This window comes from Chromohalobacter sp. (genome assembly GCF_039830575.1).
In the GTDB taxonomy this organism is placed as follows: Bacteria; Pseudomonadota; Gammaproteobacteria; order Pseudomonadales; family Halomonadaceae; genus Chromohalobacter; species Chromohalobacter israelensis.
In genome coordinates this window covers 113,881-198,363 of record NZ_JBDOOX010000015.1, presented here as the reverse complement: position 1 = coordinate 198,363, position 84,483 = coordinate 113,881, and the positions used below count along the sequence as shown (strand labels likewise).

At 65.4% G+C, this 84,483-nt stretch carries 73 protein-coding genes (1 of these 73 only partly in view); 24 read left to right on the top strand and 49 right to left on the bottom strand.

Annotated elements, in window-relative coordinates:
* Positions 1-123 precede the first annotated feature (123 nt).
* The 3 genes from glyA to ABGX75_RS15515 all read right to left on the bottom strand — a co-directional run bounded on the left by glyA (position 124) and on the right by ABGX75_RS15515 (position 5,080).
* Complete coding sequence (glyA, locus tag ABGX75_RS15525) at positions 124-1,386, bottom strand: serine hydroxymethyltransferase (RefSeq protein ID WP_035413798.1); 1,263 nt, start codon at positions 1,384-1,386, stop codon at positions 124-126.
* Between the two features lie 449 nt (positions 1,387-1,835).
* Positions 1,836-4,364 (bottom strand): FtsX-like permease family protein, encoded by a 2,529-nt coding sequence (locus tag ABGX75_RS15520; RefSeq protein ID WP_347411149.1) that lies wholly within the window; start codon positions 4,362-4,364, stop codon positions 1,836-1,838.
* Positions 4,361-5,080, bottom strand: coding sequence for an ABC transporter ATP-binding protein (locus tag ABGX75_RS15515; protein ID WP_011507912.1), 720 nt, complete (start codon positions 5,078-5,080; stop codon positions 4,361-4,363). Before ABGX75_RS15515 ends, ABGX75_RS15520 begins: the two co-directional genes overlap by 4 nt.
* 70 nt (positions 5,081-5,150) lie before the next feature.
* Between ABGX75_RS15515 and ABGX75_RS15510 the strand changes: the two genes are divergently transcribed.
* Together ABGX75_RS15510 and ABGX75_RS15505 are read left to right on the top strand one after the other, a co-directional pair.
* Entirely contained in the window at positions 5,151-5,735 is a 585-nt protein-coding gene (locus tag ABGX75_RS15510) for an arylesterase (protein WP_224113697.1), read from the top strand.
* A 190-nt stretch (positions 5,736-5,925) separates the two neighbouring features.
* Positions 5,926-6,900 carry a zinc transporter ZntB gene (locus ABGX75_RS15505; protein ID WP_011507914.1) on the top strand — a complete coding sequence of 325 codons (975 nt, stop codon included), beginning with the start codon at positions 5,926-5,928 and terminating at the stop codon, positions 6,898-6,900.
* Between the two features lie 17 nt (positions 6,901-6,917).
* Here the strand turns inward: ABGX75_RS15505 and ABGX75_RS15500 are convergent, their stop codons facing one another.
* Positions 6,918-7,190 (bottom strand): SelT/SelW/SelH family protein, encoded by a 273-nt coding sequence (locus ABGX75_RS15500; protein ID WP_011507915.1) that lies wholly within the window; start codon positions 7,188-7,190, stop codon positions 6,918-6,920.
* Between the two features lie 148 nt (positions 7,191-7,338).
* Between ABGX75_RS15500 and ABGX75_RS15495 the strand changes: the two genes are divergently transcribed.
* The 4 genes from ABGX75_RS15495 (at position 7,339) to ettA (ending at position 11,365) form a co-directional block, all read left to right on the top strand.
* Positions 7,339-8,655, top strand: coding sequence for an MFS transporter (locus ABGX75_RS15495; protein ID WP_224113691.1), 1,317 nt, complete (start codon positions 7,339-7,341; stop codon positions 8,653-8,655).
* 136 nt (positions 8,656-8,791) lie between these two features.
* On the top strand, positions 8,792-9,226 hold the full coding sequence (locus ABGX75_RS15490; protein ID WP_011507917.1) for a PAS sensor domain-containing protein: 435 nt from the start codon (positions 8,792-8,794) through the stop codon (positions 9,224-9,226).
* 110 nt (positions 9,227-9,336) lie between these two features.
* Positions 9,337-9,531 (top strand): hypothetical protein, encoded by a 195-nt coding sequence (locus ABGX75_RS15485; protein ID WP_043558568.1) that lies wholly within the window; start codon positions 9,337-9,339, stop codon positions 9,529-9,531.
* 172 nt (positions 9,532-9,703) lie between these two features.
* Positions 9,704-11,365, top strand: a complete 1,662-nt coding sequence (gene ettA / locus ABGX75_RS15480; RefSeq protein WP_043558571.1) for an energy-dependent translational throttle protein EttA — start codon at positions 9,704-9,706, stop codon at positions 11,363-11,365.
* A gap of 153 nt (positions 11,366-11,518) precedes the next feature.
* On the opposite strand, the gene ABGX75_RS15475 is transcribed toward ettA, so the two are convergent.
* The 13 genes from ABGX75_RS15475 to ftsB all read right to left on the bottom strand — a co-directional run bounded on the left by ABGX75_RS15475 (position 11,519) and on the right by ftsB (position 22,971).
* Entirely contained in the window at positions 11,519-11,677 is a 159-nt protein-coding gene (locus ABGX75_RS15475; RefSeq protein WP_011507920.1) for a DUF1328 family protein, read from the bottom strand.
* A 111-nt stretch (positions 11,678-11,788) separates the two neighbouring features.
* Positions 11,789-12,709 (bottom strand): LpxL/LpxP family Kdo(2)-lipid IV(A) lauroyl/palmitoleoyl acyltransferase, encoded by a 921-nt coding sequence (gene lpxL, locus ABGX75_RS15470; RefSeq protein WP_347411148.1) that lies wholly within the window; start codon positions 12,707-12,709, stop codon positions 11,789-11,791.
* Between the two features lie 42 nt (positions 12,710-12,751).
* Entirely contained in the window at positions 12,752-13,846 is a 1,095-nt protein-coding gene (alr, locus tag ABGX75_RS15465) for an alanine racemase (protein ID WP_347411147.1), read from the bottom strand.
* 155 nt (positions 13,847-14,001) lie between these two features.
* Positions 14,002-15,471, bottom strand: a complete 1,470-nt coding sequence (locus ABGX75_RS15460; RefSeq protein ID WP_347411146.1) for a TolC family outer membrane protein — start codon at positions 15,469-15,471, stop codon at positions 14,002-14,004.
* Positions 15,472-15,707: 236 nt separating this feature from the next.
* Complete coding sequence (gene rpoS, locus ABGX75_RS15455; RefSeq protein WP_011507924.1) at positions 15,708-16,685, bottom strand: RNA polymerase sigma factor RpoS; 978 nt, start codon at positions 16,683-16,685, stop codon at positions 15,708-15,710.
* 124 nt (positions 16,686-16,809) lie between these two features.
* Complete coding sequence (locus tag ABGX75_RS15450; protein WP_224113692.1) at positions 16,810-17,913, bottom strand: peptidoglycan DD-metalloendopeptidase family protein; 1,104 nt, start codon at positions 17,911-17,913, stop codon at positions 16,810-16,812.
* Positions 17,906-18,847 (bottom strand): DUF368 domain-containing protein, encoded by a 942-nt coding sequence (locus tag ABGX75_RS15445; RefSeq protein ID WP_035413780.1) that lies wholly within the window; start codon positions 18,845-18,847, stop codon positions 17,906-17,908. Before ABGX75_RS15445 ends, ABGX75_RS15450 begins: the two co-directional genes overlap by 8 nt.
* Positions 18,844-19,533 carry a protein-L-isoaspartate(D-aspartate) O-methyltransferase gene (locus ABGX75_RS15440; protein ID WP_110062202.1) on the bottom strand — a complete coding sequence of 230 codons (690 nt, stop codon included), beginning with the start codon at positions 19,531-19,533 and terminating at the stop codon, positions 18,844-18,846. The genes ABGX75_RS15445 and ABGX75_RS15440 overlap by 4 nt, the downstream gene beginning before the upstream one ends.
* Positions 19,514-20,266, bottom strand: a complete 753-nt coding sequence (gene surE / locus ABGX75_RS15435) for a 5'/3'-nucleotidase SurE (RefSeq protein ID WP_224113693.1) — start codon at positions 20,264-20,266, stop codon at positions 19,514-19,516. Before surE ends, ABGX75_RS15440 begins: the two co-directional genes overlap by 20 nt.
* A gap of 65 nt (positions 20,267-20,331) precedes the next feature.
* The gene (locus tag ABGX75_RS15430; protein WP_224113694.1) at positions 20,332-21,378 is read right to left on the bottom strand and encodes a tRNA pseudouridine(13) synthase TruD; all 1,047 of its coding nucleotides are present in this window, start codon (positions 21,376-21,378) and stop codon (positions 20,332-20,334) included.
* Positions 21,375-21,863 carry a 2-C-methyl-D-erythritol 2,4-cyclodiphosphate synthase gene (gene ispF / locus ABGX75_RS15425; protein WP_179152868.1) on the bottom strand — a complete coding sequence of 163 codons (489 nt, stop codon included), beginning with the start codon at positions 21,861-21,863 and terminating at the stop codon, positions 21,375-21,377. Before ispF ends, ABGX75_RS15430 begins: the two co-directional genes overlap by 4 nt.
* Positions 21,860-22,609 carry a 2-C-methyl-D-erythritol 4-phosphate cytidylyltransferase gene (gene ispD, locus ABGX75_RS15420; protein ID WP_011507931.1) on the bottom strand — a complete coding sequence of 250 codons (750 nt, stop codon included), beginning with the start codon at positions 22,607-22,609 and terminating at the stop codon, positions 21,860-21,862. Before ispD ends, ispF begins: the two co-directional genes overlap by 4 nt.
* Positions 22,606-22,971: a cell division protein FtsB gene (gene ftsB, locus ABGX75_RS15415; RefSeq protein ID WP_224113695.1), complete on the bottom strand. Its 366-nt coding sequence runs from the start codon at positions 22,969-22,971 to the stop codon at positions 22,606-22,608. The genes ispD and ftsB overlap by 4 nt, the downstream gene beginning before the upstream one ends.
* A gap of 150 nt (positions 22,972-23,121) precedes the next feature.
* Here ftsB and ABGX75_RS15410 point away from each other — a divergent pair, with 150 nt between their 5' ends.
* Positions 23,122-23,433, top strand: a complete 312-nt coding sequence (locus ABGX75_RS15410; RefSeq protein ID WP_011507933.1) for an NIF3 1 — start codon at positions 23,122-23,124, stop codon at positions 23,431-23,433.
* Between the two features lie 81 nt (positions 23,434-23,514).
* On the opposite strand, the gene ABGX75_RS15405 is transcribed toward ABGX75_RS15410, so the two are convergent.
* The gene (locus tag ABGX75_RS15405) at positions 23,515-24,072 is read right to left on the bottom strand and encodes an NUDIX hydrolase (RefSeq protein ID WP_011507934.1); all 558 of its coding nucleotides are present in this window, start codon (positions 24,070-24,072) and stop codon (positions 23,515-23,517) included.
* A gap of 138 nt (positions 24,073-24,210) precedes the next feature.
* Between ABGX75_RS15405 and ABGX75_RS15400 the strand changes: the two genes are divergently transcribed.
* Complete coding sequence (locus ABGX75_RS15400; protein WP_347411145.1) at positions 24,211-24,834, top strand: CoA pyrophosphatase; 624 nt, start codon at positions 24,211-24,213, stop codon at positions 24,832-24,834.
* A gap of 22 nt (positions 24,835-24,856) precedes the next feature.
* Positions 24,857-25,519, top strand: coding sequence for a 2OG-Fe(II) oxygenase (locus ABGX75_RS15395; protein ID WP_347411144.1), 663 nt, complete (start codon positions 24,857-24,859; stop codon positions 25,517-25,519).
* Positions 25,520-25,532: 13 nt separating this feature from the next.
* Here the strand turns inward: ABGX75_RS15395 and ABGX75_RS15390 are convergent, their stop codons facing one another.
* Positions 25,533-27,314: an acyl-CoA dehydrogenase gene (locus tag ABGX75_RS15390; protein WP_347411143.1), complete on the bottom strand. Its 1,782-nt coding sequence runs from the start codon at positions 27,312-27,314 to the stop codon at positions 25,533-25,535.
* A 431-nt stretch (positions 27,315-27,745) separates the two neighbouring features.
* Here ABGX75_RS15390 and ABGX75_RS15385 point away from each other — a divergent pair, with 431 nt between their 5' ends.
* Positions 27,746-29,800, top strand: a complete 2,055-nt coding sequence (locus tag ABGX75_RS15385; protein ID WP_011507938.1) for a choline transporter — start codon at positions 27,746-27,748, stop codon at positions 29,798-29,800.
* 207 nt (positions 29,801-30,007) lie between these two features.
* Here the strand turns inward: ABGX75_RS15385 and ABGX75_RS15380 are convergent, their stop codons facing one another.
* The 3 genes from ABGX75_RS15380 to ptsP are packed head-to-tail and all read right to left on the bottom strand — an operon-like array spanning position 30,008 to position 35,612.
* Positions 30,008-31,771, bottom strand: a complete 1,764-nt coding sequence (locus ABGX75_RS15380) for a PTS fructose-like transporter subunit IIB (protein ID WP_347411142.1) — start codon at positions 31,769-31,771, stop codon at positions 30,008-30,010.
* Positions 31,768-32,736 (bottom strand): 1-phosphofructokinase, encoded by a 969-nt coding sequence (pfkB, locus tag ABGX75_RS15375; protein WP_011507940.1) that lies wholly within the window; start codon positions 32,734-32,736, stop codon positions 31,768-31,770. Before pfkB ends, ABGX75_RS15380 begins: the two co-directional genes overlap by 4 nt.
* Positions 32,736-35,612 (bottom strand): phosphoenolpyruvate--protein phosphotransferase, encoded by a 2,877-nt coding sequence (gene ptsP / locus ABGX75_RS15370; RefSeq protein ID WP_347411141.1) that lies wholly within the window; start codon positions 35,610-35,612, stop codon positions 32,736-32,738. Before ptsP ends, pfkB begins: the two co-directional genes overlap by 1 nt.
* Positions 35,613-35,870: 258 nt before the next feature.
* Here ptsP and cra point away from each other — a divergent pair, with 258 nt between their 5' ends.
* The 3 genes from cra (at position 35,871) to ABGX75_RS15355 (ending at position 39,566) form a co-directional block, all read left to right on the top strand.
* On the top strand, positions 35,871-36,884 hold the full coding sequence (gene cra / locus ABGX75_RS15365; RefSeq protein ID WP_035413756.1) for a catabolite repressor/activator: 1,014 nt from the start codon (positions 35,871-35,873) through the stop codon (positions 36,882-36,884).
* Between the two features lie 74 nt (positions 36,885-36,958).
* Positions 36,959-37,606: a phosphoribosyltransferase family protein gene (locus tag ABGX75_RS15360; RefSeq protein ID WP_347411140.1), complete on the top strand. Its 648-nt coding sequence runs from the start codon at positions 36,959-36,961 to the stop codon at positions 37,604-37,606.
* Positions 37,607-37,640: 34 nt separating this feature from the next.
* Complete coding sequence (locus ABGX75_RS15355) at positions 37,641-39,566, top strand: alkaline phosphatase D family protein (RefSeq protein WP_347411139.1); 1,926 nt, start codon at positions 37,641-37,643, stop codon at positions 39,564-39,566.
* A gap of 44 nt (positions 39,567-39,610) precedes the next feature.
* Here ABGX75_RS15355 and ABGX75_RS15350 read toward each other — a convergent pair whose 3' ends face one another.
* From ABGX75_RS15350 to yrfG, 9 genes are all read right to left on the bottom strand, one after another.
* On the bottom strand, positions 39,611-40,120 hold the full coding sequence (locus ABGX75_RS15350) for an Rsd/AlgQ family anti-sigma factor (protein WP_011507945.1): 510 nt from the start codon (positions 40,118-40,120) through the stop codon (positions 39,611-39,613).
* Between the two features lie 82 nt (positions 40,121-40,202).
* Entirely contained in the window at positions 40,203-40,721 is a 519-nt protein-coding gene (locus ABGX75_RS15345) for a disulfide bond formation protein B (protein WP_128689938.1), read from the bottom strand.
* Positions 40,722-40,891: 170 nt separating this feature from the next.
* Positions 40,892-42,454, bottom strand: a complete 1,563-nt coding sequence (gene gshA / locus ABGX75_RS15340; protein WP_179153067.1) for a glutamate--cysteine ligase — start codon at positions 42,452-42,454, stop codon at positions 40,892-40,894.
* Between the two features lie 246 nt (positions 42,455-42,700).
* Positions 42,701-45,040 carry a Tex family protein gene (locus tag ABGX75_RS15335; RefSeq protein WP_347411150.1) on the bottom strand — a complete coding sequence of 780 codons (2,340 nt, stop codon included), beginning with the start codon at positions 45,038-45,040 and terminating at the stop codon, positions 42,701-42,703.
* 127 nt (positions 45,041-45,167) lie between these two features.
* Complete coding sequence (msrB, locus tag ABGX75_RS15330) at positions 45,168-45,674, bottom strand: peptide-methionine (R)-S-oxide reductase MsrB (RefSeq protein WP_347411138.1); 507 nt, start codon at positions 45,672-45,674, stop codon at positions 45,168-45,170.
* Between the two features lie 83 nt (positions 45,675-45,757).
* Positions 45,758-47,341 (bottom strand): phosphoenolpyruvate carboxykinase, encoded by a 1,584-nt coding sequence (locus tag ABGX75_RS15325; RefSeq protein ID WP_035413744.1) that lies wholly within the window; start codon positions 47,339-47,341, stop codon positions 45,758-45,760.
* Positions 47,342-47,493: 152 nt separating this feature from the next.
* Entirely contained in the window at positions 47,494-48,369 is an 876-nt protein-coding gene (gene hslO / locus ABGX75_RS15320; RefSeq protein ID WP_011507951.1) for an Hsp33 family molecular chaperone HslO, read from the bottom strand.
* Between the two features lie 64 nt (positions 48,370-48,433).
* Positions 48,434-48,826, bottom strand: a complete 393-nt coding sequence (locus ABGX75_RS15315; protein ID WP_011507952.1) for a S4 domain-containing protein — start codon at positions 48,824-48,826, stop codon at positions 48,434-48,436.
* Positions 48,827-48,931: 105 nt separating this feature from the next.
* On the bottom strand, positions 48,932-49,606 hold the full coding sequence (gene yrfG, locus ABGX75_RS15310) for a GMP/IMP nucleotidase (protein ID WP_035413742.1): 675 nt from the start codon (positions 49,604-49,606) through the stop codon (positions 48,932-48,934).
* 80 nt (positions 49,607-49,686) lie between these two features.
* On the opposite strand from yrfG, the gene nudE reads away from it, so the two are divergent.
* Positions 49,687-50,322, top strand: coding sequence for an ADP compounds hydrolase NudE (gene nudE, locus ABGX75_RS15305; RefSeq protein ID WP_110062215.1), 636 nt, complete (start codon positions 49,687-49,689; stop codon positions 50,320-50,322).
* Between the two features lie 141 nt (positions 50,323-50,463).
* Here the strand turns inward: nudE and ABGX75_RS15300 are convergent, their stop codons facing one another.
* The 12 genes from ABGX75_RS15300 to ABGX75_RS15245 all read right to left on the bottom strand — a co-directional run bounded on the left by ABGX75_RS15300 (position 50,464) and on the right by ABGX75_RS15245 (position 67,420).
* A complete protein-coding gene (locus tag ABGX75_RS15300; protein WP_011507955.1) occupies positions 50,464-50,847 on the bottom strand; it encodes a hypothetical protein in 384 nt (127 codons plus the stop codon).
* A 165-nt stretch (positions 50,848-51,012) separates the two neighbouring features.
* Positions 51,013-52,065, bottom strand: a complete 1,053-nt coding sequence (locus ABGX75_RS15295; protein ID WP_011507956.1) for an oxidoreductase — start codon at positions 52,063-52,065, stop codon at positions 51,013-51,015.
* Between the two features lie 377 nt (positions 52,066-52,442).
* Positions 52,443-54,155, bottom strand: a complete 1,713-nt coding sequence (ilvD, locus tag ABGX75_RS15290) for a dihydroxy-acid dehydratase (protein ID WP_011507957.1) — start codon at positions 54,153-54,155, stop codon at positions 52,443-52,445.
* A gap of 274 nt (positions 54,156-54,429) precedes the next feature.
* Positions 54,430-56,877: an endopeptidase La gene (gene lon, locus ABGX75_RS15285; protein ID WP_011507958.1), complete on the bottom strand. Its 2,448-nt coding sequence runs from the start codon at positions 56,875-56,877 to the stop codon at positions 54,430-54,432.
* A gap of 90 nt (positions 56,878-56,967) precedes the next feature.
* On the bottom strand, positions 56,968-58,197 hold the full coding sequence (locus ABGX75_RS15280; RefSeq protein WP_347411137.1) for a DUF945 family protein: 1,230 nt from the start codon (positions 58,195-58,197) through the stop codon (positions 56,968-56,970).
* 54 nt (positions 58,198-58,251) lie between these two features.
* The gene (locus tag ABGX75_RS15275) at positions 58,252-60,465 is read right to left on the bottom strand and encodes an ATP-binding protein (RefSeq protein ID WP_347411136.1); all 2,214 of its coding nucleotides are present in this window, start codon (positions 60,463-60,465) and stop codon (positions 58,252-58,254) included.
* A 2-nt stretch (positions 60,466-60,467) separates the two neighbouring features.
* Entirely contained in the window at positions 60,468-60,956 is a 489-nt protein-coding gene (locus ABGX75_RS15270) for an oxidoreductase (protein ID WP_317986249.1), read from the bottom strand.
* A gap of 162 nt (positions 60,957-61,118) precedes the next feature.
* On the bottom strand, positions 61,119-61,919 hold the full coding sequence (locus ABGX75_RS15265; protein WP_224113707.1) for an MOSC N-terminal beta barrel domain-containing protein: 801 nt from the start codon (positions 61,917-61,919) through the stop codon (positions 61,119-61,121).
* Positions 61,920-62,115: 196 nt separating this feature from the next.
* Positions 62,116-64,701, bottom strand: coding sequence for a TRAP transporter permease (locus ABGX75_RS15260; protein ID WP_347411135.1), 2,586 nt, complete (start codon positions 64,699-64,701; stop codon positions 62,116-62,118).
* 158 nt (positions 64,702-64,859) lie between these two features.
* On the bottom strand, positions 64,860-65,837 hold the full coding sequence (locus tag ABGX75_RS15255; RefSeq protein ID WP_011507964.1) for a TAXI family TRAP transporter solute-binding subunit: 978 nt from the start codon (positions 65,835-65,837) through the stop codon (positions 64,860-64,862).
* A gap of 249 nt (positions 65,838-66,086) precedes the next feature.
* Entirely contained in the window at positions 66,087-66,899 is an 813-nt protein-coding gene (locus ABGX75_RS15250) for a sulfite exporter TauE/SafE family protein (protein ID WP_011507965.1), read from the bottom strand.
* Positions 66,900-66,940: 41 nt separating this feature from the next.
* On the bottom strand, positions 66,941-67,420 hold the full coding sequence (locus ABGX75_RS15245; protein ID WP_011507966.1) for a DUF192 domain-containing protein: 480 nt from the start codon (positions 67,418-67,420) through the stop codon (positions 66,941-66,943).
* Positions 67,421-67,487: 67 nt separating this feature from the next.
* On the opposite strand from ABGX75_RS15245, the gene ABGX75_RS15240 reads away from it, so the two are divergent.
* Positions 67,488-68,351: an EamA family transporter gene (locus tag ABGX75_RS15240; RefSeq protein ID WP_035413719.1), complete on the top strand. Its 864-nt coding sequence runs from the start codon at positions 67,488-67,490 to the stop codon at positions 68,349-68,351.
* A gap of 6 nt (positions 68,352-68,357) precedes the next feature.
* Here the strand turns inward: ABGX75_RS15240 and modC are convergent, their stop codons facing one another.
* The 4 genes from modC to ABGX75_RS15220 all read right to left on the bottom strand — a co-directional run bounded on the left by modC (position 68,358) and on the right by ABGX75_RS15220 (position 73,104).
* Positions 68,358-69,452 carry a molybdenum ABC transporter ATP-binding protein gene (gene modC, locus ABGX75_RS15235; protein WP_347411134.1) on the bottom strand — a complete coding sequence of 365 codons (1,095 nt, stop codon included), beginning with the start codon at positions 69,450-69,452 and terminating at the stop codon, positions 68,358-68,360.
* Positions 69,445-70,140, bottom strand: a complete 696-nt coding sequence (gene modB / locus ABGX75_RS15230; protein WP_011507969.1) for a molybdate ABC transporter permease subunit — start codon at positions 70,138-70,140, stop codon at positions 69,445-69,447. The genes modC and modB overlap by 8 nt, the downstream gene beginning before the upstream one ends.
* Positions 70,140-70,940, bottom strand: coding sequence for a molybdate ABC transporter substrate-binding protein (gene modA / locus ABGX75_RS15225; protein WP_347411133.1), 801 nt, complete (start codon positions 70,938-70,940; stop codon positions 70,140-70,142). The genes modB and modA overlap by 1 nt, the downstream gene beginning before the upstream one ends.
* A 202-nt stretch (positions 70,941-71,142) precedes the next feature.
* Entirely contained in the window at positions 71,143-73,104 is a 1,962-nt protein-coding gene (locus ABGX75_RS15220) for a ligand-gated channel protein (protein ID WP_347411132.1), read from the bottom strand.
* Positions 73,105-73,356: 252 nt separating this feature from the next.
* Between ABGX75_RS15220 and ABGX75_RS15215 the strand changes: the two genes are divergently transcribed.
* The 5 genes from ABGX75_RS15215 to ABGX75_RS15195 all read left to right on the top strand — a co-directional run bounded on the left by ABGX75_RS15215 (position 73,357) and on the right by ABGX75_RS15195 (position 77,982).
* A complete protein-coding gene (locus ABGX75_RS15215) occupies positions 73,357-74,289 on the top strand; it encodes a LysR family transcriptional regulator (RefSeq protein WP_043558580.1) in 933 nt (310 codons plus the stop codon).
* Between the two features lie 108 nt (positions 74,290-74,397).
* Positions 74,398-74,616: a DUF1656 domain-containing protein gene (locus ABGX75_RS15210; protein WP_011507973.1), complete on the top strand. Its 219-nt coding sequence runs from the start codon at positions 74,398-74,400 to the stop codon at positions 74,614-74,616.
* On the top strand, positions 74,617-75,486 hold the full coding sequence (locus tag ABGX75_RS15205) for an HlyD family secretion protein (protein ID WP_011507974.1): 870 nt from the start codon (positions 74,617-74,619) through the stop codon (positions 75,484-75,486).
* Positions 75,487-75,493: 7 nt separating this feature from the next.
* Positions 75,494-77,533, top strand: a complete 2,040-nt coding sequence (locus ABGX75_RS15200) for an FUSC family protein (RefSeq protein WP_347411131.1) — start codon at positions 75,494-75,496, stop codon at positions 77,531-77,533.
* Between the two features lie 29 nt (positions 77,534-77,562).
* Positions 77,563-77,982: a GNAT family acetyltransferase gene (locus tag ABGX75_RS15195; protein ID WP_011507976.1), complete on the top strand. Its 420-nt coding sequence runs from the start codon at positions 77,563-77,565 to the stop codon at positions 77,980-77,982.
* Here the strand turns inward: ABGX75_RS15195 and ABGX75_RS15190 are convergent, their stop codons facing one another.
* Both ABGX75_RS15190 and ABGX75_RS15185 read right to left on the bottom strand, forming a co-directional pair.
* Positions 77,983-78,741, bottom strand: coding sequence for an SDR family NAD(P)-dependent oxidoreductase (locus ABGX75_RS15190; RefSeq protein ID WP_347411130.1), 759 nt, complete (start codon positions 78,739-78,741; stop codon positions 77,983-77,985).
* A 50-nt stretch (positions 78,742-78,791) separates the two neighbouring features.
* Complete coding sequence (locus ABGX75_RS15185) at positions 78,792-79,502, bottom strand: glutathione S-transferase N-terminal domain-containing protein (protein ID WP_347411129.1); 711 nt, start codon at positions 79,500-79,502, stop codon at positions 78,792-78,794.
* Positions 79,503-79,886: 384 nt separating this feature from the next.
* Here ABGX75_RS15185 and ABGX75_RS15180 point away from each other — a divergent pair, with 384 nt between their 5' ends.
* From ABGX75_RS15180 to glcF, 4 genes are all read left to right on the top strand, one after another.
* Positions 79,887-81,581, top strand: coding sequence for an L-lactate permease (locus ABGX75_RS15180; RefSeq protein ID WP_110061015.1), 1,695 nt, complete (start codon positions 79,887-79,889; stop codon positions 81,579-81,581).
* Between the two features lie 241 nt (positions 81,582-81,822).
* Positions 81,823-83,322 (top strand): glycolate oxidase subunit GlcD, encoded by a 1,500-nt coding sequence (gene glcD / locus ABGX75_RS15175; protein WP_347411128.1) that lies wholly within the window; start codon positions 81,823-81,825, stop codon positions 83,320-83,322.
* Positions 83,323-83,346: 24 nt separating this feature from the next.
* Entirely contained in the window at positions 83,347-84,471 is a 1,125-nt protein-coding gene (glcE, locus tag ABGX75_RS15170; RefSeq protein ID WP_287124213.1) for a glycolate oxidase subunit GlcE, read from the top strand.
* 2 nt (positions 84,472-84,473) lie between these two features.
* Positions 84,474-84,483 carry the 5' end (the start) of a glycolate oxidase subunit GlcF gene (glcF, locus tag ABGX75_RS15165; RefSeq protein WP_347411127.1) on the top strand. The gene runs 1,250 nt beyond the window's last position, so only the first 10 of its 1,260 coding nucleotides appear in the window; the start codon lies at positions 84,474-84,476; its stop codon lies beyond the right edge, outside the window.

Genomic DNA, 84,483 nt, shown 5'->3' with positions numbered 1-84,483 from the left:
CCAAGCCTTTCCAATGGCGGAAAACTGCTGACGAGATAGTGGCGTCGGTGGGTCGAGCAGCATCAGCCCTTGAGCGACGCACCGACAAGCCAGATTAATTGTACGAACTTTGAAAACACCACACTAGCGATACACCGGCAAGCGCGCGCAGACGGCCTCGACCTTGGCCTTGACGTCGGCTTCGGCCTGGCTGGCATCGCCCTGCTGCATGGCGTCGAGGATGTCGCAGATCCAGCCGGCGAGGTCAGCGCATTCACTCTCGCCGAAACCGCGTGTGGTCACGGCAGGCGTGCCGATACGCAGCCCGGAGGTCACGAACGGGCTCTGCGGGTCGTTGGGCACGGCGTTCTTGTTGACGGTGATGTGGGCGCGACCCAGGGCGGCGTCCGCATCCTTGCCGGTCAGGCCCTGCTTGACCAGCGACAGCAGGAAGAGGTGATCCTCGGTGCCGCCGGAGACGACGTCATAGCCGCGCTCGATGAACACACCGGCCATGGCCTTGGCATTGGCGACCACCTGCTGCTGGTAGGCCTTGAAGTCGGGCTCCATCGCTTCCTTGAAGCAGATCGCCTTGGCGGCGATGACGTGCATCAGCGGACCGCCCTGGCTACCGGGGAACACGGCGGACTGGAACTTCTTCTCGATCTCGGCGTTGTTCTCGGCGGAGAGAATCAGGCCACCGCGCGGACCGCGCAGGGTCTTGTGCGTGGTGGTGGTGACCACGTGGGCATGCGGCAGCGGGCTCGGGTAGACACCTGCCGCCACCAGACCGGCGATATGCGCCATGTCGACCAGCAGGAACGCGCCCACGTCATCGGCGATCTCTCGGAAGCGCGCCCAGTCGATGACCTGGGAATAGGCCGAGAAGCCCGCGATGATCATCTTCGGCTGGTGTTCGCGCGCCAGACGGGCGACCTCGTCGTAATCGATCAGGCCGTTTTCGTCGAGACCGTACTGCACGGCGTTGTAATGCTTCCCGGAGAAGTTGGGCTTGGCGCCGTGGGTCAGGTGACCGCCTGCGTCGAGGCTCATGCCCAGCACGGTATCACCGGGCTTGACCAGCGCCTGGAACACCGCGCCGTTGGCCTGGGAGCCGGAATGCGGCTGCACGTTGGCGTAGGTCGCGCCGAACAGTTCCTTGGCATATTGAATCGCCAGGTCCTCGACGACGTCGACATGCTCGCAACCACCGTAGTAACGCTTGCCGGGATACCCTTCTGCGTACTTGTTGGTGAGCTGGGTCCCCTGGGCCTGCATGACACGCGGGCTGGCATAGTTCTCGGAAGCGATCAGCTCGATGTGCGCTTCCTGACGGCCCACTTCCTGCTGCATGGCGTCCCACAGGGCATCATCGAAACCGGCAATCTGCATGTCACGGGTGAACATCGGCAAGAGTCCTCGAATCACGGAAGGTCAGCGCGGCGGGCGCCGCACGGGGTCAACGAGGCGCCATGATAGCGCAGCGCACGACGCCTTTCATATGAAAGGCAGTCATCCGTCGCTGCATGATTTCTCATGGTCGCTTTAGGATCGCTCAAGAACGCGCACGATGGCCAAAACCCCACGCGGCGATGAGGGAATTCATCTTCTGCGTTTCGTCTTCGCGGACTACAGTGGCCGTGCTCGCCGACAATGCGTCGGCGGATGAAGGAATGCACGGGGCATGGACGCCCGCTTATCGACAATGCCCTGCACGTTTGGTCCTGCCCCGCCACGCGATCGACATGACCGCCGCGGGGCTTCTTTCGTGGTCGCATCGTCGCGAAGCTCCAAAGGCTCTGATCGACGCCAGGGGCGCTTTCGCGGCATGGCCTCGCCGACGCTGTGTGTCCGACCTAGGTCTCCCCCAGCAGCCGAAGGCTTTCCATGGGCGCCTGACGACGTACCCGCCGCGTCAGCAAGTGGCCGATGACACCGATCGACACGCCTCCGCCCACGGGCAGCACGACCCACAGCGGCCAGTGCAGGCGCGGCGGCAGGTCGAACCACAGCAGGTACACGCCCAGCGCCGCGGCCTCGGCCAACAGCGCCCCCAGCACTCCGCTGGCGATGCCCAGCAATGCGAACTCGGCCCCCTGGATGCGCGAGATCAGCCGATCGCCGGCACCGAACACCCGCAACAAGGCACTTTCGTGTGCACGCATCGGGCGGCTGGCGGTCAAGGCGGCATACAACACGCTGATCCCGGCCAGCAGAACGAACACCAGCACCAGTTCGACGGCTCGGGTCACCTGGCCCAGCAACTCCCGCACCTGCTCGAGGATGGCCTCCACGTTGAGCAACGACACTCCGGGGAAGCGAGATACCAGTTCGCCGACGGTGGCTTGCCGCTCATCCGGCAGATGGAAGGCCGTGATGAAACTGTGGCTGAACGTCTCCAGCCTGCCCGGCGGGAAGATGACGAAGAAGTTGGGACGAAAGCTTTCCCAATCGAGGGCACGCAGACTGGTGACACGCCCCTCGATGCGCTCGCCGCCGATATCGAAACTCAGCACCGTTCCCAGCGAGACGTCGAGCCGCTCGGCCAGCCCCTCCTCCATGGAAATCGGTACCGGCCCCGCATCGCTGGCAGCGGACGCGGGATCGAACCACTCCCCCGCCACCAGGCGATTGCCTTCCGGCAACGTCTCGCGCCAGGTCAGGTTGAGCTCGCGGCTGAGCACATTGGCTCCCTGTTCGTCCACCGGCACGGCGGCATCGGCGGACTCGCCGTCGATGGCCACGAGCCGGCCGCGCACGATGGGGTACAGGTCGCTGCGCGTGTCGCTGGCCTCGTCCACGATCGCGCGAAAGCCGTCGCGCTCGCCGGGCTGGATGTTGATGGCGAAATAGTTGGGGGTGTCCTCGGGAAGCTGAGCCTCCCAGGCGGTGAGCAGATCGCCGCGCACCAGAGCGATGATCGCCATGGCAGCGAAGGTGACCGAGAAGGCAAGCAACTGCCCCAGGCTCGCGTGACGGCGGCGGGCCAGTTGCCGCGCCCCCAGGCGCCAGGCATGGCGGACCCCGTGACGACCGCCGCCTGTAGCGCCCCCCACCAGCCACAGCAACGCCGAAAGCAGGGCATGGCCCAGTCCCCAGAGAAGCGCCAGGGCCAGCTCGCCTCCGACCAGCAACCCCAGCGACAGCATGAAGTCACCCGAGTACAGCCACAGCAGGCCCCCGAACACCAGGCTGGCGACACCGATCACCACCCACCCCGACGCCGGCACGGGGTCGAGCTCTCGACGCAGCACCTTCAGCGCGCTCACGCGCTTGAGCCGCAACAGCATCGGCCCGGCGAATCCCACGAGAATCGCCAGTGCCGTGAACACGCCCATCAGCAAGGGCAGCGGGCCCGGTGGCGGCAGTTCGAGGGGCAGAAAGCGCGTGAGGATGGCCAGCAGCCCGGCCTGTCCCCCCAACCCCAGCAATGCCCCCACCGCCGAGGCCGCCACGGCCAGCCACATGAGCTGCAGGGCGAACAAGGCCGACAGCTGCCGTTGCGAGGCGCCGAAACAACGTAAAAGCGCCGCGGTATCCAGATGCCGATCGACATAGCGTCGAGTGGCCATGGCGACCGCCACGCCGGCCAGCAGAACCGCCGCCAGGCCAGCCAGGCTCAGGTAGCGTTGCGCACGGTCCAGCGCGCCGCCGAGCCGGGGACGATCCTCACGCACATCGCGCACCTCGACCCCGTTGTCGCGCAGCGTATCCAGCCGCTCCTGCACGCTCGCCACGGCACTCGGCGCGCCCTTGGCCAGCAACTCGTATTCGAGTCGCGAGCCCGGCTGCACGAGGTCGGTCCCCGCCAGGTCGTCGCGATGCATCATCACGCGCGGACTGAAAGCCGAGAACCCCGCGCTCTGATCCGGCTCGCGATCGATCAGGCCGCTCACCGCGAGAGTGGCCTGCCCGATGCGTACCGTATCGCCGATGCCGATATCCAGCAGTCGGGCCAGACGGGGCGCCACCCAAACGCCACCGGGCGCAGGCCCGTGGGCCAGCGCCTCGATCCCCTCGCCACGGTCGACACGCACCTGCCCGTAAAGGGGATAGGCGTCATCGACCACCTTGAGGCTCGCCAGTTGAAATGCCTCCGTGTGGCTGACCATGGAGACCAGATCGACCTGCTGCGACAGCGTCAGGCCCGCCTCGCGCAGCGACTCGCGTAGCGCCGTCGAGAAGGGCTCGTCCTGCTCGAGCACCAGGTCGCCGCCCATCAATTGCCCGGCCTGACGGGTCAGGCCGCGATCGAGCCGGTCCAGAAAGAAGCCGATCATGGTCGAGGCTGCCACCGCCAGCGCCAGCGCCACGAACAAGGCCCGCACGTCGGCGGCGCGCAGGTCGCGACGCAAGCCCTTGAGCGACAGGGATACCGCCTTCATGACGCGACCTCGTCCGGGTGCATCGCATGCAGGCGCCCCTCGACGAGGCGCAGGCAATGCCGACAACGGCGCGCCAGGGCATGGTCATGGGTGACCAGAACCAGGGTCGTGCCCATTTCGCGATTGAGCTCGAACAACAGCTCGATGATGTGCGCGCCCGTCTCCCGGTCGAGGTTGCCGGTGGGCTCGTCGGCGAAGACCAGTTCGGGATGGCTGACGAAGGCACGCGCCACCGCGACGCGCTGTTGCTCGCCGCCGGAGAGCTGCTTGGGGAGATGCGACAAGCGCTCGCCGAGCCCCACCCGGGACAGCCAGGTGCGTGCCCGCTGCTCGTCGTCGGGGCCCGGCGACAACTCCTGCGGCAGCAGCACGTTTTCCAGTGCCGTCAGCGTGGGCAGCAACTGGAAGTTCTGAAACACGAAACCGACCCGGCCGGCGCGCAAGCGCGCCCGTCCGTCTTCGTCCAGCGCTGTCAGCGACTCGCCGAACAACCGGATATCCCCCTCGCTCGGGGTATCCAGCCCGGCCAGCAAGCCCAGCAGGGTCGATTTCCCCGATCCGGAGCTGCCCAGGATGGCCACGCTCTCGCCGCCATGGACGTCCAGCGCCAGGTCGTCGAGAATTGTCAGTACACGCTCACCACTACGTACGCGCTGCGAGACATGTCTTGCGTGTAAAATGGGAGTTTTCGCTTCACTCAAGGAGTCGTCGGACATGCGTGAGAGTTCCTTTTCCTGGGCACGCTGGTGTAGACGTGGTCTGGCCGGCATCGTGCTGGGGCTCGCCATGGGGCCCGTCGCGAATGTCCATGCCGATACGTTGCTGATCGTCGGCGACAGCCTCAGCGCGGCTCACGGCATCGAACGCGAGGCCGGCTGGGTCGCGCTGTTACGCGAGCGCGTGGGCGATGCGCATGAAGTGGTCAATGCCAGCATCAGCGGCGACACCACCTCGGGCGGCGCGGCACGCCTGCCCGATCTGCTCGAGCGCCATTCTCCCGACATCGTCCTCCTCGAGCTGGGCGGCAACGACGGCCTGCGCGGACTATCGCCGCAGCAGATGAAGCTCAATTTGCGCACGATGATCGAAAAAAGCCAAGCCGCCGACGCCCGGGTGCTTCTGCTCGGCATCGAGATTCCCCCCAACTATGGCGCCGCCTATACCGATGCCTTCCGCGGCGTCTTTCGTCAACTCAGCGAAGAATACGCGGTGCCACTGGTACCCTTCATCCTCGACGGCGTCGCCTTGCAGGACGACATGATGCAAGAGGACGGCATTCACCCCAACGCCGCTGCCCAGCCCATCATCCTCGACAATGTCTGGGAGAAGCTGGGTCCCATGCTGTCGCGGGACACCGACCGGAACGAATGACCCGGGCGGGGATTCCCCGCTCCATGCGCGTGTCTTGCCTCGCATGCTGATCGGGCGTCCAGCCAGGCTAATGCTTTCCTGACACGAAGGCGATGCCTGCGCGCCCGCGGTTGATTTTTCGCATATCAGCGATGACTATTCCAGCAACGCCTGACTGGCAAGCAGCGCCGACAGCACAAAGGAGATGTCGATGGGTGACATGGAGACGGCACTGGTCGCCGCGTACCGTCTGGATGGCAAGGGTGGCGGCGAACTGCTGAGCGTGCGCGAGCTGCATGCCGCATGGCAGCACGACGAGGCGCCACTATGGATGCATCTCGACTTTCGTCACGACGATGTCATGACCTATCTCAACGACCTCGCCGGTCTCGACGAGGCAGTGGTCGAGGCACTGCTCGAGGAGGACACGCGTCCGCGCGTGGCCAAGTTCGGGCGCGGGATCGTCACCACCTTGCGCGGCGTCAACCACAACCCGGGCGCCGCCATGGACGACATGATCTCGCTGCGCCTGTGGATGACGCCCAAGCGCATGATCACGCTGCGGCGCCGGCCGCTGAGAGCAGCCAGCGAGGTCCGCGAGCGCCTGGACAAGGGGGAAGGCGCACTCTCGGTCCCCGACCTGCTCGCCTGGCTGGTGGAAGCGCTGGTCGACCAGGTCGGCGACTACTCGCACCAGCTGGACAACAGCCTCGGCGAGCTGGAGGAGCGCCAGTTGACGCAAAGCGATGTCGACGCCGACGACCTCACCCGCTTGCGCCGCCCGCTGATCACGCTGCGTCGTTTCATGGGGCCGCAGCGCGACTGCCTCACCCAGCTCGCCCAGGGGCCCCTGTGGCTGGACGAGGCCACTCAGGTGTCGCTGCGCGAGAATGCCAACCAGCTATCCCGCTACGTCGAGGACTTTCACGCCATGCAGGAGCGGGCGCTGATTCTCCAGGAGCAGATCTGGAGCGAGCATAACGAGCAGCTCAATCAGCGCATGTACATGCTGGCCATCATCACCACCGTCTTTCTGCCCTTGAGCTTTCTGACCGGGCTGCTGGGCATCAACGTGGGCGGCATTCCGGGCGCCGACAGCCCCTACGGTTTCTCGGTCTTCATCACCATCACCCTGCTGATGGGCTTCGGCGTGATGTGGCTGCTCAAGCGCAAGCACTGGTGGTAGTCCGAAGCCCGAAGCGATCATCGATCGGTATGCCCCAGGTCGCGGGCCGGATCGAGCCGGTCGCGCACTTGCTGCTTGAGCCACTTGATGTCGGGAAAGCCGCCATCGCGCTTGCGCTCCCAGATGACGTCATCGTCCTCGTAGACGATCTCGAAATGCCCGCCGTGACTGGGGGCCAGCGCGACCTGCTCCAGATCTTCGCCGAAGGTCTGCAGCAATTCCTGGGCATACCATCCGGCCCGTAACAACCAGTGACATTGCGTGCAATAATGAATGCGGATTCGGGACATGGCGGCCTCGCTTGGTTTTCGCGATCGAGTCGTCGCTGGCATGAACGGGCCATGATGCGATGGCTCGGCGTCCCGAACAAGCGTACGGAATACCGTCACGACACGATTTCGCCACGATCGAACCGCCACCATACAGTAAGGACATTGCATGGGTGATCGCGCCTCATCCCTGACCCGACTCTACGAACGCCTGACCGGCGACGAGGACAGCCGGCTCTGCCAGGACATTCCCGACGCCGCCTGTCACGAACAGCCCGGCAACTTTTTTCGCCACCTGCTGGCGTCGCTCGGCAACAAGCTCGCCGATGAACTTTCCAGCGCCCGCCTGGTGCTGCCCTGGCTGATGGGCGCGCTGGGAGCGCCGATCTGGATGGTGGGCCTGCTCGTGCCGATACGCGAGGCCGGGGCCCTGCTCCCGCAGGTGTTCGTGGCGGGCTACATTCGCCTCAAGTCGATCCGCAAGGGTGTGTGGGTCACCGGGGGCGTCATCCAGGCCCTCGCCGCCCTGGTGATGGCGGTCATGGCACTTTTCGGTCAAGGCGCCTGGGGCGGTGCCCTGGTGCTCGCGGCGCTGGTGGTGCTGTCCCTGGGGCGCGGCCTGTCATCCATCGCCACCAAGGACGTGCTGGGCAAGACCATCTCCAAGCAGCGGCGCGGCACGCTCATGGGATGGAGCGGCAGCGCGGCGGGCGCGGTCACGCTCGCCATCGGCGCGGTGCTGATGCTGTTCGGCGATCGTCCGGGGCAGCTGGCACTGGCGATTCTGCTGCTGATCGCCACCCTCGGCTGGGCGATCAACGCCCTGTGTGCCGCCCGCATCAAGGAGGAACCGGGGGCCACCCAGGGTGGCCAGAGCATCTGGGGCAGCCTCGCCGAGGGCATGCGCCTGCTGCGCCACGACCGGCATTTCCTGCATTTCAATCTGGCCCGTGCCCTGCTGCTGTCCAGCGCCCTGGCGCTGCCTTACATCGCCCTGCTGGGACAGGAGCAGAGCGGCGCCAACCTCGGCGGCCTGGGGATCATGATTCTCGTCTCGGGCTTGGCCGGCATGCTCGCCAGCCCTCTCTGGGGCAAGCTCGCCGATCGTTCCAGCCGCAAGGTCATGCGCGACAGCGCCGTGCTCGCCACACTCTGCTGTCTGGTGGCGGCATCGTTCTCCTGGCTACCGGGGAGCTGGACCCAAAGCATATGGCCCTATGCGCTGGTCTATGCCGTGCTGGTCATCGCACATGCCGGTGTGCGCCTGGGCCGCAAGACGTATGTGGTCGACATGGCCGGCAGCGACAAGCGTGCCTTGTACGTGGCGCTCTCCAACACCTTCACCGGCCTGCTCATGCTGGTGGCGGGCGGCCTGCTCGGCGGCGTCGCGCACTTCCTCGGCAGTGGCGGCCTGCTGCTGGTGCTCGCGCTGTGCGCCCTGGGCGCGGCGGCCTCCAGCCAGCGCCTGCCCGAGGTCGAACAATGACGCCGCGCGTTGAAATCCCGGGCCGCCATGGCCATGATGAAGGCAAATCCGCCACGGTGCTGCCCTGGTGATGCGCTGCCCCGGCGATGTACCGCCATGGCAGCCGACAATGACAGGTAAAGGAACGCGAGAGACGATGAAACGACCTCCCATGATTAGCCCGGCGCTGCTGGAACGTATTGTCAACGCCTCGGACGATGGCATCGTGGTGGCCGAACAGGAAGGCGACGAAACCATCCTGATCTACGCCAATCAGGGCTTCGAAAGACTCACCGGCTACAGCGTCGACGAGATCCTTTACCGTGACTGCCGTTTCCTGCAGGGCGACGATCGCGACCAGCCGCAACTGGACGAGATCCGCCGGTCGATTCGCCAGGGCGAGCCCTGCCGGGAGGTGCTGCGCAACTACCGCAAGGACGGCTCGATGTTCTGGAACGAGCTTTCCATCACGCCTGTCTACGATGACGAGGATCAGTTGACCTACTTCGTCGGCGTACAGAAAGACGTGACCGAGCTGGTCGAGGCCATGCACGAGCTGGAGCGGCTACGGGGGGAGCGCGACGCGCCCTGACGCCCGCTCGAGGCGGCCGGTTTTGCGTGTCGAGACTTGTACTCACGACGGGGAAACGCTATATAGCCTCCGGGCATCGCTGGGATGCCGTTTCACGGGAGGGCTCCATCATGAGCCGTGAAGACTTCGCCGACGAGCTGGACCTTTTCGACGCCGTCAATGACGCATCCTACCCGCGTGTGCGTCACAGCCGCACCGACACCTTGAAGGCACGCCGCCGTGTCGAGGCCCTGCTCGAAGAGCGGCGCCTGCGGCGCGCCATCGAGGACGACTGGGACAGCCCTTTCGACGACGAGGAAGAATAAGCGCGCATCCCCCGATGGGGGCGTACCCGGGCGTGCCGACCGGCACGGAGCCATCCCTCACTGTCTGCCTCGCGGGGGATCTCGTGTCGTTTTCGTCATGTGCCTAGCCTTTAGGCCGCGCCCCCTCTATCATCATGACGTCCAATCCATTTCCCAACCAAACCGGAATTCCATGGCGCAATACGTCTATACCATGAATCGGGTGGGCAAGATCGTCCCGCCCAAGCGTGAAATCCTCAAGGACATCTCGCTCTCCTTCTTCCCTGGCGCGAAGATCGGCGTGCTCGGCCTCAACGGCGCGGGCAAGTCCACGCTGCTGCGGATCATGGCCGGTGTGGACACGGAATACAACGGCGAAGCGCGGCCCATGCCGGGCATCAATATCGGCTACCTGCCGCAGGAACCCGAACTCGACGACGACAAGAGCGTCCGCGAGACGGTCGAAGAAGCCTTGAGCGAAGTCAAGGCGGCACAGGAACAGCTCGAGGCGGTCTATGTCGCCTACGCCGAGCCGGATGCCGACTTCGACGCTCTGGCCGCCGAACAGGCCCGTCTCGAGAACCTGATCGAAGCCGCCGACGCGCACAACATCGAGCGCAAGCTGGAAGTCGCCGCCGAAGCGCTGCGTCTTCCGCCGTGGGACGCCAGGGTCGGCAACCTGTCCGGGGGCGAACGTCGCCGCGTGGCGCTGTGTCGCCTGCTGCTATCGAGCCCCGACATGCTGCTGCTCGACGAACCGACCAACCACCTCGACGCCGAGTCGGTGGCCTGGCTCGAGCGCTTCCTGCACGATTACAGCGGTACCGTGGTGGCCATCACCCACGATCGCTACTTCCTCGACAACGTGGCCGGCTGGATCCTCGAGCTGGACCGCGGCCAGGGCATTCCCTTCGAAGGCAACTACTCCCAGTGGCTGGAATCGAAGGAGAAGCGCCTGGAGCAGGAAGCCAAGCAGGAAGTCTCCCGCCAGAAGGCCATCAAGCAGGAACTCGAATGGGTTCGCAGCAACGCCAAGGGCCGTCAGGCCAAGAGCAAGGCGCGTCTGAACCGCTTCGAGGAAATGCAGTCGGGCGACTTCCAGAAGCGCAACGAAACCAACGAGATCTACATTCCGCCCGGCCCGCGGCTCGGCGACAAGGTCATCGAATTCCACGACGTGGCCAAGCGCTTCGATGACAAGCTGCTGTTCGAGAATCTGTCGTTCCAGCTGCCCAAGGGCGCCATCGTGGGGATCGTCGGCGGCAACGGCGCGGGCAAGTCCACCCTGTTCAAGTTGATCGCCGGCAAGGAACAGCCCGACAGCGGCGAGGTCGTCATCGGCGACACCGTGGACATCGCCTACGTGGAACAGCTCCGCGATCACCTGGACGACAAGCAGACCGTCTGGGAAGCCGTGTCCGACGGTCAGGACATGATCAACATCAATGGCTACGAGGTCTCGTCGCGCGCCTATGTGGGCCGCTTCAACTTCAAGGGCAACGACCAGCAGAAGCGACTCTCGGAACTCTCGGGGGGCGAACGCGGCCGCCTGCAACTGGCGCAGACCCTCAAGCAGGGCGCGAACGTGCTGCTGCTCGACGAGCCTTCCAACGATCTCGACATCGAGACGCTGCGTGCCCTGGAAGAAGCACTGCTCGCCTTCCCCGGCTGCGCACTGGTCATTTCCCACGACCGCTGGTTCCTCGACCGTATCGCGACTCACATCCTCGCCTACGAGGGGGAATCCCACGTGGAATTCTTCGAGGGCAACTACAGCGAGTACGAGCAGGACCATCGCCAGCGCGTGGGTAGCGATACCCCGACACGCATGAAGTACAAGCGTATCGACGCCTGATCCGCGCACGCACGGCTGTCAGGCAACGACGAGGCCCCGCCGGTCATGGACCGGCGGGGCCTCGTCGCATCGGTCAAGCCGGATCCGCACCATCGAAAACGCCGGGCCACGGGGCCCGGCGCATGACAGCAAGTGCTGTGTCTGTTCCGGCGGCTAGCGTCCTCGGCTGCGCACCAGCGAAACGATGAACAGAATCAAGAAGACGAAGAACAGTACCTTGGCGATGGTCGCGGCTGCGCCGGCAATGCCACCGAAACCCAGCACACCTGCGATGATGGCGATGATCAGAAAAATGATCGCGTAGTTGAGCATAATGACGTCCTGTCTGGTTAACCACGAGTTGGGGGTTCTCTCACTGTCCATGAGAGACGCCTCAAGCGTCGTCGGTAATGGTCCGAACGTCAAGCAATAGGCGGCACGCTGTCACCTGGAATAGAGCGACGGCTCGCCCCGCGGACGTGTCTTGAAACGCCGGTGCAGCCACAGGTACTGCTCGGGATGGCGCCGAATGGCGTCTTCGATGAGACCATTGATGCGCGCGGCATCGGCGACATCGTCACCGGTGGGGAAGTCCTCCAGCGCCGGCAGATACTCCAGGGTATAGCTTGCATCACCGGGATTGCGGTGAAAGATCAGCGGCATGACGGGCGCGCCCGTCATGCGTGCGATCTTGGCGGTCAACTTGAGGGTCGCCGCCTGTACGCCGAAGAACGGCGCGAACACGCTGGCATCGCGCCCGAAATCCTGGTCCGGCGAGTACCAGACGGCATGCCCCGCCTTGATGCGACGCACGACATCCCGCAGATCGTGGCGATCGATAGCGCGCCCGAAGATACGCCCCCGGGCGCGTGTCATGAAACGCTCGAACAGGGGGTTGTCGTGCGCGCGGTAGACGACGTCGGCGGGGAAGAAAAGCGAGTGCAGTGCCCCGCCGAGGTCCAGCGTCGAGAAGTGCACCCCGATGATCAACGCCCCCTTGCCCTGTGCCAGGGCCTGCATCATGTGCTCTTCGCCCTTGAAGATCACGCGGTGGCGCAGGTGCTCCGGATCCCGGCACCAGCCGGTTGCCGTTTCGAGAATGCCCTTGCCATTGGCGATGAAGGTCTCGCGCACCAGTCTGGCGCGCTCGCGCTCGTCGAGCTCGGGAAAGCACAGTGCCAGATTGGTCTCGGTGATACGCCGCCGACTACGCGCAAAGCGCCAGGCCGCCAGGCCGATGACATGGCCCAGCGCCATCTTCACCCGCCATGGCAGCCAGGCGCCAAGACGCATGGCACCGATGGCCAGCCAGGTGGGCCAATAGCGTGGATGGGCGAAACTCTCGGGAAATGCGTGCTTGGCCATGGTTCTCTCGGATCGTCGAAACGCCGCTCATTGTAGCGGATTTCACCCCGTCTCGGCGTTGCGGTAGCGGCGCGGCACACGGGGCAGTACGCCGGTCATCAGGGTGTAGCTGATGGTATCGCAATGGCGCGCCACCTCGTCGATGGGCAGGCCCTCGCCCCAGAGCACCACGGGGCTGCCGATACCGGCCTCGGGGAGCTCCGTGAGGTCGACCGTGAGCATGTCCATGGAGACCTTGCCGGCGAGCGGAACCCGCTGCCCCTCGACCAGCACCGGCGTGCCATCGCGCGCGTGGCGGTCGTAGCCGTCCCCGTAGCCACCGGCCACCACCCCGATGCGCGACGGACGCGAGGCTCGCCAGCGGCCGCCGTAACCGACCGCCTCGCCCTCCGCCAGCTCCCGCACTGCAATGATCTCGGAGCGCAGTGTCATGACCGGCTCGAGCGCGCGGCTGGCATCATTGGCCCCCTCCAGTGGGTCGCTGCCGTACAGCATCACACCGGGACGGTTCCAATCGCCGTGAGCCTCCGGCCAGGCGAGCGTCGCAGGGGAATTGGCAAGGCAGACGGGCGCCTCGAGCCGTTGACGAAGCGACGCGATACACGCCATCTGTCGGCGGAAATACGCAGCGTCCAGGGCGTCGGCAGTAGCGAAATGAGTCATCAGGTGCAGGTCGGTGACGTGCTCGGTGGCCGCCGCCAGACGTTGCCAGCGCGCCTCGAACGCCTCGGGGGCGAAGCCCAGGCGATGCATGCCCGAGTCCAGCTTCAGCCAGGTCGGAATCGGCTGTCGGGGGCGATACGCCAGCAGTGCATCGATCTGCCAATCGCTGTGCACGGCGGTCCACAGACGATGAGCGTCGATGAGAGGCAGCTCGGCGGCATCGAAGAAACCTTCCAGCAACACGATCGGCTGCGTGATTCCGGCCTCGCGCAGCGTCAGTGCTTCCTCGAGACAGGCTACCGCGAACGCCGGAGCCAGATCGCGCAAGGCATCGGCGCAGGCCACCGCGCCGTGACCGTAGGCATCGGCTTTCACCACTGCCATGGCACGGCTGTGCGGGGCCTGGTCACGGGCCAGGCAATAATTGCGACGCAGGGCGTCGAGATCGATATCGGCAATCAGTGGCCGGGACATGACGGGGAATCCTTCTCACGCGGCGAAATCGAGCGCCTCATTCTACCCGCTCTTGCCGCGCGGTGCGCGTCATCCTCCGTCACGGCGCACTGCCTCGCATCGCGCAGGTGCTGAGAGCCGACGCCCCAGCGTGACGACGTCGGCTCCGGATGACATCAGGGTGAGGTCGAGGGGGCCGGCGCCATCGAGGGGCGTTCGCCGATGTCCTGCATGGCGCCCATCCCGCCATCTTCCGGCAAACGCAACGTGACGTTCTGGCTCTCGACCAGCCACTGGTTGAGTTCTCGAATGACGTTGGTATCCAGCACGCCCGCCTGCTGGCGCAACTCGACCATGTCGGTGACATAGGTGTAACGCGCATCGGCATAGTCGGCGATGGCCTGGTACAGGCTTTGCTCGGCATCGAGCACGTCGACGATGTTGCGCGTACCGACCTCGTAACCGGAACGGGTCGCTTCCAGCGCGCTACGGTTGGAGACGATCGCCTGACGCTGGGCGTCGACGCTTTCGACGTCGTTCATGACCTGGGTGAACAACGAGCGCACCTGCTGGGTGGTATCCCGGCGCTGGGCCTCGAAATCGTATTGCGTGGCCTCCAGCGAGTAGGTCTGCTGACGCACCTGTGCGCTGGTCGTGCCGCCGCTGTAGATCGGCAGCGTGGCCTGCAGGCCGACCTGGGTGTCCTCGTTATGCCCGTCCAGGTAATCCTGATCGCTGTCCGTGTAGTTGTAGTTGGCGAACGCCGAGAGCGTCGGCTTGTGCCCCGCCTCCGCCTGGTCGACCTCGGCGCGCGAGACGCTCACCGCTGCCTGGGCTGCCTGGACGTTGGGATTGTTGGCGATGGCCATCTGAATCCAGTTGTCACGCCCTGCCGGCTCGGGGGACTCGATGGGAAGGTCGTCCGACAGGGCATCGATGCTGTCGTAGCGCTTCCCGGTCAGGCGCTCCAGGGCTTCGAAGCTGACCTGCAGGTCATTCTCGGCCGAGATGCGCTGCGCCCTTGCCAGGTCATAGGAGGCCTGCGCCTCGTTGACATCGGTCACCGCTACCAGGCCGACGTCGAACTGTTCCTGAGCCTGATCGAGCTGACGCTGGATGGCCTTTTCCTGCGAAATGCGCGCTTCCAGTACTTCATGCGCGCGCAGGATCTCGAAATATGCCGAGGCGACATCATAGAGCAACTGCTGACGATCGGCCTGCAGCAACAGCGCTTGCTGGTCCGTCTCGCGCTTGGCGATCTCCAGCGCGGCCCAGCTCGTGGCGTCATACAGCGCCTGGGTCAACTCGAGGCCCGCGCTCGTCGAGTTGTAGCTGCTTTCGCCCCCCGAGGTCGTACCGCCCGCGCCTTGGCTGAGGGAACTGCTCTGGCTTTCCAGGCTGTTGTTGTGTGCAACCTGGGCGGTCGCGTCGATCTGCGGCAGCAGGCTGCCCTGCGCCACGTCACGTCCGGCCTCGACGCTCTGAAAGGTCGACAGCGACGCCCCCAGGGTAGCGTTGTTCTGCAGGGCGTCCTGCGTGATGGTCCACAGGTCGGCGGCCTGCACCGGGGCGGCCGCGGCGGCGGCGATCAGCATCGGCAACAGACGCAGCCGAGATTTCGGCGATGACGGCTCTCGAGAGGACATCGGCTTGGGTTCCTTTCTTTGACTGACGAGCGAGCTCTGACGAGTCGGCTCGAACGGGCTTGATACGGGCTCGGCTGCCGGCGGCATGACCGCCAACGTTGGCATCGGGGTTACATACAATGCCGCATGTATTGCCTCAGATCAATGTATCAAGAGAATATGCAAGGACCAAGAATATCGCGACTCGACGTCGTGCACGTGACACGGGTAGGCCCCGGAGCCCGCCCGTGTCGCCGTCATTCGAAGATCGAGTCCAGCGACAACCCTTGCTTCTCGAGCACCCGACGCAGTTTCTTGAGTGCCTCGACCTGAATCTGGCGCACCCGTTCGCGCGTCAGACCGATTTCCTCGCCGACTTCCTCCAGCGTGGCGGCCTCGTGACCGCGCAGTCCGAAACGGCGCACCACCACCTCCATCTGCTTGTCGGTCAACTCCGCCAGCCAGTCGTCGACATGCTGCTTGACGTCATTGCCCACCAGCAGGGATTCGGGGCCGGCCTCGTTTTCGTCCGCCAGGGTATCGATCAGCGGCTTGTCGCTTTCGCCGCCCATGGGGTAGTCGACCGAGGAAACTCGCTCGTTGAGACCCAGCATCTTCTTGACCGTGCCCACCGGCTTGTCGAGGAACTCGGCGATTTCCTCGGCGGTGGCCTCGTGGTCGAGCCGCTGCGTCAATTCACGGGCGGCGCGCAGGTAGATGTTGAGCTCCTTGACCACGTGAATCGGCAGACGGATGGTGCGCGTCTGATTCATCAGGGCCCGCTCGATGGTCTGGCGAATCCACCAGGTCGCGTAGGTCGAGAAACGAAAGCCGCGCTCGGGGTCGAATTTCTCGACGGCGCGAATCAGGCCGAGGTTGCCCTCCTCGATCAGGTCGAGCAGCGACAGGCCACGGTTGAGGTAGCGGCGCGCGATCTTGACCACCAGACGCAGGTTGGACTCGATCATGCGCTGCCGACCGGCAGGGTCGCCCTTTTGAGCCAGCCGGCCGTAATGCACTTCTTCTTCGGGGGTCAGTAGCGGCGAGAAGCCGATTTCGTTGAGGTAGATCTGGGTCGCATCGAGGCTTTGATGATAGGTGTTGTCGTCGCGGTGCAACGCCTTCTCGAATGCCTCCTCTTCCTTGTCGTTGGCGATCTCGTCGGCATCGACTTCCATTTCGCTGTCGACGTCGTCGAGATCCACACCCTGAATATCCCGTTCCAGCATGCTCATATCCGATACCCCACTCTGTGCTGCCGATTTGATGGCCATGCCCGGTGCACGAACCACCGGCCATGGCGGACTCCCCGACTGTTATTGTGCGAATGAATGTTCAGGGGCCGAGCCTCCGCCGCGCTCAACGCGCCGGCAGATACTCCATTGGGTCTTGAGGCTGGCCGTCCTGGCGCACCTCGAAATGCAGCTTGACGCGATCGGCATCGGTCTCGCCCATGGTGGCGATCACATCCCCGGCATCGACGACATCGTTTTCCTCGACACGCAGGGTGTCGTTGTGCGCATAAGCACTCAGGAAATGGTCGTTATGCTTGAGGATGATGAGGTTGCCGTAGCCGCGAACGCCACTACCGGCATATACCACGATGCCAGGTCCTGCCGCCTTGACAGGTTGCCCCTTTTCACCGGCGATATCAATGCCGGCCGTGATGCTCGAATCATCCCCGAAACCGCCGACGACTTCCCCCTCGGTCGGCCATTGCCAGGCCACGTTTTCCACGGGCTGGTATTCGCGCTGTCCCGCCTGGCTCTGGGCGTCGCTCTCGCCGGCGACCTGCGTTCCGGCATCGCCTTCCGCGCCGGTATCGCGGGGTGCATTCGGCGCAGCCTGGGTCTGCTCGTCAGCGTCGGTATCGCTCGGAGCCTCGTCGGCCGCGGCCTCCGCCTCGGGCGTGGTGTCTTCGGCGGTGTCACCGTCTTCGCTACGCGACGTCTCGTCGTTGTCCGACGAGGCATATACCGGCCCGGGTGCCCCCTGGCGACCGGCCTCGGAGGCCGCCCCCACGGCGCCCGACTCCAGCGACGCCCCTCCGGCATCCGCCTGCGCCGACGAGGCGTCGTCGGGGACCAGCCAGTCATCGTCCTGACTGACGGCCTGACCGCCCCCCAGTGGTGTGGCAACCGCGCCTTCGCTTGTCGCTCCATCGCCGGCCGCAGCGGCAGGCTGGGCGTTGCCCTCCGGGTCGAGGCGCAGCGTCTGTCCCGGCTGGATGCGGTAAGGCGGCGTGATGCCGTTGAGCTGCGCCAGATCACGAAAGTCGAGATTGTTCTGCCAGGCGATGCCATACAGCGTATCGCCCGCCTTGACGGTGTAGGTGCTCGGCGGTTCGCTGTTGCGGCTTACCGAGAGGTCCTGCACCTGCGGGGCACCACCGGAGGTGGCGCAGCCCGCCAGGCCCAGCGCTACGAGCCCCAGCGCGGGCAGAAGTCGACGCGTGTCAGACATGGGTTCGATCCTCCTGAAAGGGAGATGGACTGCGCTCGCCGATCACCATGACCAGCACCAGGCCGACGATCATCAATGCGATCGCCGCCACCAGGTGAGACGGTTCGCCGGTAATCACGCTATAGTCCGAAGGCATGAGATAGCGGTAGTCGAGCGGCACGATCTGGTCGCCGCTCCCCAGGCGATAACTGACCATTTCACGCCATGGCCAGAGCTGCGGCAAGGAGCCGAGTATGAAGCCGATGAGCACCAACAGCGTACCCTCTCGGTAATGGCGAAACAGCCACGACAAGACACGGGAGAAGACCATCAGGCCGATGGCACAGCCCGCACCGAAGGTCGCGATGAGTGCGATATCGATGCTCTTGATCCCCTCCATGACCGTTCCGTAAAACCCCATGACGAGCAACAGAAAACTGCCCGACACGCCGGGAAGCAGCATCGCGCTGATGGCGATGGCACCGGCCAGCGTCAGCATCCACCAACTCGTCTCGGTGGGCGCGGGCAGCAGGCTCGGCAACCACAGGGCCATGCAGATTCCCAGCACCAGAAGCAGGACATGCCGCCACCGCCATTGGCTCACCTGGCGGGCGACGACCACGGCCGACGCCAGTACCAGCCCAAAGAAAAACGCATTGAGCAATAGAGAGTGATGATCGAGCAACCAGGTCACGAGATGCGCGACACTGACCACACTGGCGGCGATACCCAGCAGCAGGGGCAGCAGAAACGCCAGGTTGAGATGCCGGTAAAGCCCCATCGTCCCGCCACGTCGCCAGGCACCGATGGCACTCGGACCGAATTGCTTGATCGAATGGATCAGCTCTTCGTAGATACCGGTGATGAAGGCGATGGTGCCTCCGGAAACGCCGGGCACCGCATCCGCGGCGCCCATCCCGGCGCCTTTGAAAAAAAGCGTCAGGTAACGCTTCATTGTATGACCCCTTCCAGTAGCGGTACGAATCTGACGCGTTCCAGTCGTGTTCGTTCGAATGTGATGCCACGACGCCGCACGCGTGTCAGCCATTGGCGTCCCGCGTCATCCTCCAGCGGCGCGATCAGCTCGCCCCCGTCCGCCAGCTGCGCCAATAGCTCGGGCGGCAAGACGCTGGCGCAGGCGGTGAGCAGGATGACGTCGTAGGGCGCCGCCTGCGGCCAGCCGTGGCCGCCGTCCTCGTGGCGCAGACGCACGTTGTCGGCGCCCAGCATGGCAAGGCGTGCGGCGGCACGCTGATGCAGCGCCCCGATGCGCTCGATGCTCCACACGGCCTCGACCAGTCGCGCCAGGATCAAGGTCTGATACCCGGACCCCGTGCCCACTTCCAGCACACGACGGGGACGCGCGGTCAGCACCAGTTCCGTCATGCGGGCCACGATCCAGGGTTGCGACAGCGTCTGTCCGTGCCCCAGGGGAAGCGCGGTGTCCTCGTAGGCACGATGCGCCAGGGCCTCGTCGACGAAGAGGTGGCGCGGCTCGCGCGCCATGGTCTCCAGCACCCGCGTGTCGCGAATGCCGTTCGCCTGCAACCGCCGGATCAAGCGGTTGCGGGTACGCTGCGAGGTCATGCCGATACCGCCGAGACGATGGGTATCTTGCGTATCAGGAATTCGACAATGCATCCAGCCAGTTCCGTACGTCATCCAGTGCCGCATGGCGGGTGAGATCGGTCTGCAGAGGGGTGATCGACACGAATCCCGACTCGATGGCGGCGAAATCGGTATCCTCGCCATCATCGGCATTGTCGCCGGCAGCCGCAATCCAGTAACGCTCGCGACCGCGCGGGTCGCGCACTCGCATGGGTTCCGCGGCAGGGCCGCGATAGCCCATTCGCGTCACCCGCACGCCCTGAATCTCTTCCCAGGGCACGTCCGGCACATTGACGTTGAGCAGGCTGCGCGGCGGTAACGACAACGATTCGGCCGCCCCGACCAGGGTCGCCGCGACACGCCCCGCCGTGTCGAAGTAACGTTCGCCGCACAGGGAAATGGCAATCGCGGCCATGCCCAGGTTGCGTCCCTCCATGGCAGCGGCCACGGTTCCGGAATAGAGCACGTCGTCGCCCAGGTTGCCACCATGATTGATGCCCGAAATCACCAGGTCGGGCTTTTCGTCCCAGACCCCGTTGACGCCCAGGTACACGCAATCGGCAGGCGTCCCGTCGACCGAATAGAAGCCGTTGTCGAGCGCCGTCAAGGATAGAGGGCGCGTCAAGGTCAACGAATTGCTGGCCCCGCTCTTGTCCCGGTCGGGCGCCACCACCCGCAGCCGTCCATGTCTGTCGAGCGCATCGTGGAGCGCACGCAGTCCCGGCGCGTGGACGCCGTCATCGTTGGATAACAATAGCTTGCGCATAGATGTCCTCTTGCTTTCCCTGAAAGTGCCCCGGGATCGGCAATCCCCGGCGCATCGCACCCCGCTCAAAGGACGGGGTGTTGCATCAATTCGCGCAGCACCGCCGTGGCGAAGGCGCCGCGCGGCAGGCCGAAACTCACCACCACGCCGCCCTCCTCGTCGAGACGCAGCGCCGGCGTCTCGAGACGCAAGCACAAGGGGCGTCGATCCATGCGCGCGCCGGCCGCTTCCAACCCCTGGGACAGCGCGGCATGCGTCGCCATGATGTCGGCTTCCAGCGCCGCCACCTCGGCGCCGCTCTCCTGCCGGCCCTTGCCCCATAGCGGCCCGGTCGGCGCGACATCGCCACGCCGCGCGCGATCGAGCAGCGTGGCATCGACGGTCTCCGTCACGAAACGGCTGGCGCTGCCGGCCAGGGCCAGGACATCGCCATCGCGCGGGGTCCGCCAGCAGTCAGTGCGCAGACGCGCCGCCAGTACCTCATTGAACAGGAAGCTGCGCGCCGCGGAAAGCTGCATGCCATGCGGATCGTCACGCTTGCGCCATCCCCGGGCGAAGGCTGATCGCGCCATGATCAGATTGCGTCCCTCGCGACCGAAACGCTGCGGTCCGAAGTAGTTCGGCACCCCCGCCTCGCAAAGCGTCTGCCACTGTCGCGACAAGCCCGGATGCTCGGCGATATCCCCCGTCAAGCGTAGCGTGAAGCGATTCAGTCGATGCACCCCGCGCTTGAGCTTGCGGGGATGGCGACGTGCGTCGAGAATCGCGATGCCCGACGTCGCCAGCGTCGCCGTCAGCTCTGCGGGCGCCTCGCGTCCGGGCAGGTGCACCGACAACCACTGACGCGTCACCGCGACACGGTCCTTGAGGCCGCTGTAGCCCACGTCTCGCGGACGCACGCCACACGCTCGCGCCACCCGCTTGGCGGCTTCCGGCGTCGTCAGGTCGCGCTTCTCGATCCACAACCAGAGGTGTTCGCCCTGGCCTTCCGGAGCGAAGTCGAACACCTCCTCGACGATGAAGTCCTCGGGCGTCGCGCGGAAGTCCCCTGCGGCCAGCGGGCCGCCATGCGCGCGGGGCCACCGGGGTGGCCAGATCGGCGTCTCGCTCATGTCATTCCCGTCGGCATCAACAACACCACCGCCTCGGCGGCGATACCTTCCTTGCGGCCGGTGAAACCGAGCCGCTCGCTGGTGGTCGCCTTGACGTTGACCGCCGTGGTGTCGAGGTCCAGATCCTCGGCGATGCACGCGCGCATGGCGGGTATGTGCTCGGCCATGCGCGGCGCCTGGGCGATCACGGTGGCATCCAGGTTGGCGACTGCATAGCCGGCGGCCATCACCAGGGTGTGGACGTGACGCAGCAGGTCGCGGCTATCGGCCCCCGCCCAGGCCGCGTCGGTGTCGGGAAAGTGACGGCCGATATCGCCCAGCGCGCAGGCACCGAGCAGGGCATCGCAGATCGCGTGCAGCAGCACGTCGCCATCGGAGTGGGCGACGAAGCCTTGTACATAGGGGATGCGTACGCCACCGATCATCAGGTGGTCGCCATCGCCAAAGCGATGGACGTCGAAGCCGTGGCCAATGCGTAGCGTCATGAACGAGCCTCGTCGGCGAGTGAGTCGTCGGAAAGTGCGCCGGTGGCGCGTCGGCTGGCCGGATCGCCAGCCAGCAGTCGTGTGGCGAGCGCAAGATCCTCGGGATGGGTGATCTTGAGATTGTCGCGGCGCCCGGGCACCAGACGCGGCGCCAGCCCCCAGGCTTCCAGCGCCGAGGCTTCATCGGTGAGGACGACGCCCGCCCCCCGGGCATGAGCGAAGGCGCGACACAGCACGCGATAAGGCGCGCCCTGCGGCGTCATGGCGTGCCACAGCCCCTCGCGCGAGACGGTATGTACCACATGCCCGCGCGCGTCGGCGCGCTTCATGGTATCGGCCACCGGGGCCGCCAGCAGACCGCCCTCGGGGCTCGTCGTCAATGCCTCGCGCAGGCGCCGTAAATCCTCGACGGCCACGCAGGGCCGCGCCACATCGTGGACCAGCACCAGGTCGTCGTCCGCCGCGACATCGGCGAGACTCGCCAGGGCGTTTTCCACCGAATCGACTCGCTCCCGGCCACCGGCCACCCGCTGCCAATCGGCGAACGGTACCCACTCGGGCGAAAAGCGCGTGTCGTCGGGGTCGAGGCACAGGCGCAACGCGGCTTCCGGGAAGGCTTCGTGCAGGCGCGCCAGGGTATGCGCCAGGACCGGACGCCCGGCGATGTCGAGATACTGCTTGGGGCACTCGGCCCCCATCCGGCGCCCCTGTCCGGCTGCCGGCACGATCAGCCACAGACGACTCATGGCGAGGCCTCCTCGGGCATCGATGAGGCTTTTTCGGGATCGCCGCGCAGCGTGGACGCGCTTTGCTCGACGATGGAACGCTCGGCCACCACGCCGGGCACCCAGAAAAACTGCTCGTCCTGACGCACCATGCCCAGATCGCTGCGCGCACGCTCTTCGATGGCATCGAGCCCGTTCTTGAGATCGATCACCTCCGCCGCCAGGCGATCGTTGCGCGCCTGCAGGCGATCGTTTTCCTGCTCGAGTACATCGGCACGGCTGCGAATGTGATTGAGTTCGCGCACCCCGCCTTCACCGAACCACAGGTGGTACTGCAGCAGTGTGATCAGTACCACCAGCACCACACATATCCACTTCAACATCGTTGGTTCCGTCCTGGACCGACAGCTGCCCGGCATTATGCCATCATCAAGACACCCGCGCAGTCGGCGCGGCACCGGCGTACACGAGACGCCTCACGTTCTACGCAACGGACGTCAACGCCACAAGGGTCAACGCAACAGGAGTCGAGAATGTACAAGCTTGCTTTTTTCGTGCCCGTGGAGGAAGCCGAAAGCGTCAAGGAGGCAGTGTTCGCCACCGGCGCCGGGCGCATCGGCGACTATGAGGCCTGCTGCTTCCAGACCGCCGGGCAGGGGCAATTCCGCCCCCTCGACGGTGCCGACCCGCATATCGGGCAAGTCGGCGCGCTCAGCCACGTCGAGGAGCTCAAGGTCGAACTGGTCTGCGAGGATGCTCGCCTGGAAGCGGCCGTCGCCGCGCTCAAGCTGGCGCACCCCTACGAAGAGCCGGCGTACGAGGCCTGGCAACTGGCGGACGTCTAGGCTTGGAAAGAAGACCGCCCGCGCCCGCCGACGTTGCGCACATGGCCTAGTAGGCGCCAGCGATCATGGGCAGCGGCCGGGTCACGCACTGCCGAGGTAACGTTCGCGGTCCTCGGCGGTGATGTCGCTGACATGCAACGGATAATCGTCGTTGAGACGGTCGTCGAAGTAATGCCGCAGCGTGCGCTCGATGGTGGGAAAGGCCAGTTCGTGCCAGGGAATCTCGGCCTCGGAGAACAGCGCCACTTCGAGACTCTCGGGCCCGGGCGCGTAGTCGCCGCGCAGATCGCCGCGAAAGATCATGTACACCTGGTCGATGTGCGGCAGGCTGATCATGGTGTAAAGCCCCCGGAGGTCGACCTCGGCACAGGCTTCCTCGCGGGTTTCGCGCGCCGCGGCCTCGCTCGTGGTTTCGCCGTTTTCCATGAACCCCGCGGGCAGCGTCCAGTACCCCAGACGCGGCGCGATCGCCCGGCGACACAACAGCACGCGACCGTCGGAGACCGGCAGGGTACCGGCCACGATGCGCGGGTTCTGGTAATGCACGGTGCCGCAGGCGTCACAGAGAAAACGCCCGCGGTCGTCGCCCTCGGGAATCGCGAAGCGCACGGAATGGCCACAATGGCTGCAGAAGTTCATGGTCGTCCTCGGGCGGCGGTGACGGGCCCCGTCACCTGAAGAATGAATCGGCGATCGTCATGCCTCGCCTGTCGCGGCCGCATTGCGTAGACTCGACGTAATATCGCCTTCGTCACCTACGCCGCCATCGACCGCCTCATGTTAGAGAAACTCCGCAAACGCCTGCAAGCGCATCACCCGCAACGCCTGAGTGTCGGCATGCCTCGGGCGGCGGTGCTGTTGCCGATCGTCGCGCGCGAGGAGCCGACCTTGCTGCTGACGCGGCGTGCCGGGCATCTCGCCCAGCACGGCGGCCAGGTGGCCTTTCCCGGCGGCAAGGTCGAACCCGAAGATGCCGACCTGTGGGCCACGGCCCTGCGCGAGGCAAGCGAGGAAATTCAGCTGCCGCCATCACGGGTCGAGCCGCTGGGGCGGCTGAGCGATGTCATCTCGCGCCATGGCTTGTGCGTGACGCCGTTCGTCGGGCTGATTCCGCCGAACTTGCCCTTGCAGCCGGACGGCAATGAACTCGACGCCATCTTCGAGGTGCCGCTGACCTGGCTGCTCCAGGATCAGCGCAGCCATACCGATGCCATCCGCCACGGCGAGCGGGTCTATTACGTGCCCAGCTACGCCTATCAGGACTATGTCATCTGGGGGCTCTCGGCCATGATGCTGGTCGAACTCCTGGCGGTCGGCTTCGCGCGACCGATCAGCCTCGACCATGCGCCACCCGGCCGGCCCGTGCGCCATCTGGCGCCTCGCCCCACGTCACTGCCCTGAGCCACTCACGAGTCCATCGCGCATGTCACGCCATATCGCCGCCGACTACCTCGATATCGTCGCCCTCCCCGCGCTGATGGAGGCACTGGTCACGCAAGGCTGGTTCGTCGCCGAGGAATTCCTCGATGCCTCGTTGTGCCGAACGCTGCATGCCGAACTGCATGGCCTCGAGGAACAGGCGGCGCTGGAGGTCGCCGGGATCGGGCGCGGTCAGGCGCATCGCATCAAGCGCGAGGTCCGCGGCGACGCCATTCACTGGCTGGACCGCGAAAGCCGCGCCCAGCGCCAATACCTGGCGGTGATGGCGCTGCTGCAGCAGGAGATCAACCGGGCGCTATACCTGGGGCTGTTCGAGTTCGAGGCGCATTTCGCCCTCTACCCGCCAGGCGCGTTCTACAAGAAGCACCTCGACAGCTTTCGCGGCCGTTCCAATCGTGTCGTCTCGAGCGTGGCCTACCTCAACCCGGCCTGGTCGCACGACCACGGGGGCGAGATGGTCCTGTTCGATCCCGACGTCCCCGAACGCGAAGTGGCACGCGTTTCCCCCAGGCTCGGGACCTTCGTGTGCTTTCTCGCCGACCGCATTCCCCATGAGGTGCTGCCCACCCAGGCCCCCCGCGCCAGCATCGCCGGCTGGTTTCGCCGCAACACGTCCCTGAACGGATTCGTCGACCCCGCACGCTGAGCCGTGCGCGGCCTCACAAGGGCGCGTCGAACAGCGCCGGCGCGGCCTCGATGGCGGCCAGCTGTGCACGCCCCCGAGGCAACCAATGGCACACCACGAACTCGGCACTGGCCAGCTTGGCTCGATAAAAGGCCGTGTCCTCGTAGCCGTCCTGCAGGGCCGCGCGTGCCCGCAGCGCAGCACGTCCCATCTGCCAGGCACACAGGACATGGCCGACCAGATCGAGCATCGGCGTGGCCAGGGCCTGGAGCGCATCATGGCCCTTCTCGGCATCGGCGGCACGTTCCAGCACCACCTCCAGGGCGCGGCGCGTATCGTCGACACCGTCGCGCAATGCACGCCCCCACGCGGCGAGCTCGGGATCGTTCGCCAGCGACGCCGCACAGACCGCCACCTCGTCGAGAACCGAATTCAGGGCCGCCCCGCGGTCACGGTGAAGCTTGCGTGTCACCAGATCGAGCGCCTGTATGCCGTTGGTACCCTCGTAGATCGGCGCGATGCGCGCGTCGCGGAGATGCTGCGCAACGCCGGTTTCCTCGATGTACCCCATGCCGCCGTGCACCTGGACGGCCAACGACGCAATGTCCACGGCCTGATCGGTCGAGAAGGCCTTGACGATCGGGGTGTACAGATCGACACGCTGCTGGGCTCGCTCACGCGCCTCGGTGGATTCCGCATGACGCGCGATATCCATTTCGCTGGCCGACAACAGGGCCAGGGCACGCAACGCTTCCAGACGTGCCCGCATCGACAGCAGCATGCGCCGCACATCGTAATGCTCGATGAGTGTTGCGGGGCCGCCACCGCGGGACTTGGGCACGCGCCCCTGGACACGTTCACGGGCATAGGCCAGGGCCTGCTGATAGGCGCGTTCGGCGACGCCGATGCCTTGAATCCCGACCTTGTGGCGGGCCGCGTTCATCATCGTGAACATGTGCGCCAGCCCCCGGCCAGGCTCGCCGACCAGATAGCCGATGGCACCGTCACGTTCACCGAAACCGAGCATGCAGGTCGGCGACCCGTGAATTCCCAGCTTGTGTTCCAGCGAGACACAGTTCACGTCGTTGCGCTCGCCCAGTCGACCCTGCCCGTCCACCAGCCGCTTGGGCACCAGAAACAGTGAGATGCCCTGGTTGCCCTCGGCGGCATCCGGCAAACGCGCCAGCACCAGATGCACGATATTCTCTGCGCAGTCGTGCTCGCCCCAGGTGATGAAGATCTTCTGGCCATGCAGGCGGTAATGCGCACCGTCGGGTACTGCACGGGTACGCACCACCGAGAGATCGGAGCCGGCCTGTGGCTCGGTGAGGTTCATGGTCCCCGTCCACTCGCCGCTCACCAGCTTCTCGAGATAACGCGCCTTGAGCGCCTCGTCGCCATGCTGCGCCAGCGCCTCCACGGCGCCCGCGGTCAACAGGGGGCACAAGGCCAGCGCCATGTTGGCGCCTTGCCACATTTCCTGTACCGCACTGGCCACCACCTCGGGCAGCCCCTGGCCGCCGTGTTCGGGGTCGCTGCCGATGCCGTTCCAGCCGCCCTCGACGAAGGCGCGATACGCCTCGGCGAAGCCTGGAGGCGTAAGCACCTCACCCCCCTCCAGTCGACATCCGTGGCGGTCACCGTCCTGGTTGAGCGGCGCCCAGACATCGCCCGCCACTCGGCCGGCCTCCTCGAGCACGGCGTCGATCACATCGGGAGAAAGATCCTGGTATTGCGGCAATGCCAACGAACGGTGCTCGAGCAAGGTGTCGAGCACGAAGCGAATGTCGCGTAGCGGTGCAGCGTATGGAGACATGGCCCACCTGTTAATCATGCAAACGTATGTGTGAATACTAGAAGCATGTCGCAGCGTCGACCATTAGCCAAACGCCGCAGGGAAGTCGCTAGCGCAGACGATAGCCGCTCGAGGTTGAAAGGCGATGCATAACAAAGTATTTTGATTGAACGGTCAATCAATAAAACACGATAACCTTTCATCGGTAGCATGCGACGTCTCCCCGCAACGCGCCCCGGACTCGACTCCGGTCGCGCTTGCGGCGAACCTCTCGGCAGCGGTCAGGGTGCCGCTACCAAGGCGCTCGCCTGGAGAGATCGTCGTCAAGACAATGACGGCATATCTCACGACGGCCACATCGCGTTTTCACGCAACTTGGCCATAGTGAAGAAGGATGTGCCGTGACATGACGTCACGCTACTGCCGCGCTTACGACAACTCGAGGATCGCTCATGCCTCTACAACACACCGACGACGTCAGTCGCGATCGCCTCAATCCGGCGGTCTTCTTCAGTTCGGCGATCGGCATCGTGCTCTTCGCGCTATGGACGATGTTCTTCACCGACTCGGCCAGTGGCGTGATCAATGCCGTGCTGGGATGGATCTCCGACTCTTTCGGCTGGTACTACTTTCTGGCCGTGGTCGCCTACCTGGTCTTCGTGATCGCCATCGGCCTATCACGCTTCGGCAAGATCAAGCTGGGACCGGATCATTCCACGCCCGATTTCAACATGGCCTCATGGGCGGCCATGCTCTTCTCGGCGGGCATCGGCATCGACCTGCTGTTCTTCTGCATCGCGGAGCCGGTATCGCAGTTCCTGGCGCCGCCTCAGGGAGACGGCAACACGGTGGAAGCCGCACGTCACGCCATGCAGTTGACGTTCCTGCACTGGGGGCTTTCCGGCTGGGGCATCTACACCCTGGTGGGGATGTCGCTGGCGTTCTTCAGCTATCGGCACAATCTGCCGCTGACCATCCGCAGCGCACTCTATCCGATCTTCGGCAAGAAGATTCACGGTCCCATCGGCCATACCGTGGATACCGCCGCCGTTCTGGGCACGGTATTCGGCATCGCCACCAGCCTGGGGATCGGTGTCATCCAGCTCAATTTCGGTCTCAACTACATGTTCTCGATTCCCGAGAACACCCTGGTGCAGGCCGCGCTGGTGATCATGATCGTGTTCTTCGCCACCGTCTCCGCCGTCACCGGGGTCGAGAAGGGCATCCGCCGCCTTTCCGAGTTCAACATGCTGTTGGCGCTGTTGCTGCTGCTGTTCGTGCTCTTCAGCGGCAAGACGCTGTTTCTGCTCAACGCGCTGGTGCTCAACGTCGGCGACTATTTCTCCGACTTCATCAGCCTGTCGATGAATACCTACGCCTTCGATCCGCCCACCGCCTGGCTCAATGGCTGGACGATCTTCTTCTGGGCCTGGTGGATTGCCTGGGGGCCGTTCGTGGGACTCTTCCTGGCGCGCATCTCCCGCGGCCGCACCATTCGTGAATTCGTCGCCGGCACGCTGATGCTGCCGCTGGTCTTCATGATGGCGTGGATGTCGATCATGGGGAACAGCGCCATCGACATGGTCATGAACGGCGCGGCGGACTTCGGCGATGCGGCGATGAACACGCCGGCCTCCTCCATTTACCTGTTCCTCGAGTCACTGCCGTGGACCGGGCTGACGACCATCGTCACCACCATTCTGGCCATCGTGTTCTTCGTGACCTCCGGCGACTCCGGGGCGCTGGTACTCTCCAATTTCACGTCTAGGCTCAAGGACGTGAACAGCGACGCACCGATCTGGATGCGCATCCTCTGGGCCTGCGTGATCGGCCTGCTGACCCTGGCGCTATTGATGGCCGGCGGCTTGTCGGCACTGCAGAGCGTGGTGGTCATCACCGGGCTGCCGTTCTCCATCGTGCTGTTCTTCATGATGGCGGGGCTGTTCAAGGCCCTGCGAGTGGAAGGCTTCAAGGAAGACAGTCACCGCGCGAGCCTGGCCGGTCACCTTTCCAGCCGCACCGGCGCGGCAGAACGTACGCCACGTGGCTGGCGCCAGCGCCTGGGCCGTGCCATGAGTTTCCCGGGCAGCAAGCAGGCGCGCCGCTTCCTCGATGAGGTAGGCAAACCGGCCATGCAGGACGTCAGTCAGGCGTTGAGCCAACAGGGCGTCGAGGTCGAGGTCGTCGAAGAAGACGGCGACGACCCGCATCTGGCTCTCAACGTCGGTCTCGGCGACGAGCAGAACTTCACCTATCAGATCTGGCCACGCCGGTTCGCGACCCCCTCGTTCGCACTGCGCGCCCAGCAGGCCAATGCCTATTACTATCGCCTGGAGGTCTATCTTCTCGAAGGCAGCCAGGGGTATGACCTGATGGGCTACAGCAAGGAACAGGTCATCGAGGACATTCTCGATCAGTACGAACGTCACCTGCACTTCCTGCACATGAACCGGGAAGCACCAGGCAACGTGACCATGCCGGACAGCCCCGAACAACCGCCGGCATGACCGTGAAACGGGCCATTTTCCGGCCATGACGCGAGCAGGGGCGCATCCAGGATGCGCCCCTTTTTTATTGCCCACGCCTCAGGGCCGCACGTCATTGCGCGCGTGGCATGGCACACAGCATCCGTCATCGCTCGCCGATGCGCCCACCAATGAAAAGGAGCGCCCCATGGGGCGCTCCTTGCGTATCGGTGATGCGAGACCGTCGCCTCAGGACGCGGCACCTTCCGCCACCGGCACGGCGGAGGCACCCGGCTTGATAATGGCATAGGCCACACCGGCGATCACCGCTCCCACCGCGATGCAGAGCAGATACAACAGGGCGAGATTAACCGCGTTGGGAATCAGCAGCACGAACAGCCCGCCATGCGGCGCCATCAGCTGGATGCCGAAATACATCGACAGCGCCCCGGTCACCGCGCCGCCGACGATACAGACCGGCAGCACCCGCAGTGGATCCTTGGCGGCGAAGGGAATGGCCCCTTCGGTGATGAAGCAGAGCCCCAGCACGAAGGCCGCCTTGCCGCCCTCACGCTCACTCTGGGCGAACTTGTGCCTGGCCAGCATGCTGGCGATCCCCATGGCCAGTGGCGGCACCATGCCCGCCGCCATGATCGCCGCCATGGGGGCATAGGTCTCGCTCGACAGCAGGCCCACGCCAAAGGTGTACGCCGCCTTGTTGACCGGCCCGCCCATGTCGACGCACATCATGCCGCCCAGCAACAGCCCCAGCAGCACGGCATTGGTCGACCCCATGCCGTTGAGGAAGTTGGTCAGCGCATCGAGGACACCGGCCACCGGCGTGCCGATCACGTAGATCATCACCAGACCGGTCAACAGACTCGCCAGCAGCGGAATGATGAGGATCGGCTTGAGCGATTCCACGCTCGCCGGCAGCTTGAGATAGCGCGTGATCGCCTTCGCCGCGTACCCCGCGAGAAAGCCGGCGAGGATCCCCCCGATGAAGCCTGCACCGATGTTGCTGGCGAGCATGCCGCCGATCATGCCCGGCGCGATGCCGGGACGATCGGCGATCGAATAGGCGATGTAGCCCGCCAGTACGGGCACCATCAAGGCAAAGGCGGTTCCGCCACCGATCTGCATCAAGGCAGCGGCCAGCGTGCCCTCTTCTTCGTAGGCCTGGATGCCGAACACGAACGACAACGCGATGCACAACCCGCCGGCGACGACCATGGGCAGCATGAACGACACCCCGGTCAGCAAGTGCTTGTAAACGCCCTTCTCCTTGACGCTCTTGGCCTTGCCGCCGTCATTCGCGATCCCTGTCGCCTGGCTCTCCACGGCGGCATTGGCCAGCGCCTCCTCAATGGTCGGCTTGGCCTTCTTGAGGGCATTGCCCGTGGACGTACGATAGATAGGCTTGCCGGCGAAGCGTTCGTCGTCGACTTCGATATCGCAGGCCAGCAGCACCACGTCGGCGTCGGCGATCTCCGCCTCGGTCAGCTGGTTCTGAGCGCCCACCGAGCCTTGCGTCTCGACGCGCATGTGATGCCCCAGGCTGCGCCCGGCGTCTTCCAGTGCTTCGGCGGCCATGAAGGTATGCGCGACGCCGGTCGGACAGGCCGTCACCGCCACGATGCGCTTCCCCCGGGCCTCCCCCGCCGCGGGAGCGGCATTCGTGTCGGCGCCGGCCGCGTCGCCACTGTAGGGAGCGGCCTCGCGTTCGGCGCGCGACAGGAAGGCATCGGGATCGGGCAGCGCCTCGGCGATCGGCGCCCGGAACAGTCGCTTGTCGGTGAAGCGCGCGGCATCGGGCACATGGTCGGCGGCCACCACCACCAGGTCGGCATCGCGCAATGCCGCGTCCGAGACAGGCTGCGGCGGTTCGAGCTCGCCATGCATTTCCACCGTGACCTGCCAGCCGCGCCGCTGGGCCGCGTGCTCGAGACGCCGAGCCGCCAGGAACGTCGTGGCCACGCCGCTCGGGCAGGCCGTGATCAGGATCGCTTTCATAGGGTCTCCCTCGCGCCGTCGTCGAGCCGACGAACGCGCGTGCGTTGTTGGAGTTGCTCTAGGTCCGAGGCCTTCACATCGCCGACCCCGACATGGCGCACCGCCTCGGCGGACAATCCGCTCGCTAGGCGCAACGCGTCCTCGGCAGGCAAGCCCGCCAATTGACCATGCAGCATCGCTGCCAGCAGGGTGTCACCGGCACACACGGTACTGGCGACCTCGACCGGCGGCGGCGTGGCCTGCCAGCTGCCTTGCGGTCCCACCCACAGCATGCCCTCGCCTCCCAGCGAGACCAGCGCATGTTCGATGCCCGCCGCGTGCAAGCGCGTCGCGGCGGCGACGCGCGCGGTCATGTCCGCCAGGGGCTCGCCGGCCCACTCGGCCAGTTCCGTCTCGTTGGGTTTGACGGCACTCGGCGTGGCCGCGATCGCGGCGCTCAACGCCGCGCCACTGGTGTCCACCCAGACCGGCAGGTCATGCGCACGCAGCCAGCGAATCAAGGCGCCCAGATCGTCGGGCGCCACCCCCGGGGGAAGACTGCCGGCAATCACCACCGCGTCGGGACGTGTCGCGGCATCCGTCAGCCGCGCCTCGAGCGCGCGGTACAAGGCCGCCAGATCATCGCGCGAGACGTCGAGCCCGGGGCCGTTGATATCGGTGACGCGTCCCCGGGCCTCGGCCACCTTGGCATTGATGCGCGTGTCGCCGGCCAGGCGCAGGAAGGCATCCTCCAGTCCCCAGTCGGCGAAGGCGCGCACGAAAGCGCCATCGTTGTCGCCGCCCAGAAAGCCGGTCACCGCCACCTCGTGTCCCAGCGCGACCAGCACCCGGGCGACGTTGACGCCCTTGCCCGCCGCCTCGAGGTGGGTGGCATCGGTGCGATTGACCGCCCCCAGGGTCAGCGCGGGCAGGCGAATCGCCAGGTCCAGGGCGGGATTGAGGGTCAATGTCAGCACGCGCGCCATCAGAGGGCCTCCAGCGCTTCGCGCACGGCGTCGCTGGTCGCCTGACGCAAGGCGGTCTCGGCGTGCTGGCGCGCGGTGGCGAGGGTCAACTCGCGCAGCCGCGCCTTGACCATGGGCACCTGCCTTGCCGACACCGACAGCTCGTCGACGCCCAGCCCCACCAGGACGGCCACCGCCTGGGCATCGCTGGCCAGTTCGCCGCACACGCCCACCCATTTGCCCTGGGCGTGCGCCGCATCGACGGTCATGCGGATCAGCGCCAGCACCGCCGGGTGCAAACCGTCGGCCTGGGCCGACAGCTCGGCATGGCCGCGGTCGATGGCCAGGGTGTACTGGGTCAGGTCGTTGGTGCCGATGGAGAAGAAATCCACCTCGGCGGCCAGGCTCGGCGCCAGCAACGCGCACGAAGGAATCTCGATCATCACCCCCAGTTGCACGTCGCCGGCCTGAACCTCGGCCTGCACGCGGTCGAAGATCTCGCGAGCGGCGCGGAACTCGGCGATGTCCTTGACCATCGGGAACATGATGCGCAGCGGCCGATCGCCGGCGGCGGTCAGCAGGGCACGCAGCTGCGTCTCGAGCACCTCGGGACGCGTCAGGGCCAGGCGGATGCCGCGCAAGCCGAGGAACGGATTGTCTTCCTGGGGCAGCGGCCAGTACGGCAGGGGCTTGTCGCCGCCGACGTCCAGCGTGCGTGCCACCAGCGGGCGCCCGTCGAGCGCGTCGATGGCCTGGCGATATTCGGCGATCTGGGTGTCCAGATCCGGGGCGTCGGGATGCGCCATGAACACGAATTCGGTACGCAGCAGCCCCACACCCTCGGCGCCGCGTTCGACGGCATCCGCCGCATGGGCCGTGTTGCCCAGGTTGGCGGCGACCTCGACACGGTGGCCATCCTGGGTCCGGCCCTCCTCGTGGCGCGCGGCATACGCCTCGCGCTCGCGCATCTCGTGCTCCTTCAAGCGCAGCTCGGTACGCGAGCGACGCTCGGCGGAAGGCGCCGGGATCACCCGGCCACGCTCGCCATCGACGATGATCTCGGTATCGTTGACCAGCGTCAGCACCCGCTCGCCGGCCCCCACCACGGCGGGGATGCCCAGTGCCCGGGCAAGAATCGCGCTGTGCGAGGTGGCACCGCCACGGGCGGTGACCAGCCCCCGCACCTTGCTGGTATCCAGCCGCGCCACATCGGACGGGCCGACATCGTCGGTGACCAGCACGTAGGGCGTCTCCGGCGGCGTGGGCAGGCGCACGCCGCACAGGATTCCCAGCACGCGACGGCCGACATCGCGCAGGTCGGCGGCACGTTCGGCGAGCAAGCGATCGGCGAGATTCTCCTGGGCGCGGGCGGCGGTATCGATGGCCGACCACCATGCCGCCTCGGCACTCATGCCGGTATTCAGCGATTCGTGCGCCGCTTCACGCAGCTCGGGATCGTCGAGCATTTCCTCGTGCATCGACAGGATCTCGGCGACCTCGCCTCCCTGCGCGGTACGTACCAGGGCACGCAACTGCTCGGCGGCCTCCTCGATCGCGGCATCGAGACGCGCCAGTTGCGCGTCGCTGTCGCCGCGGCGCGCGTCATCCAGGTCGCTGGCGCGCTCGGGGTACTCGAAACGCGGCGTACGCATCACGAAGACCGGCGCGATCGCCAGCCCCGGCGACGCGGGGACCGCGGGATGCGCGACATCGTCTTCCAGGGGCGCGGGAAGAGGCTCGTCCTCGGCGGCGGGCGACTCGAGCGGCGTTTCCTGGAGTGGCGTGACATGCTCGCCGAGCCCATCCTTGACGGCCGCGACGAGCGCGTCGAGCGCCTCCCCGGCCCCCTCGCCCTCGGCGGAAAACACCAGCACTTGACCGCGCCGCGCGCCCAGACCGATGACCTTGGTGAGACTCGCCGCCGACACCGCCTGACCCGAGCCCTCCAGCAGGCGCACCTTGACCGGCACGCGCTGACGCCGAGCGACCTGCACCAATTGCTTGGCCGGACGCGCATGCAGCCCATGCGCGTTGAGCACCGTGGCACGCGCGGTATCGGCGTCGGCGGACTCCCCCGACAGACGCGCCAGCAATGTCGCCGCGTCGGCGTCGGCCAGGCTTTCGCCGTCCCCCGCGTCGAGCAGGATGCCCAGGCGTTCGAGCAGCCCACGATGGGCATCGCCCTGGGCCGCCAGGCAGAACACCGCATTGACCGGCCCCTTGGGGCCCACGAATGCCTGCTCGGGCGTGGCCACGCCCAGCGCCGGCGTGACGACGCCACGGGCACTGCTCACCAGCCACAGCCCCTGGCCCAGCGCCACCGGCTCCAGCGTATTGACCTCGGCCACGAAGCTGCTGTCCACGCTGCCCACCTGGCGCAAGCGCGCCGCGGCGGCCAGTGCCAGCTCGAAACGATCACGCGCGGGGAATCCCAGGCACAGCGTGTCGGCATCCAGGCGGGCCTCGATCGGCGCCCTGGACAGCAACGCAATGACCTCTTCACGGCTATCCGCCGCCGCCAGGCGCTCGGCCACGCCATCGCGGTCGAGTACGTGCGTGAGCTGACGCAGGATATCGAGGTGCTCATCGCTCTGGGCGGCGATGGTCACCAGCAGCGTCACCCGCTGACCGTCGTGCCACTCGATGCCACGCGGGAACTGCAACACCCGCACGCCGGTCGTCTTGACGTGTTCGCGGCTCTCGGGGGTGCCGTGGGGAATGGCAATGCCATTGCCGAGATAGGTCGACGACTGCGCCTCGCGCGCGTGCAGGCCGTCACGGTAACCGGGCGCCACGCGTCCGGCCTCGACCAGCGCCTCGGCGGCCTGGTCCAGGGCATCGCGCCAGTCGTCGGCGTGCCGGTCGAGCAGAACGTCGTCACTTGTCAGTGTCAGCATGGAGATCTCCAGAATGCCGCCGGAGCGGAGCCATCCGCCCCTCGGGTAAGGCCAGCGATCGCGCCCGCCGGCTCGTGTCCAGGAACCTGGGGGATGACGGGCTGAATCGTGTCAGCTATCTTGGAAGCAATGCTGAAACGTTCATCGCGATTTATCAAGCGGCACGACACTAGACCTTCGCAGGGTCAGGCAGGCAAGACTGCCCGTCAGCCTCTAGAATAGGCGCCTTCGTGTCACCGGCTCGCTCAAGGAATGTCCATGACTCTCGCAGAAATCGCTCGGCTGGCGGGCGTCTCGCGCACCACGGCCAGTTACGTGATCAACGGCCAGGCCGCCGAGCGGCGCATCCGACCGGAGACGGTGGCTCACGTCATGGCCGTGGTCGCCAAGTACGACTACCGCATCGACGCTCAGGCGGCGGCGCTGCGACGTGGCGCGAGTCGCACGCTGGGTTTCATCGTGCCGGATCTGGAAAACACCAGTTATGCACGGCTGGCCAAGCGCCTGGAAAACGGGGCGCGTCGTCAAGGCTATCAATTGCTGATCGCCGGGTCGGACGACGACCCGGATACCGAGCGCGAGCTGGCCCGCGCCCTGCGTGCGCAACGCTGCGATGCCTTGATCGTCGCCAGCAGCCTGGCCATGGACGATCCCTTCTACCTCGACCTGATGGCGGGCGGGCTTCCGGTCATCGCGCTGGATCGCGCCCTCGACCCCGAGCGCTTCGTCTGCGTGGTCAGCAACAACCATCAGGCCGCCGGCGCCCTGACGCGCTCGGTCATCGACGACGATGTCACCCGCATCGCCTGGCTGGATGCGGTCCCCGAACTGTCGATCAGCGTGGAACGTCGTGCCGGTTTTCTGGATACCACCCGCGAGGCCGGGCTCGATGCCCCGCTGCTGCTCAGCGGCGCGCGTTACGACCGCGCCACCGGCGCCGCCCTCATGCGACGCCTGATCGACGAACACGGCGTTCCCGATGCCCTGGTCACCGCCTCTTACGTGTTGCTGGACGGTGTCTTCGACGTGCTGCTCGAGCAAGGCGGCCTGCCCGAGCGGCTGCGCCTGGCGACATTCGGCGACGACCGCCTGCTGGACTTCCTGCCCCTGGCGGTCAATTCCCTGCCCCAGCACCACGACCGCATCGCCGAGCTGGCCCTGACCCGCGCCATGCAAGCGGCATCCGGCGATTATCGCCCCGGCATCGACATCGTCGAACGTTCTCTGCACGACCGTCGCAGCCTCAAAAGGACGCACGCCCCGACACCTTGATCGGCGGGGTTGGCCCGGGCGCAAAAAACTGGCCATGCTGTCTTCACCATTGCCTGCATCCGACGAGGCACGTCATGAAGGAACTCCCCCTGCAAGATCGTCGAGACGCCGGCCGGCGCCTCGCCCAGCGGTTACAGGGCAGCGTCGACGCGTCGGCGCTGGTGCTGGGGCTGCCCCGCGGCGGCGTGCCGGTCGCCGCCGAGATCGCACATGCCCTGGGCGCTACCCTCGACGTGATGGTCGTGCGCAAGCTGGGCGTCCCCGGTCACGAGGAATTCGCCATGGGCGCCATCGCCAGCGGTGGCGTGCAGGTACTCGACGAGCCCCTCATTCACCGACTGGGGCTCGACGAACGACGGCTCGCTTCAGTCATCGCTCGCGAGCGGCACGAGCTCGAACGTCGCGAACGCGAATTTAGAGGCGACCGAGCCTATCCGTCGCTCGCCGGCCGGCCGGTGATCCTGGTCGACGACGGCATCGCCACCGGCGCGACCATGCGCGCGGCGATTCGTGCGGTGCGCCGCCTGGGCGCCGAGCACTGTATCCTCGCCGTACCGGTCGCCGCTCCCGAAAGCCTGGCGTCGCTGCGTCCCGAGGTCGACCGCGTCGAATGCCTGGCCACGCCGGCGCATTTCGGTTCGGTGGGCCAGTGGTACCGGCACTTCGACCAGACCAGCGATGCCGAGGTGCGCGCCTGCCTGCGCCCTGCGCGAGACGCTTGATGACGCCATGCGAGCCGCCCGTTATGCTGGCTCCATGACGTCGTCTCACGCTTCCCTGCCCGAGGTCCTGGCCGGACCGATCCTGCGCCGTTGCCTCCCCGACCGCCTGGTCATCTGGCTGGTCGGGTCGCGTCCGCTCGACCTGACGTTGACCTTGCACCCCGAGGAGGCGGAAACGTCGAAGCAACGCCTGGCGCTGGACAGCTCGCTGTGCCGGCGCTTGCCGGTGGGCACGCACGCCTGGCTGCACCTCATCGACGTGCCGCTCGCCACGCCGCTGCCCTGCAACCGCACGATCGGCTATGACCTGCTCGTGTCCGACGCCGGTGGCAACACACGAGGCATCGCCGACTGGGCGCCGCATCTGCTGCATGACGGGGCGATCCGTCCGAGTTTCGTGCTGCGCTCGCGTGTCGATTCGCTGCTGCATGGGTCGTGTCGCAAGCCGCACCATCCTTCCGGCGACGGGCTGGTGCGCGCCGATGCGCATGTCGAGGCGATGCGGGACACCCCCGAACGCATGCCCGCGGCGCTGGTGATGAGCGGCGATCAGATCTACGCCGACGACGTCGCCGGGCCGATGCTGGTCGCCATCCATGCCCTCGTCCGGCGACTGGGACTGTTCGGCGAATGCGTCCAGGGCGCGGTGGTCGACGACGCCGAGAGCCTGTACACGCATCCCGATACCTATTACCGACGCGAACGGCTGCTGCCCGCGTTCAAGGCCAACGAAAAACTGCGCGAGCGCTTTTTCGGCGGTGTCCGCAAGCCGGTCTTCACCACCAGCAATGCCCACAACCACTTGATCACGCTGGGCGAGGTCATGGCCATGTACCTGCTGGCGTGGTCGCCGACGCCCTGGTCGCTGATCGAGGTGGCACGCCCCACGCTCGACGACACGCTGGCGGAGATCTTCGACACCGAGGCCGGCATCATCGCTGCCTTCCGCGAGGGACTGCCCCGCGCCGCACGCGTGATGGCCCACCTGCCGATCCTGATGATCTTCGACGACCACGACGTCACCGATGACTGGAACCTGTCCGCGGCCTGGGAGGAAACCGCCTACGGCCACCCGTTCTCGCGACGCATCATCGGCAACGCCCTGCTGGGATATCTGCTGTGTCAGGGCTGGGGCAACGACCCTGACGCCTTTCGTGCGTTATGGCCCATGCTGGCGACACTGTTCGAGCAGCGCGACACGGCCGGGCGACTCGACTGCCAGACGCAGGACACCCTCATCGAGCACCTGCATGCCTTCGATCATTGGCATTATCAGCTTCCTTCCACGCCACGCCTGGTGGTGCTCGATACGCGTACGCACCGCTGGCGCAGCGAGCGGCGACGTCATTACCCGTCGGGCCTGATGGACTGGGAAGCCTTGAGCGACCTGCAGCAGGTGCTGCTCGGGCAGCGCTCGGTGATCATCGTCTCGCCGGCGCCGATGTTCGGGGTGAAGCTGATCGAGGGGATACAACGGCTCTTCACCCTGGCGGGCAAGCCGTTGCTGGTGGATGCGGAAAACTGGATGGCGCACCGTGGGGCCGCCAGCGTCATGCTCAATATCTTTCGGCATACCCGCACACCCGGCAATTACGTGATTCTCTCGGGCGACGTGCATTACTCGTTCGTCTATGACATCGATATCCGCCAGCGCCAGCACGGGCCGCGCCTGTGGCAGATCACCAGCAGCGGATTGAAGAACGAGTTCCCCCGCCGGCTGCTGGATACGTTCGACCGCCTCAACCGCTGGCTTTATGCCCCTGCGTCGCCACTCAACTGGTTCACCAAACGTCGCCCGATGCGCATTCGTCCACGTCGGCCACAAGGGGCCAGCCACGGCGAGCGACTCTGGAACCAGTCCGGCATCGGCCTGGTCACGCTGGATGCCCAGGGCCGCCCGGTGGACATCGCCCAGCTGGGCGTCGACGGCAGTATCACGCACTTTCTACCCGACGACTGACTGCCCATGGGATGTCAACGCACGGTGGCGCCCGGGGCGTCCCTTCACGACAAGGCGCGCGGCGCGCTCGCCGCCTCGCTGGCATGCGACGGCGCATGCGCGGCATGCAGACGCGCGATCAACTGATCCTCGAGGGCAAAGCGTTCGGTCAGACCTTTCGTCAAACGCTCGAGCCATGCCGGCAAGCGCGCCGCATAGTGCTGACAGCGCACCGGGGTCGAGTAGTCGTTGTCGAATTCCAGCACCATTTGCGTGGACATTTCCAGGCGTGCGAGCAGATGGTCGGCGAGTGCCAGGGCCTCCTGATCATCGAAGGCCACCGCCTCGTCACGCAGTTGCGGATAGATTTCGAAATGGCCACCGCTGATGTAATCCATCAGGGTCTCGCTGAAGGCGTCGATGCGCTCCTTGGTGACCGTTTCCAACTCGGCGTCGCAGGCTTCCTGCAGTTCCACCAGCGTCACCAACATGTCACGACGCTGCTCCAGCCAGCGGTCGATCAGCGTATGCACACCGCCCCAGCGCTCCAACGCCGTCTTGGTATCTTCCAGCATGGTGAGTCTCTCCTGTCATGGCCTCGCGAGCCATGCTCCCTGACATTGAGGGCAACGGCCTTCCCGCCGTTTCCCGGCCGCCTCAACGGCGGCGAATCACGATACCGGCCAGCATGCCCAGCGGAATCAGCAGCAACACGGCGAACCCCAGAAGCGTCCATTGCGGGATCGACATGCCCAGCAGCGAGCCGTGTATCTCGGCACACTCCCCAGAGCCGGCCAGCACCCTAGAGAGTACATCCCACAATGGCAGCACTTCCATCATGTAGTCTAGTCCCGGCCCGCAACTCGGTACGTTCTCCGGCGGCAACGACTGCAACCATACATGACGCGCGGCGACTGCCAGCCCCAGCGCCGAGGCCAGCGCCGCCAGCCCGGCGTAGAGCCCGCGCCCCAGGTTCCCCGCAGGATTGTGCAGCGCACCGATCGCGAAGACGAACGCGGCCAGCAGCACGGCAATCCGCTGCCCGATGCACAGCGGGCATGGCGTCAAGCCATAGACGTATTGCAGTACCAGCGCCACGCCCATCATCAGCGCACACATCAGAAGGCCCAGCAGACAGCCCTGACGCACACTCATGCCGGCCAGTCGAATGATCATCGTCATCTCTCCCTATACGCTTTCCGGCCAGCCGCACGCTCGCCCATCGCGTTGTTTGCATTGACCGCCTGACGCTCACGCCCCGGACACTCAGCCCCGGCGTTCACGACCCGACATTCACGAAAAGGCCCGTGCGAACCTGTGCACGGGCCCTGGAACGACGCCCTGGTTCAAGCCGCGCTGAGCGGCTTGCCCGCGCGTTCGAAATAGTGCGCCAGAAAGGTGGCGAAATCCTCATGGTCGGCCCGCTCGATATCGGCCTGCTGCTGATGCGAGGTTTCGACGAGCTGCTCGAACAGCGCCTCGCGGGCACGATCCATGGGCGCATCGCGCAGCTCGGCGGCCTGGCGCTCGGCCAGGCCAAGCATCTGATCGAGATACTCCATGTTCTCGTTGACCAGTTGCGCATAGAGCTGCCCGGAAGGCGTCAATTCGGGATCGTCGAGACGCGGCTTGAGCGCAGCGAGCGCGTCCCGATGCGGCGTCGCGTCTTCCTGAGAGTCGAGCAGCTCGGCCACCGCGTCGAGCTCGTCGAAGATCTCGTGCGACCAGTCCCGCAGGTAGCGCTGGCGACCGCCGACACTGAGCATCAAGTCGGGATCGCGGCCGCGCTCCACCACCAGGCGGCGGTTGTCGTCGAGACGATCGCATTCTTCGTCGGGAATCCAGGGGCTCTCGGAAAGCAGGCACCACAGCAGGAAGGTATCCAGGAAACGCATCTGCGTTTCATCGATGCCCAGCGGCGTGAAGGGGTCGAGGTCCAGGCAGCGCACTTCGATGTACTCGACGCCGCGCGCTTCCAGCGCCTGGGTGGGCGTCTCGTCGTGGCGCGCCACTCGCTTGGGACGAATGTCGCTGTAATACTCGTTCTCGATCTGCAGGATATTGGCGTTGAGCTGACGCCAGTCGCCATCGACGTTGACCCCGAAGCGCTGATAGTCGGGCCATGGGGTGCTGATGGCGTGACGCAGCGTGCCCACGTAGTTCGACAACGAGTTGAAACAGATCTTGAGCTGCTCCTGCACCTTGTTCTGGTAGCCCAGGTCGGACATGCGCAGGCTGGTGGCATAGCGCCCCGCCAGGGTGTGCTTGCCCAGTGCCTCGAGGTGCGACGGTGCCTCGCCGGTCAGAAAGCTGCGGTCCAGCGCCGGGGAAGCGCCGAACAGGTACAGCAACAGCCAGCTATGACGGCGGAAGTTGCGGATCAAGTCGAAATAACGGCTGGAGCGATACCCCTCTAGGCTCTCGCCGGTGCGACCTTCCAGTTCGCGCAACCGTGGCCACAGATCCTCCGGCAGCGAGACGTTGTAATGCACGCCGGCGATGGACTGCATGATGCGCCCATAGCGCACGTCGAGCCCCTTGCGATAGACATGCTTCATGGTCCCGACGTTGGAGGTGCCGTAGTCGGCGATGGTCACGCTGTCGTTGCCGTCGAGACGACTCGGCATGCTGGCCGGCCAGATCAATTCATCGTCGAGCTTGCGGTAGCTGTAGCGCAACAGGTCGCCGAGAAACGCCAGCGCGTCGGTGGGCCGGCAGTACACCGGCGTGATGTACTCGAGCAGGGCCTCGGAGTAATCGGTGGTGATATAGGGGTGCGCGAGCTTGGAGCCCAGGGCATGGGGGTGTGGCGTTTGGGCGATGCGCCCGGCGCCGTCGACGCGCAAGCCTTCCTTCTCGATGCCGCGGCGCAAGCGGCCGAAGAGCCCTTGGCGAGCCAGCCCCTGCATGCGCTGAATGGCGGTGGCGAGTGGTTCGGACAAGATTAATTCCCTCACGTCTGGGAAAAGCTCGGCTTCTCCCGGTATGTCACCGATGGACCGTATCCGGCCGGCGGTGTCGGCCGGCCGCGTGTGTGCGGCAAGCGCATCGCCGGCCATGCCGGCGATGCGACGGCAGCCTGGGCGCGCCGCATGAAAAAACCATTATGGAGGCGTCCCGGCGCCTTTCAAGCCGCAAGCGCATTCGGGAGCGCCTCAAGATTGGCGACGCGCCTTCTCCAGCGCCTCGCCGAGGGCGCCCAGACCGCCACCGGACGGGCTCCGGTCGCGCTTGCCCTGCCCGTTCTGGTCACGGCCGCCGCGCTGACGGCGCGACGGCCGTTCGCCGCCGCGCGAGCTCTCGCCGGGCGTATCGCCCATGCGCATCGACAAACCGATTCGCGCGCGCTCGAGATCCACTTCCATGACTTTCACCTTCACGATGTCGCCCGCCTTGACCACCTGGCGCGGGTCCTCGATGAACGTCTCGGACAACGCCGAAATGTGCACCAGGCCATCCTGGTGGACGCCGATGTCGACGAAGGCCCCGAAGTGGGTGACGTTGGTCACGCTGCCTTCCAGCACCATGCCGGGTTCGAGATCCTTGAGCGTTTCCACGCCATCGCGGAACTGGGCCGCGCGAAACTCGGGACGAGGATCGCGTCCAGGCTTGTCCAGTTCCTTGAGAATGTCGCTGATGGTGGGCACGCCGAAGGTGTCATCGACATAATCGGCCGGATTCAACGACTTGAGGAAATCGCTGTCGCCGATCACGCCCGCCAGGTCCCGCTGGTGTCGCTTGGCGATGCGATTCACCACCGCATAGGCCTCGGGGTGGACGGCGCTGGCATCGAGGGGGTTGTCACCGTTCATGATGCGCAAGAAACCCGCGCACTGCTCGAACGTCTTGGGCCCCAGCCGGCTGACGTCGAGCAATTCGCGACGCGAGGTGAACTGTCCTTTGGCATCGCGCTGGGCGACGATATTCTCCGCGAGAGTCGGGTTGAGCCCGGAAACCCGCGCCAGCAATGCACTCGAGGCCGTGTTGAGTTCCACGCCCACCGCGTTGACGCAGTCCTCGATGACCGCCTCCAGGCTGCGCGACAGCTGCACCTGGGAGACATCGTGCTGATACTGGCCGACCCCGATGGACTTGGGCTCGATCTTGACCAGCTCGGCCAGCGGATCCTGCAGACGGCGCGCGATCGAGATCGCGCCACGCACGGTGACGTCGAGCTGTGGAAACTCGCGCGCCGCCAGTTCGGAGGCGGAGTACACCGACGCCCCGGCCTCGCTGACCATGACCTTGGCGACCGGCCGCGAGACACGCTTGACCAGCTCGCCGGCAAGCTTGTCGGTCTCGCGGCTGGCCGTGCCGTTGCCGACCGCGATCAGGGCCACTTCGTGTTTCTCGACCAACGCCGCCAGCGTCGCCAGGGACTGATCCCAGCGCTTCTGCGGCGCATGCGGATAGATGACGGTGTCTTCCAGATACTTGCCGGTGGCGTCCACGACCACGACCTTGCAGCCGGTACGCAGGCCGGGGTCGATGGCCAGCGTGGCTTTCGCCCCCGCCGGCGCTGCCAGCAGCAGATCCTTGAGGTTGGCGGCGAAGACGCCGATGGCCTCGCGTTCGGCACGCTCGCGCAGGCGACTCATCAGCTCGGTTTCGAGGTGGGTGTACAACTTGACGCGCCAGGTCCAGCGCACCACTTCCTTGAGCCAGCGCGTGGCCGGCCGGGTGCCGGTCAGCGCCACCTCGGCGTGTCTGGCGATGGCCACCTCGGCGGGATGGATCTCGGCCTCTTCCTCGCCGGGGAGACGAATCGCCAGGGACAGCACTCCCTCATTGCGGCCGCGGAACATGGCCAAGGCCCGGTGCGAGGGCGTCTTGGCGAAGGGTTCGTCGTGCTCGAAGTAGTCCGAGAACTTGGCCCCCTCCTGCTCCTTGCCGCTCATCACGCGCGCCACCAGTTGCCCCTCGCTCCACAGCCGTTCACGCAACTGGCCGACCAGGTCGGGGTCTTCGCTGAACTGCTCCATGAGGATCTGCTTGGCGCCATCCAGTGCGGCCTTGGCGTCCTCGATGGCGGGCGTATCGCCTTCGGCGGCACGGACATATCTTGCCGCTTCGGTCTCGGGGTCGAGATCGGGATCGGCCAAGAGCGACTCGGCCAAGGGGGCAAGCCCCGCCTCGCGGGCGATCTGCGCCTTGGTGCGACGCTTTTTCTTGTACGGCAGGTACAAATCCTCGAGACGCTGCTTGGTATCGGCGGCCTCGATCTGCGCGGCCAGGGCATCGGTCAGCTTGCCCTGTTCGTCGATGCTGGCCAGCACCGTGCCACGCCGTTCTTCCAGCTCGCGCAAGTAGCGCAGGCGCTCTTCCAGCGTGCGCAGCTGGCCATCGTCCAGTCCGCCGGTGACTTCCTTGCGGTAACGGGAAATGAAGGGAACGGTGGCGCCGTCGTCGAGCAGCGCCACGGCGGCGCTGACTTGCTGGGAACGAACGGCCAGCTCTTCGGCGAGCCGGGAAACGATCTTGAGATTAGCGTCCATGATGTCCTTGACGTTCTCCGGGCCGAGCGAACTCCACTCGGCAAAACTCCGGCCCACCACAAGGCGGGCCGACATGACGAAAGTGGCGACAAGGTACCACAACCACCGGCGCGACGCAGATGGCGGATCAGGACGTCGCGTCGGGTACGAAGCGCAGCGCCAGGCCGTTGTTGCACCAGCGCAGCCCTGTGGGCGCCGGCCCGTCCTCGAAGACATGGCCCTGGTGGCCACCGCAGCGCGCGCAGTGGTATTCGGTGCGGGGGATCAGCAGCACGAAGTCGAGCTCGGTCAGCAGGTGACCCTGGATGTGATCGTAGAAGCTCGGCCAGCCGGTGCCGGAATCATACTTGGTGCGCGACGAGAACAGCGGCAGGTCGCAGCCCGCACAGCGGTACTCCCCCGCCCGGGTCTCTTTGTCGAGCGGACTGCTGCCCGCGGGCTCGGTGCCATTCTCGCGCAGGATCCGGTAGCGTTCCGGACTCAGACGCTCCCGCCACTCGGCATCCGTCAGGGTCAGCGGCTCGACATCCGCCCCCCGCTCGAGGGACAACTTGGGGCGCGCCAGCACGAGGCTCGGCACTGCCCCGAGGGCACCCGCGGCCCCCAGCCACCCCAGAAAACGACGACGCTGCATGGCATTCCCTCCTGTCGATGCACAACGGGGAGAGCCGGTAACCGGCTCTCCCCGTTAGAGGCGCGTTTCCGCGAATGGTTCGCTCAGTCGAGCGAGGGCCCGGCGGCGATGATCGCGTCATCGACGCCGTCGAACTTGGCGAAGTTGTCGATGAACTGCGTCGCCAGCGCCCGCATGTGACGTTCGTACTCGGCGCTGTCCGACCATGCCTGACGCGGGTCGAGCAGCGTCGGGTCGACGCCGTCCACGGCCACCGGCACGTCCAGGTTCAAGCCGTCGATGTGGCGCGTCTCGACGTCCTTGAGATCGCCGTTCTGAATCGCCGCGATGATCGCGCGCGTGGTGGGGATGCTGAAGCGCGAGCCTCCCTCGCCGTAGGCACCGCCGGTCCAGCCGGTATTGACCAGGTACACGCGCGACTCGAAGGCCTCGACGCGCTTGATCAAGAGATCGGCGTACTCACGTGCGGGGCGCGGGAAGAACGGGGCACCGAAGCAGGTCGAAAAGGTCGCCTCCAGGCCGGCGGAGGCCCCCATCTCGGTGGATCCCACCTTGGCGGTGTAGCCGGAGAGAAAGTGATAGGCCGCCGCTTCCTTGGAAAGCAGCGAGACGGGCGGCAGCACGCCGCTCATGTCGCAGGTCAGGAAGATGATCGCGCTGGGCTCGCCGGCCAGGTTCTCCGGCACGCGCTTCTCGATGTGTTCGAGAGGGTAAGCGGCGCGAGAGTTCTGCGTCAGACTGTCATCGCTGTAGTCGGGATGGCGGCACTCGTCGAGCACCACGTTCTCGAGCACGGTACCGAAGCGAATCGCGTGCCAGATGATCGGCTCGTTCTTCTCGGACAGGTCGATGCACTTGGCATAGCACCCGCCTTCCAGGTTGAACACGGTACCCTCGCCCCAGCCATGCTCGTCGTCGCCGATCAGGTAGCGCGACGGGTCGGCGGATAGCGTGGTCTTGCCGGTACCCGAGAGACCGAAGAACAGCGTGGTCTCGCCGTCCTCGCCCACGTTGGCGCTGCAGTGCATGGGCAGAACGTCTTTCTCGGGCAGCAGGAAGTTCTGCACCGAGAACATCGCCTTCTTCATTTCGCCGGCATAGCGCATGCCGGCGATGAGTACCCGGCGACGTGCGAAGTTGAGGATGACCGTGCCGTCGGAATGGGTGCCGTCACGCTCGGGCACGCACTCGAAGTGCGGCGCGTTGAGGATGGTCCACTCGCTCTTGCCCTTGGGGTTGTAGCTCTCGGGACGCACGAACAGCGTCCGCCCGAAGAGATTGTGCCAGGCGGTCTCGGTGGTCACGCGGATCGGCAGGTAATGCTCGGGATCGGCGCCGACGTGCAACTCGGAGACGAAGTTGTCGCCCTCGGCCAGGTAATCCTCGACACGCTCCCACAGGGCATCGAACTTGTCGGCATCGAACGGCTGATTGACGCTGCCCCACTCGATCAGATCCGCGGTGGAAGGCTCCTTGACGATGAAGCGATCCTTCGGAGAACGGCCGGTGCGCCGGCCGGTGATCGCCACGAAGGCACCGTTGTCGGCCAGGTGGCCTTCGCCACGCGCGATGGCATGCTCGATCAGGGCGGCACTGCTCAGATTGATATGCGTCTGCACGGGGCGTGCGTCATGGGCTGCCGGGGAGGCGGCTTGGGTCGTGGTCATTATCGTGTCCTGGGCCCGGAGGCGGTTCTCTCTCGTTAACCGATGCTTACTCGCCAAGGCCACCCGGGCAATGGGTTGCCTCTTGTCGGGCCATGGCGAGACTGAGGGGGCGGACATTATGGCAAAAAGGACCTGCGCGGAAAACGTTGCCGTCAATGCAACGTCGGCGCCCCCGCTCCCGGGGATTCGATCAACGTCTCGATATCGGCGGCGGTGAAACGATAATGGCTATGGCAGAAATGGCACTGCGTCTCGACCGCCCCTTGTTCGCGCACGATGTGGCGCAGCTCATCGGCGCCCAGGCCATGCAGGGCACTGGCGATGCGCTCGCGCGTACAAGTGCACCCGAAGCGTAACGCCTTGGGCTCGAAGACGCGGGCCTGCTCTTCATGGAAGAGCCGATAAAGCAGCTCGCGTTGATCGAGGTCAAGCAACTCGGCATCGCTCAGGGTCGTGGCCAGGTGCACGGTGCGCTCCCAGGCATCGGGGTCGCGATTGGAGGCGTCATCGGGCAACTGCTGCAGCAGCATGCCTGCCGCGCGATCGCCGTCGGCCGCCAGCCACAAGCGGGTGGCCAGTTGCTCGGAACGTGCGAAGTAATCTTCCAGGCAGGCGGCGAGGGTATCGGCCTCGACGGCGACGATGCCCTGATAACGCTGACCGTCGCGCGGGTCCAGCGTGATCACGATTTGCGCCTCGCCCACCAGGGCGGTCAACGAGGCGTTTTCCTCGGGCAGCGCCGCCTCGTCATCGAGGCGTGCGATGGCGCGCAGCTCGCCCCCGGGGTTGGACTCCGCCATCAACAGCCGCACGGCACCCTGACCGCGCACTTCGAGGCTGACGGTGCCGTCGAGCTTGACGGTTTCGGTGAGCAGAGCCACGGCCCCCAGCAGCTCGCCGAGCTGGCGTCTTACCGCCGCCGGGTAGGCGTGTTTGTCGAGCACGTCGGCGTAGGCCTGTTGCAGGCCGACGATTTCGCCGCGCACGTTGGTCTCGTCGAAAAGGAAACGTTGAATCTGGTCGGTCATGATCGGTCGTCGTCACAGTGGGAAAGGCAAAACAGACGCAGGGCGACGGCGGCCGCCGGCGTCATCAATCGTCGAAGCCATGGCGTTGGAAGTGCTGAATCTCGCGGCGCTGCTTCTTGTCGGGTCGTCCGCGCGGCCCCTGCATGCTCTGATTGGCCAGGCGGCGGTTTTGCGCCTCGCGTTCGCGGCGCGAGGCGCTGGCCGGGGTCTCGCGATAGAGCTCACGCGCCTCGGCGGCCCCGCGACGCTGATCGGACAATCCGGTCACCTCGACCTCGAGCGTGTCCCAGCCTTGCGGCACCTTGAGCAGGGCGCCGAGCTCGACGCCCTTGCTGGTCTTCACACGTCCACCGTTGTAATGCACCTTGCCGCCCTCGATGGCCTTCTTGGCCAGGCCCCGGGTCTTGAAGAAGCGTGCCGCCCATAGCCACTTGTCGATACGTACCGTGTCGCTCATTGCTCCCCCTTATCGCGCCGCGCCATGCAGGACGGAATCACGCCCCGCGCGAACGGGCATAACGTGGGCGCCGGCGCCGCGCTTTTCAAGGCTTCCCGGCATCGACTACCGCCTGGAGATCGCGGGCATTTCTTCCGGCAGGAGAGCGGCGAAGCGCTCGAGGGCGATGAAATCCTCTAGCTCGCGCTCGGGGCGCTGGCTGTCCGGCTGCTTGATCCCCAGCAGATAGCGAATGCCGTATTCACGCGCGCTTTCCAGCACCGAGGGATTGTCGTCGATGAACAGGGTTCGTGCGGGGTCGAACGGCTCGACGTCCTGCAGCGCGAACCAGAACTCGGGAGCTTCCTTGGGAAAGCCCACATCCGCCGAGGAGACGATGGCATCGAGATAATCCTCGAGACCGGTCAACGGCAACTTGAGAGCCAGGCTCTCGCGGTCGGCGTTGGTCGCCAGTATCACGCGCGGATGCGCCTGCTTGAGCCACTTGAGGAAGTCCAGGGCATCGCTGCGCAGGCCGATCAGATGCTGGACCTCGCGCTTGAGCGCGACCACGTCGACCCCCAGCTCACGGCTCCAGTACGCCAGGCTGTACCAGTTGAGCGTGCCCTGCTCGCCGATGATGCGCGCGCGCAAGGCGCGCTCGTGCTGGGCATCCAGCTTGTGCAGCTCCACGTAACGCTGCGGCAGGTGCTCCAGCCAGAAATGACTGTCGAAGTGGAGGTCCAGCAGCGTGCCGTCCATGTCGAGCAGTACGGTGTCGATGGCGTTCCAATCAATCATGCGGGGCTCCGCCAAGATGGATATCGAAGGTCTTGTGCTCTTATTGTACGCTGCATGGCAGAGACCCGCACGGAGACACCATGGCCTTTTCTTCCCGCTCAGGCGATACCCCGCCGCTCGCGCCCGAGACCGACGGAACGCGTTCCAAGCCACGCATCCTGGCGCGCCACGAAGTCGCACGCAGCCGCTTGTTCGCCATCGAATCGCTGGAACTGCGGTTCGCCAACGGTGCCGAACGTACCTTCGAACGCCTCACGGGCAGCGGCAACGGTCATGGCGGCGGTGCGGTCATGATCGTGGCCATGCCGGACCCCGACCACGTGCTGCTGATCCACGAGTATGCCGCGGGCTTCGACGACTATGCATTGACCTTGCCCAAGGGCCTCGTCGATCCCGGGGAAGACGTCGTCAGCGCCGCGAATCGCGAGCTGATGGAAGAATGCGGAGTGGGAGCCCGGCACATCGAGCCCTTGGTGGAGCTGTCGCTGGCGCCCAACTACATGAGCCACCGCATGCACGTGATGCTGGCCACCGACCTGTACGAAAAGCGCTTGCCCGGCGACGAACCGGAACCCCTGATCGTCGAGCGCTATCCTCTCGAGGACATCAACGGCCTGCTGGCCCGCGAGGACTTCCACGAAGGACGTGCCATCGCGGCGCTGTTCATCGCACGCGACCGTATGCGCAGCGAGCGCGTCGACGATGCCTGGTGGTAAGGCAACGGGCCGACACCTGGCGACTGGTCGGTCACGACGAAACGAGGCCCCGACATGTCGGGGCCTCGCGTCATCGCATCCTGTGATGTGCCGGCTCTATCCATGAGCCTTGCGGTCATCCCGCTCGGTGCGGACTGTCGTTTAGTTCGGATCGACATCCTGTGCGGAATCGACACCGTGATTGTCGGCAGGATCTTCCATGCTTTCCGGTACCGGACCATCGTCGGCGGAAGGCGCAGCGGCCGTCCCGCCTTGCGCTTCGGTGTCGCCATGTTCGGTATTGGCGGATCCCGTTTCGGTGCTCAGATTTTCCTGCTCCCCACCGGGAATGCTGTTTTCCCCGTCGACATGACCTTCGGTCGTGCCGCTGGCGGTACCACCCTCCACCTTGGTAGAACCTTCTTCGGTGTTGGCGGAGCCAACCTGAGCGCTGGTATCGGGCGCGCCGTCATCGTTCGCCAGCGCACCGGCAGCGGGCAATGCCATCAGGGCGGCAAACGTCAGAGCGGTCAACTGCTGTTTCATGCGAATCCTCCTTAATTCTCTCAGCCTTCACATTCAGGTGAAGCGCCTGGGTCGCCTGGCAAAACGCCTTGGCCTAACCCTATACAGACCCTAGACAAGGAAACGGCATGATGCAAGGAATTCGCGCATCGAATCCATGCATGCCCTGTCTCTACCAGCCACCCATCACGCGACTGGCTCGGCGGCGCCCGACCCCGCACTGCGCCGCCCCGCCTCGAGCACGCGCATCACGGCGAGCGCCTCGTCCACGGGTACCGGATTCGCGCCTTCGCCACGTATCGCTCGCCGGATCCCCGCGTAATAGGCCGGATAGTCTCCCGCACGCGTGTGCACTTCGCGCAGTTCCGGGCGTGCACTGGCATCGCGCACCTTGCCCACCGTATGCAGTCCATGCCGATGGTCTTCGCCCCACTCCGGCGTGGGCAGGCGGTCACCTCGCTTGAGCATGTCCTCCTGGGGGTCGAGCCCGTGCTTGACGTAACTGCCGTGCGTCCCATGGACCGAAAAGCGTGGCGCAGGCGCGGCCATCAGGCTGCCCGCGTGAAGAATCACGCGCAGCCGGTCATAGCGCAGCACGGCGTGAAAATAATCGTCGACCTGCGCCCCGTCCCGCTGGCAGGCCTGGTCGAGCCATATGTCGCGAGGCAGCCCGAACAACACCAGCGCCTGGTCGATCAGGTGAGGGCCCAGGTCGTACCAGATACCGCCGCCCGGCGTGTCGGTCTCGCGCCAGCGCGCCTTGACCTCGGGACGATAGCGGTCGAAGTGCGATTCGAAATGCGCGACCCGCCCCAGATCGCCACGCTGCAGCAGGTCACGCACGGTCAGAAAGTCCGCGTCCCAGCGCCGATTGTGGAACACGGAAAGCAGCTTGTTCGCTTGCGCCGCTTTCTCGGCCAGGGACTCGGCCTCCGCAAGCGTCACCGTGAACGGCTTGTCGATCACCACGTGCTTGCCGGCGGCCAGGGCGGCGCTGGCGAGGTCGTAGTGGGTATCGTTGGGGGTGGGGATCACCACCAGGTCGATATCCTCGCGCGCGAATAGCGATGCCGCGCTGGACTCGACCTCGACCTGCGGCCAATCGGCCCTGACCTTGGCGGCATCACTGCTGGAAATCGCCGTCAGTGCCATGCCGCTGTCCGCCATCAGCAGCGGTGCGTGAAACGTCTTGCTGGCGAAGCCATAGCCCACCAGCCCCACCTTGATCTCATCGGTCATGCGTGAATCCCTTCTGCTCCTGCGCTACCTGCTCTGATCTCGCTCCCGGGCGCCCCACTGCCGACCATCGGCACATACCGTGACAAAGCGTCACCAAAAAACCGCACTGCCCGGTACCGCGCGAGCCATACTGAAAGGTGGCTCCATGCATCATGCCACCGCCACCCGGAGAGACGTTATGTGCTGCTCGGAAGAGAGTCTCGAAATGCTACTGGATTTATTATGGTACGACATCGAGCAGTGGCTAATCATGGACGACGCTGCCAGCACCTGGCAACTCGCCGCCTGACCGAGCCATGATCGTTACCGCGAGGCCCGCACTGACACGACAGCGCGGGCCTCGTTCTTGAAGGATACCTGGCAACGAGATGCCGCGATCAATCGTCCAGCGCTTCGGGCAGATCGGTGACCGCCCCTTTCGATGCCGAGCTGACCGTCTTGGCGTACTTGGCCAGCGTGCCGCGCGTATAACGCGGTGCCGGGCGCTTCCAGGCCGCACGGCGGCGCGCCATCTCGGCGTCGTCGATATGCAGCGTCATGATGTCGTTCTCGGCGTCGATGGTGATCTCGTCACCGTCCTCGACCAGGCCGATGGGGCCGCCGACGAAGGCTTCCGGCGTAATGTGACCGACCACGAAGCCATGGCTGCCGCCGGAGAACCGTCCATCGGTGATCAAGGCCACCTTGTCGCCCAGGCCACGGCCCATGATCGCCGAGGTCGGCGTCAGCATCTCGCGCATGCCGGGACCGCCCTTCGGCCCCTCGTAGCGAATCACGACGACGTCACCGGCGGCCACGGTCAGGTCGTTGATGCGCGCCTGGGCCTCCTCCTCGGAGTTGAACACGCGAGCACGCCCGGTGAAGCGGGTACCTTCCTTGCCGGTGATCTTGGCCACCGCTCCCTCTGGCGCCAGGTTGCCGTAGAGAATGCGCAGGTGGCTGCTCGATTTGATCGGTGCCTCCAGCGGCTTGATGATTTCCTGCCCCGTCGGATAAGGCGTCACGTCGGCCAGGTTCTCGGCCAGCGTCTTGCCGGTCACGGTCAGGCAATCGCCGTGGAGCAGCCCCGCATCGAGCAGGATCTTCATCATCGGCTGAATGCCGCCGATCGCCACCAGCTCGCTCATCAGGTAATGACCGCTGGGACGCAGGTCGGCGAGCACCGGTACGCGCTTGCCGATCTCGGTAAAGTCGTCGAGCGAGAGCTCGACCCCGATGGTGTTGGCCATGGCAATCAGGTGCAGCACGGCATTGGTGGAACCGCCGAGGGCGATGACCACGGTGATGGCGTTCTCGAACGCCTTGCGGGTCATGATGTCCGAGGGCTTGATGTCCAGCTCGAGCAGCTTGAGCACGGCTTCGCCGGCGGCGCGGCTATCGTCCTTCTTGCTCTGGGATACCGCGTCCTGAGCCGACGAATTGGGCAGGCTCATGCCCATGGCCTCGATCGCCGAAGCCATGGTGTTGGCGGTGTACATGCCGCCACAGGAGCCCGGCCCGGGAATCGCGACTTCCTCGATCTGCTTGACCTCGATCAGCGACTTGTTGCCCTGGGAGTAGGCGCCCATCGCCTCGAATACCGAGACCAGGTCGGTGTGCCCGGCACCGGGCTGGATGGTACCGCCGTAGACGAAGATGCTGGGCCGGTTGAGACGTGCCAGGCCGATCATGCAGCCGGGCATGTTCTTGTCGCAGCCACCGATGGCCACCACTCCGTCGAACCCCTCGCAGCCGGAGACTGCCTCGATGGAATCGGCGATGATCTCGCGCGAGGCCATCGAATACTTCATGCCTTCGGTGCCGTTGGCGATGCCGTCGCTGATGGTGATGGTATTGAAGACCACGCCCTTGCCACCGGCGGCGTCGGCGCCGTCACTGGCGGCGTCGGCCAACACGTTGATGTGGCTGTTGCACGGCGTGACGCGACTCCAGGTCGAGGCGATCCCCACCTGCGGCTTCTTGAAATCCTCGTCGGTGAATCCGACGGCACGCAGCATGGCGCGACTGGCGGCCTTGCCGGGGCCGTCGACCACGATGGAGGAATGACGGCGACGGTGATCGGCGTTGGCGGGGGAGTCCTGCTGGCTCATCAAGTGCTCCTGTTGTGTCGGTATGCCCCACGGGCGGATGTTCGGCGACGCCTGCCGGCTGCGATGATCCAGCGAACGATGACGGGCGGCATGCGTCTCGGGTGTCACGGTCACATGACGTTGCGTGGGCGTGATGGCTCTTGTGGAGCGGCGCTCGAGAAAGCGAACGGGCACGCCCCTCGCAGCAAGGGGTAGCCCCATTGTAACGACGTTGGGCGCGATCGGACATCCGATCGCGCCCAATATCAGGCGGGAAATGTCACCGACGGGGCTCTCAGTCGAAGGCGACCTTGGCCACGTCCCGGTAGCGATTGGCGAAGTGCACGGTCATTCCCTCCTTGAGGTAATCGGGAAGCTCTTCGTAATCGCGGCGATTGGGCTCGGGCAGGATCAGCTCGAAGATATCGCTGCGCCGCGCGGCGATCACCTTTTCGCGTATGCCGCCCACCGGCAGCACCTGGCCGCTGAGGGTCAGCTCCCCGGTCATCGCCAGCGGACGCCCCACCGGCTGCTGCTTGGCCAGCGACAACAGGGCAGTGGTCATCGTCACGCCGGCCGATGGCCCATCCTTGGGCGTCGCCCCCTCCGGGACGTGGAGATGAACATGCGTCTCGTCGAAGAAGGTCGGATCGCCGCTGAACTCCTTGAGGTGGGCCATGGCGTAGCTGTAGGCGATGTTCGCCGATTCCTGCATCACGTCGCCGAGCTGGCCGGTGAGCTTGAGACCGCGTGACTTCGCATGCACGCGGGCGGCCTCGACCGGCAGCGTCGCCCCGCCCATGGAAGTCCACGCCAGACCGGTGACCACCCCGACACCCTTGAGCACCTTCTCCTTGCGGAAGATCGGCGCCCCCAGGAACGTCTCGAGGTTGTTCACCGAAATCTTGACCGTCTCCTGCTCGTTCTCGAGCATCGCCACCGCCGCCTTGCGCACGATCCGATGCAGCTGCTTCTCCAGCTGACGCACCCCGGCTTCGCGGGCATAGCCCTCGATGACCTTCCTGAGCGCGGCATCGGTGAGATTGATCCGCTTCTTGGGGATGCGGTCGCGCTCGAGCAGCTTGGGCCACAGGTGGTGCTTGGCGATGGCCATCTTCTCCTCGGCGATGTAGCCGGAGAGACGAATCTGTTCCATTCGGTCGAGCAGCGCCGGCGGGATCGAGTCCAGCGTATTGGCAGTGCACACGAACAGCACCTTGGAGAGATCCATGCGCACGTCGAGATAGTGATCGAGAAAATCGACGTTCTGCTCGGGGTCGAGCACTTCCAGCAGCGCCGAGGCGGGATCCCCCTGAAACGACTGCCCCATCTTGTCGACTTCGTCGAGCATGATCACCGGATTCTCGACCTCGACCTCCTTGAACGCCTGCACCAGCTTGCCCGGCATCGCACCGATATAGGTACGACGGTGACCCTTGATCTCGGCCTCGTCGCGCATGCCGCCCACCGAGAAGCGATAGAACTCGCGTCCCAGCGCCTCGGCGATGGAGCGCCCTACCGAGGTCTTGCCCACCCCGGGCGGGCCGACCAGCAGCAGGATGGAGCCGCCGACGTCGCCCTTGAAAGTGCCCTCGGCGAGGAACTCGACGATGCGCTCCTTGACGTCGGTCAGGCCATCGTGGTCGCGATCGAGCACCTTGCGGGCGCGCGGCAGATCGAGCTGGTCCTCGGAGGTGATGCCCCAGGGCAGCGAGGTCAGCCAGTCGAGATAATTGCGCGTGGTGCCGTACTCGGGCGAGCCGGTCTCGAGCACCGAGAGCTTGCCCAGTTCGTCCTCGATGCGCTCCATGACATGCTCGGGTACCTGCAGGTTCTCGAGCCGTTCGCGGAACGTATCGACGTCATTTTCGCGGTCGTCCTTGGAAATGCCCAGTTCGCGCTGGATGACCTTGAGCTGCTCTCGGAGAAAGAACTCGCGCTGGCGCTCCTGCATCTGCGCATTGACCTGCTCGCTGATCTCGCTTTGCAGTTGCGCGACCTCGATTTCCTTGCGCAGCAGCGGCAGGACCTTCTGCATCCGCGACATCACCGGCAGGGTCTCGAGCACCTCCTGCAGCTCGCCCCCCTTGGCCGAGGTGATGGCGGCCGCGAAGTCGGTCAGGGGACTGGGCTCATGCGGGCTGAAGCGATTGAGGTAGTGCTTGAGCTCCTCCCCGTACAGCGGGTTGATCGGCAGCAGTTCCTTGATGCCGTTGATCATCGCCATGGCGTAGGCGCGCGCTTCCTCGTCGCTGGCCTCGATGGGCTCCTTCGGATAGCTCACCTCGACCAGGTACGGGGGCTTCTTCGACAGCCAGCGCACGATGCGAAAACGCCGCACCCCCTGCGCGATGAACTGGATCTGCTGATCTTCCACCTGGGTGCGGTGGACCTTCACCGCCGTACCGATCTCGGGAAAATCGTCGGGCCCCAGCTCGTCGACGCCGGCATCGCCGACATAGGCCACGCCGACACTGTGATGCGGCGTGTTGTCGACCCGATCCATCGTCTCCTGCCAGCGCTCGCGGTGGATGACCAGTGGCTGCACCTGAGCGGGGAAGAACGGCCGGTTGTGAATCGGCAGCAAGTAGATGCGCTCGGGCAAGTACTCCTGGGTCGGCACGACAGCTCCGCCATGGGACGTCGAGCCATCCCGTTCGGAGAGGGTGTCATCGGTGTTGCGCGGAGACCCGTCGCGTGGGGCGTCGAAGTCCCGGGGTTGATCCTGGTCGTGTTCGCTCATCGTTCACCTTGAGATTCGTCGGGCAAATGCCGCATTTGCCAAAGGGATGCGGGCGCGCCACGCGAACTTCAAGCCTGGATGTCCTGCCGGTTACCAGCGGAGCGCTTGTCCGTTGACCTGCCACTCGCCTTGCGACACGCGAAACTCCAGGCGCGACGTGTCCGGCGACAACCCTAGATACAGCGACAGCAGTGGCGGTGCATCGCGCAGCGTGACTCGACCGTTCAGGCGTCGCTGCAGATGCCGCCAGAAGGCAGAGGTCGTCACCGAGCGCGCCGCCAGGGGCGCCAGATCATCACCGTCGAGCATCATCTCGCCGTGCGCCCGGCTATCGACACCGAATGCCTCGCTCGACACCTGCAAGGACGACAGGATCAGGCGCGGCGAGTCCTGCAACAGCGCGACGAGCACCGGCGTCAGGCGCTCCCAGTCGACGGTGCCGGGGGCGACGGTGTCATTCTCGGCCGACGCCACCGCCTGGTCGCGCATGTGCGCGATCAAGGTTCGCACGGCCTCGCCATCGACGTCTGTCAGCGACAGCGCGAGTCGTCCCGACGCCACCTGCTCGCCGCCCACGACGACGGAACCGACCCGGCCCTCGCCACGGTAGTGCAAGGCGTCGTCGTCCAGGCGAATGTCGGCTTCATGGGAGACATTCTCCAACGCGAACGGCGCGCCACCGAGCAGACGCAACTCCGCCAGGGAAAGCGACAGGGTGTGACGAAACCGGCGAGCATCGCCACGAAAGCGGCCCTGGACGTCGAGCTCGCCCGACAGGATGCCGCCGTTTTCACGGGTCAGACGCGAGGGCGCCGAATGCAGGTGATAGCGCACGTCCCCGACATGACCGGACAAGGTGAGCTCGCCCGCGCCGAGGCGGGCCCGTGACGCCGCCTCCCCGCGCAGGGTCGCCGTCGACCAGACCAGGCGCCCCGTCATCTCGCGCGTCAGAGTGCGATAGGTGGCGTGCCATGTCGGTGCCTCGCTGGTCTGCCACCGCGACTCGTCCATCCGGGGCAGCTCGATCTCGCCGTCGAGGCGGGTAGCGAGCAGGCCGTGTCGCATGCGGTAGGGTAAAACGATGTCGAAGGGTGCATGCCCGGCGGGGGCATCCGCCGCGAGTCGCAGCACGCCGGACGAATGTCGCCACCCATGTTCGACCTCATGGCGCGAGGCCTGCCACCCGGGTTGCGCGTCGAGGCGCTCGGTCAACCGCACCAGAGCACGTTCACCGGCCTGGCTCGACCACCACTGCGCCGTCCCGGCCCCCATGCCCAGCAGCAACGCCACACCACCCGCAACCCACCAGCGCTTGCGCATCTCGTCATCTCTCCCGATGATTCAGCGTCTCGACGGACCGGTATGCCGCCATTGTCAGTGAGGCATGTCGTTGGCCATGCGCAATGCTTGCCGCGATGCGGCCAAGGTAGGGCGCAAGGCCTCCCATTGCCGGCCGACTTCCTCCACGTCGCCCTGACGGGCGGCAGCCTCCAGCCGGTCGCTGTCGCGTACCAGACATGCCAGATCCAGCGATGCCGACTCACCCTTGAGCCGATGCGCCAATTCGGCAGCCCGTGCCAGGTCCGACTGCGCGATGGCGGCCTCCAGGGCATCCTCCAGAAGACGCGCTTGATGCTGCCAGGCCGCGACCAGCGCACTGCGCTGCGCCTTGCCGAGCGTCTCGCCCAGCATCGCGAAGGCCTGGTTGTCGAGCAACGGCGGCTCGCCAGCGTCCGTTTCCGCCGCCGAGGGCGCCGCCGCCGCCGGCATCGGCTCGGTATCGACATCGCACAGGCCGTAGCGTATCAAGACGTCGCGCAAGGCTTGCTGACGAATGGGCTTCGTCAGTACCTCGACCATGCCGGCGTCCAGCGCGCGTTGATGCTCGAGGGTCGTCACGCTGGCGGTCATCGCGATCAAGGGCGTGGCCTGATTGGGACCGGTCTGCTGACGCAGGCGCCGGGCGGTTTCCGGACCATCGAAGCCCGGCATGCGGATGTCCAGGAATATCAAGGCGAACGGCGTGTCGGCGGTCAGCTCCAGGGCAGCCTCCCCGCTATCGACCACCGTTACCGTCTGTCCGAGGCGCTCGAGCATGGCAACCGCCACCTGACGGTTGACGGGATTGTCCTCCACCACCAGCAAGGGCGCCGGGCAGGTATCGCGCGCGCTCGCGTCCGCTTCCTGCTGGGGAGCCGTCGCCGGAGTCTCGCTCGCGCTGGGCAGCGGCAGCTCGAACCAGAATCGGCTGCCCTCCCCGGCGGGGCTCGACACCCCGATACGCCCCTGCATGGCCTCCACCAGACGCTTGCTGATCGCCAGCCCCAACCCCGTACCGCCTTGATAATGCACGGCGGAAGCCCCCTGGTAGAACGGCTGGAACAAGCGCTGCGGGTCGGCATCTTCGATGCCGCAACCGGTATCGCGAACTTCGAAGTGCATCCAGTCGCCGCGCATCGGCTTGACGATCAGCGTCACACTGCCACGAGAGGTGAACTTGAGGGCATTGGAAAGCAGGTTGAGGAGCACCTGACGCAAGCGTCCGGCATCGCCCAGCGAGTGCGACGGCACGCTGGGGGCCACATCGCTGATCAGCTCGACATGCTGGGCCCGGGGCTCGAGCAGCCGCAGCAGCGAGTCGATCAGGGCCTGGAGTGAAAACGTCTCGCGCTCGATCTCCAGGTGCCCTGCTTCGATCTTGGAAAAATCCAGCAGGTCGCTGATCAGGGTCAGCAGCTGAGAGCCGCTTTCATGGATCGTCTCGACGTATTGATGGGAGGTCCCGTCCAGTTCCCGCTCACGCAGCAATTCCGTCATTCCGAGCACGCCGTTGAGCGGTGTGCGAATCTCGTGGCTGACCGTGGCCAGAAAGTCCGACTTGGCCTGGTTGGCGCTTTCTGCCTCGCGCGCGGTGTCCTTGAGCTCCTGACTGAGGTGTTCCAGTGCCTGGCGCGCGGCGATGTTATCGCCGGCCTCCTGAAACAGAAACCGGATCACCAGCACGGTGGCGCCGCACATCAGCAGAATCAGCGCCAGCAAGGTGGCGTACAGCGTGAGCTGCACTTCCCGCTCGCGCGTCTTGGCCTGCGCCAGGTAGGCATTGACCGCCACCACCAGACGCTCGCTGAGACCGCTCAGGGCTTGCAGCCGCTCGTCCAGGGCCGACAGGCGCGGCGTGTCGGGCGACATGCGTCTCAACGCGGCATCGAGTGCATCGCTGCGCGACAGAATCTCGGGCACCAGGGCACGCGCATCGGGCAACGACCGAAACAGCTCCGCGATCTCGCCCTGGCGCAGCAGGTTGATGCGGCTATACAGCAGCTCGAACCGCATGCGTACGTCGTGGAGCGCCTGCGGGGTGTCCTCGGCCTGCAGCACCGCGTTGCGCATCTGGATGGTTTCGCGGTCCAGCTTGTAGGCCGCCCAGGCGGCATCGCCGGCCACGTTCTTGGCAAGCACTTCCTGACGCCAGACGATCAGGCTGACGACGACCAACGCAGCGGCGAAAAACAGGATCGCCGCGGAGGCTCCGAGCTTGAGCCGCAGCGGCAAGCCGGTGACCAGACGAAGACGCGAGCGCCAAGCCATCGTCACTCCACGACGATGCGCGAGACTTGCCAGACCGAGCGGAAACGTACCGCCTCGGTCTGCAACTCGGGATGATCGTCGAACGGATAGAGCACGAACAACGGGCCGTATTCGCGTACCGGCATGGGCTCTCCATCACGCCGCATGGCCAGGATGACACCATAATCCCGCGCCTCGCTCAGCGGTACGTCCGCGGCGAAATCATTGAGTGCGACCACATGCAGTGAGTCGCCCTGGCCCCCCACCGCGTCGACGAGCCCGCTCAGCAGCGGCCCCTCGAAGCGCGACACCCCCGCGGTCCAGGGCGTATGCGTCACGATGGTGCCTTGAGGCAAGCCTCTCAGCATGGCGCGGTCGAAGCGAGCCACGCCGTCGCCGTTGGTACGCACGATATCGCCGCTCACCGTCAGCATCACCTCCCCCCGGGGAGTCGGCAACGAGCTTGCCTGTGCCGACGTCATGCCGACCAGCGCCACGAGGATGGCGATCACCAGGCATCGCGAGCCTCGGTACCTGTTATTGCATCGTCTCACTACCGTTTCCTGCATGACTCACCGTATGTTGATACCCGATAGCCGCGTTTTGGTGATAGGCGTGACCCTATCACCGGACCGCCACATTTTCATGCCCGCCCCGGGCCATTGATGCCTCGATCAGAGGGCATGCTCCAGCACCTCGACGGGCGCACCACGCATGATGCGCCCTTCGTTTTCGGCGATGAGATTCTGCCCGAAATACACCTTGCCGCCTTCGCCGCGCCGATAGCTCGCCAGGGTTCGCAACGGCTCCCGGCCGGCCTTGAACGTTCCCGTGGCGGGATCGACGCTGATCATCGCGCAACGCGAGCACGGCTTGCCCACGCGCATCACGACCTCGCCGATACGAATGCGCCGCCAGGTATCCTCGGCGTAGGCCTCGGTGCCGGCGACCACCAGGTTGGGACGAAACTGCGCCATGACATGCATATCGTCGGTCCGCGTGTTGAGATCGGCGAGCGAGGCTTCGGAAACCAGCATCAACGGATAGCCGTCGGCGAAGCTGACACGCCGTGCGATGCTGTCGCGGTAACGCGGGGATTGCTCGCCCAGCCACAATAACCGCGCCGGCTCTCCCGCAACCTCACTGAACCAGGCATCGAGACGAGGGTGCGTGGTCAAGGCCTGAAAGTCGTCGGCCCAGACCGTGGTGGCGAACGCTGCGCGTGCGAAATCCGCCACCGCCATGTGCAGCGTCGGCAGCTCAGGGTGAGCAAGCGTTAGCGTCTCACCATCGAAGGTCGTCATGGCACGCTGGAGCTGCGGGTGCGTGCGAGCGGTCAGGAAGGTCCCATCGGGCTTGGCGACCATGAAACGGCGGTCACCCGCCAACCCCTCTTCTCCAACCCAGGCCGCGTCTTGCGAGCGCCCTGCCGTGGATTTGGTGGGGTACAGGTGAATCGCAGACAGCGTGACCATGACAACCTCGCGTGACGTGGGAACGGAAGAATGGCGGCACCGGGCCGCATGCTCGCCATTGTCGCAAAAAATCCCGGTCGCCGCTGCGCCCTGCCACCATCAAGCGCTCTCGTGGATCTGCCGTGGACCGTAAACGAAGACGCCCGCCCCACTAGGGGACGGGCGCCCAAGTCACGATGGCAGTCCGATACGGCGATCAGGTCACCGCATCGGGCGCCTGACGCCGCCGACGCTGCAGCCAGACCACGAGAGCGAAGACTGCCAGCCCGGGTATCCACATCCACTCTTTCGGCCAGCGTTCCACTGGCGCACGGATGGCGACGATTTCCTGATCGAAGTCGAAGCCCAGCTTCTCCGCCTGGCTGCCGAACTCGGTCATGTCGACCAGCGTCTTGCCATCCTGCTGCATCAGCGTCAGCCCCAGGTTCTGCATGCGCTCGGCACCCGTATCACCATCCGGCGCCGGCACCAGGATCACGAAACTGGTCGGCGCACCGTAGGCATCGAGGCCGTCGATTCTGACACGCAGGTTGCTGTCATCGTCGATGGCACCCAGCGCCTGCTCGAACTGCGCGGGCGGGATATCGCGATACGGATCGTGAATCGTATCCATCCAGAATCCCGGGCGGAACAGGGTAAACGCCACCAGCAGGAGCAACAGGCTCTCGTACCAGCGGCTCTTCACCAGCATGTAGCCCTGCGTCGCGGCGGCGAAGATCAACATCGCCACCGTGGCGACCACGAAAATGAGCAGGCCATGCCAGAGATTCACGTCGATCAGCAGCAGGTCGGTGTTGAAGATGAACAAGAACGGCAAGGCCGCGGTACGCAGGCTGTAGTAGAACGCCTGGAAACCGGTACGAATCGGGTCGGCCCCGGAGATCGCCGCGGCGGCGAACGACGCCAGCCCCACTGGCGGCGTCACGTCGGCCATGATGCCGAAATAGAACACGAACAGGTGCACCGCGATCAACGGCACGATCAAGCCGTTCTGCTGCCCCAGCTGCACGATGACCGGTGCCAGCAGCGCGGAGACCACGATGTAGTTGGCCGTGGTCGGCAGTCCCATGCCCAGGATCAGGCTCAGCACCCCGGTGAGCAGCAGCATCAACAGCAGATTGCCCATCGACAGCGTTTCGACCAGATCCGCGAGCACCAGCCCCACACCGGTCTGCGAGACGGCACCGACGATGATCCCCGCCGCCGCCGTGGCGATACCGATGCCGATCATGTTGCGCGCGCCGTCGATCAGCCCTTCCCAGAGATCGATGCAGCCACGCTTGACCTCCTGGCCCAGGCCCCCGCGTCCCCGGAAGAACGCTTCCAGCGGACGCTGGGTCAGGATGATCACGATCATGAACACCGTCGCCCAGAACGCCGAGAGGCCCGGCGACAGACGTTCCACCATCAAGCACCACACCAGCACCACGACGGGCAACAGGAAGTACAGCCCCACCATAACCGTGGGCCGCGTCTGCGGCAGCTCGGTCATTTCGCTGTTGGCATCGTCGTGGGCGAGCTCGGGGTAGCGCGACCCCACCTTGAGCAAGCCCACGTAGACCACAGCCAGGCCTATCGCCGCCACCCAGGGCATGGCCTCGCCGAGCACCGGCTTGAGCCAGCCCAGGCCGTAATAGACGACCAGCGCCAGCACCATGATGCCGATCAGCCCGGTCAAGAACCCTACCGCCTTCTGCAGGAAAGGACGCACCGGGTTGCTGCTTTGCAGCCCCTTCATGTTCGCCTTGAGCGCTTCGAGGTGCACGATGTAGATCAGCGCGATGTACGAAATGACCGCCGGCAGAAAGGCATGCTTGATGACCTCGACATAGGGAATGCCCACGTACTCGACCATCAGGAAGGCCGCGGCCCCCATGACCGGCGGCATGATCTGTCCGTTGACCGAGGAAGACACTTCGACCGCGCCGGCCTTGGTCGGCGAGAACCCGACGCGCTTCATCATGGGAATGGTAAAGGTACCGGTGGTCACGGTATTGGCGATCGAGGAGCCCGAGATGAGCCCCGTCATGCCCGAGGCGACGACCGCCGCCTTGGCGGGACCGCCACGGTAGTGCCCCAGCATCGAAAAGGCGACCTTGATGAAATAGTTGCCGGCGCCGGCCTTGTCCAGCAGGGCACCGAACAGCACGAACAGGAACACGAAACTGGTCGACACGCCCAGGGCGATGCCGAAGACGCCTTGCGAGGTCAGCCACTGGTGATTGACCAGTCCATAGAGACTGACGCCACGGTGCGCCAGCATTCCCGGCATGTAAGGGCCGGCCAGCGAATAGACGATGAAGACCAGAGCCACGATCATCAGCGGCGGCCCCAGTGCACGGCGGGTCGCCTCCAGCAGCAGGAGCAGGCCGATCACCCCGATGATGACGTCTTGCAGGATCGGCGCGCCGGGACGCTGCGCCAGCTGCTCGTAGAAGACATACATGTAAGACGCGGCGAAAGCGCCCACCAGTGCCAACCCCCAATCCAGCAGCGGCACGCGATCGCGCGGGGAACGCTTCAGGGCCGGATAGGCCATGAAGGCCAGGAAGATGGCAAACGCCAGGTGAATGGAACGTGCCTCGGTGGCACTGAAGATCCCGAACCCGAACACGAAAGGCAGGGGCGAGGCGATCCATAACTGAAATAGCGACCAGAGCGCCGCTACGCAGAGCAGCAACTTGCCCACCGGACCGCTCGGGTGACGCGATCCGGTCTCGTTGGCGGTCAGCGCCTCCAGCTCGGCGTCACGCGAGGGTGCCGTCGACTTATCGTCTTGCATACTGTTGTCCTGGTGGTGCCGGTATCCGACGCACGAGGGAGCCGCGTCGACCGGCGTGAAAACACATCACAGGCCTCATTCGCCATCGCGTCGCCAGAACCAGCGATGCGCGGCGCCGAAGCGGCCGCGCATCATTCATGACGACGTTGAGCCGACGCTTACAGCCAGCCACGTTCCTCGTAATAGCGCTTGGCGCCATCATGCAGCGGCGCGGACAGACCGTCGGAGATCATTTCTTCCGGCTGCAGGTTGGCGAAAGCCGGGTGCAGACGCTTGAAGCGATCGAAGTTGTCGAACACCGCCTTGACCACTTGATAGACGACGTCGTCATCCACCTTGGAGGAGGTCACGAAGGTCGCCTTGACCCCGAAAGTCTCGACGTCCTCGTCGTTGCCCTTGTACATGCCGCCGGGAATCACCGACTTGGCATAATAGGGATACTCCTCGACCAGGCCGTCCACCGCGTCGTCGTTAAGCGGGACGAGATTCGCATCCACGGTCGTGGTCGCTTCCTGAATGGCGCCATTGGGATGACCGACCACATAGGCCATGGCATCGATGTTGTTGTCCGCCAGCGCCGATGCCATTTCCGCGGCGCCCAGCTCGGAAGCCATCGAGAACACGTCGGTGTCCCAGCCTTCGGCTTCCATCAGCACTTCCATGGTCGCGCGCTGGCCCGATCCCGGATTGCCGATATTGACACGCTTGCCCTTCAGGTCGGCAACGCTGTTGATGTTGGCGTCCTTGCGTGCCAGAACCGTCAACGGCTCGCCGTGCACGGAAAATACCGCACGCAGGTCTTCCATCGGCTGCTCGAAGTCTCCCTCGCCATTGTAGGCGCGGTACTGCACGTCCGACTGGGCGACGCCCATGCTCAGCTCACCGGACTTGATGCCGTTGATGTTGGCCACCGAGCCGCCGGTAGAAGGCGCATTGCAACGAATGTTGGTCTCATCCGAGTTGCGATTGACCAGGCGACAGATCGACTGACCGACCACGTAGTAGACCCCTGTCTGCCCACCGGTCCCGATGGTGACGAAGCGCTCCTGGTCCTGCGCCACCGCCGGCGTGGACAGCGTGGCAGCACCCAGCAGGGCCCCCGAGAACAACGCAGCGGTAAAGGCGTAACGTTTCATGCATGCACCTCTTTAACATTATTTTGACGAACCGGCGGCCGGAACGAGGCCCGCGCCGGTAACAGGGAGCGGCCCGAAGCCCCGGCGTCGCGGCGCCTTCAGGTGCATTCGGTTCCCTTGCCATCAGCGTAGGCAATATGTGCCGATGCCGATAGCCGGCGGGCATGATAACCGCCCGTTGCGCCGACCGGAACAGACGTTTGACATATCCAGCCCGCATTAGACCAACGTCTAATGCGAGATTGTCTGCTAGCCCGACAAGACGGTGAACAGCATCTTCACCGACAGCGCCATCAGCACGAAGGCGAAGATCCGCTTGAGCATGGCCACCGGCAGACGATGGGCCAAGCGAGCCCCCAGCGGCGCGGTAAAGAAGCTCACGATCGACATCGACACCACCGCCGGCCAGTAGATGAAGCCCAGCGTCCCCGCAGGCAACGCCGCCTCGCCCCAGCCATTGATCAAATACCCCAGCGCTCCCGCCAGCGCGATCGGCAATCCCACGGCGGCGGAGGTCCCGATGGCCCGGCGCAGGGCCACGTTGCACCAGGTCAGAAACGGTACCGTGAGCGAGCCACCGCCGATGGCGACCAGGGCGGAGATACCGCCGATGCCCAGCCCGACGCCCGAGATCCCCCAGGCGCCCGGCAACGTGCGCGTCGGCGCGGGCTTGAGGTTGATCAGCATCTGCAGCGACACGAATGCCATGAAGCACGCGAAGAACACCGCCAGCCCCGTGGTGGGAACGTGAGAGGCGAGAAACGTCCCCAGGAAGGTACCGAGCAGTATGCCCGGCGTGATGAAGCGTACCACCGGCCACGCCACGCCGCCGCGCCGATGATGCGCCCGCAGGCTCGCCAGCGAGGTGGGCACGATGGCGGCCATCGAGGTTCCCAGTGCCACGTGCACCAGCGTGTCGTGAGGAAATCCCTGAAGCGCGAACAGCGAAGTCAGCACCGGCACCATGATGCCGCCGCCGCCGACCCCCAGCAGTCCGGCAAAGATGCCCACCGCGCCGCCCAGCGCCAGATAGGCCAACCACCAGATAAGATCCAACGTCATGTCTCCTCGAAGGGTGAACGAAAGCTTGCCAGTCTCTGCTCTCAACGCGATGGCAGCAATGCGGCGATCGGCAGGCGGTCGCCCACCTCGAGCCCATGGCGGGAAAAGTAACCGGCGTTGACTTCCAGAGCCGCACGAAACGGTGCGCCGGCCGCGTAACGAGGGCAGTCCTCACGCGAGGCGGTACGACAAGGCAGCATGCGACGGATCGCGCGAATCTCTCCATCCGCGCCGAGAAAAGCGATGTCCAGCGGAATCAGCGTGCGGTACATCCAGAAGCTCGACGTCGGCGGCTGCTGACGTGCATAGACGAACAGCATGCCGGCGTCCGGCGCCAATGTCTCGCGCCCCATCAATCCTCGCGCCCGCTCCTGCGGCTGCCTGGCCACTTCCACCGACAACTGGTGCTCGGCAAACGTCAGGGTGACGTGGTCGAGCCCGGCCCGTGCCTGGCCGGCACCCGCCGACATCCACAACAGCCCCCCCCAGGCGACGAGCAGAACGTACTTCATGCGCATCATGCGTTATCCTCTTGTCTGTCACTGCGTGGACGCCCGCGAGACGTATCCGTTTTCACAAGGACAGCCCGTGCCCCTTCGCGATCTCCTGCTCGGCCTGACGGTCATCGTCATCTGGGCCTTCAACATCATTGTCATCAAGGTCGGCGTGAACGACATGCCTCCACTGATGCTGATGACACTGCGCTTCATGCTGGTCGCCGCGCTCGTCGTCCCCTTCACCCGCGTGACCCGCCCGCAACTGCCGTGGCTGCTGGTGCTGTCGGTGACCTTCGGCGGCCTGCACTTCCCGCTGCTGTTTCTGGGCCTGGGACAGGCGGAGGCCGGCACCGGCGCCTTGCTGGTGCAGATGGGCACGCCCTTCGCCACCCTGCTGGCCGCCATCTTCCTGAAGGAACGCCTCGACGCCCGACGCCTGCTCGGTCTGCTGCTGGCATTCGCGGGGGCGGTGGTACTGGCGGGCGGCCCCGCCCTGCCCGATGCCACGGCGACGCTGACGCTACTCACCAGCGCCCTTGCCTGGGCGGTCTCGACATTGATCATCAAGCGCGCCCCGAACATTTCGCCGCTGACCATGACCGGCTGGATCGCACTCTTCGCGATCCCCCAGGTCGCGCTCGGCAGCTGGCTCTTCGAGAACCACCATGTCGCAGCGCTCCAGCAGGCGGGATGGTCAGGCTGGGGCGCGGTATTCTACACGGCCGTGATGTCGTCGATCCTCGCCTACGGCCTGTGGTATGCCCTGCTCCGCCGCCATCCGATCAACCGTGTCGTTCCGCTGACGCTGCTGATGCCCGTGATCGCCGTACTGCTCGGGGTCTGGCTGCTGGGCGACGGCCTGGACAGCCATAAACTGCTCGGTGGCGCGCTGGTGATCGCCGGGCTGGCCGTCATCAATCTCCCGGGGCGTCGGCGCCCTCTCCCGATGCGCTAGACCGCCTCACAACACGATCACATCATGCCGGGAAATGGTCACGCTGCGCACCTGGGCCTGCAGCGTCTGCCCGGGATGCAGCCCCATCGTCGAGACATCGCGCCGGGTGAGGCGCGCGCGCAGTGCCTGCCCGCCCACATCCAGCATCACCTCGACGAACGGCCCCTGGGTCTCGTCGCCGATTTCGCGCAACGTGGCCGGCAGAAAGGCAGTGCCCGAACGCGGCGAGCAGGACGCGGATGCCGGCATCACGCCCACATCGCGCGCCCGCAGGCGCAGGCGCACCGTATCGCCCGGCACGCCCTCGAGACGCGCCACGTCCAGTGGCGTGGATACGTTCCTCAGCGCCAGCTGCGTCAGGTCATAGGCATCGTCGTGCGCGACGATACGGGCCTCGATCAACGACGCGGCCTCGAAACGTCCGGTCCGAGGTCCCAGATCGAGACGGCTGAACATCTCGTCCACCGGGCCGCTGGCCAGCACCTGGCCCTGTTCGATCAAGGCCACGCGGTCGGCCAGCGCACCGATCTCGCGGGTATCGTGACTGACGAAGAGAATCGGCACCCCGGTGTCGCGTGCCAACTGGCGGATATACCGCAACAGCTCCTGCTTGCGAGCCCCGTCGAGTCCCGTCAGCGGCTCGTCCATCAACAGCATGCGCGGACGCGACAGCAGGGCACGCCCTATCGCCACGCGTCGCGCCTCGCCGCCGGACAACCGCGCCGGGGTGCGCGCCAGCAAGTGACCGATGCCCAGCAACTCGACCAGGCCATCGAAATCCCCGCGTGAGGCGCGGGGCATGCCATAGCGCAGGTTGCCGCGCACCGAATAATGCGGAAACAGGCGAGCCTCCTGAAACACGACGCCCAGCCGGCGGCGATGCGGCGGCATCCAGTGTCGACGCCGGGTATCCACCAGCCATGTCTCGCCCAGCCGGATGATGCCGCTGTCCGGCACACCCAGGCCGGCGATCAGGCGAATCAGACTGCTCTTGCCGCTCCCCGAGCGGCCGAACAAGGCAGTGACGCCCTCCGCAGGTACCGTCAGCGACGCATCGAGCGTGAAATCGCCGAGCCGTTGCATGACGCTGGCCTCAAGCATGGCGTCCCTCCAGACGTTGGCGTGCACGACGTGCCAACCACTCCGACGCCACCAGTGCGATCAGCGCCACGACGACCGAGATCACGCAGAGTCTGGCTGCTGCGGCTTCCTGGCCCGGTGTCTGGACAAGACTGTAGAGTGCCAGCGGCAGGGTACGCGTCTCGCCCGGAATATTGGAGGCGAAGGTGATCGTCGCGCCGAACTCCGACAGCGACCGCGCGAAGGCCAGCACGCCGCCGGTCAGGATGCCCGGCAGGGTCAGCGGCAGGGTGACGGTGATGAAGGTCTTCCAGCGCCCCGCCCCCAGCGTGCGTGCGGCGTCCTCCAGCTTGCGATCGACCGCCTCCAGCGACAAGCGCACGGCCCGGACCAGTAGCGGAAACGCCATGACGCCACCCGCCACGGCCGCCCCTTCCCAGGTGAAGGGCAGGCTCACGCCGAACTGCGCGTGCAGCCATTGTCCCAGCGGCCCCTGACGACCCAGCGCCACCAGCAGCAGATACCCCACGACCACCGGCGGCAGTACCAGCGGCAGGTGCAGGATACCGTCGAGAAGCGTCTTTCCGGGGAAGTCGAAACGCGCCAGCAGGTAGGCCACGGCAATCCCCGGCACCAGAATCGCGGCTACCGCGATGCCGGAGATGCGCAGACTCAAGGCCAGCGCTTCCCACTCCAGGGGCGTCAACATCACGGCGCCTCGTCGGCGGTGACGGCCGCGAAACCGTAGCGCTGAAAGATAGCGGCCGCCTGATCGCCATCGAGCCAATTCGCCAGGGCCCGGGCCGCGTCGCTCGGTGCCTCGCCGATCAAGGCCATGGGATAGATGATGGGGTCATGGGACGACACCGGGAACAGCCCCAGGGTTTCGATCTTGTCGCTGGCCCGGGCATCGCTGGCATAGACGATGCCCAACGGCGCCTCGCCACGCTCGACCAGCGCCAGCGCCGTGCGCACGTTGTCGGCGCGGGCCAGGCGGGCACGCAGTGCCTGCCACTGGCCGAGGCCTTGCAGGGCTTGCTTGGCATAGATCCCGGCGGGAACATGCGCCGGGTCGCCCACGGCCAGTCGCCCTTCGCCCAGGCGTTCGGCGATCGGCGTCGTCGCGTTCGGCGTAAAGGCCGTGAGGCCGCTGTCCTGCGGCGCCACCAGCGCCAGACGATTGGTCAGCACGTCATGGCGCTGGGTCAGCGCCACACCGCCCTGCTCGCCCAGCCAGTCCATCCAGCGCTCGTTGGCCGACAGATAGATCGCTGCCGGTGCGCCGTTGGCGATCTGCCGGGCCAGGGTCGAGGACGCGGCGTACACCGGCACGACCTCGACATCGTGCTCGCGCATGTAGCGCTCGGCCAGCGCATCCACGGCATCCGTCAACGAGGCTGCCGCAAACACGGTGACGCGCTCTGCGGCTTGCGCCGTGGCGGCGCTCAAGGTCAGCACGAGAGCGATACCACACGCGAGGAGGGCGTGTAACGACGGACGAGGTGACATGATGACGCTCCCGAAAACAGACGCTTGGCGACGCATCGCCGATACGGTGACAGCAAGAAATACGGTGACAGCACGAAAATAGCATGAACGCCCCGCGCCCATCAGGTCGTCGGCATGCATGCGTCCCCCTCGGCTGACCGAGCATGCAAGCCAAAAGGGAGGCCCGAGGCCTCCCTTTTCATCACCATTCGCGCAGCGTCCCCTAGAAGTCGAGACTCGCCCCCACCCAGTATCGCCGCCCATCTTCCACATAGCCGTACTCGTCGTAATCGATCTCTTCGTCGAACATGTTGTAGACACCGACCATGAGCTTGGCCCGCTCGGTCAGTCGCCACGCACCGCCACTGTCCACGAAGGTATAGGAAGGGGCGCGAATGCTGCTCGAGGACGGCCCCTCGACAGGCTGGCTCTCCTTGCCGCGATAGGTCAGCCGCGCCCAGGCATTGAGCCGCGCCACCGGCGTCCAGTCCAGCGTACCGCTGAATTGATGTTCGGGCAGCTTGGTCAAGGGGTTGCCCTCGTATTCACCGCTTTTCTGCTCGGAGTCGGTATAGGTGTAGCTCGTCGACAGGGTCAACGTCTCGGTCAGCGGCGACGACAGCGAGAGCTCCACCCCCCGGGTCACGGCCTCGTCGACGTTGATACGGTAGGTCGGGTCGGCACCGAACTGATTGGGCCCTGCGGCGCACACGCTATCCGGACATGCCACGCGCGTGATCTTGTCCTCGAAGTCGTTGTGGAACAGCGTCATGCTGGCATTCAAGCCGCTCGGGGCGCTGTAGAGCAAGGCAAGTTCCTTGTTGAGCGACGTCTCGGGTTCCAGATCCGGATTGCCGTAAACGTTGCCACCGCGACTGATCTGCCCCCATCCCGGCGTGATCTCGCGCAAACCGGGCGCACGATAACCGGTGGAGACGCCGCCCTTGAGCGTCCAGCGTGGCGCGGCCTGCCAGACCCCATACAGGCGCGGGCTGACGTGGCTGCCGTAGTTTTCGTTGTCATCCAGGCGCACCCCGCCGGTCAGCGAGACATCTTGCGTCAATAACCATTCATCCTCGACGAACAGCGCCCACTGATCGTTGCTGACTTGCGTCAGGTCCGATATCTGATTGCTGGTTCGATCATCGAGTTCTTCTTTCTCATAGTTCGCACCCAGCGTCACGATATGGCGCGACAGCGGTATCACCCACTGCGTGTTCGCCACCGTATTGGTGATCTCCATGTCACGCGCCTTGTTTTGCGTCGACTCGCGCTGCACGTAACTGTTGGAGGTGGCGAATCCCCAGCGCCCGGTGTGGGTCAGCGCATAATGTTCCCGGTCATGCGTCGAGTGGCTATCGGTACAACCACCGCGGCAGCCTTCCGCCGGAGCGGATTCGCCGACATGGGCCGCACGATCCTGGGTCTCTTTGCCCACTTCCAGGCCAACGTCATGATGCTCGCTCGGCGTCAGCGAAAACTTGGCGGTCAGGCTTTGCAGGTCCTTGTCTTCGTAGCCTTCCTCGATGTCGTCCTCTTCTCGCTTCTGGTACTGGCCATACACCTGCAGCCCCAGAAGATCGTCGGCAAGGGGCCCCGACACATAGAGCTGTCCCTGGTTGGCGTTGCCCGAGTCGCTGTCTTCCTGGAGCGTGGCTTCGGCACGCACGTTGCCGTGCCACTCATCGGCCACCTTGCGAGTGATGACGTTGATGACCCCGCCGATGGCGTCCGAACCGTAAAGCGTCGACATGGGCCCGCGAATCACCTCGATACGCTCGATGGCCTGCAGGGGTGGCAGCCAGTCCTGCTCGAACCCGGCGCTCCCGTTGGGACGCGACTCCCGCGAGGACTGGCGACGTCCGTCGACGAGGATCAGGGTGTATTGCGCCGGCATGCCGCGCATGCTGATATCGGCACCGTTGTCGCCACGGCCGCCGCCGGTGACGATGACACCCGGCACGTCCCGCAAGGCATCGGTGATATCGCGATAGGCCTTGTTTTCGAGCTGCTCGCGCGAGATGACACTGATCGAGGCCGGTGCACTCGTGACCTGCTGCGCATACCCGGCGGCGGTGACGACGACGTCGTTCAACGCGACGTCGCTTTCGGCGGCATGGGCGACCGGCGTGCTGACGGCGGCCGTCACCAGTGTCAGCGTCGCGATACGCGATGGATGATTCATGTTGCGTGGTTCTCCCTGAAGAATCCTGCCCCGAATGTGTCCGGAGCGCTTGCACAATGATTAAAATTTAATGCGAATTTTTATCATTTAGATTCTTCCACAAAGTACGACACCACGTCATGGGACGGGGCGTTTCGCAATCCGCAACGCAACGAGACGCCATAACAGGCGCTAATGATTTTCAAAAAGATGCAGGGTTGTGCAAAAATGCGCGCTCACCCCACAGCACGCCGATTGACGATGACGAATGGCATGTACGATCTTGATGAGCTGGCCGCCTTCGCCTCGGTCATGGCATCCGGCAGTCTCACCGCCAGCGCCCGACAGCTCGGGGTCGCCAAGTCGACACTCAGTCGTCGCATCAGTCAACTGGAGGAGCGCCTGGGTCAGCCCTTGCTGCGTCGCCAGGCCAATCGCCTGCTGCCCACCGAGGCCGGCACGCTCTTTCTGGCCTACAGTCAGCAGATCCTGCGTCTCGCCGAACAGAGTCAGCGCGCCCTGGAAGACCTGCGTGCGGAAGTCAGCGGCGAACTCACCGTGCAGGTGCACAATGCCTTTGCCCGCGGATGGTTCTCGCAGCAGATGGAGAACTTCGTCGCCGACCATCCCGGCGTGCGTCTCGACTTGCAGACGCGCCTCACGCCGCCCACCGGGCCCGAGGACGAGGCGCTATGCGTCTGGCTGGGAACTGTCGACGAGTGCGGCTTGCGTCAGGAAACGCTGGGCCATATGCGGCGAGGCCTCTATGCCCACCCCGATTACCTGCGCCGCCATGGTGCTCCCCGCCACCCTCGCGATCTGGCCGAACATGCCTGGGTCGACCTGCTCGGCACCAGCGAGCACGGCGTGACCTTGCATCACGCCCGTGAGGGCGAGTGGGACCTCACCCTGCCCCCCTCGCGACTGCGCGTCGACCAGTACGTGCTGCATATCGACGCCATTGCACGAGGCGGGGGGCTTGGCCTGCTGCCCCACTGGATGGCCGAGAAACGCCTGCAGCATCATCCCGGCAGCCTGACCCCCTGCCTGGAGGAATGGGCGCCATCCTCGCTGCCCATCACGCTCCTCTACCCCTTCGGCCGTCTGCCGCGCAAGACCGTTACCCTGCTCGAACGGATCCGCCAGGCCGTTCCGGATAGCTGGCGCTTGCATGCGCCGGCCCCCAGCCTCCGATTTTCACGCTAGACTGACAGCCGCGACGCGACGTGACGCCTCGGGAGCCGATCGCACGGATAGCGCGTCAAATAGATAGCGTGCTAACATAGTCGCTTGCCTTGGCGAACGGGAGAGGGAATGGGTCTCAAGGAAATCGCTATCGGCGGCATCTATTTCAGTCCGCTGCTGCTCTACGCCCTGTTGGGGTTCGTTGGCGCACTCATCGTGCGTACGGTATTGCACCGTATCGTCGGGCAACATACGCCCTGGTTCGAAGCGTGGTTCGATGCCGCCCTGTTCGTCATCATCACGGCCATCGTCGCCTTTGTCTTTTCGCCAACTGCCGGAATCGTCTAAATGCGCACTTCGCTACGCATGCTCACCACACTCGTCATCGTGGCACTGGCCATCGCCGCCGGTGTCTGGCTATGGCATTACTACCTGTATACGCCGTGGACACGCGACGGCCGTGTCCGCGCCGATATCGTGACCATCGCCCCGGATGTCTCCGGCTGGGTGAGCGAGCTTTCGGTGGAAGACACGCAACGCGTGTCCCAGGGCGAGACCCTCTTCAAGATCAACCAGGCCCGCTATCGCGCCGCCCTCGAGCAGGCCCAGGCCACCGTGGAACTGAACCGGGCACAGCTGGAGCTCAAGAAACACGAGGAAAGCCGCCGCAACCGCCTGAGCAGCCGGGCGATCAGCAACGAGGATCGGGAGATCGCGCGGATCGATACCCGAGTCGCCCAGGCCAATCTCGACGCGGCCGAGGCGCAGCTGGAGAGCGCGCAGATCGACCTGAAACGCACCGTGGTGACGGCACCCGCCGATGGACACATCCTCAACCTTCGGCTCAGCGAGGGCAATTACGTCAACGCCGGCAATGCCGTCATGGCACTGGTCAAGGCCGATTCCTATTACGTGACCGGTTACTTCGAAGAGACCAAGATGTCGCGGATCGAGGAAGGCGACGTCGCCAGGATCACGCTGATGAACGACGACACCGAGCTACGCGGCCATGTCGCCGGCATCGGCCGAGGCATCGCCGACAGCAACACCTCACCCAACGACCAGCTGTTGCCGCAGGTCGAGCCGACCTTCAACTGGGTGCGGCTGGCACAACGCATCCCGGTACGCATCGAACTCGACGACGTTCCCGAGGGGACGCTGCTGAGTGCCGGCATGACGGCCACGATCCATGTCGTCGACGACACGGACGCAGACTGAGCCGCCCATGTCGCCCTGGATCGAGACCTACCTGACGCCCTCGAAGACATCGCTCCAGTTCGCCGCCAAGACCACCCTGGCGATGTTGCTGGCGCTGTACATCGCCTTGTGGTGCGATCTCGACCGCCCCTACTGGGCGCTGATCTCGGCGGCGTTCCTGCAGATCCGGCCGATGAGCGGCATGGTGGTCGAAAAGGGCATCTGCCAGATCGGCGGCACCCTCATCGGCGCCCTGGCCGGCATCGTCATCATGGCCTTCTTCGCCCAGGCCCGCGTGCCCGCGCTGATCGCGCTGACCCTGTGGATCATGCTCTGCGCCTATGGCAGTTCGCTGCTGCGCAACAACTTCTCCTACGGCTGCATCATGGGCGCCGTGACCGCGATGCTGATCGTGGTGATTTCCGCCAACCAGCCCCCGAGCGGCATCTTCGACATCGCCGTGGCGCGGCTCTCCGAACTCGGTCTCGGGGCGCTGTGCGCCACCCTGGTCAGCGCCCTGCTGTGGCCCACGCACGTCAAGGAGCATCTCGCCGGGCAGGCCGACGAGGTCATCAATCAGGCCTTCACGCATGCCGGGCAGCGGCTGGACGCCAGCGATGACGCTGCCGCCATGCAGCAGTCGCTGACCGCCAGCCTCGAGCCGCTGACCATGCTCGAGACCGATAGCCAGGCGGCACGCTACGAGGGCCCCGACGGCAACGGACGCATGCGCGCCACCCACGTGCTGACGCGGCGTACCCTGCGTTTCTTCGCCACGCTGGGGGCGCTGCATCAGCTACTCCACGATCATCGCGATCGCATCAACGCGCCCCTGCAGCAGCTCGCTACCGAAATCGCCGAAGGCTTTCGCGGCGCCGAGCACGTCAAGGGCGTCCCCGCGGCCCGCCGTGAACTGCAGGCGCTGCGCAAGCGCGCCCATGGCTACTCCGACACGCAGCTCGATCCGCTGCAGCGGCGCGTCATCCTGGCGCTCCGTGAGGTGCTCGGCCACGCCATGATCATGCTCGACGCCCGCGAGGCCATCGCCCACCCGGGGCGTAAACAGCTACGCGCCGGCTCCCTGTCCTGGCATCGCGATCATCTGGTGGCGCTGCTCAACGCCGGCCGCGCGGGGCTGGTCTTCTCGTGCCTGGCGGTGTTCTGGCTGCAGACCCACTGGAGCAACGGCCAGGTGGCCATGCTGCTCGGCACCCTGTTCTCGGCCTTCTTCGCCACGCGCGACAACCCCGTGACGATCTGCATGATGTTCTTCAAGGGCATGCTGGCGGCGTTGCCCAGTGCCTTCCTGTTCGGGCATGTCCTGCTGTCGCAGGCCAACGGCTTTCCCATGCTCGCCATGCTGTTCGTCACGCCCCTGTTCCTGGGGCTGCTCGGCGCCTCCAACCCTCGGTTGATGGGTTACTGCCTGGCCTTCACCATCTTCAATATCCTGCTGACCATGCCGGGCAACGGCATGGACTTTTCCTTCGACAGCTTCGCCAACCGCGCCATCGCCGTGATCGTCGGGTTGAGCGCCGTAGTGATGGGCTTCCGCCTGATCCCGGGCCTCGGGGCACCGATCCGGCGCCGCCGCCTGATCGGCGCCATCAGCCATGACCTGCGCCACATCGGCGACTTGCCCCTGCACGAGGAAGAAAGCCGTTTCAGCGGGCGCATGGCCGATCGCCTGCTGCAATTGGCGCGCCATGACGACATGCTGCCCGAGGATCACCGCCATTTGTTCATGATCGGCCTCAACGGGCTCGATCTGGGACGTTCCTGCCTGCGCCTGCGCCATCGCCTGGACGATGCCGCGCCGCCCGTGCGTGACACCATGCGGCACTTGCTGACCACCCTCGCCGCCGCGTTCGAGGACAGCGCCCACGGCCGCGCGCCACAGGGCATCCAGGCGGCCGGACGAGCGCTGGATGACGCGCTCGTCCGCCATGGCGATATCGAGGAGGATTGGCGGTGGCTACTGGCAGGGCTGGTCGAGCGGCTCGAGCTCACCCTGGCGCGTCAGGCCAATGTCATGGCCGAGCGACTGACACCGGTACCCGCCGCCTGATGACGACGATGAGAGACCCGAGGAGCACCATGCAGATTCGAGCTTTCCGCGACACCGACGAAGCGGCCATCATTGCGCTCTGGGAACGCTGCGGCCTGACGCGTCCGTGGAACGATCCACGCCGCGACATCGCACGCAAGCTTGCTGAAGACCCGCGCCTGTTTCTGGTCGGCGAACGGGACGGTGACGTGATGGCGAGCGCCATGGCGGGATACGACGGGCACCGCGGCTGGGTACACTACCTCGCGATCCACCCCGATCATCAGGGGCAAGGGCACGGCATGTCTCTGCTCGCGGCCGTGGAGCGCGCATTGCAGGCCCGGGGATGTCCGAAGCTGATGCTGATGGTCCGCAACGAACACCCCGAGCTCGTCGAGTATTACCGCCGCCAAGGGTACGAGAGCGGCGACTTCGTGACCCTCGGCAAGCGGTTGATCGCCGACGACTGATCAGTCGCGATCGACGGCGAAGGCCGACCAGGCCTGACGCGTCGGCATCACCTCGAGGCGATTGACGTTGACGTGTGCCGGCAACGTGGCCGTGTAGAAGATCAACTCGGCGACATCCTCCGCCTGGAGCGGCGTGGTATCACGATACAGCGCATCGGAAGCCGCCTGGTCGCCACCGGTGCGCACCAGCGTGAACTCGGTTTCGGCCATGCCCGGCGCGACATCGGTCACCCGCACGCCGGTGCCCTGCAGGTCACAGCGCAGGTTGTAGGTGAACTGCTGGACGAAGGCCTTGCTCGCCCCGTAGACGTGACTGCCGGGATACGGCCATTGGCCGGCCACCGACCCCAGATTGACGATGCTGGCCCCGGCGCCGGTCTCGATCAGGGTGGGCAGGACCGCGTGGGTGACGTTGACCAGCCCCTTGATGTTGGTATCGATCATGGTATGCCAGTCGGCGAGCTCGACGTCTTGCGCGGGTTGCGGTGCCAGCGCCAGGCCGGCGTTGTTGACCAGCGTCTTGACCCGGCGAAACGCCTCCGGCAACTCGTCGATGACCGACTGGACCGCTTTCTCGTCGCGCACATCAAGCACCGCGGTATGCACCCGCACCCGTTGACTGAGTTCCTCGGCCAACTCGGTCAGGCGCTCCTCGCGCCGCCCGGTCAGAATCAGCGACCATCCCGCATCGGCGAAACGCCGTGCCGACGCACGCCCGAAGCCCGAGGTGGCCCCGGTAATCAATACGATATCGCTCATGTTCTCCTCCTTATCCACGCTCGTCCTGTCCCGCGCCCCGCGTCGGGCCGTCATCCCGGATAGCCGCCCTCGATGTCGACGATGCGGGTGGCATTGCGCCCTACGCCACCATGCTGATCCAGCATGCGCTCGATCCAGGCATGGACCGGGTCGGCATTGGAGACAAGGTCCGCCGCCGACACGCAGCGGGCCCACATGAAATGGCCGAAGATCAGGTAATCGGCGGCAGCGGGCGCCTCGCCATCCAGGAAGTCAGCCTCTTCCAGGCGTGCGCGCAACGGCTCCAGGGCGGCATCGAGCGCCGTCAGCCCCTTGCTCGGCGCGTGCATTTCCTCGAGGCTGCGCCCCAGTGCCTTTTCGCGCGTTTCACGAAAGTACGCCTGGTCGTCGGGATGCACGACATTGAAAAGATCCATGACGATGGTGCGCAGCATTCCCGGTGCCAATGCCCGTTCGCTGTACATCTTGAAAAAGCGCGCCCGGGACTCGGCCGTATCGTCGCCCAGCAGCGGCTTGTCAGGGTATTCACGGTCGAGATAACGGAATATCTCGTAACTATCGGTGACCGTGGTCTCGCCATCGACGAGGACCGGCACCTTGCCCTGCCCCGAAAACGCGATCGCCTCTTTCTGGGTAAAGCGCCACGGGATGAAATCGCATTCCAGGCCCTTGTGCGCCAGCGCATAGCGCACGCGCCAGCAATAGGGAGAAAACCGCAGCCGCTCGTCACGACCGCTCAACTCGTACATCTGCAACGCCATATCATCGCTCCTTCTCGAGATGCATCGCGTGGGGAAGCGCCCACGCCCAGGAACTCGACGCTACCACATGCCACGCAATCGCGCCTATCGACGCACACATGCAGGCAGCGAGGTGCTTGAAAAGACTCGTCTATTAGTCGAATTCAAGGTGTACGAAACGCCTCTTAAACACGTCCCGAGCCTCCGACAAAGGTCATACGAAAGCGTATAAGAACCTGATTTAAAGGGATGTTTAAAGCTCGTCAGATCATCTGCATTATTGGTATTACCAATTATCCAACAATTGGCCTCAGGCCATTTCGCGTTTATCTTTCGCTCGATGACGAACGCCATACGTCAGACATTCGTTGCGCGCTGCACGACAACACAATCAGGGGCATTCCCATGAATCAAACGCTGCTCTCGCTACTCGCCTTCCTGCCATTGGTGCTGGCCGGCGTCCTGCTGATTGGCTTCCGCGTTCAGGCCAAGACCGCCATGCCTGCGGTTTTCGTGGTCACCGCGCTGATCGCCCTGCTGGCCTGGGACATGACCTTCACCCGGGTGCTGGCCTCGACCTTTCAAGGTCTGATACTGACCGTGGCAATCCTGTGGATCATCTTCGGCGCCATCCTGCTGCTCAACACCTTGAAACGCTCGGGTGGCATCGCGGCTATTCGTAATGGCTTCTCGGATATCAGCCCCGACCGACGCGTCCAAGCGATTATCGTCGCCTGGCTCTTCGGTTGCTTCATCGAGGGCGCCTCTGGGTTCGGCACTCCCGCTGCCGTCGCCGCGCCACTAATGGTGGCTCTCGGCTTCCCCGCCCTGGCCGCCGTGGTGGTGGGCATGATGATCCAATCCACCCCGGTCTCCTTCGGCGCCGTGGGCACCCCCATCGTGGTCGGTGTTAGCGGTGGGCTCGATAAAGCCGGCATTAGCGAGACGCTTTCAGCGGGTGGCGCCAGTTGGGAAACCTACTTCCAGCTGATTACCTCGGAGGTCGCCATTACCCATGCCATCGTGGGCCTGCTAATGCCACTGATCATGGTGACCGTAATGGCACGCTTCTTCGGTGAGCGACGCTCCTGGCGAGACGGCCTGGAAGTCGCGCCTTTCGCACTCTTCGCGGGCATCAGCTTCGTCGTGCCCTATGCACTGGCCGGCGTTCTGCTGGGACCAGAATTTCCATCCATGATCGGCGCCATGGTCGGGCTGGCCATTGTCGTACCCGCCGCCAAGAAAGGCTTCTTGCTGCCCAAGACGACATGGGATTTCCCCGACAGCACGACCTGGCCGGACGAATGGCTGGGGAACCTGGAGATCAAGATGGATCAGGTCGCCGGCAAGGCACCGATGTCGGTCTTCATGGGCTGGGTGCCCTACGTGCTGCTGGCCGTCCTGCTGGTCATCTCGCGCACTGTAGAACCGGTCAAAGAAGCACTCGTGTCGCTGAGCATCGGTTGGCGCAACATACTCGGCGAGAGTGATATCGCCGGCAGCCTAGAACCGCTCTATCTGCCCGGCGGGATTCTCGTCATCGTCGTATTGATCACGGTACTGCTGCACCGCATGCGCGGCCAGCAAGTCAAAGAGGCTTTCTCCGAATCGACTCGCACGCTTCTGGGCGCCGGTTTCGTGCTGTTGTTCACCATTCCCATGGTGCGCATCCTGATCAACTCCGGCGTCAATGGCGCCGACCTGGTATCAATGCCGGTGGCCATGGCACAGCTCGTGGCCGATGGCGTGGGACATGTCTACCCACTCTTTGCCCCCGCCGTCGGGGCGTTGGGTGCTTTCATCGCCGGCTCCAACACGATTTCCAATCTGATGCTGTCGGACTTCCAGTTCAACGTCGCCGAACAGCTGGGGCTCTCCACGGCGATGATGGTTGCGCTACAGGCGGTCGGCGCTGCCGCCGGCAACATGATCGCCATTCACAACGTGGTGGCCGCCTCGGCGACGGTGGGCCTGCTGGGACGCGAGGGCACGACCCTGCGCAAGACGATCCTCCCCACCCTGTACTACCTGATCTTCACGGGGACCATCGGGTTGGTCGCCTTCTACGTGATCGGCGTGAGCGACCCGCTCATGGGTTAGCGCACGACCACTACGCGCTTTTACACCATCGCCACACTATCGCCCCGCCCCGGCCATGCCGGGCGGGGCTTTTCTTCGGGCCTTTATTGGTAAGACCAATTCTCCAATCCTTAGGCTTTCGGCTAATAGGCACGGCCGCATGCCATAAGAGAATATGGAAACACTTTCCATAAGCGGCGAGCTCCGGCGCCATGCACTGACGCTCTCGCCCACGCGTGGCGGCATCGCCCAAGGAGACCGCATGAACATCCTTTTTGACGAACGCCTGGACGGCACGCTGCCGGCGATCGACAAGGATGCCCTTGTCACGCATTTGACCGCGCACCTCCCCAACATGACGCTGCTGCATCGCGAGGAGGACCTGCGCCCCTTCGAATGCGACGGCCTCTCGGCATATCGCGTGCTGCCCATGCTCGTGGCACTGCCCGATACCCTGGAGCAGGTGGAAGCCCTGCTCGGCATCTGTCACGCCCAAGGCGTTCCGGTGGTCACGCGCGGCGCGGGCACCGGCCTCTCCGGTGGCGCCCTGCCCCTCGAAAAGGGAGTGCTGCTGGTGATGTCCCGCTTCAGCCGCATTCTCGACATCGACCCCGAGGCCCGCACCGCACGCGTGCAACCCGGTGTGCGCAACCTGGCGATTTCCGAGGCGGCTGCGCCCCATGGGCTGTATTACGCACCCGACCCTTCGTCGCAGATCGCCTGCTCGATCGGCGGCAACGTGGCCGAAAACGCCGGGGGCGTGCACTGCCTCAAGTACGGGCTGACCGTGCACAACGTGCTCGCGGTGAACATCCTGACCATCGAAGGGGAGCACATCACGCTCGGCAGCGAGGCCCTGGATACGCCGGGCTTCGATCTGCTGGCGCTGTTCACGGGCTCCGAAGGCATGCTCGGCGTGATCACCGAAATCACCGTCAAGCTGCTGCCCAAGCCGGAAAGCGCCAAGGTACTGATGGCCAGCTTCGACGACGTCGAGAAGGCCGGCAAGGCAGTGGGCGACATCATCGCCGCGGGCATCATTCCCGGCGGCCTGGAAATGATGGACCGGCTGGCCATTCAAGCCGCCGAGAACTTCGTCAAGGCCGGCTACCCGGTGGAGGCCGAGGCCATCCTGCTGTGCGAACTGGATGGCGTGGAAGCCGACGTTCACGATGACTGCGAAACGGTTCGCCGAGTGCTCGAGGCCGCCGGCGCGACCGACATTCGGCTGGCCCGTGACGACGCCGAGCGCGCCACCTTCTGGGCCGGACGCAAGAACGCCTTCCCCGCGGTGGGACGCATGTCGCCCGACTACTATTGCATGGACGGCACCATTCCCCGGCGCGAGCTGCCGCGCGTGCTCAAGGGCATCGCCGACCTCTCGGCAACCCATGGCCTGCGCGTGGCCAATGTCTTCCATGCCGGCGACGGCAACATGCACCCGCTGATCCTGTTCGATGCCAATGCGCCGGGAGAACTGGCACTGGCCGAGGAAGTGGGCGGCAAGATCCTCGAACTCTGCGTCGAGGTCGGCGGCAGCATTACCGGCGAGCATGGCGTGGGACGCGAGAAGATCAACCAGATGTGCGCCCAGTTCTCCCCCGACGAGATCACGATCTTTCATGCCGTCAAGGCCGCCTTCGACCCGCTCGGGCTGCTCAATCCCGGCAAGAACATTCCGACGCTGGCACGCTGCGCCGAATTCGGTGCCATGCACGTGCATCACGGCAACCTGCCCCACCCCGAGTTGCCGCGTTTCTAACGGCATGCGTGCGAAGGAGACAACATGACGCATCCACAGGATCAACATCCGCCACAGGACGCACGCACCTTGCCGACGCGCGATCACGATGCCAGCGAGGCCCTGCTCGAACGCGTGCGTCAAGCCGCGGCGACCGGCACGGCGCTGCGCCTCGTCGGGGGTGGCAGCAAGGGGTTCTATGGCCGACCGGTCGTCGGCGAAACCCTATCTCTGGCCGAGCACACCGGCATCGTCAACTACGACCCCGTCGAACTGGTGGTCACGGTACGCGCCGGCACCCGCCTGGCCGATCTGCAAGCCGTGCTGGCCCAAGAGGGACAGCAACTGGCCTTCGAGCCACCCCATTTCGGCGAGAATGCGACCGTGGGCGGCACGGTGGCCTGCGGGCTTTCCGGCCCGCGCCGGCCATGGGCCGGCAGCGTGCGCGATTTCGTGCTCGGCACACGCATGATCACCCATGACGGCAAGCGGCTGCATTTCGGTGGCGAGGTCATGAAGAACGTCGCCGGTTACGACCTCTCGCGGCTCATGGTCGGTGCCCAAGGCACGCTCGGAATCATCGACGAGGTCTCGTTCAAGGTGTTGCCGCGCCCCGCCGCCAGCGCCACGTTGCGCCTCGAGATGGGGCTGGGCGACGCCATGGCACGCCTCGCCGAATGGGGACGCAAGCCGATGCCCATCACCGGCGCCGCCCACGACGGCGAGACCTTGCATCTGCGGCTCGAGGGAGGTGCCAGCTCGGTGGCCAATACCCAGGCACAACTGGGTGGCGAGCCGGACGATACGGCGTTCTGGACGCAACTGCGCGAACTCGAACTGGCGTTCTTCTCGCGCCGACACGACGACCGCCCGCTCTGGCGGCTGTCGCTACCGCATCGCGCACCGCCCCTGGCACTCGACGGCGACACGCTCGTCGACTGGGCCGGCGCCCAACGCTGGCTGCGCAGCGAGCTTCCCGCCGCGACGATTCGCCAGCACGCCGCTCAGGCCGGCGGCCATGCCACCCTTGTCGACCGTGACCGAGCGCACGGCGTCGACGCGCCGTTCACACCGCTTTCCGTGGTGATGGACAAATATCATCGCCAGCTCAAGGCCAAGCTCGACCCCAAGGGGATCTTCAACCCCGGGCGACTCTACGAGGGGCTATAGCCATGCAGACGA

Bases quoted from the DNA above. Each gene is read 5' to 3' on its own strand.
- glyA (WP_035413798.1), bottom strand. From the start codon at position 1,386: ATGTTCACCCGTGACATGCAGATTGCCGGTTTCGATGATGCCCTGTGG.
- ABGX75_RS15520 (WP_347411149.1), bottom strand. From the start codon at position 4,364: ATGAAGGCGGTATCCCTGTCGCTCAAGGGCTTGCGTCGCGACCTGCGC.
- ABGX75_RS15515 (WP_011507912.1), bottom strand. From the start codon at position 5,080: ATGTCCGACGACTCCTTGAGTGAAGCGAAAACTCCCATTTTACACGCA.
- ABGX75_RS15510 (WP_224113697.1), top strand. From the start codon at position 5,151: ATGGGGCCCGTCGCGAATGTCCATGCCGATACGTTGCTGATCGTCGGC.
- ABGX75_RS15505 (WP_011507914.1), top strand. From the start codon at position 5,926: ATGGGTGACATGGAGACGGCACTGGTCGCCGCGTACCGTCTGGATGGC.
- ABGX75_RS15500 (WP_011507915.1), bottom strand. From the start codon at position 7,190: ATGTCCCGAATCCGCATTCATTATTGCACGCAATGTCACTGGTTGTTA.
- ABGX75_RS15495 (WP_224113691.1), top strand. From the start codon at position 7,339: ATGGGTGATCGCGCCTCATCCCTGACCCGACTCTACGAACGCCTGACC.
- ABGX75_RS15490 (WP_011507917.1), top strand. From the start codon at position 8,792: ATGAAACGACCTCCCATGATTAGCCCGGCGCTGCTGGAACGTATTGTC.
- ABGX75_RS15485 (WP_043558568.1), top strand. From the start codon at position 9,337: ATGAGCCGTGAAGACTTCGCCGACGAGCTGGACCTTTTCGACGCCGTC.
- ettA (WP_043558571.1), top strand. From the start codon at position 9,704: ATGGCGCAATACGTCTATACCATGAATCGGGTGGGCAAGATCGTCCCG.
- ABGX75_RS15475 (WP_011507920.1), bottom strand. From the start codon at position 11,677: ATGCTCAACTACGCGATCATTTTTCTGATCATCGCCATCATCGCAGGT.
- lpxL (WP_347411148.1), bottom strand. From the start codon at position 12,709: ATGGCCAAGCACGCATTTCCCGAGAGTTTCGCCCATCCACGCTATTGG.
- alr (WP_347411147.1), bottom strand. From the start codon at position 13,846: ATGTCCCGGCCACTGATTGCCGATATCGATCTCGACGCCCTGCGTCGC.
- ABGX75_RS15460 (WP_347411146.1), bottom strand. From the start codon at position 15,471: ATGTCCTCTCGAGAGCCGTCATCGCCGAAATCTCGGCTGCGTCTGTTG.
- rpoS (WP_011507924.1), bottom strand. From the start codon at position 16,685: ATGAGCATGCTGGAACGGGATATTCAGGGTGTGGATCTCGACGACGTC.
- ABGX75_RS15450 (WP_224113692.1), bottom strand. From the start codon at position 17,913: ATGTCTGACACGCGTCGACTTCTGCCCGCGCTGGGGCTCGTAGCGCTG.
- ABGX75_RS15445 (WP_035413780.1), bottom strand. From the start codon at position 18,847: ATGAAGCGTTACCTGACGCTTTTTTTCAAAGGCGCCGGGATGGGCGCC.
- ABGX75_RS15440 (WP_110062202.1), bottom strand. From the start codon at position 19,533: ATGCATTGTCGAATTCCTGATACGCAAGATACCCATCGTCTCGGCGGT.
- surE (WP_224113693.1), bottom strand. From the start codon at position 20,266: ATGCGCAAGCTATTGTTATCCAACGATGACGGCGTCCACGCGCCGGGA.
- ABGX75_RS15430 (WP_224113694.1), bottom strand. From the start codon at position 21,378: ATGAGCGAGACGCCGATCTGGCCACCCCGGTGGCCCCGCGCGCATGGC.
- ispF (WP_179152868.1), bottom strand. From the start codon at position 21,863: ATGACGCTACGCATTGGCCACGGCTTCGACGTCCATCGCTTTGGCGAT.
- ispD (WP_011507931.1), bottom strand. From the start codon at position 22,609: ATGAGTCGTCTGTGGCTGATCGTGCCGGCAGCCGGACAGGGGCGCCGG.
- ftsB (WP_224113695.1), bottom strand. From the start codon at position 22,971: ATGTTGAAGTGGATATGTGTGGTGCTGGTGGTACTGATCACACTGCTG.
- ABGX75_RS15410 (WP_011507933.1), top strand. From the start codon at position 23,122: ATGTACAAGCTTGCTTTTTTCGTGCCCGTGGAGGAAGCCGAAAGCGTC.
- ABGX75_RS15405 (WP_011507934.1), bottom strand. From the start codon at position 24,072: ATGAACTTCTGCAGCCATTGTGGCCATTCCGTGCGCTTCGCGATTCCC.
- ABGX75_RS15400 (WP_347411145.1), top strand. From the start codon at position 24,211: ATGTTAGAGAAACTCCGCAAACGCCTGCAAGCGCATCACCCGCAACGC.
- ABGX75_RS15395 (WP_347411144.1), top strand. From the start codon at position 24,857: ATGTCACGCCATATCGCCGCCGACTACCTCGATATCGTCGCCCTCCCC.
- ABGX75_RS15390 (WP_347411143.1), bottom strand. From the start codon at position 27,314: ATGTCTCCATACGCTGCACCGCTACGCGACATTCGCTTCGTGCTCGAC.
- ABGX75_RS15385 (WP_011507938.1), top strand. From the start codon at position 27,746: ATGCCTCTACAACACACCGACGACGTCAGTCGCGATCGCCTCAATCCG.
- ABGX75_RS15380 (WP_347411142.1), bottom strand. From the start codon at position 31,771: ATGAAAGCGATCCTGATCACGGCCTGCCCGAGCGGCGTGGCCACGACG.
- pfkB (WP_011507940.1), bottom strand. From the start codon at position 32,736: ATGGCGCGCGTGCTGACATTGACCCTCAATCCCGCCCTGGACCTGGCG.
- ptsP (WP_347411141.1), bottom strand. From the start codon at position 35,612: ATGCTGACACTGACAAGTGACGACGTTCTGCTCGACCGGCACGCCGAC.
- cra (WP_035413756.1), top strand. From the start codon at position 35,871: ATGACTCTCGCAGAAATCGCTCGGCTGGCGGGCGTCTCGCGCACCACG.
- ABGX75_RS15360 (WP_347411140.1), top strand. From the start codon at position 36,959: ATGAAGGAACTCCCCCTGCAAGATCGTCGAGACGCCGGCCGGCGCCTC.
- ABGX75_RS15355 (WP_347411139.1), top strand. From the start codon at position 37,641: ATGACGTCGTCTCACGCTTCCCTGCCCGAGGTCCTGGCCGGACCGATC.
- ABGX75_RS15350 (WP_011507945.1), bottom strand. From the start codon at position 40,120: ATGCTGGAAGATACCAAGACGGCGTTGGAGCGCTGGGGCGGTGTGCAT.
- ABGX75_RS15345 (WP_128689938.1), bottom strand. From the start codon at position 40,721: ATGATCATTCGACTGGCCGGCATGAGTGTGCGTCAGGGCTGTCTGCTG.
- gshA (WP_179153067.1), bottom strand. From the start codon at position 42,454: ATGCAGGGGCTGGCTCGCCAAGGGCTCTTCGGCCGCTTGCGCCGCGGC.
- ABGX75_RS15335 (WP_347411150.1), bottom strand. From the start codon at position 45,040: ATGGACGCTAATCTCAAGATCGTTTCCCGGCTCGCCGAAGAGCTGGCC.
- msrB (WP_347411138.1), bottom strand. From the start codon at position 45,674: ATGCAGCGTCGTCGTTTTCTGGGGTGGCTGGGGGCCGCGGGTGCCCTC.
- ABGX75_RS15325 (WP_035413744.1), bottom strand. From the start codon at position 47,341: ATGACCACGACCCAAGCCGCCTCCCCGGCAGCCCATGACGCACGCCCC.
- hslO (WP_011507951.1), bottom strand. From the start codon at position 48,369: ATGACCGACCAGATTCAACGTTTCCTTTTCGACGAGACCAACGTGCGC.
- ABGX75_RS15315 (WP_011507952.1), bottom strand. From the start codon at position 48,826: ATGAGCGACACGGTACGTATCGACAAGTGGCTATGGGCGGCACGCTTC.
- yrfG (WP_035413742.1), bottom strand. From the start codon at position 49,606: ATGATTGATTGGAACGCCATCGACACCGTACTGCTCGACATGGACGGC.
- nudE (WP_110062215.1), top strand. From the start codon at position 49,687: ATGGCCTTTTCTTCCCGCTCAGGCGATACCCCGCCGCTCGCGCCCGAG.
- ABGX75_RS15300 (WP_011507955.1), bottom strand. From the start codon at position 50,847: ATGAAACAGCAGTTGACCGCTCTGACGTTTGCCGCCCTGATGGCATTG.
- ABGX75_RS15295 (WP_011507956.1), bottom strand. From the start codon at position 52,065: ATGACCGATGAGATCAAGGTGGGGCTGGTGGGCTATGGCTTCGCCAGC.
- ilvD (WP_011507957.1), bottom strand. From the start codon at position 54,155: ATGAGCCAGCAGGACTCCCCCGCCAACGCCGATCACCGTCGCCGTCAT.
- lon (WP_011507958.1), bottom strand. From the start codon at position 56,877: ATGAGCGAACACGACCAGGATCAACCCCGGGACTTCGACGCCCCACGC.
- ABGX75_RS15280 (WP_347411137.1), bottom strand. From the start codon at position 58,197: ATGCGCAAGCGCTGGTGGGTTGCGGGTGGTGTGGCGTTGCTGCTGGGC.
- ABGX75_RS15275 (WP_347411136.1), bottom strand. From the start codon at position 60,465: ATGGCTTGGCGCTCGCGTCTTCGTCTGGTCACCGGCTTGCCGCTGCGG.
- ABGX75_RS15265 (WP_224113707.1), bottom strand. From the start codon at position 61,919: ATGGTCACGCTGTCTGCGATTCACCTGTACCCCACCAAATCCACGGCA.
- ABGX75_RS15260 (WP_347411135.1), bottom strand. From the start codon at position 64,701: ATGCAAGACGATAAGTCGACGGCACCCTCGCGTGACGCCGAGCTGGAG.
- ABGX75_RS15255 (WP_011507964.1), bottom strand. From the start codon at position 65,837: ATGAAACGTTACGCCTTTACCGCTGCGTTGTTCTCGGGGGCCCTGCTG.
- ABGX75_RS15250 (WP_011507965.1), bottom strand. From the start codon at position 66,899: ATGACGTTGGATCTTATCTGGTGGTTGGCCTATCTGGCGCTGGGCGGC.
- ABGX75_RS15245 (WP_011507966.1), bottom strand. From the start codon at position 67,420: ATGATGCGCATGAAGTACGTTCTGCTCGTCGCCTGGGGGGGGCTGTTG.
- modC (WP_347411134.1), bottom strand. From the start codon at position 69,452: ATGCTTGAGGCCAGCGTCATGCAACGGCTCGGCGATTTCACGCTCGAT.
- modB (WP_011507969.1), bottom strand. From the start codon at position 70,140: ATGTTGACGCCCCTGGAGTGGGAAGCGCTGGCCTTGAGTCTGCGCATC.
- modA (WP_347411133.1), bottom strand. From the start codon at position 70,940: ATGTCACCTCGTCCGTCGTTACACGCCCTCCTCGCGTGTGGTATCGCT.
- ABGX75_RS15220 (WP_347411132.1), bottom strand. From the start codon at position 73,104: ATGAATCATCCATCGCGTATCGCGACGCTGACACTGGTGACGGCCGCC.
- ABGX75_RS15215 (WP_043558580.1), top strand. From the start codon at position 73,357: ATGTACGATCTTGATGAGCTGGCCGCCTTCGCCTCGGTCATGGCATCC.
- ABGX75_RS15210 (WP_011507973.1), top strand. From the start codon at position 74,398: ATGGGTCTCAAGGAAATCGCTATCGGCGGCATCTATTTCAGTCCGCTG.
- ABGX75_RS15205 (WP_011507974.1), top strand. From the start codon at position 74,617: ATGCGCACTTCGCTACGCATGCTCACCACACTCGTCATCGTGGCACTG.
- ABGX75_RS15200 (WP_347411131.1), top strand. From the start codon at position 75,494: ATGTCGCCCTGGATCGAGACCTACCTGACGCCCTCGAAGACATCGCTC.
- ABGX75_RS15195 (WP_011507976.1), top strand. From the start codon at position 77,563: ATGCAGATTCGAGCTTTCCGCGACACCGACGAAGCGGCCATCATTGCG.
- ABGX75_RS15190 (WP_347411130.1), bottom strand. From the start codon at position 78,741: ATGAGCGATATCGTATTGATTACCGGGGCCACCTCGGGCTTCGGGCGT.
- ABGX75_RS15185 (WP_347411129.1), bottom strand. From the start codon at position 79,502: ATGGCGTTGCAGATGTACGAGTTGAGCGGTCGTGACGAGCGGCTGCGG.
- ABGX75_RS15180 (WP_110061015.1), top strand. From the start codon at position 79,887: ATGAATCAAACGCTGCTCTCGCTACTCGCCTTCCTGCCATTGGTGCTG.
- glcD (WP_347411128.1), top strand. From the start codon at position 81,823: ATGAACATCCTTTTTGACGAACGCCTGGACGGCACGCTGCCGGCGATC.
- glcE (WP_287124213.1), top strand. From the start codon at position 83,347: ATGACGCATCCACAGGATCAACATCCGCCACAGGACGCACGCACCTTG.